This window comes from Papillibacter cinnamivorans DSM 12816 (assembly GCF_900176335.1).
In the GTDB taxonomy this organism is placed as follows: Bacteria; Bacillota; Clostridia; order Oscillospirales; family Oscillospiraceae; genus Papillibacter; species Papillibacter cinnamivorans.
In genome coordinates this window covers 455,734-571,076 of record NZ_FWXW01000001.1, presented here as the reverse complement: position 1 = coordinate 571,076, position 115,343 = coordinate 455,734, and the positions used below count along the sequence as shown (strand labels likewise).

The 115,343-nt window shown below is 58.5% G+C and carries 107 protein-coding genes, 1 other RNA gene, 1 riboswitch and 1 other annotated feature (2 of these 110 only partly in view); of the genes, 71 read left to right on the top strand and 37 right to left on the bottom strand.

Annotation, left to right across the window (positions count from 1 at the left end):
- The 7 genes from B9A13_RS02820 to B9A13_RS02790 all read right to left on the bottom strand — a co-directional run.
- Window positions 1-69 carry the start of a prepilin-type N-terminal cleavage/methylation domain-containing protein gene (locus tag B9A13_RS02820; RefSeq protein ID WP_159448003.1) on the bottom strand. It extends 468 nt beyond the left edge of the window, so only the first 69 of its 537 coding nucleotides appear in the window; its start codon is at window positions 67-69; its stop codon lies beyond the left edge, outside the window.
- A 24-nt stretch (window positions 70-93) separates the two neighbouring features.
- Entirely contained in the window at window positions 94-474 is a 381-nt protein-coding gene (locus B9A13_RS14545; RefSeq protein ID WP_278308991.1) for a type II secretion system protein, read from the bottom strand.
- Window positions 475-572: 98 nt separating this feature from the next.
- Window positions 573-1,004 carry a prepilin-type N-terminal cleavage/methylation domain-containing protein gene (locus B9A13_RS02810; RefSeq protein ID WP_084233495.1) on the bottom strand — a complete coding sequence of 144 codons (432 nt, stop codon included), beginning with the start codon at window positions 1,002-1,004 and terminating at the stop codon, window positions 573-575.
- Window positions 1,005-1,041: 37 nt separating this feature from the next.
- Window positions 1,042-1,476 carry a prepilin-type N-terminal cleavage/methylation domain-containing protein gene (locus tag B9A13_RS14370; RefSeq protein ID WP_084233494.1) on the bottom strand — a complete coding sequence of 145 codons (435 nt, stop codon included), beginning with the start codon at window positions 1,474-1,476 and terminating at the stop codon, window positions 1,042-1,044.
- Window positions 1,477-1,551: 75 nt separating this feature from the next.
- A complete protein-coding gene (locus tag B9A13_RS02800) occupies window positions 1,552-2,754 on the bottom strand; it encodes a type II secretion system F family protein (protein WP_084233493.1) in 1,203 nt (400 codons plus the stop codon).
- A gap of 6 nt (window positions 2,755-2,760) precedes the next feature.
- Window positions 2,761-3,843 carry a type IV pilus twitching motility protein PilT gene (locus B9A13_RS02795; RefSeq protein ID WP_143806850.1) on the bottom strand — a complete coding sequence of 361 codons (1,083 nt, stop codon included), beginning with the start codon at window positions 3,841-3,843 and terminating at the stop codon, window positions 2,761-2,763.
- Entirely contained in the window at window positions 3,830-5,503 is a 1,674-nt protein-coding gene (locus tag B9A13_RS02790) for a GspE/PulE family protein (protein WP_341456009.1), read from the bottom strand. Before B9A13_RS02790 ends, B9A13_RS02795 begins: the two co-directional genes overlap by 14 nt.
- 577 nt (window positions 5,504-6,080) lie before the next feature.
- Between B9A13_RS02790 and B9A13_RS02785 the strand changes: the two genes are divergently transcribed.
- Window positions 6,081-6,506, top strand: coding sequence for a sigma-70 family RNA polymerase sigma factor (locus B9A13_RS02785; RefSeq protein ID WP_084233492.1), 426 nt, complete (start codon window positions 6,081-6,083; stop codon window positions 6,504-6,506).
- Window positions 6,507-6,587: 81 nt separating this feature from the next.
- On the opposite strand, the gene dinB is transcribed toward B9A13_RS02785, so the two are convergent.
- Entirely contained in the window at window positions 6,588-7,808 is a 1,221-nt protein-coding gene (gene dinB, locus B9A13_RS02780; RefSeq protein WP_084233491.1) for a DNA polymerase IV, read from the bottom strand.
- Window positions 7,809-8,514: 706 nt separating this feature from the next.
- Window positions 8,515-9,141, bottom strand: coding sequence for an ECF transporter S component (locus B9A13_RS02775; RefSeq protein ID WP_084233490.1), 627 nt, complete (start codon window positions 9,139-9,141; stop codon window positions 8,515-8,517).
- Between the two features lie 89 nt (window positions 9,142-9,230).
- Window positions 9,231-9,349, bottom strand: a riboswitch (FMN riboswitch).
- A 284-nt stretch (window positions 9,350-9,633) separates the two neighbouring features.
- Between B9A13_RS02775 and B9A13_RS02770 the strand changes: the two genes are divergently transcribed.
- Window positions 9,634-10,233, top strand: coding sequence for an SLOG family protein (locus tag B9A13_RS02770; protein WP_084233489.1), 600 nt, complete (start codon window positions 9,634-9,636; stop codon window positions 10,231-10,233).
- Window positions 10,234-10,498: 265 nt separating this feature from the next.
- On the opposite strand, the gene B9A13_RS02765 is transcribed toward B9A13_RS02770, so the two are convergent.
- Window positions 10,499-11,056, bottom strand: a complete 558-nt coding sequence (locus B9A13_RS02765; RefSeq protein ID WP_084233488.1) for a FumA C-terminus/TtdB family hydratase beta subunit — start codon at window positions 11,054-11,056, stop codon at window positions 10,499-10,501.
- Between the two features lie 37 nt (window positions 11,057-11,093).
- Entirely contained in the window at window positions 11,094-11,837 is a 744-nt protein-coding gene (locus tag B9A13_RS02760; RefSeq protein ID WP_143806849.1) for a coiled-coil domain-containing protein, read from the bottom strand.
- 237 nt (window positions 11,838-12,074) lie between these two features.
- Here B9A13_RS02760 and B9A13_RS02755 point away from each other — a divergent pair, with 237 nt between their 5' ends.
- Both B9A13_RS02755 and B9A13_RS14060 read left to right on the top strand, forming a co-directional pair.
- Window positions 12,075-12,371 carry a hypothetical protein gene (locus B9A13_RS02755; RefSeq protein WP_084233486.1) on the top strand — a complete coding sequence of 99 codons (297 nt, stop codon included), beginning with the start codon at window positions 12,075-12,077 and terminating at the stop codon, window positions 12,369-12,371.
- Between the two features lie 173 nt (window positions 12,372-12,544).
- On the top strand, window positions 12,545-12,697 hold the full coding sequence (locus B9A13_RS14060) for a CDIF630_02480 family spore surface protein (protein ID WP_159448002.1): 153 nt from the start codon (window positions 12,545-12,547) through the stop codon (window positions 12,695-12,697).
- 282 nt (window positions 12,698-12,979) lie between these two features.
- Here B9A13_RS14060 and purD read toward each other — a convergent pair whose 3' ends face one another.
- From purD to csaB, 8 genes are all read right to left on the bottom strand, one after another.
- The gene (gene purD / locus B9A13_RS02745) at window positions 12,980-14,233 is read right to left on the bottom strand and encodes a phosphoribosylamine--glycine ligase (RefSeq protein ID WP_084233559.1); all 1,254 of its coding nucleotides are present in this window, start codon (window positions 14,231-14,233) and stop codon (window positions 12,980-12,982) included.
- Window positions 14,234-14,355: 122 nt separating this feature from the next.
- Window positions 14,356-15,891 carry a bifunctional phosphoribosylaminoimidazolecarboxamide formyltransferase/IMP cyclohydrolase gene (gene purH / locus B9A13_RS02740; protein WP_084233484.1) on the bottom strand — a complete coding sequence of 512 codons (1,536 nt, stop codon included), beginning with the start codon at window positions 15,889-15,891 and terminating at the stop codon, window positions 14,356-14,358.
- Window positions 15,888-16,529, bottom strand: a complete 642-nt coding sequence (gene purN / locus B9A13_RS02735; RefSeq protein WP_084233483.1) for a phosphoribosylglycinamide formyltransferase — start codon at window positions 16,527-16,529, stop codon at window positions 15,888-15,890. The genes purH and purN overlap by 4 nt, the downstream gene beginning before the upstream one ends.
- Complete coding sequence (purM, locus tag B9A13_RS02730; protein ID WP_084233482.1) at window positions 16,523-17,566, bottom strand: phosphoribosylformylglycinamidine cyclo-ligase; 1,044 nt, start codon at window positions 17,564-17,566, stop codon at window positions 16,523-16,525. The genes purN and purM overlap by 7 nt, the downstream gene beginning before the upstream one ends.
- A gap of 44 nt (window positions 17,567-17,610) precedes the next feature.
- Entirely contained in the window at window positions 17,611-18,321 is a 711-nt protein-coding gene (gene purC / locus B9A13_RS02725; RefSeq protein WP_084233481.1) for a phosphoribosylaminoimidazolesuccinocarboxamide synthase, read from the bottom strand.
- Entirely contained in the window at window positions 18,318-18,815 is a 498-nt protein-coding gene (gene purE / locus B9A13_RS02720; protein ID WP_084233480.1) for a 5-(carboxyamino)imidazole ribonucleotide mutase, read from the bottom strand. Before purE ends, purC begins: the two co-directional genes overlap by 4 nt.
- A 378-nt stretch (window positions 18,816-19,193) precedes the next feature.
- On the bottom strand, window positions 19,194-20,321 hold the full coding sequence (locus B9A13_RS02715; protein ID WP_084233479.1) for a glycosyltransferase: 1,128 nt from the start codon (window positions 20,319-20,321) through the stop codon (window positions 19,194-19,196).
- On the bottom strand, window positions 20,318-22,564 hold the full coding sequence (gene csaB / locus B9A13_RS02710) for a polysaccharide pyruvyl transferase CsaB (protein ID WP_084233478.1): 2,247 nt from the start codon (window positions 22,562-22,564) through the stop codon (window positions 20,318-20,320). Before csaB ends, B9A13_RS02715 begins: the two co-directional genes overlap by 4 nt.
- A gap of 357 nt (window positions 22,565-22,921) precedes the next feature.
- On the opposite strand from csaB, the gene B9A13_RS02705 reads away from it, so the two are divergent.
- From B9A13_RS02705 to B9A13_RS02695, 3 genes are all read left to right on the top strand, one after another.
- Window positions 22,922-23,428 carry a DUF4330 domain-containing protein gene (locus B9A13_RS02705; protein ID WP_159448001.1) on the top strand — a complete coding sequence of 169 codons (507 nt, stop codon included), beginning with the start codon at window positions 22,922-22,924 and terminating at the stop codon, window positions 23,426-23,428.
- A gap of 146 nt (window positions 23,429-23,574) precedes the next feature.
- Window positions 23,575-24,072 (top strand): DUF4330 domain-containing protein, encoded by a 498-nt coding sequence (locus B9A13_RS02700; protein ID WP_084233476.1) that lies wholly within the window; start codon window positions 23,575-23,577, stop codon window positions 24,070-24,072.
- 109 nt (window positions 24,073-24,181) lie between these two features.
- Window positions 24,182-24,727, top strand: coding sequence for a phosphatase PAP2 family protein (locus B9A13_RS02695; RefSeq protein WP_084233475.1), 546 nt, complete (start codon window positions 24,182-24,184; stop codon window positions 24,725-24,727).
- A 258-nt stretch (window positions 24,728-24,985) separates the two neighbouring features.
- On the opposite strand, the gene rplL is transcribed toward B9A13_RS02695, so the two are convergent.
- The 7 genes from rplL to rpmG all read right to left on the bottom strand — a co-directional run bounded on the left by rplL (window position 24,986) and on the right by rpmG (window position 28,622).
- A complete protein-coding gene (rplL, locus tag B9A13_RS02690) occupies window positions 24,986-25,369 on the bottom strand; it encodes a 50S ribosomal protein L7/L12 (RefSeq protein ID WP_084233474.1) in 384 nt (127 codons plus the stop codon).
- A gap of 53 nt (window positions 25,370-25,422) precedes the next feature.
- Window positions 25,423-25,953 (bottom strand): 50S ribosomal protein L10, encoded by a 531-nt coding sequence (rplJ, locus tag B9A13_RS02685; protein ID WP_084233473.1) that lies wholly within the window; start codon window positions 25,951-25,953, stop codon window positions 25,423-25,425.
- Window positions 25,954-26,003: 50 nt separating this feature from the next.
- Window positions 26,004-26,150 (bottom strand) — a sequence feature (ribosomal protein L10 leader region).
- A gap of 36 nt (window positions 26,151-26,186) precedes the next feature.
- Window positions 26,187-26,879: a 50S ribosomal protein L1 gene (rplA, locus tag B9A13_RS02680; protein ID WP_084233472.1), complete on the bottom strand. Its 693-nt coding sequence runs from the start codon at window positions 26,877-26,879 to the stop codon at window positions 26,187-26,189.
- A 96-nt stretch (window positions 26,880-26,975) separates the two neighbouring features.
- On the bottom strand, window positions 26,976-27,401 hold the full coding sequence (gene rplK / locus B9A13_RS02675; RefSeq protein ID WP_084233471.1) for a 50S ribosomal protein L11: 426 nt from the start codon (window positions 27,399-27,401) through the stop codon (window positions 26,976-26,978).
- A 202-nt stretch (window positions 27,402-27,603) separates the two neighbouring features.
- Window positions 27,604-28,128: a transcription termination/antitermination protein NusG gene (nusG, locus tag B9A13_RS02670; protein WP_084233470.1), complete on the bottom strand. Its 525-nt coding sequence runs from the start codon at window positions 28,126-28,128 to the stop codon at window positions 27,604-27,606.
- A gap of 11 nt (window positions 28,129-28,139) precedes the next feature.
- Complete coding sequence (secE, locus tag B9A13_RS02665) at window positions 28,140-28,430, bottom strand: preprotein translocase subunit SecE (RefSeq protein ID WP_084233469.1); 291 nt, start codon at window positions 28,428-28,430, stop codon at window positions 28,140-28,142.
- A gap of 42 nt (window positions 28,431-28,472) precedes the next feature.
- The gene (gene rpmG / locus B9A13_RS02660; RefSeq protein ID WP_084233468.1) at window positions 28,473-28,622 is read right to left on the bottom strand and encodes a 50S ribosomal protein L33; all 150 of its coding nucleotides are present in this window, start codon (window positions 28,620-28,622) and stop codon (window positions 28,473-28,475) included.
- Window positions 28,623-29,092: 470 nt separating this feature from the next.
- On the opposite strand from rpmG, the gene ruvX reads away from it, so the two are divergent.
- From ruvX to B9A13_RS02620, 8 genes are all read left to right on the top strand, one after another.
- A complete protein-coding gene (gene ruvX / locus B9A13_RS02655) occupies window positions 29,093-29,512 on the top strand; it encodes a Holliday junction resolvase RuvX (RefSeq protein WP_341456013.1) in 420 nt (139 codons plus the stop codon).
- 4 nt (window positions 29,513-29,516) lie between these two features.
- Entirely contained in the window at window positions 29,517-29,759 is a 243-nt protein-coding gene (locus tag B9A13_RS02650; RefSeq protein WP_084233466.1) for a DUF5362 family protein, read from the top strand.
- A 48-nt stretch (window positions 29,760-29,807) separates the two neighbouring features.
- Window positions 29,808-30,380: an HD domain-containing protein gene (locus B9A13_RS02645; protein WP_200809666.1), complete on the top strand. Its 573-nt coding sequence runs from the start codon at window positions 29,808-29,810 to the stop codon at window positions 30,378-30,380.
- Between the two features lie 109 nt (window positions 30,381-30,489).
- Window positions 30,490-31,968 carry a sigma-54 interaction domain-containing protein gene (locus B9A13_RS02640; RefSeq protein WP_207651219.1) on the top strand — a complete coding sequence of 493 codons (1,479 nt, stop codon included), beginning with the start codon at window positions 30,490-30,492 and terminating at the stop codon, window positions 31,966-31,968.
- A 283-nt stretch (window positions 31,969-32,251) separates the two neighbouring features.
- The gene (locus B9A13_RS02635; protein ID WP_084233464.1) at window positions 32,252-33,157 is read left to right on the top strand and encodes a beta-keto acid cleavage family enzyme; all 906 of its coding nucleotides are present in this window, start codon (window positions 32,252-32,254) and stop codon (window positions 33,155-33,157) included.
- 20 nt (window positions 33,158-33,177) lie between these two features.
- Window positions 33,178-34,197, top strand: a complete 1,020-nt coding sequence (locus tag B9A13_RS02630; protein WP_084233463.1) for a ketopantoate reductase family protein — start codon at window positions 33,178-33,180, stop codon at window positions 34,195-34,197.
- Between the two features lie 203 nt (window positions 34,198-34,400).
- Window positions 34,401-35,420: a ketopantoate reductase family protein gene (locus B9A13_RS02625; RefSeq protein ID WP_084233462.1), complete on the top strand. Its 1,020-nt coding sequence runs from the start codon at window positions 34,401-34,403 to the stop codon at window positions 35,418-35,420.
- 228 nt (window positions 35,421-35,648) lie between these two features.
- Window positions 35,649-36,671 (top strand): ketopantoate reductase family protein, encoded by a 1,023-nt coding sequence (locus B9A13_RS02620; RefSeq protein ID WP_084233461.1) that lies wholly within the window; start codon window positions 35,649-35,651, stop codon window positions 36,669-36,671.
- 36 nt (window positions 36,672-36,707) lie between these two features.
- Here the strand turns inward: B9A13_RS02620 and B9A13_RS02615 are convergent, their stop codons facing one another.
- From B9A13_RS02615 to B9A13_RS02590, 6 genes are all read right to left on the bottom strand, one after another.
- Window positions 36,708-37,085 carry a TSUP family transporter gene (locus tag B9A13_RS02615; RefSeq protein WP_084233460.1) on the bottom strand — a complete coding sequence of 126 codons (378 nt, stop codon included), beginning with the start codon at window positions 37,083-37,085 and terminating at the stop codon, window positions 36,708-36,710.
- Window positions 37,082-37,441: a TSUP family transporter gene (locus B9A13_RS02610; RefSeq protein ID WP_084233459.1), complete on the bottom strand. Its 360-nt coding sequence runs from the start codon at window positions 37,439-37,441 to the stop codon at window positions 37,082-37,084. Before B9A13_RS02610 ends, B9A13_RS02615 begins: the two co-directional genes overlap by 4 nt.
- A gap of 304 nt (window positions 37,442-37,745) precedes the next feature.
- Window positions 37,746-39,338 carry a peptidylprolyl isomerase gene (locus B9A13_RS02605; protein ID WP_159448000.1) on the bottom strand — a complete coding sequence of 531 codons (1,593 nt, stop codon included), beginning with the start codon at window positions 39,336-39,338 and terminating at the stop codon, window positions 37,746-37,748.
- A gap of 415 nt (window positions 39,339-39,753) precedes the next feature.
- A non-coding RNA gene (gene ssrS / locus B9A13_RS02600) (6S RNA) lies at window positions 39,754-39,944 on the bottom strand.
- Between the two features lie 98 nt (window positions 39,945-40,042).
- Window positions 40,043-40,339, bottom strand: a complete 297-nt coding sequence (locus B9A13_RS02595; protein ID WP_084233457.1) for a DUF1292 domain-containing protein — start codon at window positions 40,337-40,339, stop codon at window positions 40,043-40,045.
- Between the two features lie 292 nt (window positions 40,340-40,631).
- A complete protein-coding gene (locus tag B9A13_RS02590; RefSeq protein ID WP_084233456.1) occupies window positions 40,632-41,000 on the bottom strand; it encodes a hypothetical protein in 369 nt (122 codons plus the stop codon).
- Between the two features lie 313 nt (window positions 41,001-41,313).
- Here B9A13_RS02590 and B9A13_RS02585 point away from each other — a divergent pair, with 313 nt between their 5' ends.
- From B9A13_RS02585 to B9A13_RS02520, 14 genes are all read left to right on the top strand, one after another.
- Entirely contained in the window at window positions 41,314-43,746 is a 2,433-nt protein-coding gene (locus B9A13_RS02585; protein ID WP_159447999.1) for a transglycosylase domain-containing protein, read from the top strand.
- Between the two features lie 369 nt (window positions 43,747-44,115).
- Window positions 44,116-44,547: an ACT domain-containing protein gene (locus B9A13_RS02580; protein WP_479724528.1), complete on the top strand. Its 432-nt coding sequence runs from the start codon at window positions 44,116-44,118 to the stop codon at window positions 44,545-44,547.
- A 32-nt stretch (window positions 44,548-44,579) separates the two neighbouring features.
- Window positions 44,580-45,791 (top strand): homoserine dehydrogenase, encoded by a 1,212-nt coding sequence (locus tag B9A13_RS02575; protein ID WP_084233453.1) that lies wholly within the window; start codon window positions 44,580-44,582, stop codon window positions 45,789-45,791.
- A 67-nt stretch (window positions 45,792-45,858) separates the two neighbouring features.
- A complete protein-coding gene (locus B9A13_RS02570; protein WP_084233452.1) occupies window positions 45,859-47,073 on the top strand; it encodes an aspartate kinase in 1,215 nt (404 codons plus the stop codon).
- Window positions 47,074-47,645: 572 nt separating this feature from the next.
- Entirely contained in the window at window positions 47,646-49,106 is a 1,461-nt protein-coding gene (locus tag B9A13_RS02565; protein ID WP_084233451.1) for an alanine/glycine:cation symporter family protein, read from the top strand.
- A gap of 218 nt (window positions 49,107-49,324) precedes the next feature.
- Window positions 49,325-49,999: an orotate phosphoribosyltransferase gene (gene pyrE, locus B9A13_RS02560; protein WP_084233450.1), complete on the top strand. Its 675-nt coding sequence runs from the start codon at window positions 49,325-49,327 to the stop codon at window positions 49,997-49,999.
- 78 nt (window positions 50,000-50,077) lie between these two features.
- Window positions 50,078-50,758, top strand: coding sequence for a RadC family protein (gene radC, locus B9A13_RS02555; RefSeq protein WP_341456008.1), 681 nt, complete (start codon window positions 50,078-50,080; stop codon window positions 50,756-50,758).
- Between the two features lie 178 nt (window positions 50,759-50,936).
- On the top strand, window positions 50,937-52,901 hold the full coding sequence (uvrB, locus tag B9A13_RS02550; protein ID WP_084233449.1) for an excinuclease ABC subunit UvrB: 1,965 nt from the start codon (window positions 50,937-50,939) through the stop codon (window positions 52,899-52,901).
- 54 nt (window positions 52,902-52,955) lie between these two features.
- Window positions 52,956-55,778 (top strand): excinuclease ABC subunit UvrA, encoded by a 2,823-nt coding sequence (uvrA, locus tag B9A13_RS02545; protein ID WP_084233448.1) that lies wholly within the window; start codon window positions 52,956-52,958, stop codon window positions 55,776-55,778.
- A gap of 119 nt (window positions 55,779-55,897) precedes the next feature.
- Entirely contained in the window at window positions 55,898-56,233 is a 336-nt protein-coding gene (locus B9A13_RS02540) for a hypothetical protein (RefSeq protein ID WP_084233447.1), read from the top strand.
- Window positions 56,234-56,279: 46 nt separating this feature from the next.
- Window positions 56,280-58,523, top strand: coding sequence for an SF1B family DNA helicase RecD2 (gene recD2 / locus B9A13_RS02535; protein WP_084233446.1), 2,244 nt, complete (start codon window positions 56,280-56,282; stop codon window positions 58,521-58,523).
- Window positions 58,524-58,534: 11 nt separating this feature from the next.
- A complete protein-coding gene (locus B9A13_RS02530) occupies window positions 58,535-59,194 on the top strand; it encodes a ComF family protein (RefSeq protein WP_084233445.1) in 660 nt (219 codons plus the stop codon).
- A 119-nt stretch (window positions 59,195-59,313) separates the two neighbouring features.
- Window positions 59,314-60,345 carry a rod shape-determining protein gene (gene mreB, locus B9A13_RS02525; RefSeq protein WP_084233444.1) on the top strand — a complete coding sequence of 344 codons (1,032 nt, stop codon included), beginning with the start codon at window positions 59,314-59,316 and terminating at the stop codon, window positions 60,343-60,345.
- Window positions 60,346-60,456: 111 nt separating this feature from the next.
- Window positions 60,457-61,062 (top strand): hypothetical protein, encoded by a 606-nt coding sequence (locus tag B9A13_RS02520; protein ID WP_084233443.1) that lies wholly within the window; start codon window positions 60,457-60,459, stop codon window positions 61,060-61,062.
- A 242-nt stretch (window positions 61,063-61,304) separates the two neighbouring features.
- On the opposite strand, the gene B9A13_RS02510 is transcribed toward B9A13_RS02520, so the two are convergent.
- Entirely contained in the window at window positions 61,305-61,517 is a 213-nt protein-coding gene (locus B9A13_RS02510) for a DUF378 domain-containing protein (protein ID WP_084233441.1), read from the bottom strand.
- A 374-nt stretch (window positions 61,518-61,891) separates the two neighbouring features.
- Here B9A13_RS02510 and apgM point away from each other — a divergent pair, with 374 nt between their 5' ends.
- The 13 genes from apgM to rpoD all read left to right on the top strand — a co-directional run bounded on the left by apgM (window position 61,892) and on the right by rpoD (window position 81,212).
- Window positions 61,892-63,142: a 2,3-bisphosphoglycerate-independent phosphoglycerate mutase gene (gene apgM / locus B9A13_RS02505; RefSeq protein WP_084233440.1), complete on the top strand. Its 1,251-nt coding sequence runs from the start codon at window positions 61,892-61,894 to the stop codon at window positions 63,140-63,142.
- Window positions 63,139-64,398, top strand: coding sequence for a DUF1015 domain-containing protein (locus B9A13_RS02500; protein WP_084233439.1), 1,260 nt, complete (start codon window positions 63,139-63,141; stop codon window positions 64,396-64,398). Before apgM ends, B9A13_RS02500 begins: the two co-directional genes overlap by 4 nt.
- A gap of 26 nt (window positions 64,399-64,424) precedes the next feature.
- The gene (gene ispE / locus B9A13_RS02495; RefSeq protein WP_084233438.1) at window positions 64,425-65,288 is read left to right on the top strand and encodes a 4-(cytidine 5'-diphospho)-2-C-methyl-D-erythritol kinase; all 864 of its coding nucleotides are present in this window, start codon (window positions 64,425-64,427) and stop codon (window positions 65,286-65,288) included.
- A 178-nt stretch (window positions 65,289-65,466) separates the two neighbouring features.
- The gene (spoIIR, locus tag B9A13_RS02490; RefSeq protein ID WP_084233437.1) at window positions 65,467-66,093 is read left to right on the top strand and encodes a stage II sporulation protein R; all 627 of its coding nucleotides are present in this window, start codon (window positions 65,467-65,469) and stop codon (window positions 66,091-66,093) included.
- Window positions 66,094-66,736: 643 nt separating this feature from the next.
- Window positions 66,737-70,081, top strand: coding sequence for a PD-(D/E)XK nuclease family protein (locus tag B9A13_RS02485; RefSeq protein WP_084233436.1), 3,345 nt, complete (start codon window positions 66,737-66,739; stop codon window positions 70,079-70,081).
- Window positions 70,078-73,731: a helicase-exonuclease AddAB subunit AddA gene (gene addA / locus B9A13_RS02480; protein WP_084233435.1), complete on the top strand. Its 3,654-nt coding sequence runs from the start codon at window positions 70,078-70,080 to the stop codon at window positions 73,729-73,731. The genes B9A13_RS02485 and addA overlap by 4 nt, the downstream gene beginning before the upstream one ends.
- Before the next feature lie 213 nt (window positions 73,732-73,944).
- Entirely contained in the window at window positions 73,945-74,148 is a 204-nt protein-coding gene (rpmE, locus tag B9A13_RS02475; protein WP_084233434.1) for a 50S ribosomal protein L31, read from the top strand.
- A 213-nt stretch (window positions 74,149-74,361) separates the two neighbouring features.
- On the top strand, window positions 74,362-74,880 hold the full coding sequence (locus tag B9A13_RS02470; protein WP_084233433.1) for a flavin reductase family protein: 519 nt from the start codon (window positions 74,362-74,364) through the stop codon (window positions 74,878-74,880).
- A gap of 77 nt (window positions 74,881-74,957) precedes the next feature.
- Complete coding sequence (hflX, locus tag B9A13_RS02465; protein WP_084233432.1) at window positions 74,958-76,235, top strand: GTPase HflX; 1,278 nt, start codon at window positions 74,958-74,960, stop codon at window positions 76,233-76,235.
- Window positions 76,236-76,256: 21 nt separating this feature from the next.
- On the top strand, window positions 76,257-76,907 hold the full coding sequence (locus B9A13_RS02460) for an IMPACT family protein (protein ID WP_084233431.1): 651 nt from the start codon (window positions 76,257-76,259) through the stop codon (window positions 76,905-76,907).
- 272 nt (window positions 76,908-77,179) lie between these two features.
- Window positions 77,180-78,184 carry a deoxyguanosinetriphosphate triphosphohydrolase gene (locus B9A13_RS02455; RefSeq protein ID WP_084233430.1) on the top strand — a complete coding sequence of 335 codons (1,005 nt, stop codon included), beginning with the start codon at window positions 77,180-77,182 and terminating at the stop codon, window positions 78,182-78,184.
- 129 nt (window positions 78,185-78,313) lie between these two features.
- Window positions 78,314-80,065: a DNA primase gene (gene dnaG, locus B9A13_RS02450; RefSeq protein ID WP_084233429.1), complete on the top strand. Its 1,752-nt coding sequence runs from the start codon at window positions 78,314-78,316 to the stop codon at window positions 80,063-80,065.
- 4 nt (window positions 80,066-80,069) lie between these two features.
- Window positions 80,070-81,212 (top strand): RNA polymerase sigma factor RpoD, encoded by a 1,143-nt coding sequence (gene rpoD / locus B9A13_RS02445; protein ID WP_084233556.1) that lies wholly within the window; start codon window positions 80,070-80,072, stop codon window positions 81,210-81,212.
- Window positions 81,213-81,556: 344 nt separating this feature from the next.
- Here rpoD and B9A13_RS02440 read toward each other — a convergent pair whose 3' ends face one another.
- The 4 genes from B9A13_RS02440 to B9A13_RS14540 all read right to left on the bottom strand — a co-directional run bounded on the left by B9A13_RS02440 (window position 81,557) and on the right by B9A13_RS14540 (window position 85,073).
- Window positions 81,557-82,654 (bottom strand): hypothetical protein, encoded by a 1,098-nt coding sequence (locus B9A13_RS02440; RefSeq protein ID WP_084233428.1) that lies wholly within the window; start codon window positions 82,652-82,654, stop codon window positions 81,557-81,559.
- Between the two features lie 401 nt (window positions 82,655-83,055).
- Window positions 83,056-83,271 (bottom strand): hypothetical protein, encoded by a 216-nt coding sequence (locus B9A13_RS02435; protein WP_084233427.1) that lies wholly within the window; start codon window positions 83,269-83,271, stop codon window positions 83,056-83,058.
- Between the two features lie 57 nt (window positions 83,272-83,328).
- Window positions 83,329-84,513, bottom strand: a complete 1,185-nt coding sequence (locus B9A13_RS02430; protein WP_242942754.1) for a nucleoside recognition domain-containing protein — start codon at window positions 84,511-84,513, stop codon at window positions 83,329-83,331.
- Between the two features lie 89 nt (window positions 84,514-84,602).
- Window positions 84,603-85,073, bottom strand: coding sequence for a methylated-DNA--[protein]-cysteine S-methyltransferase (locus B9A13_RS14540; protein WP_278308990.1), 471 nt, complete (start codon window positions 85,071-85,073; stop codon window positions 84,603-84,605).
- Window positions 85,074-85,325: 252 nt separating this feature from the next.
- On the opposite strand from B9A13_RS14540, the gene B9A13_RS02420 reads away from it, so the two are divergent.
- From B9A13_RS02420 to spo0A, 29 genes are all read left to right on the top strand, one after another.
- Window positions 85,326-85,610, top strand: a complete 285-nt coding sequence (locus B9A13_RS02420; protein WP_084233426.1) for a YabP/YqfC family sporulation protein — start codon at window positions 85,326-85,328, stop codon at window positions 85,608-85,610.
- 9 nt (window positions 85,611-85,619) lie between these two features.
- Window positions 85,620-86,810, top strand: coding sequence for a sporulation protein YqfD (gene yqfD / locus B9A13_RS02415; RefSeq protein ID WP_084233425.1), 1,191 nt, complete (start codon window positions 85,620-85,622; stop codon window positions 86,808-86,810).
- 53 nt (window positions 86,811-86,863) lie between these two features.
- Window positions 86,864-87,862, top strand: coding sequence for a PhoH family protein (locus tag B9A13_RS02410; protein ID WP_084233424.1), 999 nt, complete (start codon window positions 86,864-86,866; stop codon window positions 87,860-87,862).
- Complete coding sequence (ybeY, locus tag B9A13_RS02405) at window positions 87,859-88,356, top strand: rRNA maturation RNase YbeY (protein ID WP_242942753.1); 498 nt, start codon at window positions 87,859-87,861, stop codon at window positions 88,354-88,356. Before B9A13_RS02410 ends, ybeY begins: the two co-directional genes overlap by 4 nt.
- A gap of 28 nt (window positions 88,357-88,384) precedes the next feature.
- The gene (locus tag B9A13_RS02400) at window positions 88,385-88,846 is read left to right on the top strand and encodes a diacylglycerol kinase family protein (RefSeq protein ID WP_159447998.1); all 462 of its coding nucleotides are present in this window, start codon (window positions 88,385-88,387) and stop codon (window positions 88,844-88,846) included.
- Window positions 88,837-89,727: a GTPase Era gene (gene era, locus B9A13_RS02395; protein WP_084233422.1), complete on the top strand. Its 891-nt coding sequence runs from the start codon at window positions 88,837-88,839 to the stop codon at window positions 89,725-89,727. Before B9A13_RS02400 ends, era begins: the two co-directional genes overlap by 10 nt.
- Before the next feature lie 200 nt (window positions 89,728-89,927).
- Window positions 89,928-90,689, top strand: a complete 762-nt coding sequence (recO, locus tag B9A13_RS02390; protein ID WP_084233421.1) for a DNA repair protein RecO — start codon at window positions 89,928-89,930, stop codon at window positions 90,687-90,689.
- Window positions 90,686-93,061, top strand: coding sequence for an endonuclease MutS2 (locus tag B9A13_RS02385; RefSeq protein ID WP_084233420.1), 2,376 nt, complete (start codon window positions 90,686-90,688; stop codon window positions 93,059-93,061). Before recO ends, B9A13_RS02385 begins: the two co-directional genes overlap by 4 nt.
- A gap of 176 nt (window positions 93,062-93,237) precedes the next feature.
- Window positions 93,238-93,501: an HPr family phosphocarrier protein gene (locus tag B9A13_RS02380; RefSeq protein WP_084233419.1), complete on the top strand. Its 264-nt coding sequence runs from the start codon at window positions 93,238-93,240 to the stop codon at window positions 93,499-93,501.
- Window positions 93,502-93,559: 58 nt separating this feature from the next.
- Complete coding sequence (uvrC, locus tag B9A13_RS02375; RefSeq protein ID WP_084233418.1) at window positions 93,560-95,386, top strand: excinuclease ABC subunit UvrC; 1,827 nt, start codon at window positions 93,560-93,562, stop codon at window positions 95,384-95,386.
- A complete protein-coding gene (gene rsmD, locus B9A13_RS02370) occupies window positions 95,383-95,925 on the top strand; it encodes a 16S rRNA (guanine(966)-N(2))-methyltransferase RsmD (protein WP_084233417.1) in 543 nt (180 codons plus the stop codon). The genes uvrC and rsmD overlap by 4 nt, the downstream gene beginning before the upstream one ends.
- Before the next feature lie 157 nt (window positions 95,926-96,082).
- Window positions 96,083-96,568: a pantetheine-phosphate adenylyltransferase gene (gene coaD, locus B9A13_RS02365; protein ID WP_084233416.1), complete on the top strand. Its 486-nt coding sequence runs from the start codon at window positions 96,083-96,085 to the stop codon at window positions 96,566-96,568.
- A 4-nt stretch (window positions 96,569-96,572) separates the two neighbouring features.
- On the top strand, window positions 96,573-97,058 hold the full coding sequence (locus B9A13_RS02360) for a hypothetical protein (protein WP_084233415.1): 486 nt from the start codon (window positions 96,573-96,575) through the stop codon (window positions 97,056-97,058).
- Between the two features lie 268 nt (window positions 97,059-97,326).
- Window positions 97,327-97,743 (top strand): division/cell wall cluster transcriptional repressor MraZ, encoded by a 417-nt coding sequence (gene mraZ, locus B9A13_RS02355; RefSeq protein WP_084233414.1) that lies wholly within the window; start codon window positions 97,327-97,329, stop codon window positions 97,741-97,743.
- 32 nt (window positions 97,744-97,775) lie between these two features.
- Window positions 97,776-98,708, top strand: coding sequence for a 16S rRNA (cytosine(1402)-N(4))-methyltransferase RsmH (gene rsmH / locus B9A13_RS02350; RefSeq protein WP_084233413.1), 933 nt, complete (start codon window positions 97,776-97,778; stop codon window positions 98,706-98,708).
- A 45-nt stretch (window positions 98,709-98,753) separates the two neighbouring features.
- A complete protein-coding gene (locus tag B9A13_RS02345) occupies window positions 98,754-99,290 on the top strand; it encodes a hypothetical protein (RefSeq protein WP_084233412.1) in 537 nt (178 codons plus the stop codon).
- 86 nt (window positions 99,291-99,376) lie between these two features.
- Entirely contained in the window at window positions 99,377-101,656 is a 2,280-nt protein-coding gene (locus tag B9A13_RS02340; protein ID WP_084233411.1) for a penicillin-binding transpeptidase domain-containing protein, read from the top strand.
- Between the two features lie 105 nt (window positions 101,657-101,761).
- Entirely contained in the window at window positions 101,762-103,222 is a 1,461-nt protein-coding gene (locus B9A13_RS02335) for a UDP-N-acetylmuramoyl-L-alanyl-D-glutamate--2,6-diaminopimelate ligase (protein ID WP_084233552.1), read from the top strand.
- A 262-nt stretch (window positions 103,223-103,484) separates the two neighbouring features.
- Window positions 103,485-104,471: a phospho-N-acetylmuramoyl-pentapeptide-transferase gene (gene mraY / locus B9A13_RS02330; RefSeq protein ID WP_084233410.1), complete on the top strand. Its 987-nt coding sequence runs from the start codon at window positions 103,485-103,487 to the stop codon at window positions 104,469-104,471.
- A 28-nt stretch (window positions 104,472-104,499) separates the two neighbouring features.
- The gene (gene ftsW, locus B9A13_RS02325) at window positions 104,500-105,648 is read left to right on the top strand and encodes a putative lipid II flippase FtsW (protein WP_242942752.1); all 1,149 of its coding nucleotides are present in this window, start codon (window positions 104,500-104,502) and stop codon (window positions 105,646-105,648) included.
- A 133-nt stretch (window positions 105,649-105,781) separates the two neighbouring features.
- Entirely contained in the window at window positions 105,782-106,900 is a 1,119-nt protein-coding gene (locus B9A13_RS02320) for a UDP-N-acetylglucosamine--N-acetylmuramyl-(pentapeptide) pyrophosphoryl-undecaprenol N-acetylglucosamine transferase (protein WP_084233409.1), read from the top strand.
- A gap of 107 nt (window positions 106,901-107,007) precedes the next feature.
- Window positions 107,008-108,267, top strand: a complete 1,260-nt coding sequence (gene murA / locus B9A13_RS02315; protein ID WP_084233408.1) for a UDP-N-acetylglucosamine 1-carboxyvinyltransferase — start codon at window positions 107,008-107,010, stop codon at window positions 108,265-108,267.
- Window positions 108,268-108,356: 89 nt separating this feature from the next.
- Entirely contained in the window at window positions 108,357-109,127 is a 771-nt protein-coding gene (locus B9A13_RS02310) for a cell division protein FtsQ/DivIB (protein ID WP_084233407.1), read from the top strand.
- Window positions 109,128-109,173: 46 nt separating this feature from the next.
- A complete protein-coding gene (locus B9A13_RS02305) occupies window positions 109,174-109,926 on the top strand; it encodes a DUF881 domain-containing protein (RefSeq protein ID WP_084233406.1) in 753 nt (250 codons plus the stop codon).
- 141 nt (window positions 109,927-110,067) lie between these two features.
- Entirely contained in the window at window positions 110,068-110,463 is a 396-nt protein-coding gene (locus tag B9A13_RS02300; RefSeq protein ID WP_084233405.1) for a small basic family protein, read from the top strand.
- 27 nt (window positions 110,464-110,490) lie between these two features.
- Window positions 110,491-111,600: a cell division protein FtsZ gene (ftsZ, locus tag B9A13_RS02295; RefSeq protein ID WP_084233404.1), complete on the top strand. Its 1,110-nt coding sequence runs from the start codon at window positions 110,491-110,493 to the stop codon at window positions 111,598-111,600.
- A 464-nt stretch (window positions 111,601-112,064) separates the two neighbouring features.
- Window positions 112,065-112,985 carry a magnesium transporter CorA family protein gene (locus B9A13_RS02290; RefSeq protein ID WP_200809671.1) on the top strand — a complete coding sequence of 307 codons (921 nt, stop codon included), beginning with the start codon at window positions 112,065-112,067 and terminating at the stop codon, window positions 112,983-112,985.
- A gap of 516 nt (window positions 112,986-113,501) precedes the next feature.
- Window positions 113,502-114,656 carry a SpoIVB peptidase gene (gene spoIVB / locus B9A13_RS02285; RefSeq protein WP_242942751.1) on the top strand — a complete coding sequence of 385 codons (1,155 nt, stop codon included), beginning with the start codon at window positions 113,502-113,504 and terminating at the stop codon, window positions 114,654-114,656.
- Window positions 114,657-114,816: 160 nt separating this feature from the next.
- A protein-coding gene (spo0A, locus tag B9A13_RS02280) for a sporulation transcription factor Spo0A (RefSeq protein ID WP_143806861.1) crosses the window boundary here: on the top strand, window positions 114,817-115,343 show its 5' portion. The gene runs 265 nt beyond the window's last position; only the first 527 of its 792 coding nucleotides appear in the window; its start codon is at window positions 114,817-114,819; its stop codon lies beyond the right edge, outside the window.

Genomic DNA, 115,343 nt, shown 5'->3' with positions numbered 1-115,343 from the left:
GCCCAGGATGGCGAAGACCACCATGGCGACGACGAGCTCTATGAGGGTGAAGCCCTTTTTGTTTCTCAAAAAGCGCATACTCCGCCGCCTTTCCTATTTTAACGCAAGGGTGACGTTCCCCGTGGCCTCGTTATACATATAGCTGTAATCGCCGGTATTCATCCGGGCGGTGGTGACGCTCCGAAGAAGGTCGCGAAGCTGGTCCGCCTGGGTCTGGCTCAGGAGCTGCGACCCGTCGTCGGGGTCCAGCAGCGTAATGTCCGGATAATGGCCCTCGTAGGCGTAATACTGGCTGATCGCCTTCCGGACGAGCTCCTGATGGTCCGACATCTGGAGTTCCTTGGCGCGCTGAGAATAGGCGTAAAGGCTGGGCAAAGCGATGCCCACCAAAATGGTGATCACCGCCATGACAATGACGAGCTCCATCAGAGTGTAGCCGCCGGTATTCGGTTTTTTCCGCGACCGTCGTTTCACAGCCCGCCTCCTTTTTCCAGTACGCCGGGGTAGGACAATCGGGCCGGCCGGTCCCGGCCGGCCCGTTTGTCTATTCATATTTTAATTCAAATAACTAATTAGGGAGTAGGAATGGGGCCACTTGTGCTTCCTGTACCATCATTAAAAGTTTCGTCGATTGTTCCGGAAGATACAGAAACAGTGTAGCGTTTTGTACCAATATCAACATAGTAGGTAAAAGTATCTGAATTAAGGCCGGTTGCAGGATTCATGGTACCGGCAAAGTTTTTACCTGCATAATACTCGATGGTTCCGGCGGTTGATGTGTCACCCTGGGCTAAATTGGTTTGACCTTCTGCAAGCATAGCTTCCACAGCAACAAGGACGTTTCTTGTATCACTTATAGCAGACTTTTCTCTTGCGCTTTCTGTAAAACCGGTAAATCTAGGGATGAGGACCGCTGCTAGAATAGCGATAATTGCAATGACGACGATTAACTCAATAAGAGTAAAGCCTTTCTTATTGAGATTTGATTTAATATCCTTTAACATAAAGCACCTCCAGTATATTTAATAGAATGTAGATTTATCAGGATGCGTCAGCAGGAAGCGTGCTGTTTGAGACGGCTACGGTATAGATTTTAGTACCAAGCTGTTTCGAATAGGTAAATCCAAGGCCGTTTGTACCTTTAGTAACGGCAGTAATTGTGCTTTCACCATTTGCATCCAGTGCGTCTGTGCAGCTAATGATATCCTTCCCAACATATTTTTCAATAAGACTTTCAGCGGTTGCCGCGTCTGTTGAAGCGGCAGTAATTTCGCCATTAGCATCTGCTGCATCCAAAGCAACCAGGATATTTCTGGCGTCGCTGAGTACGGCTTTTTTACGACCACTTTCGGTAAACCCGGTGAACCTGGGAATGAGGACCGCCGCGAGGATCGCGATGATGGCGATGACCACGATGAGCTCTATCAGCGTAAAGCCCTTGCGGTCCATCAGCCTGCTTTTGACCTTTTCTGTCATGTGATAAACCCCTCTTTCAATACTTTATTAAGTTTGTTTATATCTCATCCTGCCGGATGGTTAAACCGAAGCCAATCAGGACACCGCGTTCATGATGGAGAGCATGGGGAGGAAGATGGAAAGAAGAATGGTGGCAACGATACCCGCCAGGATGACGATCATCACGGGCTCTATCATGGTGGTCATCTTGGTGATGGCGGCCTCCACCTCGTCGTCAAAGAAGCCGGAGGTGCGAAGAAGCATCTGATCCAGTTCTCCGGTCCTCTCGCCCACCTGAACCATGTGAATGAGAAGGGGAGGGAAGATGCCGATCCGGTCCAGAGATTCCCCGATGCCGCGGCCCTGCTGCACCTCCTCGGAGCTGACGAGGAACTTTTCCTCCACCGCCCGGTTCCCGATGAGGCTGGACATGATGGTCATGGCGTTAATGATATTGATGCCGGACTTCAAGAGCATGCCCATGCTGCGGGCGAAGCGGGAGGTGATGACCTTCACGGTGAGGCCCCGGGTGAGAGGGAAGGAAACCTTAAAGCCGTCAAACCGGAGGCGGCCGGAGGGAGTCCTCACATAGCTCACGAAGGCCAGGGCGATGAGAACCACGGCTATGGCTATATAAATAATGTTATGCACCATAAAGTTGGAAACCGCCATGAGGACCTTCGTAATGGCGGGCATCTCGCCGCCCATCTCGGTCAATATGCTGGAAAACATGGGGAGGACCATGACCATGAGGAGGATGACGACGCCGACGGTCATGCACATGAGGATAATGGGATAGGTCATTGCGGACTTAACCTTGCGGTTAATCTTATCGTCGTTCTCGTAATAATTGGCCATCTGTTCCATGATCTCGTCCAGAGTACCGGAGGCCTCGCCCACGCGGATCATATTCCGGAGAAACTCGGGAAACACATTGGGGAAGGCGGCCATGGACTGGGAGAGGAGCTTGCCCTTCTGCACGTCGTCCCCCACGATCTCCAGGACCTCCTTGAAGGCGGGTTTCTCCGTCTGCTCGGCTAAAATGGCGATGGCCTCGATAATGGTCACGCCGGAGCTGATGATGACGGAGAGCTGGCGGCAGAAGACCGCAAGGTCCCGCTTGTTGACATGGCCGAAGAGGCCGGAAAGGCTCACGCCCTCGGGTTTGGTCTTGATCTCCAGGGGGAAGAACCCCTTGTCGTTGAGCATGAACTCCAGGGCTTCCGCGGAGTCCGCCTCCAACGACCCGTTCCAAGCCTGGCCGGACATGCTCCTGGCCTTGAATACGAATTCAGGCACCCGGTATCACCACTTTCTGCTGCACAGCTGCTGAAATGTCTGCGTATCCTGGGTACGGGTCAGCGCGTCGTCATAGGATATGATCCTGCGGTTCACCAGATCGGCCAAAGACGCGTCCATGGTCTGCATGCCCGCGCCGGTACTGGTCTGGAGGACGGTATTGATCTGATGGGGCTTGCCCTCGCGGATAAGGTTCCGGATGGCGGTGTTCACCAGCATGACCTCGCAGGCGAGAACCAGCCCGGACCCATCTTCCTTGGGAAGAAGCTGCTGGGAGATGACGCCCTCCAGGACGGCGGCAAGCTGCGTTCGCACCTGGGCCTGCTGATCGTGAGGAAACGCGTCCAGGATACGGTTGACGGTCTTGGCCGCGCCGATGGTATGAAGCGTGGAGAAGACCAGATGCCCGGTCTCCGCCGCGGTAAGGGCTATGTCGATGGTCTCCACGTCGCGCATCTCGCCGACGAGAATGACGTCCGGGTCCTCCCGGAGGGCGGCGCGGAGCGCGGTGGCGAAGGAGCGGGTGTCCCACCCGACCTCGCGCTGGTTCACCAGGCCCGTCTTGTGCCGGTGCAGGTACTCGATGGGGTCTTCGATGGTGATGATATGACAGCGGCGGCTGGAGTTGATGATATCGATCATGGAGGCAAGAGTGGTGGATTTGCCGCTGCCGGTAGCCCCGGTGGCCAGAATCAGGCCGCTTTTCTTATTGGTGAGGGGGCGGACGGACTCGGGGATCCCCAGGGTCTCAAAGGCGGGAATGGCAAAGGGCAAGGAGCGCAGGGCCATGGAATAACTGCCGCGCTGCTTGAAGATATTGGAGCGGAAGCGGCCGAGGCCCGGCCGGGAAAACGAAAAATCCACCTCGCCGTTCTCTTCCAACGTTTTCCTCTTGGCGGGGCTGACACATTCGTCCACCAGGGCGGCGGTCATATCCGGGGTCATGGTGGGCATATTCTCCACAAAGGTAAGCCTGGAGTTCAGGCGGATCATGGGGGCGGTGCCGACCGCGACATGAAGATCCGTTGCTTTGGCATTGAAGGTGTATTCCAGAAGTTCATCCAGTTTCGGACCGTTAATCTCTGACATAAACCGTTTTCACCATCTCATTCAAGGATGTGGTTCCTTCCAGGACATGCTGTTTGCAGCTGTCGAAGAGCTGCATCATGCCGTTTTCCTTGGCGATGTCCCGGAGAACCTCGGTGCTCTTTCCTTCCTGGATCGCGTCCCGCAGGGCACGGTTGATGTGCATGACCTCATGGAGGGAAATCCGCCCGGAGTACCCTGTACCGTTGCACTTGGGACAGCCGACGGGATGATAGATCTCGGCGGGCTCGTCGAGGAGCATGACGTCCATCTCCGCCTGGGTGGTAAGCGCCTTCTTCCTGCAGTGCTTGCACAGCCGGCGGACCAGGCGCTGGGCGATGATGCCGGAGAGGGACTCGGCCACAAGGAAGGGTTCGATGCCCATATCCACAAGGCGCGCAATCGAACTGGGCGCGTCGTTGGTATGCAGAGTGGAAAGAACGAGATGGCCGGTGATGGAGGCGCGGACGGCAATCTCCGCCGTCTCCTCGTCGCGGATCTCGCCGATCATGACGATGTCCGGGTCCTGCCGCAGGATGCTGCGCAGGCCGGCGGCGAAGGTGAGGCCCGCCTTGGTATTCACCTGAACCTGATTGATGCCGTGAAGCATATATTCCACAGGGTCCTCAATGGTGACTATATTCAGCTCGGGAGTATTCAATTCCCGGAGCAGCGAGTACAATGTGGTGGATTTGCCGCTCCCGGTGGGGCCGGTGAGCAGAACGATACCGTTGGTCTTCTTGATGATCATGTCCACCAGGCGGCTGTTTTCCTTGGTAAAGCCCAGCATCTCCCGGGTAAAGAGGAAGGAGGTGCGGTCCAGAATACGGATAACGATCTTTTCGCCGAACACGGTGGGCAGGGTGGAAACACGGAAGTCGTAATTCTTGCCGGCGATGTTCATCTCGATACGCCCGTCCTGAGGGACGCGCTTTTCGGCAATGTTGATGCCGGCGATGACCTTAAACCGGGTGGAAACCGCGGAATAGAGGTTCTGAGGAATGGTCATGCTCTCCACCAGGGAACCGTCGATACGGAAACGGACCATGACCGCGTCCTCGAAGGGCTCGATGTGAATATCGCTGGCCCGGAGGGTCACGGCCTGGTTCATGATGGAATTTGCAAGGCGGACGGCGGGCGCGTTCTGAATATCCGCGTCATCCACTTCCTGGCCGGAGGTATCCACCATCCAGTCCCTCTTCAGGTCCTCGATGGCGCGCTCGGACATCTGCTGGGAATAATAGACCTCAATAGCCTGATCGATCTCCGAGGCGGAAGCGACAAGGGAGCGGACAGGCTTCTGAATGAGAAGGCGAAGATCGTCCAGAGCGTACATGTTCCGTGGGTCGCTCATGGCAACATACACCACGCCGTCCTTCTCGTAAATCGGGATCATGGTGTACTTTTTTGCAACTTCCTTGGGGATCAGACGAGCTACCGCCGCGTCTATATATGTATTCTGCAGGTTGACCCGTTCCACCGCGATCTGTTTGGCAATGGTGTCGGCCAGCGTCCCGTCCGTCAGGTAACCGAGATCCACCAGAATGTCGCCCAGGCGCTTCCAGTTGGATTTCTGTTCCTCCAGGGCGTTCTCCAGCTGGTTCTGATCGATCTGCCCGGATTCCAAAAGCATTTCACCAAGCTTTTTCTTGAACGGTCTCAATCCAGCCCCTCCGATCCGCCGATGGAAAAATTTTTATGTTAGTCCATATAATATACATAATTTTCCGCAGTTTGTCAACATAATTTATCTATTTCGGAAAACTTATATGAGAATTGGGTTAAAATAGAAAGAAAAACGCGAATTATGAAACTATTCGAGAGAATTTTGTCACAATTTGTTACCGTTCCTGCCGGAAACGCATAATTGTTATTATGTAAATCCTAGTCGGATATGTTCACTTTCGCATTTTTTTTGAATCCTCCGGGATATTCCGGGGAAGCTGAAAAGAATACCCCCGCGCCTGTTTTTCAAAAAGAGAGACGGAACGAATCCCGGAAAACTTAAAATATGTCCTAAAAATTAACGGCACGAGGTTGGTTAAATTATACAACGAGTTATTTCCGAAAGCAAGATGCAGTTAACATAAAATTTTGTATTTTTATGTATTTTTTAAGCAGATTTTACCGAAGCCCTGCAATTTTTTTCAGCGGAGCATTGACGGAGTAAAAAGAGGAAGAGAAGAGAAAACCAACACCCAACAGAGCCCGATTTTTGCGGGAATACAGCCGGTTTTTCCATGAGAAAGGAGCGCCTGACGCGGGGACAGGCGGAGAGCCGCAGCGAGAACATAGCAAATGAGATACTGATGTATTTCCGCAGCCAGCGGCGGCTGAGCAGCGAGGTTTCCCTGTCGGACTCCATCGACACGGACAAGGACGGCAATTCCCTGTCGCTTATGGATGTGATCAGCGTGGACGACGACATGCTGGAAAGGCTCAATTCCCGGGAGATCTGCGAGCGGCTGCAAAAAGCGGTGAGCATCTGCCTCAACGAAAGAGAGGCGGAAATCATCTGCCTGCGCTACGGCCTGCGGGGAGCGGCCCCCTGGACGCAGCGGGAAATTGCCGCGCGTTGCGGCATTTCGCGCTCATACGTATCGCGGATTGAGAAAAAGGCGTTAAAGAAGCTCCGGGAGATGATGTCGAAGGAGCAGCTGGAATAACAAAACAAAACGGCCCGTATCGGTGCTTTCACGCTCCATACAGGCCGCGGCAAACTTCCTTCACGGATTAAAACAGAACGTTCACTCCCGTTCCCGCTCCCTGGCACCGAGATCGTTGTCCGCACCGGCACCGAAACGGACCGCGTCTTTGCCGAAACGGGCGCGGATCCGGTCCATGGCGCGCTCCAGCTCCTCCCGGCGCCTGCGCTCCACGCCGCCGGAGGAGAACAGGTTCAGCTGCTCGAAGCATTCGCTTTCGGGCAGAAGGTTCATCCCCGTCACGGTGAGCATCCGAATGGGAGCGGAAAGATTCCAGGAGGCTTCCACCAGTTCCAGAGCGGCTCCGGCGATCTCCGAGGAGAGGCAGGAGGGGAGGGGGAGGGGCTTCTGACGGGAGATGGTCTTCAGTTCCGGGTCGCGGATGACGACCTGCACCGTCCGGCAGCGGAGAGAGTGCCTGCGCAGGCGCGCGGCCACCGTGTCCGACAGAAGGGCTATGCCGGCGCGGACATCGTCCCGTCCCACCAGGTTTCTGCGGAAGGTAATGCCATTGCCCACGGATTTGATCTCCTGCTCCGCTCCGTATGGGAGAACGGGGGAGGCGTCCTCTCCGCAGGCATACTCATGGAGCTGGACGCCCAGTTTCCCAAGACGGGACCGGAGAAGTTCGCGGTCGCAGGCGGCCAGCTGTCCGACGGTCCCGACGCCGAGGCCCGCGAGAGCCGCCTCGGCCGCGCCGCCCACATACATCAAAGCGGAGACGGGCAGAGGCCAGACGATGGCCCGGAAGTTTTCCCGGGAGATCACGGTGGTGGCGTCCGGCTTTTTATAGTCGCTTCCCAGCTTGGCGAAAATTTTATTGAAGGAGACGCCGACGGACAGGGTGAGCCCCGTTTCGCTTTTCACCGTTTTCCGGATCCGGTCGGCCACCGCCCGGCCCGAACCGCCGAAAAGATGCATGGTGCCGGTGATGTCCAGCCAGGACTCGTCGATACCGAAGGGTTCCACCAGATCGGTGAAACGGGAGTAAATCGCGTTAATGCGCCGGGAATACTCCTCATAGCGGCTGTGATGGGGCGGGATCAGCACCAGGGCGGGGCATTTTTTTCTGGCCTGCCAGATGGTTTCGGCGGTTTTAATACCGAAGGACTTCGCCAGCTCGTTTTTGGCAAGAATGATGCCGTGGCGGCTTTCGGGGTCGCCGCAGACAGCCACGGGTTTGTCCCGGAGTTCCGGCAGGGTCAAAAGTTCCACGGAGGCGAAAAAGCCGTTCATATCGCAGTGAAGTATTGTCCTGTCCATGCCCCGGCCTCCTCTGGTTTTCTTACCCTTTATTGTACCACAAAGCAGGAAGCTTTTCCCGAAGAAGCGAGGAGTCATTTTCAGGGGTGCACACGCTCCCGTCCAAACCTCTTGTAATCAATCGTCTTCATAGAAAAGTTTTATATAAACGAATCGTACGTGCCTCCGGCGGGAGTTCCTTTTTCCACTCGCCGGGAAAAAGAATCGAAAAAGCGGCGCCAAGAGGCTCCGGCCCTACGGCATTACTGAGGACAAATCCTGCCCGCCTCCGCATGCATTGGGCCGTGTCCCGATGCGTTGTCGTCTTTGGTGGGCGCGAGCCCACCGTCATCCTCTGCCTTTCGGAACGCATCCCACTGACGCGCGGAGGTAAAGGAATCGGCATAGCCGATTCCCGGACATGATTTATCCTCAGTAACGCCAGATTTCTAAGGGAGGGTTTTGCGTGCAGGTGCACCTCCGAAAGAACCCGGCCATTAGCAGGAAAAACCGCCTGAACGGCTCAAAACATAGGAACTCTTAATTTGAGCCCGCAACCGGCCTTCTGAAAACCGGACATAAGCGGCTCAGGAAGTCTGCAAAAACCTTCACTCTGCGACGATAAAGAAGTTTTTGGCAAGGCGGATGGGTTACTGCTTTCCCTGAAAAATGGAGCCGCCCCAAAGGCGGTTACCTTTCGGACGGCTCCTCATTCTATTTTATGTTATCAGAGCTTGTGCAGCAACGGAGAGAGCTTTTTATACAGCGGCAGGGTAATGAGGCAGATAATGATACTCTTGATAAGGTTAAACGGCGTGAATGCATAGAGAATCAATGTAAGCTTGTCGTGAATCGCCGGAATAACGGCACTGGACATACCCACGATCATTTCTTCGGTGAAGCCCAGGACAAGGGCGTAAAGGGGCAGGGTGACGAAATAATTCACCAGGGCTCCCGCCACGGGCAGAGCAACCGCGCCGATCAGCAGGGAGATGTAAGCGCCTTTTTTTGATTTATGAGTCTTATAGTACCAACCGGCGGAAACCACAAAGGCCGAACCCACGATGAAATTGGCAAGGTCGCCCACGCCGCCTGTAGAAGCGAGGCCGCCGGTGAGAACGTGGAGCAGGCATTTAACAAATTCGATACCCATCCCGGCGATGGGACCCAGAGCAAAAGCGCCGATCAGGCACACGATATCGCTGAGATCAAGCTTCAAAAAAGTCGGGAACAGGGGAAGGGGAAACTCCAAAAACATGACTATTCGAGCGATAACGCCCAGGACCGCAATTTTTACAAGGGTATTGGTGGCGATTCGCTGCCGCGAATTTACCGCAGCGGAATTCAGAGACATGGAACAATTCCTCCCGTTTAAAATGTGAAAACACCTGAAAAGCAATGCCTTTCAGGTGTCAAAACAGCACAAAGCAGGTGCGTATTTCAACACATCTTCTTTCATCCAGACTGTAACTGTCGGTACCGGAATCCAACCGGTTCTGCGGCCGAGGCCGCTCGCGGACTATACCGCCGGTGGGGACTTTCACCCCGCCCTGAAGACATTCTATTTCGTTGTTCTCCATGTGTCAGTATACCGCATTTTCAGGAAATTGCAATAGGGAAATTGCGGATTTGAAGCGCCGCTGCCGCCATAAGGACCGGTTTTTCTTTGGCTGCCGGAAAACACGACATAAAAACGGCCGGAACGGGCAGATTATGCGTATCTTCCCTTTCAAGGGAAAAGCCTCCGGGGGCCCGAATTCACCCGGGAATATTCCGGGAGCGAATTGACAAATATTTACGGCAAACGTATAATCAACAATATGAATTTACCGGAAGGACAGCAGTGATGATACAAAACATTAAAGATAAGCGATATAAAAAGGGCGACAAGGAGATAACGTGCAGTTTTACCGGATACCGTCCGCAGAAGCTGCCGTGGAAATACGACGAGACCGACCCGAGATGCCTGGAGCTGAAACGCCGGCTGGACAGAGAGGTGGAAAAGGCTTACCGCGGCGGGATGCGGCACTTTATCTGCGGCATGGCACTGGGCTGCGACATGTATTTCTGCGAAGCAGTTCTCAAGCTCAAGGCAAAGCACGACGACATACTGCTGGAAGCGGCGATCCCCTGTGAGGAGCAGTCCGCCAGCTGGAATGAAAAGCAGAGGAACCGGTATTTCAGCCTCGTTTCCAGATGTGACGTGGAGACCATGATCCAGACCTCCTATACCCCCAGCTGCATGATGCGCCGCAACCAGTACATGGTGGAACAGGCAGGCCTTCTCATCGCGGTGTTCGACGGGATGCTGGGAGGCACGATGTATACGGTGGAACTGGCTACCAGGCAGGGAGTGAAGATCATAACCCTCCCTCCGGTAAAGGACTCCGGTTTGAAAGTGTCCAGCGCTTCATACATGCCCAAAAAGAAAAGCGAACTGGTATAGATTTTTAAATTCAAGGAGCGGGATCGAGGCCGATCCCGCTCCTAAGTCCGTCGAAAAACCCTGTTTTTCGACGGTAACGGGGAAAGGGACGCGCCTTCCCGAAGGCTCGCAAGGCATTGAAATTTATCTTTTGCGGATTTTGGTCACGGAACGCAACACAAAATTCGCAAAAGCTTTTCGCCGCTGGCGAAAAGGAGGAGAGGATTTTTGCGATAAGATTAGGAGCGGGATCGAGGCCGATCCCGCTCCTTTATTTACGTTTCTTTTATTTGGCCCATTGTTTCCGGCCGGTCTGAAAGAGATTGCCGCCGTTACAGTCGATGGCCACGATGAGGGGAAGACAGTCCACCTGCATCCGCTTCACCGATTCGCAGCCCAGTGCCGGAAAGGCGATTTCCTCCGCGGAGCGAATATGCCGGGCGATAAGAGCCCCGGCGCCGCCGACCGCGCAGAAATACGCGGCGCCGTATTCCCGGATGGCCTCCGCCACCGCTTCGCTGCGTTCTCCCTTTCCAATCATGGCGGCAAGACCCAGAGAAAGAAGACGGGGCGCGTACGGGTCCATGCGGCCGGAAGTGGTGGGCCCGCAGGAGCCCACGGCCATGCCGGGTTTTGCGGGGGTGGGCCCGGCGTAATAGATCACCGCGTCTTTCAGCGGAAAGGGAAGGGGGGCGCCTTCGTCAAGCAGCTGGAAGAGCATCTTATGAGCGGCATCCCGGGCCGTATAGACCGTCCCGCTGAGGGAAACCCGGTCGCCCGCACGCAGAGAGCCCAACTGCTCTCTGAGGCCGCCGGTATCAAGCGCGATGACGGAGGATGACATAGAAAACACCTCTTACAAAATAGCGGCACGCACCGGATTATGAAAGACAGGGATCGGACGGCGCCTCTTCCGCTTCGACCTCTTCGTCGGGCAGATGAAGAGAACCGAACTCGCTTCCCAACCCGTCCAGCTCGGCGGACAGGGAGCCCAGAGAGTCCTGCATTTTTCCCAGTTCCCCTGAAATATGGGAGGCGACCACTTCAAATTCCGCTTGAACGGAGGCGTATCTTTCCCTAGCCCGGGACAGAAGGGCCTCCATCTCTTTCCGGAGCTTCGCCGCCTGGTCCCTGGCGGCTTTTTCAATGGCCTCCGCTCTTTGATAGGCGGACACCTCAATCTCGGCCATGTGCAGTTTCATGGTTTCGTAGGCAACTGCGTCCGGTTCCGTCTTGGAAAGTTTGCCGCGCAGTTCGTCCAATTCCGCGGACATTCCGTCCAGTTCCTCGCTCTGGCGGGAGGTGACGGCGGTCAAACGGGAATTCTCCTGGCAGATCTCTTCCAGCTGGGCGGCAAGCCCGTCTTTCTGAGAGGTGAGACGCTCATTTTCGTCTCCCGCAACCTGAAGATCGGCGCGAAGCTGCATAATTTCGGTCTGAAGGTTTTCCAGCTCCGCTTTGTGCCTGTCTTCCTGCTCTGTGACCCGGGCCTGAAAAGCATCCAGTTCACGGCGATTCTTCTCTATAATCTCGGCGCTTTCCCTGGAAGCGTTTTCGATATAATTCAGAACGTCCTGCCGGTTGAAGCCTCCAAAGGCGGAACTTTTAAACAGCTTGTTTTCCAAAGCGATTTCCCCCGCTTTCGTTTTATACCATGCCGCGATGCGCCCTTCACGCAATATATCATTTTTCCATTTTAACACAAGAGGGGAAATAACACAATATCCGCCGGGAAAACCGGCGGTTTGACCCCGTACGACATCCGGAGAGCCGAGCCCCGCACCGGGGACGGTCCCGGGTTCGCTTCTCCGGGCATATTGGGGGCTTTTCCCGCATAGGGTGTGACGGAGGGAGATGATCCGATGAAAGTCATACCGCGGCGCCTCACGGGAGCGCGCAAGGGAAATATACGGAAAAAAGAAGCTGCGGCGGCGCCGAAAGCGCCGGCGCCCCATCACCTGAAAGCGCTGACCCAATTTCCCAAGCTCCCCAAACTTCCCAAGCTGCCCAAGCCGCCGCAATGGACAATGCCGGCGCAATGGTTCCGGGGGAAGCAGGCGGGAAAACCTTTTAAAGCCATCCGCCTTCCGGTCAAATGGCCCCTGGCGCGCGCGGCAAAAGAAGGCGCGCGGAAGGAAACCCACTCGCCGGGAGAATAACCCGGAACACAGTTTAAGCCGCGCCGAGGCGCGGCTTTTTGCTACGCCGGAGAAGAGGCCACCAGTGAATGACTGCGCATAAAACACCCTGCTTTTCCAATACTAGGCATATCAGATACCGGCGGACGGGGTTAAGACAGAAGAAAAACAGCAGCGCAGGAAAGGAGCTTAACATGAAGAAACGAATCCCTAAAAAAAATCCTTCCGCATTCGAAATGTTTCCTTTAGCGGATACAGAAAAACGGGACCCTGTCACGAACACCACCATTCCGTCCAAAGAGAGCGTCGAGGCCGCGAAGGAATGGGTGGACTTCAATCATAAATAGCACTGCAGCGAAACGCCGCCAGTTTTGGCAGCTTTGTCCGGCTATAATTTTGTTTCCCGTGCAGATACTAACGGGGACAGGGTAAATGCCATGCCGAAGGCATGATAGAAATAAAAAAAACGCGGCTTTGCCCGCGAGCATCGGCCCTGTAAGGACGGGGTCCAGACCCCGTCCGGCCCACATAGAATCCGGCTGAATCGGAAACCGCCGCTGGGATGGAATTTATCCCAGCGGCGGTTTAGTTTTGTCAATTTTTATTGGGCCTTTGGTTGATCCGCGTTTTCAGATTTTGCCGATATCCGTCCGGTACTGCATGCCCTCAAAACGGATCCCCCGGACAGCGGCATAGGCCTTATCCACGGCCTTGTCCAGCGTATCCGCCGCGGCAGTCACGCCGAGGACGCGCCCGCCTGAAGTAAGGATCCGACCGTCGTAAGCTCTCGTGCCCGCATGATACACCGTGATGTCCGCGGGGACGGCATCCAGGCCTTCGATGGGAAAGCCGGTCTGATAGCTTCCCGGATAGCCGCCGCTTGCCAGCACCAGGCAGCAGGAGGCTCCGTTTTCCCATTGAATTTCCAGTTCCTCCAGGCGCTCCTCCGTCACCGCCAGCATGATCTCCAGCAGATCGGTCTTCAACAGAGACAGGACCGCCTGGGCCTCAGGATCGCCGAAGCGGGCGTTATATTCGATGACCTTGGGACCGTCCTCCGTCAGCATCAGGCCGAAGTACAACACTCCCCAAAAGGGTCGGTCTTCCGCGTTCATGGCGCGAAGGGTGGGAAGAAAGATCTCCTCCATGCATCTTGCGGCGAGCTCGGGAGTGTAATGCCGGCTGGGGGATATGGCGCCCATGCCTCCGGTGTTGGGGCCCCGGTTTCCGTCCAGGGCGCGTTTGTGGTCCTGGGAGGAGGGCATGGGGCGGATGGTCTTCCCGTCGGTAAAGCACAGGACGGTGACTTCCGGCCCGGTGAGGCACTCCTCAATCACGATCCGGGCGCCGGATTCCCCGAAGATTTTGTCTTCCATGATCCTGCGGACGGCCGCCTCCGCCTCCGGAAGGGTCTGAGCCACCACCACACCTTTGCCGAGGGCCAGTCCGTCGGCCTTGACCACCAACGGCGCGCCTTCGCTGCGGACGTAGGACAGGGCGGCATCCATGGAATCGAAGACCCGGTATTTCGCCGTGGGGATACCGTACTTTTCCATGAGGCCCTTGGAAAACACCTTACTGCTTTCAATCACGGCGGCGTTCTTCCGGGGCCCGAAGGCGGGAATCCCCGCCGCCTCCATGGCGTCCACCATACCCAGGGCCAGGGGATCGTCCGGCGCCACCACCACGAAATCCGCGCCGTTCTGGACCGCAAAGCCCACCATGGTGGGCACGTCCGTGGCTTTTATGTTGATGCATTCGGCCTCGGAGGCGATTCCTCCGTTTCCGGGAGCGCACCAGAGTTTTGTGACCCGGGGACTACGGGAGAGGGCATGCACGATGGCGTGCTCCCGGCCGCCGCCGCCGACAACGAGAACCTTCATGGCGTTACCTCCGTTTCTGCCGTTTGCCGGAACCTCCGCGGGCATCCTCCCGGCGGGAGGACGCGGGTCTTCGCAGACGGTCCGGAATCAAATACATGAGCGAACTGAAAGGGTTCGGGGCATCAGTGTCTGAAATGGCGCACACCGGTAAACACCATGGCGATCCCGGCCTCGTCGCAGGCGTCGATGGACTGCTGATCCCGGATGGAGCCGCCGGGCTGAATGATCGCGGTAACTCCGGCTGCGGCGGCGGCGTCCACGCAGTCCCGGAAGGGGAAATAGGCGTCGCTTGCCATGACAGAGCCCCTGGCCTTGTCTCCGGCATATTTGATAGCCAGTTCCAGGGCGGTGACGCGGTTGGTCTGACCGGGGCCGACGCCCACCGTCTCGGTATCCGTGGTGAGAACCACCGCGTTTGACTTCACATGCCGGACGATCCGCCAGCCGAAGCGCAGGGCAGTGAGCTCCGCCTCTGTGGGCGCCCTGCGGGTGACCACCCGGAGGGTTTCCTCCGGGGAAGGGCAGTCCAGACTCTGCACCAGAAGACCGCCGCCCACCTTTTTCATATCCAGCATGTCCGGGGTGTTGGGAAGGGAAATCCCCGGGAGGGCCATCAGGCGGAGATTCTGCTTCTTTTCCAGAATGGCAAGGGCTTCCGGGGAAAAAGACGGGGCGATTATAATCTCCAGAAAGAGCTTGGAAAGCTCCGCGGCGGTTTCCCCGTCGCATTCCCGGTTCAGGGCCACGATGCCGCCGTAAATGGAGACGGGATCGGCCTCCCTGGCCCGGACAAAGGCCTCTAGGATACAGGAGCCGATGCCGACGCCGCAGGGATTGGCATGCTTGAGGGCGACGGCGCAGGGCACGGAAAAGTCCTTGACGATATCCACCGCGGCGCCGGCGTCGCCGATGTTGTTATAGGAGAGTTCCTTACCGTGAAGCTGCCGGGCGGCGGCTATGGTGCCTGCGGGAGCGCCGATTTCCCGGTAAAAGGCGGCGCTCTGGTGGGGATTTTCCCCGTAACGCAGGTCCTGGGCTTTGTCAAAGGTGAGGGTGAGGCGCTCGGGCCAGCCGCCGGGGCCCACCCGGCGAAGGTAGCCGGCGATCATGGCGTCGTACTGGGCGGTGGTTTCAAAGACCTTGAGAGCCAGGGCGTATTTCGTCTCCCGGGAGACTTCTCCCTGCTCCAGCTCACAGACGACGGCGTCATAGTCGCCGGGGTCGGTGACAACAGCCACGTCCTGCCAGTTTTTGGCGGCGGCCCGGAGCATGGTGGGCCCGCCGATGTCGATATTTTCTATCGCCTCGGGGAGGGTGACGCCGGGGCGGAGAATGGTTTCCCGGAAGGGATAGAGATTGATGACCAGCACGTCGATGGGGACGATGCCAAGCTCCTCGAGCTGCTTCATGTGCTCCGGATTGGAGCGCATGGCGAGGATCCCCCCGTGGACCGCGGGATGCAGGGTCTTGAGCCGCCCGTCCAGGCATTCGGGAAAGCCGGTGACCTCCGTGATCCCCAAAACGGGGATGCCGGAACTCTCCAGGGCCTTCTGGGTCCCGCCGGTGGAGACGATCTCGAAGCCCAGGGCGTGAAGACGCCGGGCAAAATCCACCACGCCGGTTTTGTCAGACACACTGATGAGCGCTCTTCTTTTCATCTGTCCTTATCCTCCTCCAAAATACGCACTTTTCGGCCCTCCACTCGGAGACGCCCCTGACAAAATAAGGAAACGGCGCGAGGCAGAAGATGCCACTCGGCCTCCTCCATCACGCGCCGCTGAAGACTTTCAGGCGTGTCGTCCTCCCGGATCTCCACCGCCTTCTGCAAAATAATCGGCCCTCCGTCGGGCACGTCGCTGACAAAATGAACGGTGGCCCCGGTGACCTTGACGCCGTATTCCAGCGCGCGTTCATGCACCCGGAGCCCATAGAAGCCCTCCCCGCAGAAGGAGGGGATCAGAGCCGGGTGCACGTTGATGACCCTGTTGGGAAAGGCCTCGGTAAACCGGGGCCCAAGGATATAGAGAAAACCGGCGAGGACCACGAGGTCGGCCCCCGCGTTTTGGAGAACGCCGACAACCGCGTCGGTGAATTCCTCACGGCCGGGGAAGCGGGATCTGTCCACCGTGAAGCAGGGGATCCCGGCGGATTTCGCCCGTTCCAAGGCGAAGGCTCCCGGATGAGAGGAAACGACGGCGGCAATGGTCCCGTTTTTGAGCTCACCCGATTTCCAGGCGTCTATAAGAGCCTGGAGATTGGTTCCTCCTCCGGAGACCAGCACGGCGATCCTCAGCATAGCTCGATCCCGTCCTCGCCCTTTACGACGCAACCGATGACATAGGCCCGCTCGTTGCAGCAGACCAGGGCGTCCAGGGCGGCTCCCACGTCGTTTTTATCGATGGCGAGGATCATGCCGATCCCCATGTTGAAGGTGTTGTACATATCCCGGGAGGGGATTTTCCCCTGAGACTGGATGATGTCGAAAATGGGAAGGGTAGGGAAGGAATGACGGCGGATGGAGGCGGTAAGACCCGGCTTCATCATGCGGGGCACGTTTTCGTAAAGCCCGCCGCCGGTAATATGGCTGATGGCCTTGATTTTGATACCCACGGTGTGCATCAGGTGCCAGATGGTCTTGACGTAGATCCGGGTGGGCTTGATAAGCTCTTCGCCCAAAGTGCAGGAAAGCTCCGGAATATAGGCGGAGAGCGTCTTTTCATTGACGTCGAATACCTTGCGGACCAGAGAAAACCCGTTGGAATGCAGCCCGCTGGAGGAAAGACCGATGAGAAGATCCCCCTCCTTCAGGTCGGCGCCGGTGATCAGCTGGTCGTAGTCCGCGATGCCGCAGGAGAAGCCGGCCAGATCGTATTCCCCCGGGGGATAAAAGCCCGGCATTTCGGCCGTTTCCCCGCCGACGAGGGCGCAGCCCGCCTGCCGGCAGCCATCGGCGATTCCGGAGACCACGGCCTCTACCTGAGCGGGATCATTTTTCCCCACGGCCAGATAGTCCAGGAAAAAGAGGGGGAGGGCTCCCTGGCATACGATATCGTTGACGCACATGGCCACGCAGTCGATACCCACCGTATTATGCTTGTCCAAAAGGAAGGCAATTTTCAGCTTGGTTCCCACGCCGTCGGTCCCGGAGACCAGGACGGGGCGCTTCATGCCTTCCAGAGAAGGCTCGAAAAGGCCGGAAAAGCCGCCCAGGCCTCCCAGCACGCCTTTGATGTAGGTTTTTTCCGCCAGAGGCCGGATGCGCCGGACCGCTTCGTATCCCGCGGTCACATCCACGCCGGCGGCGGCGTAGCTTTCGCTTCTGCTGTCACTCACTTTGACGCAGCCTCCTTTAAATCACATGGTTACCGTATCCGGAATCAGTCGCCCATGACGCGGCGGAGGATTTCCTGATAAGCGTCCTCCACGTTTCCAAGGTCGCGGCGGAACCGGTCCTTGTCCAGCTTCTCGTGGGTTTTGGCGTCCCACAGGCGGCAGGTATCGGGAGAGATTTCATCTGCCAGGACGACGGTCCCGTCGGAAAGACGGCCGAACTCCAGCTTGAAATCCACCAGCTCGATGCCGCGGTCGGCAAAATAGGACAGAAGCAGCTGATTAACTTTCAGGGCATACCGGTTGATGGTCACCAGCTCGTCCTCAGAGGCAAGCTCCATGGCCAGGGCGTGATAGGTGTTGATCATGGGATCGCCCAGTTCGTCGTTCTTATAGCTGTACTCCAGGACGGGCCGTTTCAGGGGGGTTCCCTCCGAAATGCCCAGCCGGGTGGCGAGGGATCCGGCCACGATATTCCGAACAATCACCTCGATGGGAACAATGGACACCTTCCGGACCAGCGTCTCCCGGTCGGAAAGCTCCTGAATGAAATGGGTGGGGATGCCCTTCTCCTCCAGCATCTGCATGAGATGGTTGGTCACCTTGTTGTTGATGACGCCCTTGCCCAGAATGGTGCCCTTCTTCTGGCCGTTGAAGGCGGTGGCATCGTCCTTGTATTCCACGATATACTGATCGGGATGGTCCGTTTTGAAGACCTTTTTGGCTTTCCCTTCGTAAACCTGCTCCAGTTTTTTCATATCTTCTGCACCTCTGACTGCATATTTTGATCCTTGCGGGCTACCTCGGCAGCCATGCCGGCCTTGAACTCAAGAAGTTTTTCTCTCAATACGGGATCGGAAAGGGCCAGAATCTGGGCGGCGAGGATAGCCGAATTATCGGCCCCGTCCACCGCGACGGTGGCGACGGGGATGCCCTTGGGCATCTGAACCATGGACAGGAGGCTGTCCAGCCCGTCCAGGGTGGAAGAGCGGATGGGGACCCCAATGACGGGGAGAGCGGTATAGGCCGCAAGAAAGCCTCCCAGATGAGCCGCTTTTCCAGCCGCGGCGATGATGACGCCGAAGCCCTCCTCCCAGGCGGACAGGGCGAAGCGCCTTGCCTCCTCGGGCGTCCGGTGAGCCGATATGACGCGGACCTCATAGGGAATGCCAAAGGCTTTCAGCTGCTCCAGAGCGTGCTTCATCACGGGAAAATCGCTGTCGGAACCCATAACCACAGCCACTTTTTTCATTGCTTATCCCCATTTCTCCATTGACGCGGCGAAACAGAAAACGCAGGCCCCGCGCCTTTCAGGCGGCCTGCGAACGGAGCCACGCCGCCCCGAAAGCCCAGACAGGAAGAAAGCCAAGACGGTACGCTGCGGGCAGGCCCAGACCGCCGCCGGTGTTTCCCATTCGCGCACACTTCTTTCTCTTCCGTTCTGCTGCCAATAAAATCTTTCGATATTATTGTATCGTATTCAAATTTCCTTTGCAAGCGGCCAGCTGTGCGCATGCATATTTTTGTAGGTTTCAACAACGCGGCTCTAAGAAAAACGGGCTCCATTGTAAACTCATCTGATGGGAAGGAAAGCGCGGAGGTATGGCGCGGAGCCGATTCGGCCGCCTCCTTACAGCTCTATGCCGCATTCCTTCAGCCGGCGTACGGCCTCGGCGGATCTGTTTTTCCAGGAAGCGGAAGCTGCAAAGGCCCTCCGCCGTTCCTGCTTCCACGCGCTGTTTTCCTGCAGAGCCTGCCTTATACAGGCCAGGAAGGACTCCCGGGTGTCCGCCTGGTAGACGACATCCTCGAATTCCTTCAGATCCGGGGCAATGGAGGAGGAAACAACGGGCTTTCCCATGGCGAGGTACTCGTAGATGCGATCGGGAACCACGTCGCTGCCGCGGCGGCAGGCGCGGCGGAAATCCAGAAGAACGTCGAAGCGCATCAGGTACGAGGGCAGGCTCCCCTGCTTCCTGTATCCGAGAAACTGTACGTTGGGGAGGGCTTTCAGCTCTTCCACCGGAGCTCCGGAGCGCACCTTGCCCACGAAGACGAAAGACCAGTCCGGCCGCTGGGAAGCGGCATATTCCGCAAAGGAGAGGTCCATATCGCCCCACACGGTCCCGGCAAAGCCCAGAATCGGGTTTTTCACGGTGAAAAGCTCCTGGGGGAAGGGAAGAGCGTCGGCATCCGAAAGGGAAAACAGCGGCTGCTGAAACCCTCCCGGCAGCAGAAAAGTATTCTTATTGTGTTCCGACAGGGCGGCAAAAATACCCGGCGAGGCGGCAAAAACCACATCCGCTTCGGAGGCGAGCTTTTCCTCCTCCGGAGCGAAAGCCGGGGATCGCTGCGCACAATCGAAGACAAGGCCGCTGTAAGTCAAATAATCCACCACGCCGGCATAGGAAGAGGAGGAGACCCAGAGCAGGGGATCGGAAACCCCCAGTTCTTCCAGTTTCGACTGAATGAAGGACGCCAGTTTTTTTTCGTTATGGCGGCGGACCCATTTATGGAGGTCCGCCCCCGGAAGGATTCCGGGCAGGGCGTAGGCGACGACTCCGTCGCGCACCTGGCGGCCGTTTTCCCGGGCCGCGGATTTTTTCCGGCGCTTCCGGTCCCCACCCAGGAGGGGCAGGGCGACAACGGGAGGCTCAAAGAACAAAAGACGCACGCCCCCTATCCGTCCCAGAAGGTTCTGGGTTCTTGACGGAAGGACGCGCCATTTCGTATCGGACAGACAGAGCAGCGTTTTCAAGTTTGATTTTCCTCCACAAGGGTTTTTCCCAGCAGCTCCCGGGCCGCTTCGGAATTGCGGTGTTCCATCTCACGCAGACGAACAACCGCCTCGGCAAGTTCCCGGGGATGACGGCCGCTTTCCACGGCAGCGTCAATATGAGCTTTCAGCAGGTCGAGATTTACATCCTTCAGGTCGGTAAAGAGCTCCTGCCCGATGTAGGAAAGGAAGGAGCTGATCTTATGGTCGTAGACCACGCCCACAAGGGGGATGCCCTGCCCTGCAGCGAAGACCAGGGCGTGGAGCCGCATGGAGACCACCACCCTCATGCGGGAAAAGGCCCCGATGACGACACCGGCGCCGCCGGTGGTCCGAATCATATAGTGGGGAGCCTTCATGCCCTGAGCGGCCAGCTTTGCCGCGGCCACGTCGATTCTGGGCTCTATGGGCAAAAAAACGGGGATCAGGCCGTAGGTCTCATAGGCGTAGTCGGCGGCGGCGCCGAAGAGAGGCGCCTTTTCCTCGTAACCCGGCCATTTCCGAAGAGAAAAACAGATATACTCGCCCCGGGGCGGAATCCCTTCGGCCAGAAACAGACTGTCCACCGCGTCGCCGGGCGCCGGAGGCAGAATCAGAGTGGGGTCCGCGCTGAGGATGATTTTGGGCACGCGGACTCCCATGGCCTCCAGCTCGCCCCGGGAATGGGGCTCCCGGAGGGTGATGATATCCACCCGGCGGTTGAGAATCCCGGCGGCCAGGCGCCGGCTGAACTGCCGCTTGAGGGGGCCGATGCCGCAGCCATACATGACGACTTTGTTGCCCAGCAGCTTGGCCGCAGTGATGGTGAAGAGATAAAACCAGAGGGAGCGGCGGCTGGTGACGTCCTGGATAAGGCTGCCGCCGCCGTTTATAAAGAGGACGCTCCGTCCCATACGGTATAAAAACGCGGGAATGTTAAAAGTATACACGGAGTTGACCCGATATTTCATGCGCGTGTTCTTGGGATTGCGGGACATGACCCATACCGGCATATCGGGATCGATCTCCCGGAGCTCGGCCACGATGGCCTCCAGAATGGCGTCGTCCCCGGAATTGCCGCGGCCATAAGCGCCGCACACGGTGACGCCGCAGCGCCCGGCGGTTCCCCGGGTCTGGCGTCTGAGGATGATCCCGTAGATCTCCCGCTGCCGGCGGCAGGTGTTCTCCAGGGAAAACCGCTCCGCGGCCTTCCGAAACAGCCGCTCGCCCATGGAGGCGCGCAGGGAGGGGTCCTTCGCCAAAGAGAGAAGATATTCCGCCAGGGTGTCCGGGTCCCCGGGAGAAAAGAGAAAGCCGTTGACCCCGTGATCAATGAGTTTCGGAACGCCGCCCACCCGGGTGCTGACGGTGGGCAGTTTCATGCGCGCTCCCTCGGTGACGGCGTAGGGAAAGGTCTCCGACAGAGAGGTGAGGGTGTTGATGTCGATGGACCGGTAAAAGCGGTCCATATCGGAAACCCAGCCGGCAAAACAGACCTTGCCGGCAACGCCGAGACTGCGGGCCAGTTCCCGGAGCATCCCCATTTCCTCGCCGTCCCCGGCGATGAGCAGGCGAAGAGGCGGATATTGTTCCGCCGCTTTGGCAAAACCCCGGATAAGGGTGGATACGTCCTTCACCGGATTGAGACGGGCGGCGATCCCCACCACCACGCTGCCCGCTTCCGTCCGGAGGCCCACGCTTTCCCAGAAGGCGCGCCTGTCCTCGCGGACGGGGGGAAGGTCGAAATCCAGGCCGTTATAAATCGCAAAAAGCCTGTCAGGGCGGAAGCCCCGGCTGATAAGCAAATCCACCATGGAATCGGACACGCCGATGCGATAGTCCAGAAGACGCAGGGCGATGGAATTGATGGTCCCGTAAGTCAGACGGTGAAAGGGACGGCCCAGGTAATCGAGCCTGTAGTCGCTGTGCACCGTGGTTACCACCGGAAGCTTCGCGGCGGTTTTCAGCAGGACGCCCATCATATTGGCCCGGGAGCCGTGACAGTGGATGAGATCAAACCCGCCTTCACGGACATACCGCTTCAGGCGGAGAAAGGTGCGAAGAACATTTCCCGAAGGAAAAACCTCGGTGGGGATGCCCAGCTCCTCCGCCTCCCGGGAAAAGGGGCCTTCCCGAAAGCAGACAAGCCGGACCGTTTCGGTTCGGCTGAGCATCTGCAGAAGGGAGAGCACATGGGTTTTGGCGCCGCCGCCGTCTCCTCCGCTGATGAGATGAAGGACCTTCATTTCCTACTCCACACACCGCGCATGCAGGGCTTCCATTCTAAGGGGAAGGAGCATCCGCGGCCGCCGTCTCTCACTGCGGACGGCCCGTCAGAAATTTAAAATTCCAAAAAACTGAGCGGAAAGGCACATGGTTTTCAAGGAAGAGAATCTCACGCATACAGGCAATTTGCCCTTGAGTAATCGCCGAAAGTATTATACAATAATAGCCGCGACGGGTCAAGCCGACAGCCGGGCAAAGCCCGCGGCACCGGCTGAGACACGATTCCGGCAGGCACCGGGAAACAACGTGCCGGAAAAGGAAAGGCCCGGCGGGAACAAAGGATGCGGGAAAAACATACCCCGCAGCGGAGGGATCGCATGAAGATCGTTGATGAAAAAGGAAAGCTGTTCGGGGCCGTCAATCTCGTGGATCTGGTGGTACTGATCCTGGTGATCGGCGGGATCGCCCTGGCAGTCTGGAAGTTCACGGGAGTGAGCGATACCTTCTTTGCAAAGAAGGTACAAATCACATATACCGTCAAGGCTGAGGGGCTGGATCCGGAGCTGTACGAGCAGACCCTCAAGCACGTCCCTTCCACCCTCATGGCTGCCGGGGAGAAACTTCCCGGGCAGATCACCGGGGTGACGAAGCAGCCACATATGGTATGCGTGCTGGGTGAGGACGGGCAGCCCATCTGGGTGGAGGATCCCTACCATATCGACCTGACTTTTACCGTGGAGGCGACGGTGACGGAGACCACCAATGTGCTGATGACCCAGGTGGGGACTCAGGAGGTCCGCATTGGGAAAAAGCACATTGTGAAATCCGAGTATATCGAGGTGGAGGGCATCATAACAGGACTTGAGAGGTCGGAGGAGTCATAAGGATTCCACGCCGTTTCCCGCAAGAACGGAGGCCCGGCGCGCGGCCGGGAAAACCGACCGCTCAAACAGCGGCGAGAGCGTCTGAATTTTACGGATAGCCGGCAGGGAAGACCCTTTGGATTTTCCGGCCCGGCGGAGGGAATACTATGGCAGAGGAAACAAAGCGGCCGCGGCGCCGGCCCAGCGTCATCGATATCGTCGTGGTGATCGTCGTCCTGTGCGCCGTCGCCTTCGGCGTCTACAAATTCGTGCAGTGGCGCAGGGGAGATACCGGGGAGAAAGTACAGATCGTCTATACGGTGCGGGCCGAGGGGCTCAGCCCGGAAACCTACGAACAGGTGCTCCAGTACATCCCGTCGGACATCATCGAATCGGGAGAGCGGCAGGACGGCAGGGTGACCGGGGTTGAGAAGCTTCCCCATCTGATTGCGGCGTCCTCCGACGAAACGGGCTCGGAGTGGGTGGAGGATCCCTACCACATCGACCTGCTCTTTACCCTGGAGGCAACGGTGACGGAAAGCGGCAGCGCCTGGCGCTCCTCGGTGGGAACGCAGGAGGTCCGGGTGGGGAGAATCTATACCGTGGAGACGGAGTATTTTGAAATCGACGGAAACATTCAGTCCGTTGAACGCCCGGAGAGCTGACGCATCACCGGCTCCAACCGGATCCGGAATCCGGCCGACTGCCGAAAGCGGCAGAAGGCCGGTATTTTTCTTTGCCGATAAGGCAAGGGGCCGAAGGAGAGGGAAACAAATGGGACAATGGCTGCAGGGCGCGGACGCCTGGCTTCTTCTCCAGGTACAGGAGCATCTCAGAACGCCGATCCTTACGGAGGCGATGCGCTTCTTTACGGCGCTCGGGAACTGGGGCCTTTTATGGGTTGCCGTATCCGCCGCTCTTCTCCTTACGAAACGGTACCGAAGGACCGGTATTGTCGCCCTCTGCAGCCTGCTGCTGTGTTTTATCCTGAACGATCTTATTCTCAAGCTGCTGGTTTCCAGGCCCAGACCCTTCGACGCAGTTCCCGGCCTTGTCAGCCTTATTTCTCCGCCGGGGACCTATTCGTTTCCCTCGGGGCACACCAGCAGCAGCTTTTCGGCGGCTTTCTCGTACCGCAGGGGCCTGGGAAAGCGGGGAGGACTCTTCTTTCTTCCGGCTTTTCTGATGGGTTTTTCCCGCATTTACCTGGGGGTGCATTATTTCAGCGACGTGTTGGCGGGGGCGGCGCTGGGGCTCCTGGCGGGGCAGACCGTATGGCTTTTCGCGAGACGGTGGTTTCCGGAAAAGGCGGCTGTCTGAGACCGTCTGAAAACTCTGTTTTCAGACGGGTACGGGGGAAGGACCGCGCCTTTGCGAAGGCGCACAAAGGATGCCCTGCGGAAAGTGAATTCCCGCAAGGCATTGGGATTTCACCTTTTTCGGATTTCGGTCATGGAGCCGGGCGCGAAATCCCAAAAAGCTTTCCGCCACTGGCGAAAAGGACGATGGTTTTTTTCTACAGACTAAACCGCCGCGTTCCATTATGGAACGCGGCGGTTTTGAATGCGATACGGGAAATTACTTGAGCTCGACTTTTGCGCCGACTTCTTCCAGCTTGGCCTTCAGGGCAGCGGCATCGTCCTTGGAGACGCCTTCCTTGACAGCCTTGGGAGCGGCTTCCACCAGAGCCTTGGCTTCCACCAGGCCCAGGCCGGTGATCTCGCGGACAACCTTGATGACCTTGATCTTTTCCGCGCCTATTTCGGACAGGACCACGTCAAACTCGGTCTTCTCCTCCGCAGCGGGAGCAGCGGCAGCGGGAGCGGCGGCGACGGCCACGGCGGCGGGAGCGGCGGCGGAAACGCCGAATTCCTCTTCCAGAGCATGTACCAGCTCGGAGAGTTCGAGAACGGTAAGAGCCTTGACTTCTTCAATCATTTTGGTTACTTTTTCACTGGCCATTGTATTTACCTCCATACATCATTCATACAGTTGTTTTTGTTTTTAAAAGGATGTTACTGGGCCTGCTTTTCGGAAATTGCCTGAAGAACCACCGCGAGGCCGCGGATGTTGGCGTTCAGGACCGTGGCAAAGCCGGTGATGGGAGCGATCATGGTTCCCAGGACCTGAGCCACAAGGACTTCCTTCGGCGGCAGCTCCGCCAGAGCGGTGATCTCGTCGGGAAGAATGACCTTGCCTTCCACAAAGCCCGCCTTGATTTCGAACTTATTGTTCATCTTCTTGGCAAACTCGGTGAGGATTTTTGCGGGAGCGACGGGGTCTGTGCTGGTCGCAAGGGCCGTGGTCCCGTTGAGGAAGGGATCCAGAGCGTCCAGCCCGGATTTCTTTGCGGCGAAGCGGGTAAGGGTGTTTTTCACCACGGTGTACTCCACGCTGCTCTTGCGCAGCTGGGTACGCAGGGCGGTATCCTCCGCGACGGTGATCCCCTTGTAGTCCACCAGGACGCCGGATGTGGAATTCTGCAGCCGGGCCGCCATAGCGTCCACGATTGCCTGCTTTTCGCTGAGTACTTTTGCGTTGGGCATTTTTTCATTTCACCTCCAGGTTGAAAAGAGTACCTACCATGCAAAACTGCGCCCACAGAAAAAAGTCCCCGCGCCAAAAGACGCGAGGACGTAAAGCCATCAAAAATCCCATGATTCAGATGAGCTTCCTCGGCAGGACGGACTTGCCGTTACAGCGTAAAGCTTCCTGCTGTCTTTGGAGCGCAATGTGCAGTATATCAAATGGAAGGCTGCCTGTCAAGGATAAACTGAGATTAAAGCTGCTTTGCGGCGTTGATCTTGATGCCGGGGCCCATGGTGGAAGCCACGACGCAGCTGCGGACGTACTGGCCCTTGGCAGAGGCGGGTTTCGCCTTCAAAATGGCGGACATCAGGGCGCCGTAGTTCTCCAGGAGCTTTTCCGGCCCGAAGGAAACCTTCCCGATGGGGCAATGGATGATATTGGTCTTATCCAGGCGGTACTCGATCTTACCGGCCTTGATCTCGTGGATGGCCTTTGCCACGTCCATGGAAACGGTGCCCGCCTTGGGGGAGGGCATGAGGCCCTTGGGACCCAGGATTTTACCCAGCCGGCCCACGATTCCCATCATGTCGGGAGTGGCCACCACTACGTCGTAATCAAAGAAGTTTTCGGTTTGAATTTTCGCGACCATGTCCTCGGCGCCTACGAAATCGGCACCGGCGGCCTTGGCTTCCTCCGCCTTGGGACCTTTGGCGAAGACAAGGACGCGGCGGGTCTTGCCGGTCCCGTGAGGCAGGACGATGGCGCCCCTGACCTGCTGGTCGGCATGCCGGGAGTCTACGCCCAGCTTCACGTGAAGCTCCACCGTTTCGTCAAACTTAGCCGGAGCGGTTTTTACCAAAAGGGAAAAGGCTTCCGCAGTATCGTACTGCACCGAGCGGTCGATCTGCTTGGCACTCTCCTTATACTTTTTTCCTCTAAACAATGTTCTTCCTCCTTGTCGTGGTCATTTCGGAATGATCCTCCCACTTACGAAAGCCGGTATTCCAAAGGCAAAGCGATTTGGCCCGGCTTCCGGGAATCAGTCTTCCACCGTGATGCCCATGCTGCGGGCCGTTCCGGCGATCATGCTCATGGCCGCTTCCACGCTGGCCGCGTTGAGATCGGGCATTTTCAGCTCCGCGATCCGGCGGACTTCTGCGCGGCTTATTTTGGCCACCTTGGTCTTGTTGGGGACGCCGGAGCCCGATTCGATCCCGCAGGACTTCTTGATGAGAACGGCCGCGGGGGGCGTTTTGGTGATAAAGCTGAAAGACCGGTCGGAGTACACCGTGATGACGACAGGAATGGTAAGACCCATATCGTTTTTGGTGCGCTCGTTGAATTCCTTGGTGAAGGCGGCGATGTTCACGCCGTGCTGGCCCAGGGCGGGGCCTACCGGGGGAGCGGGAGTCGCCTTGCCCGCAGGAATCTGGAGTTTGATATACCCTGTAACTTTTTGTGCCACTTGTGTGTGCACCTCCTAAAGAAAGATGTGGTGATACGCCGGGAACCGGCGTATATCTGGCGGACCGCCGCAGCGGCCCTCCCACGAAAACCGGGCACCGCCCGAAAACCGCTTGCCGCGGGAAATGACAGCGCGTAAGGTGCTTCCCTGGGGAAGCGCCGCGCCGGATGCCTCACCCGGCGCCAGGGACGGGGGAACCGGCTCAGTGACTTACGGGTTCCACCTGGTCCAGTTCCAGCTCCACGGGGGTTTCCCGGCCGAACATGGAGACCACCACCCGGACCTTGCTCTTGTCCAGCGCGATTTCCTCCACGACGCCCATAAAGGATTCCAGAGGCCCGTCCACGATTTTCACCGTGTCGCCCACCTCGTAGCTGACTTCGATTTTCCTCTTTTCCACGCCGAGCCCCGCCACTTCTTCTTCGGTAAGAGGGATCGGCTTGGTGCCGGAGCCGACAAAACCGGTGACGCCGCGCACATTGCGCACGAGATGCCAGGTTTCGTCGGTCAATACCATTTTGATCAGGACATACCCGGGAAACACCTTGCGCTCCACCGTCTTGGAACCGGCGTCGGTGATCTCCGTCACCGTCTCCATGGGGATTTCCACCGTGTGGATCAAATCCCGCAGATTCCGGTTTTCCACGTGCTTTTCAATGGTGGTGGCAACCGTGTTCTCATATCCCGAATATGTGTGAACCACATACCATTTGGCGGTTTCAGACATTTCGGCGTACCTTATCCTTTCACCGTGTTGATCAGCGACTGCACGCCCAGGCCGGCAATACCGTCAAACGCCCAGATGAAAACACCCACGATGAGCACGCAGACGATGACAATCAGTGTGTTCTGGAGCGTCTGGGCCCGCGTCGGCCACAGGACCTTCTTCAGCTCGCTTTTCATCTCGCGGCCCCAGCGCCGGAGGGCGTTGAAGGCTTTTATAACGGCGTTCTCCTTTTTAGGAGCGGCTTTATCCATTTTTTTCGCCTTTGGAGAGTCGGGCAGATTTTTCTTTTCCTCTTCTGACATTCAGACACACCCTTTCATTTGTGGGATCGGCCCTGCGGCACGTCACTTTGTCTCCGTGTGTAAAGTGTGCTTCCTGCAGAAGGGACAGAACTTGTTCATTTCCAGACGATCCGGGTCGTTCTTCTTGTTCTTCATGGTGTTGTAGTTTCTCTGTTTGCATTCCGAGCATCGAAGCGTGATTTTTACCCGCATTTCAACGGCACCTCCTTACAGTGATACCGGAACGGATCTCCCGTGTCCCGGTATGATTGCCTCCCTATTTTCCAGCGGCTCCGGCCGCGTCAAAGGGATTCGGCGCAGACCCGGGTCGGGGCCGAAAAATGCGCACAAAAAGAAAACCCTTTGAGATAGGTAGAAACAGTCTACCATACTTCCTTTGCCGGGTCAACAGTTATTTTTTTAATATTGTATAGGGCCGCAGGGCGGCGGGAAAAGGGTTTTTGCGAAGAAACCGGCCCGGCATAGTGCGCAGAATCAGAAAAAATGATATAATAGCCGCGGTACGGTCACTATATCGGGCCGGACGGCGCTGCTTGTCCCCGCCCTTCGGCCGCGATCGGGAACGGTGCCGTACGCCGCTGAGCGCGGAGCATGCAATCAGAGGATTTGCCGGGCCGCTTGAATTCGCGGCCGGCTGAAACGAGGTGCTATAATTGAGAGTAATGGCGATTGACTACGGCGACGCACGCACGGGGATTGCCGTTTCAGACCCCGCGGGGATCCTGACGGGAACGGCCGAAACCATCCACGAGAGAAACGCGGGACGGGTCGTGGATCGGATCTGCCGGCTTGCCGAGGAGATGAAGGTGGGAGAACTGGTGGTAGGCTATCCCAAAAACATGAACGCGACTTTGGGCCCCAGGGCGGCGAAAAGCGAGGAGCTGGCGGAGCTTTTACGGGAAAAGAGCGGTCTCAAGGTGATTTTATGGGACGAGAGGCGCACCACCACAGACGCGCACCGGATTCTCACGGAGACAGGCAGGAGGGGACAGAAAAGGAAGGACCGGGTGGACGCCGTGGCCGCTTCTTTGATTCTGGAGGGTTACCTCAGAAGCAAACATCTTGCAGGAGAAGAGGATTGATTCTATGAAAGGCCTGGCTTTGGGACTTACAATGGCATTTATCGGCATCATTCTGGTGATCGCTTCCATGACCATATGGGGGTTTGCCAGAAAGCTGGCCCCCGCAGAGACGGCGAGGGAAACGCACCCGGCCGTGAAGGAACGGCTGAAAAAACTCAAGCGAGCCCAGACGCTCTGCCAGATCATCGGGATCGTTCTCATCGTGCTGGGAGTCGTCACGGGCATTCTGCTGGAGCTTTCTTTCTGATATCGGCTCACGGAGGAAGAGAGCGCAATACCGCGGGAGGGGAAAATCTTGACGAGCGAAGCTTTGCTTTCGTTTCTTATGAAAATTGAAAAGCTCAAATGCAACACCCGGCATTCCTGGACTTCTACGGGGCGGAGGGAAAGCGTCGCGGAGCACAGCTGGCGGCTGGCGGTTCTCTCCATGCTGGTGGGAGACCAGCTGCCGGGGGTCGACATGGAAAAGGTGCTTACCATGTGCCTTATTCACGATTTCGGGGAGGCGGTGACGGGGGATATCCCGTCCTTTCTCAAGACACAGGAAAACGACAGGACGGAGCTTCTGGCCGTCCGGGACCTGCTGTCCGGGCTGCCAAAGGAGCCGGGAGAGAGCTGGCGGGCGCTGTTTGACGAAATGGCGGAGCTGAAAACGCCGGAGGCGAAAGTTTTCAAGGCGCTGGACAAGATGGAGGCCGTGATATCCCACAACGAAGCCCCGCTGGAAACCTGGCTGCCCCTGGAGAGGGAGCTGAATCTGACCTACGGAGAGGAGGAGGCCTCCGAATTTCCTTTCCTGCGGCAGCTGCGGGAAGCAATCCGCCGCACGACCGCACAAAAAACGGCAGAGAATCCGGAAGAAAACTAGGAAACATTTACAATTAACCTTTCTCCGGCAGCCATTTTATGCTATACTGGATTTGGTTCGGACAGCACGCAGGATCAGGATGTTATATTATATATAGGAAGCGGAGGGCTTGTCTCTTTCTATGATCGACTATATCGAACTGTACGAAAACGCGCTTGACAACATAGGGGAAGGCCTCTACATCCTGGACAACCAAGGCAATTTTCTGTATGTCAACCGGGCGCTTCTGAAAATGACGGGCTATTCCCGCTCGGAGCTTCTCAGATATACCGTCCGGAAACTGGTGGAGGAAAACAAAATCGACACCAGCATCACCGACATTGTGTTCGCAACCAAGCAGGAAGTCACCATGTGCCAAAATATCCGGAAGAAAAACGACACCATCTATCAGCAGCTTTTGACGGCATCCCCCATTTTCGACAGCGAGGGAAATATCAAATATATCGTAGCCATCGCCAGAGACGTGGAGGAGCTTTATAAAAAATACACCCATGCGCGGATGACAAAGGTGATTTCCTACCTGGAATCCAAAAGCGCAAATCCCTACTCCGAGGAGGATATCGTCGCGGAGAGCCCGGAAATGAAGCGCCTGCTGGAATCGGCCTCTCAGGTGGCGGATGTGGATTCCGCGGTTTTAATCAACGGGGAATCGGGCACCGGCAAAGAGGTCATAGCCCATTATATCCACGATTCCAGCAGCAGAAAAGACAAGGAAATGGTGGAAGTCAACTGCGCCGCTTTTCCGGAGGCGCTCCTGGAGGCGGAACTGTTCGGCTATGAAAAGGGTTCTTTTACGGGAGCGCTGAACACCGGAAAACAGGGCCTTATCGAGGCGGCGGACGGCAGCACCCTGTTTTTAGACGAGATCGACTCCCTCCCACTGAATCTGCAGGGAAAGATTCTGCGCGTTCTGGAGACGAAGACGATCAAAAAGATCGGATCGGTCAAGACCCAGTATGTGGATTTCCGCCTGATCGCGGCCTCCAACGCCGACCTGAAGCGGTGCGTACAGGAAAAGCGCTTCCGGGAGGATCTTTTTTATCGGCTGAACGTGATCCCGCTGCTGATACCGCCCCTGCGGAACCGAAAGGCGGACATCCGGCCCCTCGCCCAGTACTTTCTGGATTTCTTCTGCCAAAAATACGACAAGGTCAAATATTTTTCCGAAAACGTTTTTTCCCGGATGGAACAGTACGAATGGCAGGGAAACGTAAGGGAACTCCGGAATTTTGTGGAGCGCATGGTGGTGATGAGCTCCACGTCGGATATCATCATCAACGACATCCCGGAGGGAATGCTGGAGCATATGGAGGTCCCGGAACAGCGCAGACGCGCAAGATTCCAGGAACCGGCCAGAGCTGAAAGACAGCGGGAGGACGTGCTCAGCCCCGGTATATTAAAGGAGGAAGAACGTTTTTCCCTCAAGGATTACCTGGAGCAGTGCGAAAAGCACGTGATTGAAGAGGCCCTGGAGAAATGCGGGACGATGGAAAGCGCAGCAAAGATCCTGAAAATCAATCAATCCACCATATCCAGGAAAAAAGCCAAGTACAGTATCAAAAGCGGGTATCAGCGGAGCGAGCCCTGAAAAACCCAAAAGAAAAATATGCAAAACGGAATATTTTATGCATTGATGACGATCTCCCGGGATACAAAAGCGAAATATCGCGGGAAAAAGCGTGCTGCCTGATTTCCGGTTTCAATTAACGAAAGCAATGAGAACGCAACGGTTCCGGATTCCGCATCCAAAGGAAGGGGGAGTGAGAACAGGGTTGGCATTCAAATTGCTCTAATTTATGAATGACCCGGAGTCAGGTCAAATTGTCAGATGTCAGGAACAGAACCAAATTGAAAAGAAAAGGGGTTTTTGAATGTCGAAAAGAATCGTAAACTGTTCGATCACAGGGTCCATACACACGCCATCCATGTCGCCCTACCTTCCCATCACGCCGGATCAGATCGCACAGAACGCGATCGACGCGGCCAATGCGGGAGCCGCCTCGGTTCATATTCATGCCAGAAATCCGGAAAACGGGGCACCCTCCCCCAGCCTGGATCTGTTTGAAGAAATCGTAGGCAAAATCAGAGCAAAGAACAAGGATGTCATCATCTGCCTTACGACGGGCGGAGGCATGGGCATGACCGTGGAGCAGAGAGCCGCAGTCATTCCGAAATTCAAGCCCGAACTGGCATCCATGAACGCGGGCTCCTTCAACTGGGGACTTTTCCCGGTTGCCGCCAAGATCAAGAACTGGAAGTACGAGTGGGAGAAGCCCGTTCTGGAATCGACCAAAGGTTTCATTTTCCAAAACACCTTTGCTGACATGCAGAGAATGCTGGAGATCATGAACGAAAACGGCACGAAGCCTGAGCTGGAATGCTACGACGTAGGTCATCTCTACAATGTGAAGTTCATGCAGGATACGGGCTACATCAAGGGAAGACCCTATCTGCAGTTTGTCCTGGGCATCAACGGCGCAAACGCCGCCAATCCCTATGAGCTGCAGCACATGAAGATGACGGCAGACCGGCTGTTCGGCGTGGGCGGCTATGAGTGGTCCGCTTTCGGCGCCGGCAAAGAGGAATATCCCATCTGCATCCAGAACCTGTTTTTGGGCGGACATGTCCGTGTGGGCATGGAGGACAACCTGAACGTAGCAAAGGGCGTCCCTGCCAAGAGCAACGCGGACCTGGTGGAAAAGATGGTCCGCCTCATGAAGGAACTGGACTTCGAGCCGGCCACTCCGGACGAGGCACGGGAAATCCTCAAGAAGTAATTGATTTGGAGGCATAAACCATGAGAGTTGCGATTATGGGCGTCGGATCCTTGGGAACCATTCTTGGAGCGTATATTTCCAAGGCTGGCAAGCAAATCGACCTTATCGACGTCAATAAAGAGCACGTGGACGCGCTGAACAAGCGCGGAGCCACGATTATCGGCAAAATCCTGTTCAACGTTCCGGTCAAGGCCCTGACCCCCGATGAGATGACGGGAACCTATGACCTGGTGTTCTATATGACCAAGCAGACCTACAACAAAACCGCTCTGGCACAGCTGAAGCCCCATCTGGGACCGAACAGCGTGGTCTGCACCCTGCAGAACGGCCTGCCTGAGCCCGCGGTGGCGGAAATTGTGGGCAAAGAGCGGACCATCGGCTGCACGGTGGGCTGGGGCGCCACCTGGATCGGCGCAGGCGTTTCCGAGCTGACGAGCGACCCCGATCACATGGAGTTCGACGTGGGATCCATCGACGGACCTGTCACCGACGGGGTAAAGCTGGCTCAGTCTTATCTGGAGCTTATGTGCCCGACCAAGATTCTGACCAACCTGATGGGCGTCAGATGGACCAAGCTTCTCACGAATGCCACCTTCAGCGGAATGTCAGCCGCTCTGGGATGCACTTTCGGCGAAGTCCTGGACGATCCGTTTGCCCTCCGGTGCGTACAGTATATCGCCAATGAGAGCATCAAGACTGCAAGAGCTTCCGGCGTCAAGATGGAACCGATCATGGGGTTCGATCTGGGCGGGCTGCTTGAATTTGATACCGTTGAGCAGAGAGACAAGACCCTCGCAGTCTATCCGAAAATGTGGGGCCCCCACAGAGCTCTGAAGGCAAGCATGCTTCAGGATCTGGAAAAGGGACGCAAGTGCGAGATCGACGCGATCAACGGCGTTGTATGCGATTTCGGCCGGAAACACGGCGTGCCGACACCCGTCAACGACAAGGTCGTGGAGATTGTCAAGGGCATCGAGTCCGGCAAGTACAAGTATGTCTTCTCCAACCTGGAGATGTTCAAGTCCGTCGTACCGAACTGAAGAACCCATTTAACGAATATTTAGCGATCACACCGGACGTAATCTTTGGATTACGTCCGGTGTTGCTTATCGGCCAATTTAGTGCTATAATACCAAAGGAATGCAGGAGAGAGGCTCAATTCCCGCTAAAATGCCGAGCCGGCAGGGCATTCCAAGAGTAAAACACGGAGCGCAATTCAATTTAAAATACAGGAGGTTTCAGTATGAGAGTCGCAATCATGGGCGTAGGATCACTGGGGACAATTCTCGGCGCTTACATTTCCAAGGCGGGCAGACAAATCGATCTCATCGACGTCAACAAGGAACATGTGGATGCACTGAACAAACGCGGCGCGACGGTTATCGGCAAGGTTTTATTCAATGTTCCGGTCAAGGCCCTGACCCCCGATCAGATGACGGGAACCTATGATCTGGTATTCTATATGACCAAGCAGACTTACAACGAGACCGCCCTGGCCCAGCTGAAACCCCATCTGGGACCGAACAGCACCGTCTGCACCCTGCAGAACGGTTTGCCTGAACCCGCGGTGGCGGAAATTGTGGGTAAAGAGCGGACCATCGGCTGCACGGTGGGCTGGGGCGCCACCTGGATCGGCGCCGGCGTATCGGAACTCACCAGCGATCCCGCCCATATGGTGTTCGACGTAGGTTCCCTGGACGGTAAAATCACCGACGGAGTGAAGCTGGCTCAGGAGTACCTGCAGCTCATGTGCCCCACGCACATACTCACCAACCTCATCGGCGTGAGATGGTCCAAGCTTCTGGTCAACTCCACCTTCAGCGGCATGTCCACCGTACTGGGCTGCACCTTCGGCGAAGTGATGGACGACCCCAGGTCCCTGCGTGTCGTTGAGTACATCGCCAATGAGGTGATCCACGTCGCCCACGCCGACGGCGTGAAGCTTGAGCTGTTTTCCGGAAACAATCTGGACCTTCTGGCGTTTGAAAACGAGAAAGAGCGGGACGCTACCGTCAAGTACTACCCCGATTTCTTTGGCCCCCACAGACTGCTGAAGGCCAGCATGCTGCAGGACCTGGAAAAGGGACGCAAGTGCGAAATCGACGCCATCAACGGCGTAGTGTGCACTTTCGGCCGGAAGGTGGGCGTGCCCACCCCCGCAAACGACAAGGTCGTGGAGATCGTCAAGGGCATCGAGGCCGGGAAAAACAAGTATACCTTCTCCAACATCGAGATGTTCAAGTCGGTTCTTCCCATGGACTAATCGGTCCCATCTTTTTTCCAACTACAACACCGGGCGCGACGATTCAGTCGCGCCCGGTGTTGCCTGTCAGGGGGTATATTGTTATACTATAAGCAAATTAGTTTAACTATCAGAGAAAAACCGCGCGAAAATCTGAACGCTCCGTCCCGTTTCATGCAATGCAGAGCAGATCTGTCACTCCACCCGGAAAAGAGCAGAACTCTATTTAATATAAAGGGAGGATTTTGTATGAGAGTCGCAATCATGGGCGTAGGATCGCTGGGGACAATTTTCGGAGCATATATCTCCAAGGCGGGAAAACAGGTTGACCTTATCGACGTCAACCAAGAGCATGTAAACGCACTGAACAAGCGGGGAGCCACCGTGATCGGCAAGGTTCTGTTCAACGTGCCGGTCAAAGCTCTGACACCCGATCAGATGGAGGGCATCTACGATCTGGTGTTCTACATGACCAAGCAGACATATAACGAGACCGCCCTGAAACAGCTGCTGCCCCACCTGGGGCCGGACAGCGTGGTCTGCACGCTGCAAAACGGCCTGCCGGAGCCCGCGGTTGCGGAAGCGGTGGGGAAGGACAGGACTCTGGGCTGCACGGTGGGCTGGGGCGCCACCTGGATCGGCGCGGGCGTGTCGGAGCTCACCAGCGACCCCGACCACATGGAGTTCGACGTGGGGTCCATCGACGGACCGATTACCGACAAGGTGAGGCTTGCCGAGTCCTATCTGAAGCTTATGTGCCCGGTGAACATCCTCACCAATCTGATGGGCATCCGGTGGTCCAAGCTTCTGGCGAATTCCACCTTCAGCGGGATGTCCACCGCGCTGGGCTGCACCTTCGGCGACGTGATGGACGACCCCAGATCCCTCCGGGTGGTGCAATACATCGCCAACGAAGTCATCCACGTGGCTCACGCCAACGGAGTAAAAATGGAACTGTTTTCCGGGTATGATCTGGAAAAGGTTCTGGTGTTTGAAAACAAGGAGGAGCGGGACAGGACGCTTGCGTACTATCCGAAGATCTTCGGACCCCACAGGGCGCTGAAGGCCAGCATGCTGCAGGACCTGGAGAAGGGGCGCAAATGCGAAATCGACGCCATCAACGGCGTTGTGTGCGACTTCGGCAGGAAGGTGGGCGTGCCCACCCCCGCAAACGACAAGGTCGTGGAGATCGTGAAGGGCATCGAGGCCGGAAAGTACAAGTATACCTTCGCCAACATCGAGATGTTCAAATCCATTTATTCCGCAGACTGATCCATACCGATATACCGACAAAAAGGACGGGAACGCTTAAACGTTCCCGTCCTTTTTTCCATTTTTCCTAAAAAGTTCACACAGTCCCACGCAGATGAGAAAAACGCCGAAAAGCCTGCGCAGCAGCGAGACATCGATGGAAACCGCCGCCCAGGCCGCCAGGGCGGTGCATACGGCGCCGGCTATTGCCGCAGGAAGAGCGGCTTCGCGATCCAGATATCCGTTTTTCCCATGGGACAATAAAGAGGCGGCGGAAGCCGGAAGAAAATACAGAAGGTTGATGCCCTGAGCCAGCTGTTGTTCGACGCCTGCCAGCAAGGTCATGTATAAAAGCAGGAGAGTTCCGCCGCCGATCCCGAAACCGGACAGTATACCGGTCAGAAAGCCGGCCAGAAGAGCCGCCGCATCCTTCATAAGAGAGAACGGATCCCGCCGTAGAGGATCAGCAGGGCAAAGGCGCGCCTGAGCCAGGGTACGGGGACCCGCCTGAAGAGTTTTCCGCCCGCGAGTCCTCCCAGAAGTCCTCCCACCAGATAGGGAAGGGCAAGCAAAAGACTCAGGTCCGTGCCCAGCAGGTATACAACGGAGGAAACCGCGCATAAGGGAAGGATGATGAGAACGGAGGTGGCAAAGGCGCGCCTTTCCTCCAGCCCGGCCCACCGGATCAGCAGAGGAACGAGGAGCAGTCCGCCTCCGCCGCCGAAAAAGCCATTGGCAAGGCCGGAGACGGCGCCGCTTACGGCACATTTTACGGTCCTGGATATCCGCATCGGCTCAACCTCCTCCGGCCGTAGTGTCGGCGGAGAAGGAGCGTTTTATGCAATCATACTGATATGGGATGAATTCAATGATAAAAATCGGCCTGGTTTCCGCCCCGCGTCGTTATCCTCCTTGGCGGGCATAGAGCCCACCGGCGTCGTCTGCCTTGCGGGACGAAAAACATTTTCGATTTTTATTTTCATCGTTTCCTTCGCATATCAGTATAAAGGGGATTGCCGGCGAAAGGCGGATGCGGGAATAAAAACCCCGGCGGCGGAACCTGTTCCGCCGCCGGGGAGTATCCGTTTTATGCCTTTACGCCGCAAAGCTCATGCCCAGGGCGCTGGTTGTGATATCGTACCCTTTGATCATCTCGTCGTGCCAGCTATTGTAATCGGCGGTGCGCATGGCATTTTCCACCTGAATCTTCCAATAGGGCCTGGAGAACCCGGAGAAGTACATCACATGGTAACCGTAGGTGGACTCCACGATCCCGGTATCCCCTGCCTTGCGGGAGGAGTCGAAGATCCAGTCGTTGAACGCGGTGACCATCTGACCCTTATAGACATTTTCATACAGCCCGCCGTTTGTGCTGGAGCCGGTGTCCTCGGAGTACTGCTTCGCCAGGTCCGCAAAGGAGGACTCGGTGGCATCCCCGTCTTTCCAGGTCTGATAGATCTCGTCCGCCTTGGACTTGGCCGCGGCTTTCTGCTCGTCGGTAGCCTCGCTCGCTCCATCGCTGACTTCGGGCTTTATCAGGATGTGCCGGACATTTACGGTGTTATAGTCAAAGCGTCCGCGGCTTTCGAAGAGGACCACGTAATACGCACTGTTGTCGGTATCCTCCGCCACGGTGATATCCCCCGATATCCGGGTGCTGTCGAAGAGCCAGTCCTGATAGGCGCTGCTGACGCTGGTCTTGGCCGCATCCGTCTTGTCCGTGACAAGAGAGGTGGTGGCGCTGCCTGCGGGAGTATATTCGGTGGCAAGATCCGTAAAGGATCCTCCCGCTTCCAGCTTCGCCGCCATTTCATCGGCGGAGGCCTTGGCCGCGTCCATTGCCGCCTGCGCCTTGGCGGCGGTCACCGCCGGATCCTCGGTGGGCGCAACGGTGGGGGAGACACTTGTTTCGGTTTCCGTGTCGGTGCCGGTGTCCGCCGTTTCTTCGGGAACGGAGCCGTCAAACTTAAAGGCCTTGTATGTCACCACGTCGAAATCGTCGGGATTTTTCTCATAGTACGCCGTAATGTCGTCGTCCGTATAGGCATAGGAATTTTCCACGGAATCGGTATACTCGCTGGCCAGATACGAATTGGTGAGTTGGGAGACGAAAATGTCCTGCGTCATATGATCGCCGTACGTGGAGGTAAAGTAATAATCCACGGTGATTTCTTTGGAAGAACAGTAGCTTTCAATGGACTGAAGATAGCTGTCGATCTCCGACTGCGCATCCTCCGAGAGAGTAAAACCGTTCTTCTCGGCTTCTCTGGCCATGGCGATGGTTTCCTGCATCTGGGACAGCGCCGATTCACGGAAGTAGTCGGCCCAGGTCTGGCTGTCGGAATACTGCTGCTCGTTCAGAGGTTTGCTGGTGTCGAGACCCAGCATGCTCAGATAATCCCCGTAGGTGTTGACATAGTTGTGATAAAGGGAATAGTAATAAAAATTGAATTCCGGGGCGGTAAACTTCTCGTCCCCGACGGTGACGGCGGTCGCTCTGGCCTGTAGGATGCCGGAGTTCCAGAAAATCAGGCTCCCGAATAAAACCGCAATCACGATAACCACGGAGAGCATAATATTGCGCATGTGCCGGTCCTTTTTCAGATCCTGCTCCCGTTTGGACAGCTTTGGCTCCAGCCCCTGGGCAAGGTTCTCGCGGCGCTTTTTCTTTTCTCTTGACGCGCTCACTCGCTTCATTCCTCTCTGCTTTTCCGGACATGCAGACGGAGCCGCCCCGCCCATGCCCGCTGTTTTTGATTCCTTACGTTTCATAGATATAAACGGCCGAACACGGCCGCTGCGCCGCTGATGCTTTACTAAGGACAAAGCGGCAAATAGCCGACAGAAACCATACCAGACACCCCGACTCCGAACCGGAGGCGGGACACTTATCTACAACACGAGAGTATTATACCCGAAAGGGATTTGGGTTGCAAGCCCGAAACGCAGCAGGAAAATTCTCCTCGGGCAAAGAAAAAACGACGGAAACTTCCGCCGCTTTCCCGGTTCGACCCAGGGATCAGCGCCGCCGCCGGCGCGCCGAGCGCCAAAAACCGGGCAGGGTTTCACACCCGTGACCCTAAGCAAGGCAATATACTCTTAAAAAAGCCCCACGCCGGCCGTGCGAATCCAGTTATAACCTGCACCGAACAGCAGGTGGGTTGTCTCCGCGGAATTTCACTGCTTCCAACATTCAGCCGTAGCCGAGAGGCCTGCAAACCGTCCCGCGAGGAGGACATCCCGTATAACGAAATGTGGGTTTAAAAAGACCCGTCACGCACCGGGTAGGGCAGGAAGGGCTTTACCTGGGGCACCCTTCCGCTACAGCTTCATCATAGCACAGAATTCGGGCCATTTCAAGCACACCCCAGGAATTGGAATTTAAAGGAGACCTACTCCTCATCCTCTTCAAACAGCAGCTCCATGAACTGCTGATACACCTCTTCCAACTCGGTTTCATCGTCCAGCGTGGACAGCTCTTCCTCGCCGTTTTCATGAATGACCTTGAGAATAATCAGACCGTATTCCTCATCAGGCCGGGCTTCCTCCTGTTTGCCCTCGGGAACCGCAGGGAAAAAGGCCATGTAGGTTTCACCCTTGTATTCCAGGGTGTCCAGATGCTCCAGCTCAAACTCGTTGCCCTCTTCGTCCATGATGGTGATATAGTTCGCTCCAAAGTCCTCACTCATGTGCTGTTCCCTTTCTTCTGCCGGCGTATCCGGCCCAGCCTACGATAAAAGAATCGGCATTTTCATTTCGCCCGGAACACGGCGGAGAGGGGCGCAAGCGCGCTCCGAGGAGTCCAAATGCCTTGCGGTATCATCATAACGCCATTTTGTGGATAAAGCAATAGAAAGTTACATATCCCCATGAAAACCGGCACTCTGCCGCGGACAGGAAAACCCGGAGACAGCCGGACCTGAAGCCGGCGTGCCACCGGGCGGGAGAAAACGCGCGAAGGCTGGAACCGGGCGGTTATCTTCAGGAGCCGAAATCCTCCAGAAGCTTGGCGAGCTCTTCGTCTCCCCGGGCCGAAATTCCTTCCTGAAGCAGTTCCCTGTCGGTTTTGCGAAGGGAGGAAGTCAATATTCCGGTGAGCAAAACGGGGTTTTCCGTATCACCGGATACATAAACGGCTATCTGGCCTTCATATTCCCTGAGCACATAGACGGTCTGCGCCGAAGGAGCCGCGGAAATCCGCGCAAGGGGCATCTCCTCCAGAACCGAGGCGGCAAGGGCACTGCCATGATTCGAGGTATCCGGCGGGGAGCCGCCCGAGACGAGGAGCGCGACGGCGAGCGCAATCACCGTCACCGCCAGGCATACCGCCGCTACGGCTTTTCGTTTCATAATCCTTCCCTCCTGCCCCTTTATTGTATCCAAAATCCGGAAATCCATACGGTGTAAGGGCGGACGGCATAAACAAATAATGCTAATATTTGGAAAATTGTAACCGCCTGTAATTGACAGGCTGTGATATAATAATCACATAACAGCAATCAGGTCCTCCAATCTTTGAATGATCCCGGTTCCGCCTTCCCGAAGAACGAAATCCGGGATGACCGAAGTGCGTTTGTTACCGGCGCCGACGAGGCTTATTTGCGGGAAACGGGAAACAAAGCAAACAAAGCCACGGAGGAAAATACATACGGAGGTGCCTTGTTTGGAGAACGCGAACGGATCCGGCCATCCGGTCCGAAAGAAAAAAAGCAGAGTAAAAACCGTGCTACAGGTCATAGGAACGGTCGTTCTGATTGGAGCCGTAACGACTGCGATGCTGGCCTGCATTTTTGCGGTTTATGTAAAAACCTGCATAACACCCAAGCTGGATATTAATCTGGACGATTTCAAGCTGGATCAAACAACCGTTATTTACTACACCAATCCCGATACGGGAGAACCGGTGGAGCTGCAGAGCCTTTATAAGGAAGAAAACCGGATCTGGACGGACTACGATCAGATGCCGATCTACCTGGAAAAGGCGGCCGTCGCCATTGAAGACAAGCGGTTCTACACGCACCACGGCGTGGACTGGTACCGGACCTTCTGGGCGTCCATCAACATGTTTTTACAGATGAAGGACAATTTCGGCGGTTCCACCATCACGCAGCAGGTGATCAAGAACCTCACCAACGAGGACGAGGTTACGGTGAAGCGAAAGATCACGGAGATCTTCAGAGCACTGGAATTCGAACGGAACTATTCCAAGGAAGAGATCATGGAGATCTATCTCAACACCATCTATCTGGGCGAGGGCTGCTCCGGGGTCTATACGGCCGCCTACACCTATTTCGGGAAAAACGTCTCGGACCTCACCATCGCGGAGTGCGCATGCCTCATCGGGATCACCAACAACCCGTCGCTGTACGATCCGTATATCAGCGTGGAGCGGAACAAGGCGCGGCAGGAGACCATCCTGTATCAGATGTACGACCAGGGCATGATCACCGAGGACCAGTATCAGGAGGCGATGGCCCAGGAGCTGGTGTTCCAAAGGGGAAGCGACGGCAAGAAGGTCACCCATATTTATTCCTATTTTGTGGATCAGGTGATCGCGGATGTGATCGCCGATCTGATGGAGGAAAAGGGAATCTCCTATCAGGCGGCCAGTACCCTCGTATATTCCGCCGGATATAAAATTTACTGTACCATGAATCCGAATATCCAGGAGGATGTGGACAACGTTTACACGAATCTGGAGAACATTCCGTACACCTCCGCCTCGGGACAGCAGCTTCAGTCCGCCATCACGATCATTGACCCAAAATCCGGCAATATTGTGGCCATGGCGGGAGGAGTAGGCGAAAAGACGGGAAGCCGGGTCCTGAACCGCGCGGAGAGCGCGAGACCCCCGGGTTCCTCCATCAAGCCCATCTCGGTATACGCGCCCGCCCTGGATTCGGGCGTCATAACCCCCACTTCGGTGATTGACGACACACCGGTCATGCTGGTCAACAACAACCCGTGGCCGAAAAACTCGGACGGGGAATACGGAGGCCTGACCACCGTTAAGGAAGCGCTGAGGGAGTCCAACAACGTGGTGGCGGTAAAGGTCCTGCAGATGCTGACCCCTCAGGCGTCCTACAAATTCATGACCGAGAAGATGGGGATTACCACCCTGGTGGATCAGAAGGTGGTGGGCGACAAGACCTACACCGATATCGATCTGGCTCCCCTGGGCCTGGGCGGCCTCACGGTGGGGATCAACACCGTGGAGATGGCTGCGGCTTACGCCACTTTCGCAAACGAGGGAATCTACACCCAGCCTCGCACCTATACCAAGGTGCTGGACGCCAGCGGCCAGACCGTGCTGTCCAAGGACACCAAAAGCTCGGTGGCATTGAAGGAAAAGACCGCTTACTATATCAACAATCTTCTCAAAAACGTGGTGGCAGCCGGAACCGGCACTTCCGCCAAATTTTCAGGGATGACCATCGCCGGCAAAACCGGTACCACAACGAACAATTACGACCGGTGGTTTGTCGGGTATACTCCCTATTACGTCGCCGCCGTCTGGACCGGATACGACATCTCTGAGAAAATCAAGGTTTCCGGAAACCCCGCCGCCGTCCTGTGGAAAAAGGTGATGTCCCAGGTGCACGAGGGGCTGGAGAACAAGGATTTCTCCAAACCCAGCGGCGTCGTTTCGGTGACGTACTGCATGGACAGCGGCAAGCTGGCAACCAGCCTGTGCAAGGAGGATCCCCGGGGCGACAGGACGGATACGGCCTACGTACTCCCGGAGGATATGCCGACGGAATCCTGCGACGTTCATGTGGCGGTGAAGATCTGCACGGACAGCGGCTGTATCGCAGGGGAATACTGTCCGGCGGACAAGGTGAAGGAAGCCGCTTATCTCGATATCACGAGAGAGCTGGTGGCGCCGGACGTTGTGATTCAGGACACCCAGTATACCCTGGAGTATATTTTGGGACTCGGATCCTGCCCGGTGCACACAGCGCCTCCTGTGACGGAACCGCCGGTAACGGAACCTACGGAACCCGGCGTTTCCGAAGAGCCGGGGGGAGAAGCTACGGTGCCCCCCGCGGACTCGCCTGTTCCTGAGACGCCCTCCCCGGCGCTTCCAGGGACATAGGAATAATTCTCTGACCAAGACCCCGGCAAGCCCCACAAAACAGGCTTGCCGGGGTTTATTTTCCATTGGGGACGGGCGGCGTCTCGATTCTCCCGCATTCCGCAGGACACGTCCTGCGGGGTGCGCCTGCATTTTTATGGCTCCGGGGTTTTATTCACCCGGCCGTAAGAGAAGAAAAACGGCAAATTTTCGCGTAATGACGGCTAAATTGCAGAATTTTGTAGAAAACGTTCAATGGGACAGGCGCAATATCGAGAATATGGTATATTTCAACATGCAAAATCGGTTGCGAAACCGCACGGGGTATGGTAAAATGGGCCTCGTATCAGATACAAATGCTTTCTTACGGAGGACACAAGGATGGGAAATATGCCTAAGTACTATATCGTGGAGGCAACAGCCCTGCCGGAAGTGTTTCTGAAGGTGGCTGAAGCAAAGAGATCATTGGAGACCGGGGAGGCCTCCACGGTGGGGGAGGCCACACGTCTGGCCGGGATCAGCCGAAGCGCATTCTACAAGTATAAGGACGCCGTGAGTCCTTTCAGCGACATGACATCGGACCGAATTATCACCTTCTACACCATGCTGAAGGATGAGCCGGGCATACTGTCTTCCATATTGTCCGTGTTTGCCGACTCGGGAGCCAACATACTCACCATCAATCAGAGCATTCCAACCAACGGCTGCGCTGCGGTGACGATTTCCGCGGAGACGTCGGGAATGCACATTCCGATTGACGAGCTGATCGGACGCGCCATGGCGGCAAAGGGAGTCGTCAAATTTGAAGTTCTGGCAGGATGAGAAGCCTTACGACCTGCCAATGAGGTGAAAATATGGTCAACGTTGCAATACTGGGATACGGCGTGGTAGGATCTGGAGTCGCGGAAGTGATCCATAAAAACGCCAATCATATTTCAGAAAAAGCGGCAAATGAAATCACGGTAAAATATGTCCTGGACGTCAGGGATTTTCCGGACGCTCCCTTCGGGATGCGATTCGTCAAGGACTTTTCCATTATAGAGAACGACCCGGAGGTCCAGGTGGTGGTGGAAACCATCGGCGGGACAGGCGCCGCGCTGGAGTTTACGAAGCGCTGCCTGGCGGCAGGCAAGAACGTGGTCACCTCCAACAAGGAGCTGGTGGCGGAATACGGCTATGAGCTTCTGCACATGGCCCGGGAGCGCAACCTCAACTATCTGTTCGAGGCGAGCGTGGGGGGAGGAATCCCCATCATCCGGCCCATCAGCCAGTGTCTGGCGGCAAACGAGCTCAACGAGGTATACGGAATCCTAAACGGCACCACAAATTATATTCTGACCCGCATGGTGCGGGCGGGACTGACCTTCCAGGACGCTTTGCGGGAGGCCCAGGCGAAGGGCTATGCGGAAAAGGATCCCACCGCGGACATCGAGGGATACGACGCCTGCCGCAAGATCTGCATCCTGTCGGCACTCTCTTTCGGCTCTCACGTTTATCCGCGGCAGGTGGCCACGGAAGGCATTTCGAAAATAACGCTCCGGGACGTGGGCTACGCAGAAAGCGGCAAGCGGAAGATCAAGCTGCTGGGCCGCGCCGTGCGCCTTCCGGACGGGAAGATCTCGGCTTATGTCGCTCCGCACCTTGTGCCGGACGGAAGCTCTCTGTCCAATGTAGAGGACGTTTTCAACGGAATCGTGGTAAAAGGAGACGCCATCGGAGACGTGATGTTTTACGGCAGGGGCGCGGGGAAATTCCCCACCGCCAGCGCAGTGGTGGCGGACGTCATCGACGCGGCCAAGCATTTCAAAGCCAGGAAGTACCTGGACTGGCTGCCCGGCGGGGACGATGTCACCGTGGATTCCGCCATTTTGCCTACCCGGTGGTATATCCGGGCCAACGCGACGCAGGAGCAGGCCGGGAATTCCTTCGGCGAAATTGAAATGCTGAGAAGCCCGGACGCGCCGGCAGGAGAAATCGCGTTTCTTACCGCCGAGTTTAACAAAAGGGAAATCGAGACCCGGGGAACGGACCTTGATATACTGGCCCGAATCAGAGTTCTCGGTTGATTTCAGAGGCGTGAATGTATATACTGGGGTAGCGTGTTCCAATAAACTTGGGAGGTAATATCATCTCATGGGACTGGTTGTGCAGAAATTTGGCGGCACGTCCGTTAAGGACGCCGATAGAATAAAACACGTGGCGCAGATTATTACGGATACGTACAAGAAAGGAAACTCGGTGGTGGTCGTGCTCTCCGCCCAGGGAGACACCACGGACGATCTGATAGACAAGGCCAGGGAAATCAATCCCAACGGCTCCAAGCGGGAAATGGATATGCTGCTGTCCACGGGGGAACAGATCTCCATCGCCCTTTGCGCCATGGCCATTGAAAAACTTGGGTATCCGGTGATTTCCCTCACGGGGTGGCAGGCCGGATTTAAAACCAGCTCGGCCTACAGCGACGCCAGGATCAAAAAGATTGACCCGGAGCGGATTCAGGCGGAACTGGACAGGAAAAACATCGTAATCGTCGCTGGCTTTCAGGGACTCAACAAGTACGACGACGTAACAACACTGGGAAGAGGCGGATCAGACACCAGCGCCGTGGCGCTGGCCGCGGCGTTCCACGCCGATCTCTGCCAGATATATACCGACGTGGACGGCGTTTTTACGGCGGATCCGCGCATCGTCTCCGAAGCACAGAAGCTGGACGAAATCACCTACGATGAAATGCTGGAGCTGGCGACGCTGGGCGCGCAGGTGCTGCACAACCGCTCCGTGGAGCTGGCCAAGCGGTACAACGTCAATCTCGAGGTCGTTTCGAGCTTTTCCGGCAAACCGGGAACAAAAGTCAGGGAGGTTGTCAAGTTGGAAAAAACAAATGTGAGCGGGATCGCCAAGGATCAGAATATCGCGAGACTGGCTCTGGTCGGGCTCCGGGACGAGCCCGGCGTTGCCTTCAAAGTTTTCTCCCTGCTGGCCAAGAACAAGGTCAATGTGGATATCATCCTGCAGTCTATCGGAAGGGACGAAACCAAGGACATCAGCTTTACCGTTTCCAGGACCTGCCTGGAGACGGCGGAAAAGATCCTGAACGAACACCGGGAAGCCATCGGCTTCAAGAATATCATGGTCTCCGACAAGATAGCGAAGATCAGCATCGTGGGAGCGGGAATGGTCAACAATCCGGGCGTCGCGGCCACCATGTTCGAGGCCCTTTCCGACGCCGGAATCAATATCCAGATGATCTCCACCAGCGAGATCAAGGTTTCCGTTCTGATCGACGAGAAGGACGCCGTCCGGGCGGTGCAGGTGATCCACGGGAAGTTCTTCAACGGGGAGAAGTAACCGGTTTCCGTACATACTCCGGATACTCAGAAGCAGTCTCAAAGTGCCGCCGGCACTTTGAGACTGCTTTTTTGATTTTGGGGGGAAAGGCTGATTACGAGAGATTTGGACGGGAGTTACGCGCTCCGCTGGGGGTAACTTTTCCTGCATAGGAAAAGCCACCAAAAGGATGCCAAGAGGCCGCGGCCTCTTGGAGCTCTATGGGGAGGGTGCTCCTGAAAGCGCTCTTAATGAGTGATTAGCTATCGGCAGTTTCGAACGCATGGACAGCTCTGTGGCAAGAGGTCTGTTTTTCAGCCCGCGACCGGGGCTCTCCGGATTTAAGATTGTGGGGCTCATTAGGTCTTCAATAACGTACAATGTGCAACGTTAAAGAAGATTTTCAAATTTGTAATAGGAAATCATGTAGATTAGGCTGTAGGGCTCGACTAGTCTATGAATGTATGTGTTATGCGGCGATCCAGAAGCTTTTATCATGATTGAAGCGGGCTGCGGAAAGGGAGAGGGTATGTTTTGCCCGGAGGACGAATAGGTATGGATAAGCCATGCGTTCGCGGGAGGGGAGAGACGGAATGGAATTTGCGGAAAAGCTCAACGACATCGTAAGCTCGCTGGCTTGGGGCCCCGGCACCCTGGCTTTTTTCCTGCTGCTGGGGATCTACCTCACGGTGCGCATGAAGTGGTTCCAGGTCCGGCACTGCCCCCTGTGGCTGCGGACGACGCTTTTTTCCATGTTCAGCAGGGCGGAAGTACGAAAGAGCCGGGACAAGAACATGCTCTCCCGCTTTCAGGCCCTCACCACCGCTCTGGCAGCCACCATCGGCACCGGAAGCGTCGCGGGAATTGCCACCGCGATCTTCTTCGGAGGGCCGGGAGCGGTATTCTGGATGTGGGTTTCCGCGTTTTTCGGCATGATGATCGGATTTACCGAAAAGACCCTGGGGGTTCTATATCGGTACAGGGGAAAGGACGGCAGCTGGATCGGCGGGGCCATGATCTACATGGAACGGGGGCTTCACAGCAGATGGCTGGGGATGCTTTTTTCCCTGTTTTGCGTGATGGCCTCCTTCTGCAGCGGCAACATGGCCCAGGCCAACTCCATCGCCACGGCCCTCCACAGCGCTCTGGGCTGGGATAGGCTCATCGCCGGCATCGCGGTGTCCGCCCTGCTGGGGCTCGTGATCCTGGGGGGACTGAAGCGAATCGCATCGGTAAGCGAGCGGCTGGTGCCCTTTATGGCGGGCTTTTTTATTGTGGGGGGGCTGGCGGTGATCGCCGCCAACGGTGAAAACCTGGTTCCCGCTCTGGCCGAAATCTTTCACAGCGCTTTCGCGCCCCGGGCGGCGGGGGGCGGGATGATGGGCTACACTCTTTCCCAGGCCATGCGTTACGGGATAGCACGGGGGGTTTTTTCCAACGAGGCCGGCCTCGGTTCCTCCGTGATGATCCACTCCGCCTCTGATGTGAAGGAGCCGGCGGAACAGGGGATGTGGGGCATCCTGGAGATCTTTCTGGACACCATGGTGGTGTGCACCATCACGGCTCTGGTGATCCTTACCTCCGGGGTTTACGACCAGGGGGCCGCTCTGACCGAACTCGCCACCCGCGCGGCGGATGCGGGATACCGGATGGACGAGGCCATGCTGGGAGCCCCCCTGGCCGTGGCGGCTTTTTCCACTTTGTTCGGGAGGTGGGGAGGGGCATTTGTGGCGATATCCATCGCCCTGTTCGCCTTTTCCTCTCTCCTGTGCTGGGCCTATTACGGGGAGAGGGGCCTTGCGTATCTCACGGGGACGGGACGGTTTTCGGGCATATATAAAGTTCTGTTCGCCGCCGCGGCCCTGGCGGGAAGCATGGCCGACCTGGCCGCCGTCTGGGCGGTGTCGGATACTTTCAACGCCCTGATGCTTCTGCCCAACCTGGCCGCCATCGCTCTGCTGTCTCCCAAGGCGATCCGGGCGGCGGGGGAGTACCTGCGGGGGAGGGAAAGCGCGGCGGCGGGAGGGAAAAAGCACCGGAAGCGTGCCCCTTGAAGCGGCAGGGATTCTATGGTATCATAACCGCAAAGCGGTTATGATACCGGGCTCATGGCGCGATTTGCTCCCGCCCTTCGGACGGAGCCGCAAACGATGCCAAATCTCAAGAAACGCTTGGCGTTTGTGCTAGCATAACCGCAAAGCGGTTATGATCTGCGCATATGCCCTCTCCGGGGGCACGCGCCGATATCCATACTGCGGGACGGGAGAAGAATATGACGTATCAGGAAGAGTTTATCGAATTCATGGTCCGCTCGGGGGTCCTCACCTTCGGCGATTTTGTAACCAAGAGCGGGCGGAGGACGCCGTATTTCGTCAACACGGGAAACTATAAGACCGGGGAGCAGATCTCCCGGCTGGGGGACTATTACGCCAAGTGCATCCAGGAGAACATGCCGGAGGGGATCGACGCGCTCTTCGGCCCGGCCTACAAGGGAATCCCTCTGGCCGTGTCCGCGGCGGGCGCTCTCTACCGCCTGTACGGCAGAAACCTGCCCTACTGCTTCAACCGCAAGGAGGTCAAGGACCACGGCGAGGGAGGCGGCATGGTGGGCTATGCCCCCAAGGACGGGGACCGGATCGCCATCGTGGAGGACGTGGTGACGGCGGGGACGGCGGTGCGGGAGAGCATCGCGCTGTTCCGGCAAGTGGCGGACGTGAGGATCGAGGCCCTTTTTGTGTCCGTGGACCGCATGGAGCGGGGGACAGGGGTGGCCACGACCCTGGACGAGCTGCGCCGGGAGCATGGCATCCGGGTATTCCCCATCGTCACGGTGCGCCAGGTGATCGCGTTCCTGCACAACCGTCCGGTGGACGGCAGGGTGCTCATCGACGACGGGATGAAAGGGCGAATGGAGGAATATCTGGCCGAATACGGCGGAAAAGAGTGAATATTTCCGCTTTCAGCCGCGCGGCCGGGCGCGGGACAAGCTTTGCATATTTTATCGGCTCGGGCGAGGAGGGGAAGTATGGCGATGCATGACGGGCACAGGCAGCGCATGAAGCGCCGGTTCCTGGGCACGGGCATGGACAGCTTCGAGGACCACAACGTCCTGGAGATCCTGCTGTTTTATTCCATCCCCCAGAAGGACACCAATCCCCTGGCCCACGAGCTGATCACCCGGTTCGGCTCTCTGGAGGGGGTCTTCGACGCGCCGGCGGAGGAGCTCATGAAGGTGCCGGGGGTGGGGGAGAACACGGCGGCGCTCATCAAGCTTATCCCCCAGGTCTACCGCAGGTACATGATCTCCAAAACGGGGAGCGGGGCGATCCTCAATTCCTCGGAGAAAGCGGGAGTGTTCCTGCTGCCGCGGTTCGCGGCTGAGCGGGACGAGGTGGTCTATCTCGTGTGCCTGGACGCCAAGTGCAAAGTGCTCTCCTGCCGCCTGATGTTCCGCGGCAGCGTCAACTCGGCCCACGTGAGCGTCCGGAAAATCGTGGAGGCGGCGCTTACCAACAACTCCACCAGCGTGATTCTGGCCCACAACCATCCCAGCGGCATCGCCCTTCCCTCGGAGGAGGACAACCTCACCACCCTGCGCATCCAGGCGGCTCTGGAAGCGGTGGGGATCGAGCTGGCGGACCACATCGTGGTGGCGGACGACGATTTTGTTTCCATCGCGGACAACGGCATCCTGGGCAGAAAATAACGGGAGCCGAAAAAGTGCAACAGCATCGGATAATACTGCGGCGGCGGCGCCCGGGCGGCCCGCCGCCGTTTCCGCCCGACAGGCGGCATAGGAGCTTTGGCAAATGGAAAAAATAGTTGCAATCGAACATTCGTTCTGATAAAATTGAGTATATTGCAGAAGAGAAGGAGGCGAGAAGTTGGGACGTTTTGAAGTGGTAAGCCAGTACACGCCGGCGGGGGATCAGCCCCAGGCCATCGAGGCCCTGGCAAGGGGACTGGAGCTGGGGTTCGGGGAGCAGACCCTGCTGGGAGTCACGGGCTCGGGAAAGACCTTCACCATGGCCAAGGTCATCGAAAAGGTTCAGCGCCCCACGCTGGTCCTGGCCCACAACAAGACGCTGGCAGCCCAGCTTTGCGCCGAGTTCAAGGAATTTTTCCCGGGCAACGCCGTGGAGTACTTCGTCAGCTACTACGACTATTATCAGCCGGAGGCGTACATTCCCCACACGGACACCTATATCGAAAAGGACTCCAGCATCAACGACGAGATCGAGCGCCTGCGGCACTCGGCCACGGCCGCCCTCTTCGAGCGGCGGGACGTGATCGTGGTTTCCTCGGTCTCCTGCATTTATGGATTGGGGGATCCCATCGACTATGCCAACCTGGTGATCTCTTTGCGGCAGGGGATGAAGAAGGACCGGGACGAGCTATTAAAAAAGCTGGTGGAGATCCGGTACGAGAGAAACGACATCGCCTTCGAACGGAACATGTTCCGGGTCCGGGGGGACACGGTGGAGATCTTCCCGGCCTACGCCAGGGACCACGCGATCCGGGTGGAGTTTTTCGGGGACGAGGTGGACCGCATCAGCGAGGTGAACGTGGTCACCGGGGTACCCGCCAGGATGCTGAACCATGTGGCGATCTATCCGGCTTCCCATTACGTGACCACGAAGGAGAAGATGGAGCGGGCCATCGGGGAGATCCAGACGGAGATGGAGCAGCGGGTCCGGTATTTCGAGGAACGGGACAAGCTGGTGGAGGCCCAGAGGCTCCGGCAGCGCACCATGTACGACATGGAGATGATGCGGGAGCTGGGGTACTGCACAGGAATCGAGAACTATTCCAGGGTCATCAGCGGAAGGGCCCCGGGCTCCCCGCCCATGACGCTTATAGACTATTTTCCCAAGGATTTTCTGCTGTTCGTGGACGAGTCCCATGTGACACTACCCCAGGTGCGGGCCATGTACGCGGGGGACCGGGCGCGGAAGGAGAGCCTGGTGGAATACGGGTTCCGGCTGCCCTGTGCCTTCGACAACCGGCCGCTGCGCTTCGACGAGTTCAACGAGCGGATCGGACAGGCGATCTACGTGAGCGCGACCCCAGCGGAATACGAGCGGAGCCGCTCGTCCCAGATCGTGGAGCAGCTGATCCGGCCCACGGGGCTGCTGGACCCGGAAATTTTCGTCCGGCCGGTGGAAGGGCAGATCGACGACCTCATCGGCGAGATCAACGAACGAACGGAACGGGGAGAGAGGGTACTGGTCACCACCCTCACCAAGCGGATGGCGGAGGATCTCACCTCCTACCTCCAGGGAGCGGGGATCCGCGTGCGGTACATGCATCACGACGTGGAGACCATCGAGCGGATGGAGATCATCCGGGATCTGCGGCTGGGAGAATTCGACGTACTGGTGGGCATCAACCTGCTGCGGGAGGGGCTGGACCTTCCCGAGGTGTCTCTGGTGGCCATCCTGGACGCGGACAAGGAAGGATTCCTGCGAAGCGAGACCTCCCTCATCCAGACGGTGGGCCGGGCCGCCCGGAACGCCGCGGGGCAGGTGATCATGTACGCGGACACTGTGACGCCCTCCATGCGCGCGGCCATGGAAGAGACGGAGCGGCGGCGGGAACTCCAGGACCGGTTCAACCGGGAGCACGGGATCGAGCCCAAGACCGTCATCAAGAGCGTACGGGATCTCATCGAGATTTCCCGGGCGGCGTCCGCCCCGGAGCGGGAGGACGGCGTCAAGCTCACGGCGCGGGAGCGGGAGCGGAAAATCGCCGAGCTGGAGAAGGAAATGAAAAAAGCTTCCAGACTGCTGGAATTCGAATACGCCGCCGTGCTCCGGGACCAGATCATCCGGCTGCGGGCGGAACAATAAACAAGGCTGCCCGTCCGACCGTTCGGAGGGCAGGAAGGGGATAGGCACAATTCTATGCGGGAGAGCATTTTTGTAAAAGGCGCCAGGGAGAACAACCTCAAGAATATCGACGTGGAAATCCCACGGGACAAGCTGGTGGTGCTCACGGGCATTTCCGGCTCGGGAAAGTCCTCTCTGGCTTTCGACACGATCTACGCGGAAGGGCAGAGGCGGTATGTGGAGTCTTTGTCCTCCTACGCACGGCAGTTTTTAGGGCAGATGGAAAAGCCGGACGTGGACTACATCGACGGGCTGTCTCCGGCCATTTCCATCGACCAGAAGACCACCTCCAAGAACCCGCGGTCCACGGTGGGCACCGTCACGGAAATCTACGACTATCTGCGGCTTCTCTGGGCCCGGGTGGGGACGCCCCACTGCCCCAACTGCGGCAAGGAGATCCGGCAGCAGACCGTCGACCAGATCATCGACCAGGTGATGAACCTTCCCGAGGGCACACGGATCCAGGTGCTCGCCCCGGTGGTCCGGGCCCGGAAGGGGGAGCACCTGAAGGTGCTGGAGGACGCCCGGAGGAGCGGCTACGTCCGGGTGCGGGCGGACGGGAACCTATACGATCTGTCGGAGGAAATCAAACTCGACAGGAACAAAAAGCACAGCATCGAGGTGGTCATCGACCGGCTCGTTATCAAAAAGGACGTGGCGCGCAGGCTCACCGACTCGGTGGAGACAGCTTCGGCCCTCTCCGGGGGGCTCGTGATCGCAGATCTTCCCGAGGAGGGGCGAGAAATCCTCTTTTCTCAGAACTACGCCTGCGAGGACTGCGGGATCAGTATCGAGGAACTGACGCCCCGGATGTTTTCCTTCAACAACCCCTACGGGGCCTGCCCCACCTGCACGGGGCTGGGCTCCCAGCTGAAGGTGGACACGGACCTCATCATCCCCAACCGGAACCTCTCCATCCTGGAGGGGGCCATCACGGGGAGCAACTGGGGGAATATCAAGAGTGACACCATCTCCCGGATGTACTTTGAGGCTATGGCCAAGCAGTACCATTTTTCCCTGAACACGCCCGTGAATGACCTGCCGGAGGATATTCTTCTCAAAATCCTCTACGGCACAAACGGGGAAAAGCTGAAGCTGCAGTACGACCGGGAGCGGGGGCAGGGGGTTTTATACCAGGCCTTCGAGGGTGTTGCCAACAACCTGGAGAGGCGGTACCGGGAGACCCAGAGCGACGCCATGCGGCGGGAGCTCGAGGAGTGCATGTCCGAACACCCCTGCCCGGACTGCGGCGGCAAGCGGCTGAAGAAGGAATCCCTCGCCGTGACGGTGGGGGACATCAGCATCCATGAATTTACGGAAAAATCCGTGGTGGAGGCGCTGGATTTCATCGACCGGCTGCAGCTGGGGCCCACCCAGACCCTCATCGCCGACCGGATCCTCAAGGAGATCCGGGAGAGACTGGGCTTTTTGCAGAGCGTGGGACTGGAATACCTGACCCTCAGCCGCCAGTCAGGGACCCTGTCCGGCGGGGAGAGCCAGCGGATCCGGCTGGCCACCCAGATCGGCTCTTCCCTCATGGGAGTGCTGTACATCCTGGACGAGCCCTCCATCGGGCTCCACCAGCGGGACAACGACAAGCTGCTGGACACCCTGCGGCGGCTCCGGGACCTGGGGAACACCCTGCTGGTGGTGGAGCACGACGAGGACACCATGCGGGCCGCCGACTTTATCGTGGACGTGGGCCCGGGGGCGGGCATCCACGGAGGGGAAATCGTGGCCGCGGGGACGGCGGAGGAGATCATGGCCTGCCCGGAATCCCTCACCGGCCAGTATCTGAGCGGAAAGAAGAAGATCCCCGTCCCGGAAATCAGACGACCCGGGAACGGAAACCGGCTCATCGTCCGGGGAGCGGCGGAAAACAACCTGAAGAATATCGACGTTGCATTCCCCCTGGGGACCTTCATCTGCGTCACGGGAGTATCCGGCTCGGGGAAATCCTCCCTTATCAACGAAATCGTATTCAAGAAGCTGGGGGCGGAGCTCAACCACATGAAGGTACGCCCGGGAAAACACGCGGGCATCGAGGGAACGGAGCACCTGGACAAGGTGATCAACATCGACCAGTCCCCCATCGGGCGGACACCCCGGTCCAACCCCGCCACCTATACGGGGCTGTTCAACGAAATCCGGGACCTGTTCGCCTCCACTCAGGACGCCAAGGCGCGGGGCTACGGGCCGGGGCGGTTTTCCTTCAACGTGCGGGGCGGCCGGTGCGAAGCCTGCGCCGGGGACGGGCTCATCAAGATCGAAATGCACTTCCTGCCGGATATCTACGTGCCCTGCGAGGTGTGCAAGGGCAAACGGTACAACCGGGAGACCCTGGAGGTCCGGTACAAGGGGAAGAACATATACGAGGTGCTGGACATGACGGTGGACGAGGCGCTTTCGTTTTTCGAAAGCATTCCCTCCATTCACCGGAAACTCACCACCCTGCAGGAAGTGGGGCTGGGATACGTCCGGCTGGGCCAGTCCTCCACCACCCTTTCAGGCGGAGAAGCCCAGCGGGTGAAGCTGGCCACCGAGCTCTCCAAGCGCTCCACGGGGAGCACCATCTATATCCTGGACGAGCCCACCACGGGCCTGCACACGGCCGACGTGCACAAGCTGGTGGAAGTGCTGGGAAGCCTGGTGGAGGCCGGGAACACGGTGGTGGTGATCGAGCATAATCTGGACGTGATCAAATGCGCGGACCATATTATCGATCTGGGACCCGAGGGCGGAGACAAGGGGGGCAACGTGGTCTGCGCGGGAACGCCGGAGGAGGTGGCCGCGCAGGAGGCATCCTACACGGGACAGTACCTCCGGCGGGTGCTGTAATCCCGCCCGGGGAGCAGACGCAGTTTTTTCCGTTTTTTTGAAGAAACGGCGGAGAGCGCTGCCCGCTTCGTTGGCAAAAACGGCATATCCGGCATAAGATACCCCGGGAGGTATCTTGCATGGATATAGTGATGGACGCGGCCGTCGCCTTTCTGGCCGCGCTGGGTCTTCTGGCCGCCATGTGGGCGCTGGCGGGGAAGTGGATACTTCCGGCGGGAAGAACGGGCGGTGTTACGGCCCTTGTGCGGGCCGAGGGAAACGCCGCGGAGCTGGAGCACACGGTGGACGGCCTGCGCTGGCTCAACCGGAGCGGGTTTGCCGAGATGCGCATCCTTATCGCGGACGCGGGAATGGACCGGGAAGCCAGGAAGGCCGCGGAGGCGCTGGCGGAGGAGGACTGCACCGTACAGGTGTGCGGTTTGGACGAGATCGGAACGATCCTCAGGAACGGATAAAAGCGAGCGGGGCCGCACAGAGTCCCGCCTAAAGGCAGGGAAGCAAATGGGCCGGGAGGAAGGATACATTGAATTCGGCGGGACGGTGGAGAGCCTGGTTTATCAGAACGCGGAGAGCAGCTACACCGTTATCCGCCTTGCCAAGGCGGACGGGGAGAAGGTCGTCGTGGTGGGCTTCCTTCCCGCAGCGGCTCCGGGAGAAGAACTGCAGGTGGGCGGCAGGTGGATGAACCATCCCTCCTACGGAGAGCAGTTCAAGGCCGAGCGGGTGAATCGAAGCCTTCCCACCCAGGCGGCCGGCATCCTCAGCTATCTGTCCTCCGGCATTATACGGGGCGTCGGCCCGGTGACGGCGGAACGGATCGTCGGGCGGTTCGGGACCGACACCTTCCGGGTACTGGAGGAGCGGCCGGAGGAGCTTTCTTCCATCCGGGGGATCACGGCGAAAAAGGCCGGGGAGATTGCCGAGAGCTTCCGGTATCAGACGGGGATGCGGCGGCTCATCGAATGGATCGGGCAGAGCGGGCTTCCTCTTTCCGCGGCGCCCAAGCTGTACCGGAGATATGGCACGACGGCCATGGAGCGGCTGCGGGAGAACCCCTATCTGCTGACGGACGAATATTACGGGGTAACCTTTGCCGCGGCCGACCGGCTGGCCCTGGGAATGGGATGGCCGGGAGACGCGCCGGAGCGGGTGGAAGCCGCCGTGCGGTTCGAGCTCACGCACAACCTGAACAACGGCCATGTTTTTTTGCCTTACGGCAAACTGGCGGCGGCCACGGAGCAGCTGATCGGTATTGACGCCGAACGGGTGGAGGAGGCGATCGTCTCCCTTACCGAACGGGAGGAAGCGGTGACGGAAGAGATCGCGGGGGAAACCGCCTGCTACCTTCCGGGCCTTTACGAGGCGGAAACCTATGTGGCCGAACGGATTCTGAAAATGGCTGGTAACGGGTTTTCAGCGTCCCGAAAGACAGAGACGCTCATCGCCTCGGTGGAGGAAGCGCAGGGGATCCAATACGCCCCGGAGCAGCGGCGCGCCGTCCAAAAGGCCATGGAGTGCCGCGTCATGCTGCTGACGGGCGGCCCCGGCACGGGGAAAACCACTTGCGTGCGGGGCATCGTGGCCCTCTTCGACAAAATGGGGCTGAAAACCGCCCTGACGGCCCCCACGGGACGGGCGGCCAAGCGGATGGGGGAGCTGTGCGGGACGGAGGCCCAGACCATCCACCGGCTTTTGGGAACGGAATACGACAGCGGGACCGGAGATCTGCGATTTACCCGGAACGAGCGCGATCCCCTGGACGCCGACGCCGTGATCGTGGACGAAACCTCCATGGTGGATCTCCTGCTGATGCGGGCGCTGCTGGGGGCTATGGGGGAGAATGCCAGGCTCATCCTGGTAGGCGACCCGGACCAGCTCCCCTCGGTGGGCGCGGGGGACCTTTTTTCCGATCTGATCCGGAGCCGGCAGGTGGAGACCGTGTATCTCACGGAAATCTTCCGGCAGGCCCGGGAGAGCGCCATCGTCATGAATGCCCACGCCGTGAACCGGGGTGAGATGCCCAACCTGCGGGAAAAGAGCGGGGATTTCTTTTTTCTCAGCCGCCCGGAGCCGGAGCGCGTGGTGGAGACCATTCTGGAGCTGTGCAGAACGCGGCTGCCGGAGAAGATGGGAATCGATCCCGGCCAAATCCAGGTGCTGACTCCCACCAAACGGCACGAAACGGGCACCGCCGCCCTCAACCGGAAGCTCCAGGCGGCCCTGAATCCGGCAAAACCGGGGCGAAAGGAAAAAATATTCGGCGAATATCTCTTCCGCGAAGGCGACAGAGTGATGCAAATTAAAAATAATTATGATATAATATGGAGAAAGTCCGACGGGTCCGGCATGGGAACGGGAATTTTCAACGGGGACGTGGGACGGATCGAGGGGATAGACCCCCGGAGCGAAACGGTGACGGTGCTCTTTGACGACCGGTATGCGGAGTATTCCGGCGACATGCTGGGCGAACTGGAGCCCGCCTTTGCCATCACGGTGCACAAATCCCAGGGAAGCGAATACCGGGCGGTGATCTTCGCGGCGATGAACCATTCTCCTCTTCTCATGAGCAGGGGGGTTCTCTATACGGCCATCACCCGGGCGCGGGAGCTGCTCATTCTTGTGGGAGACGAGCGAGCGATTGCCCGGATGACCGCCAACAACCGGCAAAGAAAGCGATACAGCGGCCTGCGGGCGAGACTCTGTATGGAAGGGCCCCCGCAGAGCGGTTCTGACCATAACAATTAGGAGGGCTTTGTATGGCGCCAAGCTTTCTGCACGGGATCATCGATATGATGTTTCCGCCCCGCTGCACTTTCTGCCACAGGATTTTAAAGGGAAAGGAATCCGGCCTTTGCGAGGAATGCCGGAAAAGCCTTCCGGAGACGGAAGGGGCGGGTGCCCTGCAAAGGGGAGAATTTTTCAGCGTGTGCGTCAGTCCCCTTTATTACAAGGGAGACGTTCGGGAATCTTTGCTGCGCTTTAAATTCCAGAAGGCCTCCAATTACGCGGGTACTTACGGCAAAATCCTGGCGGGCTGTATCCGCGAGCATCTCCAGGGAAAGTACGATCTCATCACCTGGGTTCCCCTGAGCAAGAAGAGGGAAAAAACCAGGGGCTATGACCAGTCCATGCTCCTTGCCATGGCAGTGGCGCTGGAATTGGACGACGTGGCGGTGGAGACTCTGGTGAAGACCCTGGACGTTCCCGCCCAGTCCGGTCTGGAGGCGGCGGAGCAGAGGAGAGCCAACGTGCTTGGCGCGTATGAGGTGAAGGATCAGGACCTCATTACCGGAAACCGCATTTTGCTCATCGACGACATCGTGACCACCGGGTCCACTCTTTCGGAATGCGCCAGGGTCCTGCGCACTGCGGGAGCAAAGGACGTGGTCTGTGCCGCCCTCGCCAGGGGAGAATGAATCCTCCCCGTTTTCAGGATTGAAAAAAATATTTCCAGTCAGTATAATAAGGTGCAACAGCAAGACTAATACTAAGAGGAAGAAATGAGATGTGTATGAGTAAAATAAGAGGTGGAGATATGTTCTCATTTTCCCGTGACATCGGTATAGATTTGGGTACTGCATCCATTCTGGTCTATGTAAAGGGAAAGGGCGTCGTTCTCAACGAGCCCTCCGTGGTTGCCATCGACAAGAACACGGGAAAGCTTCTGAAGGTGGGCATCGACGCGCAGAAGATGCTGGGTCGGACCCCAGGGAACATCGTCGCCATCCGGCCTTTGCGGGAGGGCGTCATTTCCGATTACGACATGACCGAGCGGATGCTGAAGGAATTCATCCGGAAGGTGACCAGTTTCCGCCTGTTCAAGCCCCGGATCGTGATCTGCGTGCCCAGCGGAATCACCGAGGTGGAGGAGCGCGCCGTCATAGACGCGGGAGTCCAGGCGGGGGCCCGGCGGGTCTATCTTATCGAGGAACCGGTGGCCGCCGCCATCGGCGCGGGCATCGATATCACAAAACCGGACGGGCATATGATCGTGGATATCGGCGGCGGGACCACGGACATCGCCGTGATTTCTCTTTCCGGCATCGTGGAATCCACCTCCATCAAGATCGCGGGGGACGAGTTCGACGAGGCCATCATCAAGTACATCCGGCGCAAGCACAACGTACTCATCGGAGAGCGCACGGCCGAGGAGCTGAAGATCAGCATCGGCTGCGTATTTCCGCGGACGGAGGAGCAGACCATGGAGGTCAAGGGACGCTGCCTCATGACGGGCCTTCCCAGGATCTTCACCGTCTCCTCCAACGAAATGATCGAAGCCTTCGAGGAGGTCACGGAGCGGATCCTGGAAGCGATCCATTCCGTGCTGGAGCGCACGCCTCCGGAGCTGGTGGCCGACATTTCCACCAACGGCATCGTGATGACCGGCGGAGGCAGCCTGGTCTGGGGCTTCGACAAGCTCATCGAATCCCGCACGGGGATCGAAACCCATGTGGCCGACGACGCCATTTCCTGCGTTGCCTACGGAACCGGGAAGTCCCTGGAGTGGGTATCCGACATGCAGGACGGAACCATCAACATTTCCCGCAGGAAACAGATGAACAACTGATGCGCTCAAACCCCTGAGATTCCAATTGCAGGCCCGTATCCTGCGCTCTCCCGCCCGGCAGGATGCCGCAGAGAGCCCCACCCATTTCATCTTCCGTGAGGTGAAAACGATATGAATAAAATCACCAATTTCAAAGCACTGATTACCGCGCTGATCCTGTACGCAGTCTTCCTGGTTCTGGTATTCGGACTGTATTACATAGACAAGGGCGTCTTCGTCTCGGCGGAATTTGCCGCACGGTACGCCGTGCTTGGAGCCGTGGGCGCCGTTCCCATCTTGTTTAGGCGGTACTTTTTCGGGATTTTGTTTTTCTGCGGCGGTCTTCTGGGATACGTCGTGGAAGGCTTCTTCAGCGGTCTGCAGGGCTCTTTCGCCCCCACGGCGGGGTGGATCGCCAACTGGGCGGTCATCGTCATCTTCGCGCTGATCGGGATTGCCATCGAGGTGACCAGGATCCGGCGGGGCGTTAAAAAGTGGAAGCAGGAAAAACAGGAGAAAAAGGAAGAACGGGAGCGGCAGAAACAGCAGGAGAAGGAAGAAAAGCTGAAGGCGAAGGAAGAGCGGGAACGGCAGGAGCAGGAGATGCGGGATAAGATCCGCAGGGAGGAGCAGGAGCGCCTGGCTGCGGAGGCCGCGCAGAAAGAAAAGGCGGAGGAACCGCCCGCGCAGCCGGTTTTCACCGGGGAAGCGCCCGAGGATAAAACCGATTCGGAATAATATGAGATGATTAAAGCGCCCCGTTTTATCAAGCGGGGCGCTTTTTCAATAGCTATGCGGGAAGACCGGGCAAAAAGCCGGAGCGCCGGGGGAAATCCCCGGCGCTCCCTATTTTTCCGTGACGCCGAACCCATGGGCCGCAGCCTTTTTTATGTTCAGCGGCTGTTACCGGCGACTAGTAAGGCTTAATTCCGGCAATCTGCTGCAAACCGTTTCGATGAATCCGTCCTGACGGGCGGTCCTCAGATTTCGTTCTCCACGGGATCCCGGTCCCGGAAGAGGAGAGAAATACACCACAGACCGCCCAGGGCCACTAATGTGTAAATCACCCGGGCGGCCAGGGCCATCTGCCCTCCCACGGCGAAAGCCACGAAGTCGAAGCCGAAGATGCCGATGCTGCCCCAGTTGAGCGCTCCGATGATGACAAGGATCAGCGCGATTTTGTCCATAATCATATTAAGATTTCCTCCGTAATTGTTATTTATGCAGCAAAAGCCGGATTCTTTTCAATATTCTGCCCGGACTGTATAAAAATATACATCCGGCACGGAACGCTCCGGTTCCGCTCTCCCGGAGACGACCCGGACCGCAGTGTCCCCGACGGGAAGAAACGTGAGCGGGGCGTTTTTCTATTCGCGGGACCGCGTTTTTATGCGCTTTCCATTTGCCAACCAGCCACCGCGAGAGTATAATACTATCAATTGAGCCTTTCGGGATCGCGGACACCGGGGATGAGCGCCCAGGATATTTTCTCCGGTTTGTCCGGGCTTAGGAAACACTTTACCCGAAAGTTTTGGAGAGAGAACATACAGAAAAGGGACTGCATGCAATGATGAAGTACATTTTGATTATCGGCGACGGCATGGCCGACAACCCTGTGGATGCCCTGGGAGGAAAGACCCCGCTGGAAACGGCGAGGATACCCCATATCGACGCGCTGGCGGCGGGGGGGACCGTGGGGAGCGTTTTGACGGTGCCCCGAGGTTTGCCTCCCGGAAGCGACACGGCGATTTTATCCATCTTCGGGGCCGATCCCCGGGTCTGCTTCACCGGACGGTCTCCCCTGGAGGCGGCTGCCGGCGGAATTTCCCTGGAGGCGGGAGACGTATCCTACCGGTGCAACATGGTTACCCTTGAGGACGGGGACATGGCTTTTGAGGACAGGCGCATCCTGTCCCACAGCGGAGGTTCCATCGAGGGAGCGGAGTCCATCCGGCTGGCGGAGGATCTGTTTTCCCATCCGGAGTTCGGCCCAGCCGCAGAAAAAGCCGGCATCCGGGTCTATCCCAGCCCCTCCTTCCGGCACATCGCCGTCCAGAAGGGGGCGGACATACAAGGACTGGTGGCGACGCCACCCCACGATGTTCTGGATCAGCCCATCGGCCCGAACCTGCCCCGGGGCTGCGACAACGCCGAGACTCTGCTTGCGCTCATGAAGCTGGCTCACAGGGTGCTGGACAGGCATCCCATCAACGAGGAACGGCGCCGCGCAGGGAAGCTCCCCGCCAACGGGATCTGGTTCTGGGCGGAGGGAACGGCGGTGGCACTGGATTCCTTTCCCAAGAAGTACGGGAAGGCGGGCCTGGTGGTGAGTGCGGTTCCCCTGGTGCAGGGGATCGCCAGGCTTACGGGACTGGATATCACGTTGGTGGAAGGGGCCACCGGTGAGCTGGACACCAATTACGAAGGAAAGACGGAGGCTGCCGTAACGGCCCTCCGGGACGGATACGATTTTACCGCGGTGCACGTGGAAGCGCCCGACGAGTGCACCCACAACGGGGACACGGAAGGGAAGATCAAGGCCATCGAGTATCTGGACGGCCGCGTGGTGGCTCCCCTGGTACAGAAACTGAAGGGGGAGGGCTTCGACTACCGGATTTTGCTTTTAAGCGACCACAAGACGCTCACTTCCACCAGGGGCCACGACGGCGACCCCGTCCCGTTTTTGCTGTATGAAAGCAGCCGGGAAACGGGAAGGGGACTGCCCTACACCGAGAAGGCGGGCGAGAACGGCCCATTTGTGAAGGAAGGGACGCGCCTCATGGAGATCCTATTCGGAACCGGGGAGGGGAAGCTGTGAGAAACGATTTCCGGGAGCTGGGCTTCGGCCCCGCGGATATTTTGCTCCCCAAAGACTGCGATATGACACGCTGGAGCGTGGTGGCCTGCGATCAGTACACTTCGGAGCCGGAATACTGGGAGAGAGTCGAAAAGTTTGTAGGCGCGGCGCCCTCCACCCTGCATCTGATTCTGCCGGAGTACCGGCTGGAGCAGGGAAACCCGGAGGAAGACATCCAGAATATTCACGAGGCCATGGAGCAATCTATCAAAGCCGGAATCTGGGATACTTTGAAGGATTCCTTTATCTATGTGGAGAGAGTGCAGAAAAACGGCGCGGTCCGGCGGGGACTGGTGGGCGCCGTGGATCTGGAGCAATACGAATACTTGCCGGGAAAGGCGGCTCTCATCCGTGCCACGGAAGGGACGGTCCTCTCCCGGATCCCGCCCCGCCTGGCGGTGCGCCGGGGGGCGGCGGTGGAGCTGAGCCATGTGATGCTGCTGGCCGACGACCCGGAGGACACGGTGATGGGACCCCTGGAGGCCGGAAAAGGAGGCTTCCGGGAGCTGTATCGCTTCGACCTCATGGAAAACGGGGGGAGCATCCGGGGATACGCCGTGGACGCGGCGGGGGCGGCCCAAGCGGCCGCGGCCCTGGGAGCTTTGAAGGGGGCTATGCCCCAAACAGGCGGAGCGGTTCCCATGCTATTTGCCGTGGGGGACGGAAACCACTCTCTGGCTTCCGCCAAGGCGTGGTATGAGGAACAGAAAAAGGATGCCGGGGCGGGGGAGGCTTTGCCCTGCCGGTACGCGCTGGCGGAGCTGGTGAACCTACACGAGCCCGCCCTCATATTCGAACCGATCCACCGGGTGGTGTTTGAAATCCGGCCGGAAGAGCTTCTCAGGGAGCTTGAGGATTTCTGCCGAAGGGGAGAGCCGGAGGACGGCAGGACCCAGACGGTGGAATACATCTGGGAAAAGGGCGCGGGAACCGTCTGCTTTTCAAAGCCGACCCACCATCTGGCGGTGGGCACGCTGCAGAAATTCCTGGACGACTATACGCAGAAATACGGGGGCCGGATCGACTATATCCATGGGGACGAGACGGCGGGACAGCTGGGGGTGCGGCCGGGGAACATCGCGTTTCTTCTGCCGGCCATGGAAAAATCCCAGCTATTTGAAACGGTAAACGCGGAGGGGGCACTGCCCCGGAAGACCTTTTCCATGGGAGAGCCCTGGGACAAACGATACTATCTGGAGGGACGGAGGATCCGGTAAATGCGCGCCGGAGAAAGGAGCCCTGAATGCCGGTAATCACGGTCTATGCGTATGCAAAACTGAATTTGACGCTGGATGTTTTGGGAAAAAGGGAAGACGGATACCACGATCTGCGCATGCTGATGCAGACGGTGACCCTGCGGGACACCATCAAGCTGGAAACGAGCGGTGCGGAGGGCGTCACCGTCACCACCAACCTGCGCTACCTGCCGTCGGACAGCCGGAATATCGCTGCCAAGGCGGCGGAGCGGTTTCTCAGCGAAACGAGAGCGGCCTGCGGCGTATCCATCCGGATCGAAAAGCATATTCCCGTCTGCGCGGGAATGGCCGGAGGCAGCGCGGACGGGGCGGCGGTGCTGCGAGGTCTCCGGGACCTGCTGTGCCCGGAGCTTACCAACCGGGAGCTGGCACGGATGGGGGAAGCGGTGGGCTCCGACGTTCCATACTGCGTGCTTGGGGGAACTATGCTGGCGGAAGGCAGGGGAGAGATCCTTACGCCTATGCCGCCCATGCCCATGTGCCACGTGGTGATCAGCAAGCCGAATTTCTCCATCTCCACTCCGGCGCTGTTTTCCAAAATCGACTGCCGGAAAATCGTACGCCGACCCGACACCGCGGGCGCCGTCCGGTGCCTGGAGGAAGGGGATCTGGCGGGGCTGGCCCGGCGGATCTACAACGTGTTTGAGGACATTCTGCCCGCGCAGTACCGGGACGTGGGGATTATCCGGGGGCAGCTCATCGAGAGGGGCGCCCTGGGCGCCGGGATGAGCGGGACCGGCCCTTCGGTCTTCGGACTGTTCGAAGAGGAGGCTGCGGCGAAGGGGGCATATCAGGCGCTGAAAACCGCGTATCCGGCCACTTTTCTGGCAAAAATCAAAAATGAGGTATAATACTATTGTCCAATAAGAAGATAAAGCAGGACGTATGGCCGCCCCCCGCCGGAGGCGGGGGGCGGCCATACGGTTTTATTTGTTGTATCAACATTTTTGCTGAATATTGGTATAATATTCCAAATCACTGTCAACAATGTCAGTACCACAGGTACTACACATAATTGACGGTGATTTTATGAAAGGTAAGCACATACAACTCAAAGCAATCGAAATCGCCCTTTTATTCGGGCTGGCCGCTTCCCTGATTTGGGGAATCTGGTCGCTGAAGGGGCAGACGGACCTGCGCGAGCGGGTGATCCGCCTTCACGTGGTGGCAAATTCCGACGGGGCGGAGGATCAGGCGCTGAAGCTGAAGGTCCGGGACAGGGTTCTGCAGCAGGTGGAAGCGCTGCTGGAGGACAGCTCCGACCGGGAAGCCGCGCTGGCCCTACTTGCCGGTTCTCTGGAGCCCATCGCCGAGGAGGCGGAGGAGGAGATCCGGGAGCAGGGATACGATTACTCGGTGACGGCGGAGCTGGAGGATCTGTATTTCCCCACCAAGGAGTACGACGGCTTCGCACTGCCCGCCGGGGAATATAAGGCTCTGCGCATCCAGATCGGAAGCGGCGGGGGGAAAAATTGGTGGTGCGTCGTGTTTCCGCCCCTATGCCTGGCCGCGGCGGAGGAGAACCTGGACGAGACGGCCCTTGCATCGGGACTGACAGAAGAGGATGTCTCCCTCATCACCGAGGAAGACACAAAATATGTGTTCAAGTTCAAGTCCATTGAAATCTGGGACGAGATCAGGAATTATTTTTCCTGATGCCTGTATTCAGAACATTAAACGGCTGCCCCGGGTTGCTTTAAGCGTCCCGGGACAGCTGGTTTTTTATTGCGTGGGGGCTTGGGAGCAAATCTGAATTGTAAGTTGGGAGAGGTTTTTTCAGGATAAGATAAAGATTTATTGCGGAAGGGTTGGACGGGAGCTGCGCGCTTCCCGCTGGGGGTAACATTTTGTTTCTGCAAAAAGTCACCAAAAACAGACCAAGAGGCCGAGGCCTCTTGGAGCTCCATGGGGAGGGTGCTCCGTAAGCGCTCTTAATGACAGATAGACTATCGGCAGTTGCGAACGCACGGACGGCCCGGTGGCAAGAAGTCTGTTTTTCAGCTCGCAATCGGGGCACTCCGGATTTTAGCCGGTGGGGCTCATTGAATCTGCAAAAATGTACCTTGTGCGGCGTTTGAGAAGATCCATTTTTTTCGGGCTACCCAGCTTATGAAATATGCGAGGATTTCAGTGCTTCCATTTATATTTTTGTGTTATCTTTACCGATATAGCTGCCCGACTAAACTTTTAGTAATTTTGGTTATGAAGGAAGCATTTTCTCCCGCCTGCCGTTTCGGCATTTCGTGACGGCGTATTCCTGTGATATAATAAACGATGTGCACAGAAAGGGGGAAGGGACATGCTTCGGATTCTGACGGGGCGGGCGGGAGACGGAAAAACCGAAACCGTGCTGAGAGAAATCTGCGCCCTTGCCGACGCCGGCAAGGAGGGGAGCATTCTCCTGGTTCCGGAGCAGTATTCCCACGAATATGAGCGGCGGCTGGTCCGGGCGGGGGGAAACCGCATTTCCCTCTTTGCGGAGGTGCTGAGCTTCACGAGGCTTTCCAACCGCGTATTCGCCGCGGCGGGGGGGCTCGCCGAGCCCTACCTGGACGACGGGGGACGGCTTCTCGTGATGAGCGGGGCTCTGGAGGCGGTCTCTTCCCGGCTGAAGGTCTATTCCCGCCCCTCGCGAAAGGCGGAATTTTTAAATGGTCTTATCGCCACGGCGGACGAACTCAAGGCTTACGGCGTCTCCCCCGAGGCCCTGGAGAGGGCGGCGGAGGCGGCGGGGGGGAACCTGGGGGACAAGCTGCGGGATCTGAGCCTTCTATACGCCACATACGGGGCCATGACCGCCCGGGGCGCGGCTGATCCCCGGGACAGGCTGACAAAGCTGGCAGACTGCCTGGAGGAGTATGGCTTTGCCGAGGGGCGGCATATTTTTATCGACGGGTTCACGGATTTTACTCCCCAGGAGGAGCGGGTGCTCTCACGGCTTCTGGAGCAGGCGGAGGAAGTTACGCTAACGCTGGTCTGGGACGGGCTGAAGAATACGACCGGCGAAGAAGAAGCGGTCTTCGCCCAGAGCAGGCGGGCGGCGGCGCGGCTCATGGCTATGGCGGCGCGTCGGGGGATCGAGGCCCGCTTTGTGCATCCGCAGGGGGAGAAACGGGAGCGGGACGCGGCGCTGCGCCACCTGGAGAGGCATTTTTTCTCGGACGGGGCGGTATTTCCCGAAGACGCCGGTTCCGTTTCCATTTTTGAGGCAAACACCGCCTTTTCCGAGGCGGAGTATGCGGCGGCGAAAATCCTGGAGCTTACACGCAAATCGGGATACCGGTACCGGGACATCGCGGTATGCGCCCGGAGTTTCGGGGACTACACGGGAATCGTGGAAAACGTATTCGAGCAGTACGGCGTGCCGGTTTACTTAAGCGAAAAGAGCGATATCCTGCAAAAACCCGTCTTCACCCTGATCCTCTCGGCCCTGGAAACCATCCGGAGCGGCTACCGGCACGAGGAGCTGTTCCGGTATCTGAAGACGGGGCTCACGGACCTTACTCCGGAGGAGTGCGACACGCTGGAAAACTACGTCCTCAAGTGGGACCTCAAAGGAGGGCAGTGGACGGGGGCGAGCGACTGGACCCTGCATCCCGACGGCTACGGGAAGCCCTTCGGGGACAAGGAGCTGGAGAGGCTTCAGGAGCTCAACCGGATCCGGGAAAAGGTGAGAGGCCCGCTGCGGGACCTGGCGCAGCGCTCGGGGGATGCCCGGACGGCCGGAGGCCAGGCGGAGGCACTGTACGGTTTCCTGGAGGGGATCGGCCTGGCGGAACGACTAAAGGAAAAGACCGAGGCTTTTTACGCCGGGGGACAAAAGCAGCTGGCGGAGGAATACGGGCAGCTCTGGGACATCCTGTGCGGCGCTCTGGACCAGTGCGTTTCCCTGCTGGGGGACAGCCCCATGGAACCGGAGGAGTTTTCCCGCCTTCTTCGGCTGCTCCTGTCCCAGTACCAGGTGGGCACCATCCCGGTTTCTCTGGACAGGGTTGCCGCGGGAGACATCACACGGATGGCCAGGCGGGACGTAAAGTGCCTCATTCTCCTGGGGGCGGGGGACGGCATGCTGCCCCTCACCACCGAGGCGGCGGGGGTGCTGACGGACGAGGACAGGAAGACCCTGTCCCGGCTGGGACTCACCCTGGCGCCCACCGCGGGGGAGCGGCTCCAGAGAGAGCTCTTCATCCTGTACACGGCGCTTTCCCTGCCCTCGGAACGGCTGTATATCAGCTATCCCGCCGAGAGCGCGGGAGGGGAGATCCTGCGGCCGTCCTTCGCAGTTGGGCGGCTCCGGGTCATGCTCCCGGGCGCCGGTTTTCTCCGGGAACGGGAGGGAGACGGAAGCTTCCGCACCGGAGCGGCGGCGCCATGCCTCAACTATTTCGCGGCGGACCCGGAACGGCGCGGAGCGCTGGAGAGCCTCGGGGACCTGCCGGGCATCCGGGACGGAATCGCGGCCGTGTGCGGAGCGGCGGCTTTTACCCGGGGGAGGCTATCTCCTTTCGCCGTGAGCGCCCTGTACGGGCGGCGGGTGCGGATGTCCGCCTCCCGGGCGGACCGGTTCCAGTCCTGCCGCTTTGCGTATTTTCTGCAGTACGGCCTTAAGGCCGAGGCAAGGAGCCCCGCGGGATTCGAGGCGCCGGAGGCGGGGAGCTTCGTGCATTACGTTCTCCAGCAGGTGATTGAGGAAGCGCAGCGGAGCGGGGGATTCGGCGGGCTCTCCCCGGAAAGGCTCCGGGAGCTCTCCGCCCGGGCGGCGGACCGGTACACCCGGGAGGTTCTGGGTTCCCTGGAGGACAAGGACGCCCGGTTCCGCTATCTTTACAGCCGGATGCACCAGACGGTGGACACGGTGGTGGAGAACGTGGCGGAGGAGCTGCGAGAATCGGAATTCACCCCTTTGGGGTTTGAAATCTCCTTCGGGGAGGGCGGAACCCTCCCCCCCATCGAGCTTACCCAGGACGGGATCACCCTCAGCATCAGCGGAGCGGTGGACCGGGCGGACGGCTGGGAGGGGGAGGATGGGAAGCTCTATCTCCGGGTGGTGGACTACAAGACGGGGCGGAAGGCGCTGGACTATACCGAGGTATTCAACGGACTGGGAGTGCAGCTGTTTTTATATCTTTTCGCCCTGGAGCGGGGCGGAAAGGAGCTCTTCGGCAAAGAGGTGGTCCCCGCGGGGGCCTTCTACCTTCCCGCCCGGGACGTGATCCTCCGGGAGGAGGAGCGGGACGGGGAGGAGCTTTCCAAAAAGCGGGACAAGGCTCTTACCAGGAGCGGAATCCTGCTGAACGACCCCAACGTGCTGGAAGCTATGGAGCGGGGAGCGGCATCGGGGACGACCCGGTTTCTCCCCGTGCGGAAGGGGGCGCCGGAGGGGAGCCTCGCCGGACGGGAGGGCTTTGTCTTCCTGCGGCGGCACGTGGAAAAACTGATGCGGGATATCGCCAAAGAGCTGGGGCGGGGGGCCATCCAGGCAGACCCTTATACCCGGGGGCCCCGGCGGTGCGCCTGCGACTTCTGCGAATACAAGGAAGCCTGCTGGTTTGACGAGGGGGCGGGGGAGGACAGGAAACGCTACCTGCGGAAGATAAGCCAGGAGGAATTCTGGACCATACTGGGGAAGGAGGAGGAGCCATGAGGGAGTTTCGCCCCACGCCGGAGCAGCTGGCGGCGGCGGAGGACCGCGGCGGCGGGCTGCTGGTTTCCGCGGCGGCGGGCTCGGGGAAGACCCGGGTCCTCATCGAGCGCCTCTTCCGCTGGCTCACCGATCCGGAAGACCCCCGGGATATCGACGAATTTCTGGTGATCACCTATACCAATGCGGCGGCGGCGGAGCTCCGGGGCAGAATCGCCGACGAGCTGACGGCGCGGCTGGCCCTGGACCCGGGGAACCGGCATCTTCAGCGGCAGCGCCTCCTGCTGTACAAGGCGGAGATCGGGACGGTGCACCATTTCTGCGCCTCTCTTCTCCGGGAGTTTTCCCATGTGCTGGACCTGTCTCCCGATTTCCGGGTGGCGGACGAGGCCGAGGCGGTTATCCTGCGGCAGAAGGTGCTCACCGAAGTGATCCGCGCCCGTTACGAGGAAATGGAGCCGGGCTTCGCCCTGCTGGCGGACACCATGGCGGCGGGACGGGACGACAGGCGGCTGTTTGAAATCGTCTCGGACCTTTACGGGAAGCTGCAAAGCCATCCGTATCCCGGACGGTGGCTTTCCGAATGCCTGGCGGAGTTTCGGGTGGAGGGCTTCTCCGACGCGGGGGAGAGCCCCTGGGGGCGGATAATCCTGGAACGGGCGGCGAGGCAGACTTCGTCCTGGGCGCGGGAGATCCGCGGGGCCATCCGGCTCATGGCGGGGTATCCGCCTCTTGAAAAAAACTACGGTCCCTGTTTCGGAGACATCGAGGGCCAGCTGGAAAGACTCGGTTCCTCCGCCTCTTTGGGGTGGGACGCGTTCCGGGACGGAACGCGGATTGATTTCGGAAGACTGGGGGCGGTACGAGGCTTTGAGGACAAAGAGCTCCAGGAGCGGATCAAGGGGATCCGGGACCGGTGCAAAAAGCGGATACAAAAGCTCCAGAAGACCTTCTCCGACGACAGCCGTCAGCTCTTCGAGGACATGGAAGCGGTGCGGCCCGCGGTAGAGGCGCTGTTCTCCCTGACGGAGGAGTTTGAGGCGGCCTACGCCAGGGAAAAACGGGCGCGGGGGCTTGCCGATTTTTCCGACCTGGAGCATCTGGCGGTGCGCCTGCTCACCGAGGCGGAAACCGGGGCGCCCAGCGCTTTGGCGGGGGAGATCTCCCGGCGGTACCGGGAGATCATGGTGGACGAGTATCAGGACACCAACCAGGTGCAGAACCTGATTTTCTCCGCCGTGTCCCGGAGGGAGGAAAACCTCTTTCTGGTGGGAGACGTGAAGCAGTCTATCTACCGCTTTCGGCTGGCGGACCCGTCCATATTCCTGAAAAAATACAGGGAGTTCAGGCCACGGGGGGAGTCGGAACCGGGGGAGCCCCGGAAGATCCTGCTGTCGAGAAATTTCCGTTCCCGGGAGGGGATCCTGGCGGCGGCCAACTTTCTCTTCCAAAACATTTTTTCCACCGAGTTCGGCGAGATGGAATACGGCCCGGAGGAGTGCCTCTATCCCGGGGCGGAGTATCCGGAGAGCAGGGAAGCGGCGCTGGAGCTGGACGTGCTGGACATGAGCACTCTGGATAAAGACGCGGAGGAGGAGAGTCCCCTCAAGGCGGAGCTGGAGGCGGACTTTGTGGCGGGGAAAATAAGGGAGCTGCTGGACCGGCCGTTTCAGGTGTTCGATCCCGGGACGGGCGGGACACGGCCGGTGACTCAGGAGGACATCGTGATCCTTATGCGCTCGCCCTCGGACAAAAGATCGATCTTCGCCAGATCTCTGGCGGAGCGGGGGATTTCTGTCCACGGATCAGGGGAGAGCCGGTTTTTTGAATCCGCGGAGATTTCCGTCATCCTGGCACTGCTCACCATCCTGGACAATCCCCGGCAGGATATTCCCCTGATTTCCGTTTTGCGGTCCCCGGTTTTCGGTTTTTCTCCGGACCGGCTGGCGGAGATCCGGGGAGAACACCCGGAGGGGGACTTTTACGAGGCAATCTGCACCTCGGAAGCAGAGGACTGCAGAGAGTTTCTTGGGACGCTATCCCGGCTGCGGCTTACGGCGGCGGATATGAGCGCCGACCGGCTGATCTGGCATCTGTACAACGAGCTGGGATTTCTGAGTATCTTCGGGGCCATGCCGGGGGGCGCGAGGCGGCAGAAAAACCTCGTCGCCTTCTGCGAGCACGCGCGGCGGTTTGAAAGCCAGGGATATCAGGGCCTGTTCCGGTTCGTAAGCCAGATCCGGCGGCTTCGGGAGAACGGGGAGGAGCTTTTCTGCGCCGGAGCCTCGGAGGAGAGCGGGGGCGTGTCCATCCTGAGCATCCACAAATCCAAGGGGCTTGAATTCCCGGTGGTGATCCTGGCGGACACGGCCAAGCAGTTCAACCGGGAGGACATGAAAAAGCCCGTGCTGGTCCACGCACAGCTGGGAGTGGGCCCCCGGAGGCTGGACCTTACGAACATGACGGAATATTCCACCCTGGCCAGACGCGCGGTGGAGCTGAAGCTTACCGAGGAAATGCTGGCGGAGGAGCTGCGGGTCCTTTATGTGGCTCTTACCCGGGCGAAGGAGAAGCTCATCGTCACCATGACGCTGCGGGACGCTCCCGGGACGATCCGGCGGCTTCTTCCGTCGGCGGGACGGCCTGTGGATCCCCAGGTCTTATCGGAGTGCGCCTCCATGGCGGAATGGATCCTCCTGCCCGCCCTCACGAGGCCCGAAGGCGCCATCCTGCGGGAGGCGGCGGGCATGGAAGGGCGGCCGGAGACGGGTGAAGGCGACGGCCCGGCCTGGGACATCCGCCTGGAGGGCTGCCGGAAGGCGGAGAAGGCACAGCGCGCAGCCGAAGCCGAGTCCGCGGCTCAGGAGGAGAAAGGGGTCCGGGAGGAGCAGCTTCGGGAGATCCGGGAAAAGCTCTCTTTCGTCTATCCCCATGGAGCCGAAACCCAGCTTCCCTCCAAGCTGACGGCGACCCAGCTCAAGGGGCGCTTCGGCGATTTGGAAGCGGAGGAGAACGCCCCGAGGCAAAGGCGGTTTTTATTCGACCGGCCGCGCTTTGTGACGCAGCGGCAGGGGCTCACCTCGGCCGAGCGGGGCACCGCCCTACACCTGGTGATGCAGCATATCGATTTCGCCCACGCCGGGAGCGCCGGGGAGGTGCGGGCGGAGATCGCCCGGATGACGGAGCGGAAGCTTCTGACCCCGGAGCAGGCGGAGGCGGCGGACCCCGAGGCGGTGGCTGCCTTTTTCCACGCTGACTTGGGAAGACGGGTGCTGGCGGCCGGGCGGCTGCTGCGGGAGTTTAAATTTTCGGTTCTTCTGCCTGCGGAGGAGTTTTACCCCGGGGCGGGGGACGGGGAAATCCTACTTCAGGGCGTGGCCGACCTTTGCATTCTGGAGGAGGACGGCTTCACGGTGGTGGATTTCAAGACCGACAGGGTCCGGAAGGGCGCCGAGGCGGAACGGGCGGAAGCTTACCGGGGACAGCTGTGCGCATACGGGCGGGCGCTTTCCGAGGTGACGGGTCTGCCGGCGAAAAAACTCATGCTCTACTTCTTCGCCACGGGACGCGCCCTGGAGATGGAAAACCCCGGCGAATGCGGAGGAAAACCGAAGGGCGCGGGGCCGGGTGCCTGCAGTGACGGAAAAATGTAATACAAATTCCCCTAAAAGGTAAATTTGCATTCAGCTTCTATTTTAGGCTTTCGGCACAAAAACGTTCACATGGCCATTCATCTATTCTCCGATTTTATCGAAGAATAGATGAAAAAAAGATTGCATTTTTTCGCGGCATATGTTAGTATAAACGTTGCGCTGGTCCGGGGACCGGCAAAGAAGGTTTTCTGTCGGAGAAAGAGGTGAACCCAAATGAAGGAAGGAATTCATCCGAAGTACGCACAGACCACGATTCGGTGCGCTTGCGGTGAAGTAATCGAGACCGGTTCCACCAAGAAGGATATCAAGGTGGAGGTTTGCTCCAAATGTCATCCCTTTTTTACCGGCAAACAAAAGCTGGTGGACAGCGGCGGACGTGTCACCCGTTTCAACAAGAAATTCGGGTTCGACAAGTAGCAGAAAACCATCCGTGTCGTACTTGACGCCTGCGCCTTTCCGGCGCAGGCGTTTTTTCCTCTTTTCTCAGGGCGCGCCGGAGAAAAGAGGAGGCGCGCCGCCGTATTCCCGGTATACCGGGCGCGCCGCGGCGATAGAATACTCATTAGGGGCGCGGAGGACCGTTCAAGAGGCGGTCCCGGTCCCGCCGAACATTCAACGGGAGGTTCAGCCATGGCGTTTGAACGAATCGACGTAAAACAGCTGGATGAAAATGTGTTCCGAAGAATCGGGGACGAATGGATGCTCATCACGGCGGGGAGCCGGGAGGGCTTCAACACCATGACCGCGAGCTGGGGAGCCCTGGGGGTTCTGTGGAACCGGCCGACGGCCACCATCTACGTGCGGCCCCAGCGCTACACGCGGGAGTTTCTGGAGGCTTCCGACGGCTTCACACTCTCCTTTTTCCCCAAGGGATACCGAAAAGCCCTGGCCCTCTGCGGGGCCAAAAGCGGTCGGGATACCGACAAGGTGCAGGTGGCGGGGCTGACCCCGGTTTTCTCGGAGGAGGGCCGGGTATTCTTTGCCGAGGCGGAGCTGGTGCTTCTTTGCAGAAAGCTCTATTTTCAGGACCTGGAGCCGGCGCATTTCCTGGATCCCGCCATAGCGGAGTTTTATGCCGAAAGGGATTATCACCGTATGTACGTGGGGGAGATTACGGGAGCACTGGGTCACAATCCGGAGGTCCGGTAAGCGACCCGGCGGCCTCCGGGGTACGGCAGGGAGCTGAACGCCTGAGGCCGATGCCAGGAGACGGTTACGGAGGAACGATGGACACCATAGAGAAAGAGACGAAGATAGAAAAAGCCGTACTGGCGGGACTCTCCTCCCCGCGCCTGGGGGAGGACTCCTCGGACGAGGCCAGCATGGAGGAACTAAAAGCGCTGCTGGAGACCGCGGGAGGCGAGTGCGCCGGAATTGTTCTGCAGAACAGGGAGGCGCCGGACCCCCGCAGCTTTGTGGGGGCGGGAAAGCTGAAGGAGCTCCGGGAGCTTACCGCCGGGGAAGAGGCTTCCCTGGTGGTTTTCGACAACGAGCTCACCCCGTCCCAGCTGCGGGTGCTTGCGGAGGAGACCGGGGTGAGGGTCATCGACCGCAGCGCCCTGATCCTGGACATTTTCGCCCAGCGGGCCCAGACGCGGGAGGGGCGGCTGCAGGTGGAGCTTGCCCAGTACCGGTATCTTCTCCCTCGGCTTACGGGGCTGGGCACTTCCCTGTCCCGGCTGGGGGGCGGCATCGGCACCCGGGGACCCGGGGAGAGCAAGCTGGAAAGCGACCGGCGGCACATCCGAAGGCTCATAGCCAAGCTGGAGGAGGATCTGGAGGACGTACGGCAGAACCGAAACGTCCAGCGGCAGCGCAGGATCAAGAACATGGTCCCGGTGGTTGCCATCGTGGGATACACCAACGCCGGGAAGTCCACGCTTTTAAACGCCCTGACGGGGGCGGGGATCCCCGCCAACAACCGGCTGTTCGACACGCTGGATACCACCACGCGGTCCCTGAGGATCAGCGACACTCTGGAGGTGCTGGTGTCCGACACGGTGGGCTTTATCCGGAAGCTTCCCCACCATCTGGTGAGCGCCTTCAAGGCGACGCTGGAGGAGCTCTCCTACGCGGACCTTCTGCTTCACGTGATCGACGCGTCCAATCCCCGGTGGAGGGAGCAGGCGGCGGTGGTGGAGGGGCTTGTGGCGGAGCTGGGAGCCGCGGGGACGCCCCGGCTGGACGTATTCAACAAGGCCGATCTTTTAAACGGCGACATTTTGCCCCACGGGGAGAACATCGTGTGCATCTCCGCCCTGGATGGGAAGGGAATCGAGGAGCTGAAGACGGCCGTCGGGAGGCTCCTGGATTCGGGGAACCGCCGGGTCCTGTTCCATCTGCCCTATTCCCGGGCGGGACTTTTAGAGCAGCTGCACCGGGAGGCGAAGGTCACCCGGGTGGAGTATGCCCAGGAGTACATCGAGGCGGAAGCGGTCTGCACCGGAAAGACTTTGGGGCAGATGCGGGAATACGCGGTGATCCCGGAGGAACCGGAAGGCTGACGAAAGACGGAGGGGCGGAGGATGGAAGAGTATTTTGTCCCCACGGAGAATGCCGAGACGGAGTTTTCGGAAAAGCGCTCCCGCTTCATAGGGCGGATCCGGAAGGCGGAGACGGAGGAACAGGCAATTGAGCTTCTGCGGGAAATCCGGGCCATGCACCGGGACGCAACCCACAACGTATACGCTTATATCCTCCGGGAAAATGGGATCACGCGCTATTCCGACGACGGAGAACCTCAGGGAACGGCGGGAATGCCGGTTTTGGAGGTGCTGCGGCGGGAGGGCGTATTCGACGTTCTGTGCGTCGTGACCCGGTATTTCGGGGGAACGCTCCTGGGCGCGGGGGGCCTCACCCGGGCTTACGCCCGGTCGGCCAAACTGACCCTGGATCGGGCGGGGATCAGCGTGATGCGCCTGTGGCTCCGGGAGACCATCCGGTGCCCCTATCCTCTCCTGGAGCGGATCCGGCTGGAAATTACCGCCGCGGAGGGGGCCCAAGAGGAGATCCGGTACGGCGCGGAAGTGGAGATCCAGGCCCTTTTGCCTCGGGAGCGGGCGGAGGAATTTCACCGGCGGATATCGGAGATATCGGCGGGACGGGTGATCCCCCGGGAGGAAGACGAGGTATTCCGCCCCGCGCCCTTGCGCGCGGGGACGGACAGCGGCCGATGACCGGGAGTGCGCAGATCTGCCGTGCCCCGGCCGGGTATGCGGAACAGAACCGCCTGCGGGCGGTTTTTCGTTTTACCCGGAGAAAAGCCGGCTGCGAACCGCCCCGTTAGGCCGGGCAGGGATCCGCATCATCCTTTTCTGGATGGATCGATATATTTTGCTTACAAAACGCCTTTACTTTTTTATAAAAAAACGAAAAAAATATAAAGGAAAAACGCAGTCGGACGAGTATATACACTATATCAGCGCCAGGCGGCAAGAAGGTGGTTGCTATGACGGTGAGAGAGCGGATCGAGGAGACGGAGGAGCGCATTCTGGCGCCTTACGCCGCCCGGGCGGCCCTGTCCGCCGGAAGGGCGCGGCCGGAGGAGCCCTGCTCCGTTCGGACGGACTATCAGAGGGATGTGGACCGGATCGTCCACTCCAAAGCGTTCCGGCGGCTCAAGCACAAGACCCAGGTGTTTCTCCAGCCGGAGGGAGACCACTACCGCACCCGCATGACCCACACCCTGGAGGTTTCCCGCATCGCCCGGACCATTGCCAGGGCCCTGCGGCTCAACGAGGATCTGACGGAGGCCGCCTCTCTGGGGCACGATCTGGGGCACACGCCCTTCGGCCACGCGGGAGAACAGGCTCTGGACGAGCTCTGCCCAGGAGGATTCCGGCACAACGAGCAGAGCCTGCGGGTGGTGGAGCTCCTGGAGAACAACGGACAGGGCCTGAATCTCACCTACGAGGTCCGCCGGGGAATCCTCTGCCACACCGGGGACGAGACGGCGGAAACCCTGGAGGGGCAAATCATCCGGTATGCCGACCGGATCGCCTACATCAATCACGACATCGACGACGCCATGCGCGCCGGCATTATTACAAAGGAAGATCTGCCCGGAGAGATCGTCAGGGTACTGGGAGGTTCCCACCGGGAGAGGATCAACACTCTGGTGACGGATCTGATCCGGCAGAGCGCGGAGGGGACCGGGCTGCGGATGACCCCGGAGGTCGCCGCGGCCATGGAAGCTCTGCGGGAGTTCATGTTTGAAAGGGTTTACCGCAATCCCAGAGCGAAAGGCGAGGAAGCCAAGGCCAAGGACGCTCTCAAACGGCTGTTTGATTACTACGTCCGGTATCCGGAGAAGCTTTCCGAGGACTACCGGCTGAGCCTGGAGACCGAGGGCCTGGAGAGGACGGTGTGCGACTACATCGCGGGCATGACGGACACCTACGCCGTCCAGAAATTCAACGACGCCTTCGTGCCTGCCTGGTGGCATGTGAAATAGGGCGGAGGAGCCGGAGGGCGCCGTTTCCGCCCGAAGGGGCCCAATTTGGCCCGAATGTGTATAGGTTCAGCAATATTTGGCAAGTATACAATAGAATTGAAGCGTTTTTGTCCGGAAAGGAGGGGGAAAATGGCGTTTTCAGAGTACTTTCTGGACGAACTGACAAGCCGCAGCGACATCGCCGAGGTAGTCTCCGACTACGTGGCCCTCACCCGGAAGGGCGGAAACCTCTTCGGACTTTGTCCCTTCCACAGCGAAAAGACCCCGTCCTTTTCCGTCTCTCCCGACAAGCAGATTTACTACTGCTTCGGGTGCGGCAAGGGCGGCGGCGTCATTTCGTTCATCATGGAGGCGGAAAACCTCCCATTTCCCGACGCGGTCCGTTTTCTGGCCAAGCGGGCGGGAATGACCGTCCCCGAGCAGGAGGAAAACGACCCCGCCAGCCGCCTCAAGGAGCGGCTTTTGGAACTCAACCGGCAGGCCGCCCGGTTTTATCACGAGATCCTGGGAGCGCCGGGAGGAACGGCCGCGGCGGAATACGCAAAGGGCAGGGGGCTTTCCGGAAAAATCATCACAAACTTCGGACTGGGGGCCGCCCCGGACGCCTGGAGCGGCCTGACGGACGCCATGACGGCAAAGGGGTTCGACAGGGAAGACCTTGTCCGGGCAGGACTGGCGCTGAAGGGCAGGAACGGGACCGTCTACGACCGGTTCCGGAACCGGCTGATGTTTCCCATCATCAACATCCGGGGCGAGGTAATCGGCTTCGGCGGGCGGGTGCTGGACGCGTCCCAGCCCAAATACCTCAATTCGCCGGACACCCCGGTATTCAACAAGAGCAAGAACCTCTTCGCCCTGCACGCGGCGAAGAAATCCAAGCAGGGGCGTCTGATCCTCACGGAGGGGTATATGGATACCCTGGCGCTCCACCAGGCGGGGTTCGACTGCGCGGTGGCCTCTCTGGGCACGGCGCTGACCCAGGACCACGCGAGGCTGATGGCCCATTACACCCGTGAAGTGATCATCGCCTACGACGGCGACCAGGCGGGACTCGCCGCTTCCCAGCGGGCCATCGACATACTGGGCAAGACGGGGCTTTCCGTGAAGGTCCTGCGGATGCAGGGGGCGAAGGACCCGGACGAATATATCCGGAAATTCGGGAAGGACGCCTTTCAGAACCTTCTGGACCGCTCGGAAAACCACATCGAATACCGCCTTATACAGCTGAGGACGAAATATAACCTGGAACTGGACGAGGAAAAGCTCCAGTACCTCCAGGAGGCGGCCCGGATTATTGCCGGCCTCGACAGCCCCGTGGAGCGGGAAATTTACGGCGCCAGGGCAGCGGAAACGGCAAAGGTATCCTCCCAGGCCCTGCAGATGGAAATCCAGCGGGAGCGGAAAAGGCGGGCGGCCAGGGAAACCAGACAGCAGACCCGGAAGGAAATGGCCCCCGCGGCCAAGTTCCAGCCTAAAGAGCGGGGGATCCGATACGAAAACGTCCGCTCGGCCGCGGCGGAGGAAGGCGTGGTGCGGCTTATATCCCTGGAACCCTCCCTTTACCGGGAAGAGACGGGGCTTTCGGCGGAGCACTTTTCCTCACCGCTTCTGGGAAAGGCCTTCGAGGAGCTGCGCAGGCGGTACCTGGAGGGAAAAAGCACGCTGATTTCAGGACTCGCGGGGAGCTTCACGCCGGAGGAGACGGCACACCTGACGGCCATCATGCAGAAACCGGAAGCTCTCTCCAACGGCGGGCGCGCCATGGAGGATTACATAGATATCATACTGACGGAATACACCAAGCGGCAGGCCGGAGAGAACAGCGACCCTCTTCTGGCCGCGCGTGAAAAATACAGAGAGAAAAAGGGCTATGGAGGATAAGGATATGGAGGAAAACAAGGCTGCCGCTCTTTCGGTGAGCGAGCCCGCCAGCGCGGGAGACAAGCTCAACGAACTGATCGAAAAAGGCAAGAAGAAAGGAAAACTCAGCTCCAACGAGCTGATGGAGGTCCTGGAGGACATGGACCTGGAGTCCGATCAGCTGGACAAGATATATGACACCCTGGAGAACCTGGGGATCGAGACCATCGGGGATGATTATCTGTCGGAGCTGCCGGACGAAGTGGCCCCCACCATAGACGAGCTGGAGGAGATCCCCGAGGAGGAGATCATCGACCCGGCAACGCTGGTGGACAATTTCAGCATCGACGACCCGGTGCGGATGTACCTCAAGGAGATCGGCAAGGTAAACCTGCTGTCCCCCGAGGAGGAAATCGTGCTGGCCCAGAGGATGGCCGAGGGAGACGAGGAGGCCAAGCAGTGCCTGGCCGAGGCCAATCTCCGGCTGGTGGTGAGCATCGCCAAGCGGTATGTGGGGCGGGGGATGCTCTTTCTGGACCTCATCCAGGAGGGAAACCTGGGGCTCATCAAGGCGGTGGAAAAATTCGACTACACCAAGGGGTATAAGTTTTCCACCTATGCCACCTGGTGGATCCGGCAGGCCATCACACGGGCCATCGCCGACCAGGCGAGGACCATCCGGATCCCGGTGCACATGGTGGAGACCATCAACAAGGTGATCCGGGTTTCCCGGCAGCTTCTCCAGGAACTGGGGCACGACCCCTCTCCCGAGGAGATCGCCGAGGAGATGGGAATGCCGGTGGACAAGGTGCGGGAGATCCTGAAAATCGCCCAGGAGCCGGTCTCATTGGAGACCCCCATCGGCGAGGAGGAAGACAGCCATCTGGGAGACTTCATTCCGGACGAGGACGCCTCCGAACCCTCGGAAGCGGCTTCCTTTACCCTGCTCAAGGAGCAGCTGGTGGATGTGCTGGGAACTTTGACCCCCCGGGAGGAAAAGGTGCTCAAGCTCCGCTTCGGCATCGAGGACGGGCGGACCCGGACCCTGGAAGAGGTGGGTAAGGAGTTCAACGTCACCCGGGAACGTATCCGTCAGATCGAGGCCAAGGCGCTCAGAAAGCTCCGCCACCCCAGCCGGAGCAAGAAACTGAAGGATTTTCTCAACTGAATCGCAGAAAACGAGCGGGCGCGGCAACTGCCGCGCCCGCTGGAATTTATCGAAAAAGGCATTCGCCTTTTTCGATAAAAGGGCCTGCAGTCTGCCGCGCGCCTCGCTGTCCGCCGCAAGCGGACGGTTTGACGCTTGCAGCCTGAAAAGTATATTCGGGCACGTACACGCCGCGCCCGAATATAATCTGATTTTATTTCGCCGCTCCGGCGGCGAAACTCTGCGAGGCTTTTTCGACAGCTTGGAGCGGGCGCGGCAGTTGCCGCGCCCGCAGTTTATTTATGAAAGTAGTATGGATTTTTTTAAACGGGTTCGGACACCGGCCGCAGCCGCGGCAGGACGGCTCAAATATCCGATTTGCGGGCGTTCCATTTTTCCAGCAGCCGGTTCCCCTCTCCCTCGGCCAGAAGGAGCACCCCGTCCAAATCCACATGGGGAGCATAGAGAGCTTCCAGTTCTCCGGCGGCCGACCTAGCCTGATTCAGGTGCTGTACGCCTTCCTCCATGAGAGCGGCGAGGATTTTTTTGGAGAAACGAAGACGGGTACGGCTGCGGCGCAGCTCGGCGCTGCCGGGCACCGCGTCCAGACGGATCCGGCGATAGGCTTTGCCGGGGTAGGGCATACCGGCGGAGGAGGTTACAAAGGCGAGAGACAGGGAAGGAATGAGAAGGTGACACAATCGGCCCGGATCCAGGGGAGAAGGACAGGCAATCACATCTCTGCCGGCGGCCAGGGCCTCGGTGCGCAGGACCTGAAGCAGGCAGTCGGAGAGACCGTAGTTGTCCACGAGCTCGTATACGTTTTCGCAGAGAGCGGCTACGGTATCGAACCGGCGAAGCTGGTCGGAGGCGGTAACGGCATCCAGATATCTCATTTTGCCCGTTCCCGTTTTTCCGGGGACACGCCTGAATTCCCGGGCGGCGATACCCCGGGCGCGCTTTGCGATGCGCAATGCCGTCTCTTCGGAAAGCACCTGGCCGAGGATATCCTCGGAGACGCTCCTCGCCGCCGAAAAATAACGCGCCGCTCTTCCAAAAAGAGATTTGAAGGAGACGGTGAGCGTCAGGATTTTTTTCCGTTTTTCCCTGAGGGGCGCGAGATCATAAAACTGGTCCAGGCTGATTTCATGCTCCACCGCTCCGGGACAGGAGGATTCCATGCAGGCAGAACCTGCGGCAACGGCGGAGCGCAGCTCCGGAAAGATCACGGCACCCAGTTCTTCAGGGAAGCCGGAGGTATGCAGGTATTCCACCGAGGCGCCGCTTTCAGAAAGCTTTTCGGCGATCCGGGAGAGAAACAGCGTTTTTCCGGAACCGGGGCCGCCCCGGACGAGGAGGATATCCTCCGCCTCGGACAGTGGGATCAGCGATTCACTGCAAGCGGGAGCGCCCGGGGGAGAGCAGGCTCCCTGATAAAAATGGACGGACGCGGCGTTTGACATGGAAAACCCTCCAAAACCGTTATAATACCGATTCCCCCTTGAAAAAGAGACGGGATCTCCTTTTCAGGCGCGCCGATCGGCAGGCGCGCAAACGCACAACGTCAGCGTGAAATCGGCATTGTACTGCAATTGGCCGGTTCCCGGCCGGCACGCCGCCGTTTGGCAGAGCGTTATTGGTGCGGATGTTTCCGCACGCCGGAACGGGAGGCGCATAAAGCCTTGCATCAACAATGTATGCCGCCGGACCGGTTTTGGAGATTGTCTCAGCTCTGTCGGAACCCGTGTTTTTCAACAGGGGCGGCCAGGGTGCGAGTCTTGCCTCAAGACAGAAAGGGAGCCGAAACAAACTGCCGGCGGCAATTTGTTTCGGCTCCCTTATGTACAGGTTAAAGAAAATCCCGTTAATCAGACAGAGAGAAATCCTCGCTGTCCAAAGATCCGAGCTCCAGCTTGGGAGGCTGGGGGGGGACGCGCTTGAGAGGTTCATAACGGAACGCGGAGCAGTGATAATCGGGCGTCACGATCCCCCGCTTGATACACAGGATCTCCCCCTCGTTTAACCGGGTGCCGCGGGCGCAGTAAGCACAGTACGGCTCGATCTCTTTTCTAAACAGCATGACTGGCACCTCCCGGGCAAACGGATCGGTACGGCGGGAAACCATTGCCCGTTCCTATTATACAATGCCGCGCCTGCTTTTTCTACAATTTTTTTGCAGCACCAGGGCGGAGATCAGGATAAAAGCAGCCCAGACGGCCCAGGCCACCAGAACGGACAGGAACAGGGCGCTGCCAAACTGCATTTCGGCGAGGCCATCCACCTCTTCCGTGAGGTAGGAGACGACCGGGGCGGTGAAGTCCAGCACCCGGGAAATGGCCCAGATGAACAGGGCGGAGAGGACCCCATGGAGGATTTTGCCGCCGATGTAGGTACGCATGGAAAGTCCGCTGTCTCCGATAAAGGAGAGGACCTGACAGTGTACCGACACCCCGGCCCACCCCAGCATGAAGGCAGCCATGGACAGCCTGCCGGCCTCGTTTCCCACCACGCCGTTGAGAGTCCACACGCCGGAGGAGATTTCAATGATGCCGGTGAGAAAGCGCTTCGCCCATTCCGCGTCAAACCCCAGGGGGGAGAAGAGGACTCCCAGAATGACGGCGACGCCGGAGAGAATGCCGGAGAGAAAGAGAAGGCGGATCACCACAAGGAAAAAGACCACGAAAGCGCAGATATTCAAAGTGGAGCGAAAAGAACTGGTGATGGACGAGGTGAAAGCGGCGGGGAAGCGTGTCGTCTGAAAATTCAGAGAGGAGCTCCCCTGCCCCGCGGGAGAATCCCACCGGTAAAACCGGAAGAGAATCCCGATGCATACGGAGGCCGCCACGTGAGCAAAGTACAATAAAAGCCCCATCCGGCTGCTGGAAAAAATCCCGGCGCCCACCACGCCCAGAATGAAGGCGGGGCCGGAATTGTTGCAGAAGCCCAGAAGCCGCTCGGCCTCCGCCTTGCTGCACATTTTTTTTTCGTAGAGCAAAATAGCGGTCCTGGCGCCCACGGGATATCCTCCGATGATGCCCAGCACAAAGGCGGAGGCACAGGCCCCCCCCACGTTGAAAAGAGGGCGCATCACATGCTCCGCCGCGCGGCCCAGGTACCGGGCCAGTCCCAGCTCGATTACGAGGCCAGAGAGTACGAAAAAGGGAAACAGGGAGGGTATGATGACGTTGTAGCAAAGGGACAGGCCGTCCTTGGCCGCCTGCATGGACTCCGAAGGGAAGACCAGAAGTCCCAGCATGCAGCTTGCGATGACAATTCCCGCGGCCCATTGGGAGGACAGCCGCCCCCACAGGAACTTCGTCATGGGAAACACCTCCAGGAAACTATATGCTGCCCGGAGGGCTTTCATGTGAAGGGGACAGTCCCCGGAGCGGAAAAGAGGAAGGAACCTTCTCAGTCGGGAAAACGGTATCCTTCCAGTTCCAGAAGGACGCGCTTGAGTTCCAGCCCGCCGCCGAATCCCACCAGCGATCCAGCCGACCCGATGACGCGGTGACAGGGGATGAAAAGGGGGATGGGATTGCGCCTGCAGGCCAGGCCCACCGCCCGGGAGGCCCCGGGGGACCCGGCGCGCCGGGCGATCTCCCCGTAGGTGGCTGTCTCCCCGTAGGGGATGCCGACCAGCAGAGACCAGACCCTCTCCATGAAAGGGGTGCCCCGGGGAGTCAGAGGAAGGGTAAAGGATTTCCGCTCCCCCTGCAGATAGGCTTCCAGCTGGCTTGCCGCTTCCTGAAGCAGGGGAGTTTCCTCCCGGGCAAAGCCACGGGGCAGAGCTTCATTTGGCAGATAGACCCTCAGGATACCCTCGGGCCCGTCCTGGATCGAGACGGCACCAATCCGGGTATCGTATGTATTGAACCCCACTGTCGGTCTCCTTTCACAATGCGCAGGTATCCAAACGGTTTTCATTTTCTTTATTATATATGATCCGATGGGGGTACTACAAGCCATTTCGGGCTTGCGCAGGGTATTTTCCCTCCGCTGCGGCACGCCGGAAGGCGCCGATTCGGGAGCGGAACCGGCGGGAGCGCGGGAAACTCTTCCCGGAGGGATAAAAGGCGGACTGGCAATAAGTTCCCGGACGGCGCATAAGCATGGCAGAGGGAGGTCTGCCGAATGGAGAAAAGACGAAAGGATGAGGGCGTGCTGCCCTGGGCCGCGGAGACCTTCGACCTGCCTGCCGACATTGTCGCGGGGCTCCCCCGGATCGAAATTTTGGGCTCGGGGGAACTGTTCATGGAACGTCACAGGGGAATTTTGTCCTACGACAACCGGGAAATCGACATCAGCGGAGGAAACATGACGGTGCGGATCAAGGGGGAGAATCTGGAACTGCGGGCCATGAACGGATACGAGCTTCGCATTACCGGGAACATTTCCGGAGTGGAATTTGAATATTGAGGTGGAACCATGCTGACGCTTGTGAATTTTCTCCGGGGAAGCGTGGAAGTGGAAATCGAGAGCGTCTTTCCCGAACGGATCATCAATCTCTGCTCCCAGAACGACATCCCCTTCTGGGGGCTCCGGTGGATGTCCGCCACCCGGCTGCGGATGAAACTGGAGAGGCGGCACTACAGGAAGCTCTGCGCCCGGGCCAAGCGCCTTTCCTGCACCATCACGGTGGTGGGACGAAAGGGAGTTCCCTTTTTCCTGGGCAGGTTCAAGAAGCGGTACGCCCTCATAGCGGGGCTCCTGCTTTTTCTTATGCTGATCCCCGGGTCGCTTTTTATCTGGGACATTCAGGTCTCGGGAAACAAGACGGTCACCGACCGGGAGATCCTGGAGGAACTGAAAAAACTGGGGGTTGGCATCGGCACCTTCGGCCCTTCCATCGATCCGGAGACCATCAAGCACCACGCTCTTCTGGACATCGGCGAACTGTCCTGGATCACGGTGAACGTTTCCGGCAGCCGGGCCTACGTCCTGGTGCGGGAGCGCACCGAGCCGCCCGAGATCGTGGACGAGAGCATCCCTGCCAACCTGGTGGCGGCGAAGACCGGGGTCATCACCCGCATGGAGGTCTACAACGGTTCCCCCCAGTTCAAGGCCGGGCAGACGGTTTTAGCGGGAGAGCTGCTGGTGAGCGGCGTGGTGGACACTCCCACCGTGGGGGTCCGATTCCTCCACGCGGAGGGAAAGGTATACGCCAGAACCTGGTACGAACTGTCCGCCGAGACGCCCCTCGCCGCCGAAGAAAAAGCCTATACCGGAAGGGAAACCACCCGGCTGACGCTGGTTTTGTGTGGCAGGAGAATAAATTTATACCTGGACGGTGGAATTTCCTTTGCCGACTATGATAAAATAAGAAGCGACAGGAAGATCCGGCTTCCCAACGGCATGACTCTGCCGGTTTCCCTTTCCGCGGAGACATACCGGGAATACGAGCCCGTTATTGTCCAGGAGGAGCGGCAGGCGGCGGAGGAGAGGCTGAAGCAAGCTTTGCTCCTGCAGCTTCGGCTGAAACTGGACCAGGGGGAAGTGCTGAACACCCGGTTTGACGTCGGGGAGCAGGACGGGGTATTGAAGGTAACGCTCACGGGCGAGTGCGAGGAGCAGATTGCGAAAACGACGGAAATCCCGGAGGAGAACCTGAAGCGGTAGCGATACGGCTTGACCGGGTAATCCTGCGGGGGCGAGGAGTGAATCAGGAGCGAATGATTGAACAAACGATAAGCATCGAGAGGCTGGAGCAGGCCATCAGCGTATTCGGCTCCTTCGACGAGAACATCCGGCTCATCGAAAACGAGCTGGGGGTCAAGGTGGTAAACCGGGACACGGAGCTGAAGGTCTCGGGAGAGGGAGAAAACGTGATTTTCGCCGTCCGGGTGATCGAGGGACTGCTGTCTCTGTCCGGTAAGGGCGAGCCGATTAACGAGCAGAACGTGCGCTATGTCATCGGTCTCGTGAAGGAAGGGCAGGAAGCCAAGATCTCGGAGCTGGCCAGGGGCGTCATCTGCGTCACGGCCAAGGGCAAGCCCGTGAAGGCCAAGACCATCGGCCAGAAAAAATACGTGGACGCCATCGCGAAAAACGTGATCACTCTCGCGGTGGGGCCGGCGGGCACAGGGAAAACCTACCTGGCGGTGGCTTCGGCGGTGGAGGCCTTCCGGAACAAGACTGTGAACCGGATCATTCTGACACGGCCGGCGGTGGAAGCCGGGGAGCGGCTGGGATTTCTGCCGGGGGACCTGCAGAGCAAGGTGGACCCCTATCTCCGGCCGCTGTACGACGCCCTCTTCGACATGCTGGGGGCGGAGACCTACAACAAATATCTGGAGCGGGGAAACATCGAGGTGGCCCCGCTGGCCTATATGCGCGGACGGACGCTGGACGACTCCTTCATCATACTGGACGAGGCCCAGAACACCTCCCGGGAACAGATGAAGATGTTTTTAACCCGACTGGGGTTCGGTTCCAAGGCGGTGATCACGGGGGACATCACCCAGATCGACCTGCCGGAGGACAAGGTGAGCGGCCTGAAGGACGCGATCCATGTGCTCTCCGACGTGGAGGGCATCGCCATCTGCATGCTCAGCGAGACGGACGTGGTGCGCCACGTGCTGGTGCAGCGCATCATCCGGGCCTACGAAAAACACGAGAAAAGGCCCGCCGCCTCCCCGGAGCGGCGGGAGAGAAAACGGAGCAAGACGTGAAGACGCATAAAGTCAACATCACGGCGGAAAAACGCGCTCTGGGAACCCGGGAGCTTAACGGTCTCATCCGGCGGTGCGTCCGGGGAGCGCTGAAGAGCGAGGGAGCGGAGCTCCCCTGCGAGATCAACGTCCTGCTCACCGACGAGGAGGGAATCCGGACCCTCAACCGGGAGTACCGCGACACGGACAAGCCCACGGACGTACTCTCCTTCCCCATGTTCGACCTCACCCCGGGAGAGCCCCTGCGGGAAGAGGACGCCGACCCGGAAACCGGGCTCATCCCCCTGGGGGATATCGCCATTTCCGTCCCCCGGGCGCGGGAGCAGGCGGCGGAATACGGACATTCGGAGGCCCGGGAGGCGGGATTTCTTACCGTCCACTCGGTTCTGCACCTTCTGGGATACGACCACACGGACGAGGGCGCGGAGCGCGCATGCATGCGGGAGCGGGAGCGGGCGATCCTGGAGGAACTGAAGCTTACCCGGGACGCATAAAGAGATTTCGGATACGGAGCGGATGGATATGTGGCTATATAAGCTGGGCCGCAGCTTTCGGTACGCCGGGCGGGGATTCGCCCACGTACTGCGGCGGGAGCGGAACCTGCGCATTCATCTGACGGCGGTATTTTACGTATCGTGGGCGGGGATACTGGGAAGACTGGGCGGAGCGGAATGGGCCCTTTTATGGATCTGCTTTGCCATGGTGATCGGCGCGGAGCTTTTCAACACGGCCATCGAAACTCTGGGCAACGCCGTGACCCGGGAAAAAAACGAAACGGTGGGGAAGGCCAAGGACGTGGCGGCCGGGGCGGTGCTGGTATGCGCCGTTGGCTCCGTGGGCGCGGCTGCGGGCATTTTCGGGTGCACCGGCGCGTGGAAAACGGTGCTGAGGAGCCTCGGGAGCAGCACCCCTTTATCCGTTATCGCAATTGCGACCGTTCCGGCGGCGATTTTATTTATCAGAGGAAGAGGGACATGGAAATAATAAAAACAGGCATGTTCACTATTGCAGGACGTCCCAACGTGGGAAAATCCACACTGATCAACGCCCTGGTGGGGGAGAAGATCGCCATCGTGTCGGACAAGCCCCAGACCACCCGGACCAGGATCCTGGGAGTGGTGAACCGGGGGGACACGCAGTTTGTATTCGCGGACACGCCGGGCTTTCACAAGCCCAGGTCCCGGCTGGGAGACTACATGATGAAGGTGGTCCGGGAGAGCGTCGCCGACGTGGACGCCGTGATCCTCGCGGTGGAGCCCACGGACCGGGTGGGAACACCCGAAGAGCTCCTGCTGGAGCGCATCCGGGAGAGCGGCCTGCCGGCCGTCCTGGCCATCAACAAGATCGACACCGTCAAAAAGACGGATCTTTTAAAGGTTATCGAAGCGTACCGGAAGGCTTACTCATTTGCCGCGGTGGTGCCCATATCCGCAAGGACGGGGGACGGGCTGGAGGAGCTTCTGGAGGAGCTGCGAAGCTTTACCGCCGATGGCCCGCAGCTCTTTCCCGACGGGATGACCAGCGATCAGCCGGAAAAGCAGATCGTGGCCGAAATCGTTAGGGAAAAGTTGCTGCTCTGCCTGGACAGGGAAGTGCCTCACGGCACAGCGGTGGAGGTGACCCGGTTTTCCGAGCGGGAGACGGGGATCATCGATCTGGAAGTCACAATTTATTGCGAAAAAGCAAGCCACAAGGGAATCATCATCGGGAAAAACGGCGCAATGCTCCGAACCGTCGGCACCATGGCCCGGGAAGAAATCGAGAAGTTCATGGGCACCAAGGTTTTCCTGGAAACCTGGGTCAAGGTGAAGGAAAACTGGCGGGACAGCCAGGCACAGATCCGCAATTTCGGCTACGAAGCATAAATTCCCTCGCATAGTCCAATCGGCGGTCAGGAATCCTATTTTTACAAAGGAGGCCTGATTTCATGAACGCCGAATTTTCCTGGAAACTGTTTCTGGAGACCGGATCACCGGTATTTTACCTTATTTATAAATTACAGGAACGGGCGGAGGCCCGGGGGCGCAAAACCGCGTAGCGGCCGCCCTACATAGCGGGGGACTGTATGCACAAGAAGACGCAGGGGCTGGTCCTGCGGGAAACCAGCATCCGGGAAACCGACAAGCTGCTGACGGTGCTGACCCGGGACGAGGGAAAGCTCACGGTGCTGGCCAGGGGCGCGAAGCGCAAGGGCAGCAGGCTGGTGAGCGCGTCCCAGCTGCTGGTCTATTCCGAGATGACCCTCTTCGAATACAAAAACCGGCACAGCCTGGATCAGGCGGAAACCATCGAGGTGTTCGGCGAGGTCCGCTCGGACGTGGAAATGCTCTCCCTTGCCTCTTATTTTGCTGAGCTGGCCGAGCTTTTATCCGACGAGGACTGCGCGACGCCGGAGATTTTGTCTCTGGTTCTCAATTCCATGCACGCCCTGGGAAAACTCCGAAAGCCGCAGGAGCTGGTAAAGGCGGTTTTCGAGCTGCGGCTCATGGCCCTCTCCGGCTTCGAGCCGCTGCTGGACGGCTGCGCCGTGTGCGGAAGAGAACCGGAGACGCCCTTTCTCAACGTGAAGCAGGGGGTGCTCCACTGCGGCGAATGCGCCGAGGAGGCGGGAGAGGGGATCTCCATGCCCCTGGACGAGGGGTCTCTCGCCGCCATGCGCCGCGTCGCTTACGGGGACCCGAGGCGGCTTTTTTCCTTTTTCCTCAAGGGCGAGGCCATGAAACGGTTTGCGGACGCCAGTGAGGTCTTTCTGCTGACCCAGCTGGAACGGGGCTTTTCCACTCTGGACTTTTATAAAAAACTCATTTCGACCAAGGAGATGCCATGAGCGAGCTGTATGAAAAATCCATTCAGACCCTGGAGCTTCCCCGGGTGCTGGAGCTGCTGGCGGAGCAGGCGGTGAGCGAGGCCGCCAAGGCGCGGGCCAGGAACCTCCGGCCCTCCGACGAGGCGGGCGATATCCGGCGGCGCCAGGCGGAAACCGGGGCGGCCAAGCACCTGATCGGGCTTCGGGGCGCGCCCTCCTTTCAAGGCGTCCGGGACGTGGGAGCGTCTCTGCAGAGAGCCGACATGGGGGGCATGCTGAACACCCGGGAGCTTCTGGACATTGCGGGACTGCTCCACGCGGCCCGGAGCGTGCGGGATTACGCGGGAGACGGGGAGGAAGCCGGGGAGAGCATCCGGCACCTTTTTATGTCTCTACGGCCCAACCGCTTTCTGGAAGATAAGATCACAGGAGCCATCGTAAGCGAAGACGAAATTTCGGACGGGGCAAGCGGCGAGCTTTCCTCCCTGCGGCGGCAGATGCGCTCAGCCAACGCAAGGGTGCGGGAAGTTCTGCAGAAGATGGTGACATCGGCGCATTACGCTAAATTTTTGCAGGACAACATCATCACCATGCGCTCGGACCGGTACGTAGTGCCGGTGAAGGCGGAATACAGGGGAGAGGTGCCGGGGCTGGTGCACGACGTGTCCGCCAGCGGCGCCACCTATTTCATCGAGCCCATGAGCGTGGTGCAGGCGAACAACGAGCTGCGGGATTTATCCGCCAGGGAGAAGAAGGAGATCGAGAGGATCCTTATGGAGCTGTCGGCGGACGCGGCGGGCTTTGCCGAGGAGATTCTGACCGATTACGAGCTTCTTTCGGCCCTGGATCTGATTTTTGCCCGGGGGCAGCTGTCCTACCGGATGAACGGAAGCGAGCCGGCGATAGGGGAGTCCGGAGGCCTGGCGCTGCGCCGCGCCCGGCATCCGCTGCTGGATCCCAAAACGGTGGTGCCCATCGATCTGCGCCTGGGAAGCGATTTTGATACGCTGATCATCACAGGGCCCAACACCGGAGGCAAGACCGTGGCGCTGAAAACCATAGGGCTTTTATCCCTCATGGCCCAGTGCGGCCTGCACATACCGGCGGGAGACGGAAGCCGGGTGCCCGTATACCGGAACATCCTGGCGGACATCGGGGACGAGCAGAGCATCGAACAGTCCCTGTCCACCTTTTCCTCCCACATGACCAACATCGTCTCCATTCTGGAAGAGGCGGGGCCCGGGGTTCTTATTTTGCTGGACGAGCTGGGGGCGGGGACCGACCCGGTGGAGGGAGCGGCCCTGGCCGTGGCGATCCTGCAGCACGCCCGGGAGAAGGGGGCTGTGCTGGCCGCCACCACGCACTATGCGGAGCTGAAGGTGTTCGCCATGACCAACGCGGGGGTGCAGAACGCCTCCTGCGAATTCGACGTGGAAACCCTGCGGCCCACCTACCGGCTGATCATCGGACTGCCCGGAAAATCCAACGCCTTTGCAATTTCCCGGCGGCTGGGCCTGCCGGAGAGAATCATTGAAAACGCTTCCAAGCTTTTAAACGGAGAAACGGCGCGGTTCGAGGACGTATTGTCCCGCCTGGAGCAGCAGCGCCAGGAGATGGAAAAGGAGCGGGGGGAGACCGCAAGGCTCTTACGCAAGGCGCAGGAAGACGCGGCGCGGGCCGGGGAATACCGAGAGCGGCTGGAGCGCGAACGGGACCGGGCGGCGGAGAAGGCCAGGGCCGACGCCAGGCGGATCGTGGAGGAGACCCGGCGGACTGCCGACGAAATCTTCCGGGATCTGGACGAAATGAAGAAGCAGAAGAGCGCGGACTGGCAGGCGGAAAACGACGCCAGAACGGAGATCCGGCGGAGACTCAACGAGAGCGACCGGGCCCTGAGCCAGAGCCCTGAAGAACCCGCGCCGCCGCCTTCGTCGAGGCCCCTCCGCCCGGGGGACACGGTGGAGCTTCCGGCCATGAAAAGCCGGGCCACGGTTTTGTCCATAGGCCGGGACGGAATACTGCAGCTGCAGGCGGGAATATTAAAGATCAGCGCCAGGGAGGACGAGGTGCGCCTGATAGACAATCCTCCGGAGCAGGCTGAGGTCAAAAAGTATCAGCAGCGGGCGGAGCAGAAGCTCCGGACCATGGGGGCTTCCCCGGAGATCGACCTGCGGGGAATGACAACGGAGGAGGCGGCGGACGCCACCGACCGGTTTCTGGACGACGCGGCCATGGGACGGCTCACCACCGTCACCATCATTCACGGGAAGGGGACGGGAGCTCTTCGCGCGGCGGTGCACGCGCGGCTCAGGAGCAATCCCGCGGTTAAGGACTTCCGGCTGGGCCGGTACGGCGAGGGGGAGAACGGCGTCACCATCGCAGAATTAAAATAGACAGGCAAAACCGCTGCGGCCCTAGAAAAAGATGAGATTTACCCCATCCCCAGGAAAGAAATAATCATTGACGATGATGGGCAAATTTGCTATTGTAATACTGGTGCAATGGGGAATTAATTCTGCAGGATCCTCTGCCGATACACAATACGAAACGATGTATAAGGGGTGCTACGATGTACATTCAGGAAGCGGTTGTCAAGAATCAGGTGGGCTTGCACGCAAGACCAGCAACTTTTTTTATACAAAAGGCCAACGAATTCAAGAGCAGTATCTGGGTGGAAAAGGATGAAAGAAGAGTCAACGCCAAGAGTCTGCTGGGCGTTTTGTCTTTAGGAATCGTAAAGGGAACCGCAATCCACATCATCGCAGACGGACCCGACGAGGTGGGCGCCGTGGGAGCCCTGGCGGAACTGATCTCCTCGGATTTCTCGGAATAACAAAAAGAACAAAAAAGCGCCGCGGAGCGGCGCTTTTTGCAACCTCGGGGTAAGAGCTATGACAGATCTCAAGGAAAAGGCGCGCCTGCTGCCCCTGCAGCCCGGAGTATACATCATGAAGGACCGGGCCGGCGGGGTGATCTACGTGGGCAAAGCAAAACAGCTGAAAAACCGGGTCAGCCAGTATTTTCAGGAGGGACCCCAGGCCCCCAAGACCGCCGTCATGGTAAGCCAGGTGGAGGATTTCGACGTGATCCTGGCCGACAGCGAGTTCGAGGCGCTGGTGCTGGAGGCTTCGCTCATCAAACGGCATCTGCCCAAATACAATATTCTTCTCAAGGACGACAAAGGGTATCCCTTCATCCGTCTGACGGAGGGGGAGGAATATCCCCGATTTTCCATGGCCGCAAAGCAGGCGGAGGACGGGGCGCGGTACTTCGGGCCCTACGGGGGAAGAAACGACACCCAGGCGGCGATCCACGCCGTCTGCAACGCCCTGAAGCTGCCCACCTGCAGCCGGAAATTTCCCCGGGACATCGGAAAGGAACGGCCCTGTCTCAACTTCCACATGGGGCGGTGCGACGGATACTGCCGGCCGGGGATGAGCCGGGAGGAGTACCGGAGCAAGATCGGCCAGGCGATCCTCCTGCTGGAGGGGAAGTTCGAGCATGTGACGTCGGAAATCAAAGCCGAGATGGAGGCCGCGGCGGAGGAGCTGCGGTTCGAGCGGGCGGCGGAGCTCCGAGACCGGATACAGGCCATCGAGCTTCTGGGAAAAAAGCAAAAGGTGATCCGCTCCTCCCGGCCGGACACGGACGCGGCGGGGTATTACAGAGGAGAGGCGAAAAGCTGCCTCGTCATCCTGCATTTTGCCGGCGGGGAGCTGGTATCGAAGGACGTGATGCTCTTCGGCGAGCCGGGGGACGAAGCGCCGGAGGAGGCTGTCGCCGCCGTGGTCAAGCAGTATTACCTTCCCCGGGACGTTTTTCCCCGGCAGATCCTGCTGCCCTGCGCCATGGAGGACATGGAGCCCTTCGCCCGGGCGCTGGGGGAGAGGGCGGGCAGGAAAGTATCCGTGGAGGCTCCCAAGCGGGGAGAAAAGGCGGAGCTTGTGGGAATGGCCGCAAGGAACGCAGAAGAGGAAGCCCAGCGGGCAGCCACCCGGGAGGAAAAGGTCTCCGGCCTTCTGGAGGCGCTGCGGAAGATGCTGGGAATGGAAGCGCGGCCGGAGCGCATCGAGGCATTCGACATTTCCAACACGGGAGGAGCCGACATCGTGGGCTCCATGGCCGTGTTCGAGGGCGGCCGTCCGCGGAAGCGGGACTACCGCCGTTTCAAAATCAAAGGGACCCAGACGCCGGACGACTATTATTCCATGGGAGAGGTTCTCTCCCGGCGGCTGAATAAATTATCCGAAAAGGACGAAAAATTTTCAGAGAGGCCGGATCTCATTTTGGTGGACGGCGGGCAGGAGCACGCGAGGATCGCCCGTTCCGCCCTGGAAGCAGGAGGATTTGCCATTCCGGTATTCGGAATGGTAAAGGACGACCGGCACAGGACGCGGGCCCTGGTGTCCCCGGAGGGGAAAGAAATCGGGATTCAGGCCAATCCGGGGGTGTTTTCTCTCATCGGGAGGATCCAGGAGGAGGCCCACCGGTTTGCCATCGAATACCACAGAAACCTCCGCTCCCGGGGAAGCGGGAGGTCCGTCCTGGACAAGATCCCAGGAATCGGACCCGAGCGCAAAAAGCTCCTTCTGCGGGAATTCAAAAGCCTCCGGGCGATCCGGGCGGCTACGGAGGAAGAGCTTTCCGCCGCCGTGCCCAAAGATGCGGCCAGGGCCGTATACCAGTATTTCCACGGGGAGGAGAAGAAAGAGCCATGAGGGTTATCACGGGAACGGCCAGGGGCCGAAAGCTGAAAGCGCTTCAGGGGAATGAGACGAGGCCCACCGCGGACCGGGTGAAGGAGGCGGTGTTCAGCGTCATCCAGTTCGACGTGGAGGGCAGGAGGGTGCTGGACCTGTTCGCAGGCTCCGGACAGATGGGCATCGAGGCGCTCAGCCGCGGCGCGTCTTCCGCCGTATTTGTGGACATGAGCCCCCAGGCCGCGGCCGTTATCCGGGAAAACCTCTCCGCGGCCGGATTCACCCGGAACAGCCGCCTGGTGACGGCGGACGGCATCGGATTTCTCTCCTCCGCGAAGGAGCAGTTCGACCTCATTTTTCTGGATCCGCCCTATGCCACAAAACTCATAAATCAGGCGCTGAAACTCATTGAGGGATTTGACATTTTAGCAAAGGATGGTATAATTATCTGCGAAAGCGACGTAAAATCACCCGAACCGGAGGCGCCTTCCCCCCTCCGTCTCCACCGGGAGTATCGGTACGGGAGAACAAAAATCCGTTTTTATACCAAAGGGTAGCCGCGCCGGAAGCAGTCCCCGCATTCAATAAAACCCGGTAACCCGGGCGAATTCGGCGCGCCGCTCGCCGCCCAACCAGCGGCAGCCGCGGTGTTTTGCAACAGGGAAGCCGGAAGGGCGCCCGAAACATCCCGCACGGCGGCTTGCGGAGAATAGGATGAAAATCGCTGTGTATCCCGGGAGCTTCGACCCGGTTACGCTGGGACATCTGAACGTGATCAAGCGGGCGGCCGTCAGCTTCGACCACGTGATCGTCTGCGTTATGGCAAATTCGGACAAAAACCCTATCTTCACTCCCGAGGAGCGGGTGGAACTCATCCGCAGGGTGGTTACAACCATCCCCAACGTGGAGGTGGACCATTCCTCGGAGCTTCTGGCGAAATATGCCGAGCGGAAGGGCGCCTGCGTCATCGTCAAGGGACTGCGGGCGGTATCCGATTTTGAAAAGGAATTCCAGATGGCGCTCATCAACCGGAAGCTCAACCCCAATCTGGACACCATGTTCGTTACCGCCAGCGAAAAATATATGTACTTAAGCTCCAGCGCCATCAAGGAAATGGCGAAATACGAGGTGGATCTCACGGAGTTTCTTCCCCGGGAGATCATTGAAGACGTCAGGAAAAGGATGAAAAACAGGAGGTAAACCTATGGCAGGCGGAGTGGACGAACTGCTGGACATGCTCTATGAGATGGTGGAAGAGGCGCACGGCGCCCTGTTTGGAGGCGACAAATGCGTTCTGGACAGGGACAAGGTGCTGGATTTACTGGATGAAATTAAGGCACAGATGCCGGCGGAGCTGGCCGAGGCCAGGAAGCTGGTGGGCGCCCGCAGCGATTATATCAGCGCGGCAAAACGGGAGGGCGAACTGATCCGGAAGCAGGCCGAGGAAGAAGCAAAGCGGCTGGTTTCGGAGAGCGAGGTGCTGCTCACCGCACGACAGAAGGGACAAGAAATCGTCACTACGGCGGATGAGCGGGCAAAGGAGCTCAAACGGGTCTCCAGTGAGTACGCCGAGGACGCCCTAAAACGCACCGAGGAGGCCATCGCGGAGGCGCTGAACGAGGTCAAGCAATCCAGAGCGCGGTTCCGCGCAGCGGCGGGGCAGGCCATACCGCCCGCCGGCAAGGCATAAAGCATCCGAACAACTACATATATCCTATTTATAAATGCCACCACAAGATATAGAGGGGGCATTTATTTTTTTGGCGTTACGTCAATCGAACATATGTTTTATGTTGCTAAAATGATAAGTTTTGGCGGAAAACCACCTTTTTTAAATAAAAAAAATAAAAAAATTTCTATTGCAATTTCCAAATGCATGCCGTATACTGAAAATAAAAGTGGGGAAAAGTGGCGTTATGTAGGGCAAAAACCCACGAACGGACAGGGGGGTGGTAAAAATGACGGGGGAATATCAGCATACCATCGACTCCAAGGGCCGTCTTTTTATCCCCGCAAAGATCCGGGAAGAGCTGGGAGATACCTTTTATCTCACAATAGGAATGGATTCCTGCCTGTCCATCTACTCCCAGAGAAGCTGGGACGGATTCACGGAAAAATTTGAAAGCCTGCCCTACACCAAGACGAAGGGAATGCGCACCCTCTTTGCCAACGCGGCCAAATGCGAGCTGGACGGGCAGGGAAGGATTTTAATCCCGGGTAAGCTCAGACAGTACGCGGGCCTTTCCAAGGACGTCGTGGTCATCGGCGTTTCCACCCGGGCGGAGATCTGGGATGCCCAGCGCTGGCACGCCCTGGAGGAAGAGGAGCTCACGCCGGACAAGCTCTCCGCCGTCATGGAGGAGCTGGGCTTCTGATCGGCAAATCAGAGTAGGGGAGGCCGATATCAATGGAGCTTCGTCATCGGCCGGTACTGCTCCGGGAGTGTATCGAGGGACTTGCCGTCAAGCCGGACGGAATTTACGTGGACGGCACGTTCGGCCGCGGGGGCCACTCTCTGGAAATTGTCCGGAGACTCGCCACCGGCCGCCTTATCTGCATCGACCGGGATGAAACGGCGCTGGAAGCCGGTAGGACCCTCCTGGAGGAGTTCGGAGACACCGTCACTTTCGTCCACGCAAATTTCCGGGAGATTGCCGCTGTTTTGGCGGAGCTTGGGATCCCGGGCACGGACGGGATGCTGTTCGACCTGGGGGTTTCCTCTCCGCAGCTGGACGACAGCCGCCGGGGATTTTCCTATATGACGGACGCCCCGCTGGACATGCGGATGGACCAGTCCTCGTCCCTCACGGCCTACGAAGTGGTGAACCGCTGGAGCGGGGAAGAGCTCAAGCGGATTTTATACCAATACGGCGAGGAGCGCTACGCCGGCTCCATCACCGCCGCCATACTGCGAAGGCGGGAGGCCTCGCCCATCCAAAGCACGCTGGAACTGGCGGGAATCATCCGATCGGCCATGCCCGCCGCGGCGCTGCGGGAAGCGCAGCACCCGGCAAAAAGGAGCTTTCAGGCCATACGTATCGCGGTGAACGACGAGCTTGCCGCAATTTCACAAATGATTACGGCTGCGGCAGATTGCCTGAATCCGGGAGGCCGCCTTGCCGTAATTTCCTTTCACTCTCTGGAGGACCGAATCGTAAAAAACGCCATGCAGTCCATGGCGAAAGGGTGCACCTGTCCGCCGGATTTTCCCGTCTGCGTCTGCGGAAGGAAACCGACGATAGACATCCTTACGAAGAAGCCCGTTGTTCCGACGGAGGAAGAGCTGACGGAAAACCCCAGATCCCGAAGCGCAAAGCTCCGGATCGCCAAAAAACGCTAAAGCGGAAGGGAAGTGCGGCCCGTGCAAGCGGCATCTGCAAAGCGCATGAAATATACGAGGAGCGCCACGGTGGGAAGCGTCGCCCTGGACCTGGGATACCTGGAAAGGCGCGCCGCCGCGGAAAGGACCCTGGACAGGCCATATGAACCGCGCACCCTGCCGCGTGTCCGGCAGGAAGAGAAAACCCGGACCCGGGCCAGAGCGCGGGAGCAGCAGAGCGTTTCCCTGTTCGCCGTTACGGGTTTTGCCGCTGTGGCGGTGCTGTGCGTTCTGCTTTTATTCAGCTATGTGCGCCTTACCGAGCTTTCCGACTCGGTGGTGACCCTTCGGAACCAGTATACCGATCTCAAAGCGAATGAAGCCTCTCTGCTTGCCGAGTACGAAAGCGCCTTCGACCTTTCCGCCATCGAGGAAGAGGCTATGGCGGAAGGAATGAAAAAGCCCCAGAGCGGGCAGGTCTATTACCTGGATCTGTCCGGCCCGGACAAGGCGGTCGTCTACAACACGGAAAAAACGGGATTCGCGGCGCTGCTCGCCAACGTCGGAAAAGGATTTTACACGGCAGTGGAATATTTCAGATAAGCCGGGCTATATATTGAACATGGCAGCGAAACGGGGGAGTAAGAAGGAATTTCTTGCTCCCGCCTTGGCATAACAGGGGTGTATCAATGAGAAAAAGCGCGAACGGGAAAGAAACACCGGCGGGACGCAGGGCGAACAGAGCGATTCTCAGCCGTACTCTGTTTTTATTGGTCGTATTCGGGATCATGGTCTTCGCCCCGCTGTTTTATCAGCTGTTCAAGCTGCAGATTGTGGAGCATGAGAAATATGAAAACCTCGCGGTGGAGCAGCAGACCCGTTCGGTCTCGGTTTCAGCTTCCCGGGGCACAATCTATGATACCAACGGCAACATCCTGGCCATCAGCGCCAGCGTGGAGACCATATTCATCTCCCCCAAGGAAATCGAGGAAAACAAGCAGGACGTGGATCTGATCGCCGAGGGACTGTCCAGCATCCTGGGGGTGGACGCGGACAAGATCCGGGAAAAGGCGGCCAAGACCAATTCCCAGTACGAAACCGTCAAGATCAAGGTAGAAAAGGACGTGGCGGACCAGGTACGGGAATTCATCAACGAAAACAACATCAAGGGGATCCACCTGGTGACGGACACCAAGCGGTACTATCCCTACGGTACCCTGGCCGCCCAGGTCATCGGCTTCGTGGGAACGGAAAACTCCGGCCTTTACGGGGTGGAAGCGCTGTATGAAAGCGTCCTCAAGGGACAAAACGGACTGATCGTCACCGCGAAGAACGCGAAGGGAACGGACCTCCTGTACAAATACGAGCAATATTACGACGCCCAGAACGGAGAAAGCCTGGTTCTTACCCTGGACACCACAATCCAGCACTATGTGGAAAAAGGCCTTGCCGAGGCGGTGGAAAAATACAACGTCAAAAACGGCGCCTTCGGCATAGCGATGGACATCAACACGGGAGCCATTCTGGCCCTGGCCAACGTTCCCAATTACAACCTCAATTCCCCCAGCACGGTGGCCGACGAGGACACGGCGGCGGAGCTGGCCTCCCTGAAGGCCGCGGGAGATGAGTCATATCCCACCCGCCTGGCAGATGCCCAGAAGGAACAGTGGCACAACAAGGCGGTTTCCTATACCTATGAACCGGGCTCCACCTTCAAGGCCCTCACTCTGGCCATGGCTCTGGAGGAAAAGAAAGTATCCCTCAGCGATACGTTTTACTGCTCCGGTTCCATTACCGTCAAGGGCTGGCCGAAGCCCATCAAGTGCCACAAGACCACGGGACACGGTCTCCAGACCCTCACCCAGGCGGTACAGAACTCCTGCAACGTGGCTTTCATCCAGATCGGCCTCAAGGTGGGCGCGGAGACCTTTTACGAGTATGTGAAGAACTTCGGGCTCCTTAACAAGACGGGGGTGGATCTCCAGAGCGAAGGCGGCAGCATATTCTTCGACTTCAATCAGTTTACCAATCCCGACAACCTGTCGAGCCTGGCGGTTGCTTCCTTCGGGCAGACCTTCAAGGTCACGCCCATCCAGCTGATCACGGCGGAGGCGGCGGTTGCAAACGGCGGGCACCTGATGAAGCCGTATGTCGTTAAGGAGGTTCTGGACTCCGACGGTAACACGGTGAAGACCACCGAGCCTACCGAGGTGCGCCAGGTGATCAGCGAAGAGACCTCCGCCACCGTCCGGCAGATTCTGGAGAGCGTGGTCTCCACGGGAACCGGAAAGAACGCCTATGTGGCCGGATACCGCATCGCCGGGAAAACGGGCACTTCGGAAAAGCGGGACGAGGACACGGGGGACGTGGTGGTTTCCTTCATGGGATTTGCGCCGGCAGACAATCCCCAGGTGATCCTCCTCATCGGCCTGGACAGCCCCAGCCGGGACACCGGATACTATGTCAGCGGCGGCGTGATGGCCGCCCCCGTGGCGGGCTCCATTCTCGCGGATATCCTGTCGTACATGGGCGTAGAACCGGAATACACCACGGAGGAGCTTTCCAGCGTGGACGCCGTGGTACCTCAGATGAAGGGAATGACCCTGGAGCAGGCGAAAGCCGCCCTGAACCTGGAGGGATTTTCCTATCGGGTGGTAGGCAGCGGCGGGACCGTTACCGATCAGACTCCGGCCGGCGGCGCCAGCGTTCCCAAGAGCGCCCAGATCGTTTTGTACATGGGAGAAGATAAACCCACCGCTCTCTGCACGGTGCCCAGTATTAAGGGAATGACAGCGGAAGCGGCAAACAAGGCGATTACCAACGCGGGGCTGTGTATGCGGGCCACCGGAGCCATTGCGGCCTCTTCCTCCTCCGTGTCCGCCACCGGGCAGTCTCCGGCGGCCGGCGAAAAGGTGGAGGCGGGCACGGTGGTGACCGTGCAGTTCACCGACACCAGTATTCACGATTAACGCGCAGAAGGTTTACCGACGCGGGAAGGCAGCGGCCCTCCCGCCTGGAACCCGCGCCGCCTCCGGCGGCGCGGGAAAAGGAACCGGATGGAGGTCGGAACAAAAGTGAAGCTAAAGGAACTGCTCCGGGACGTAGTCATACTCTCTTCCACAGCTGACATGGAAACGGAAATCCACAGCGTCTGCTACGATTCCAGAAAGGTTTCCCCTGGAGATCTGTTCGTGGCCATCGAGGGCTTTGAAACGGACGGACACGCGTATATCCCCCGGGCGTTGGAAGCCGGGGCCGCCGCCGTGGTGTGCCAGAAGGCACCGGAGGACGGCGTGCCGCACGTTATGGTATCCTCTTCCCGGCGGGCGCTCGCGGTAATTTCGGCGAACTTTTTCGGGCGGCCCGCGGAGAAAATGAAGTTCATCGGCATTACGGGCACCAACGGAAAAACTACTACGACCTACCTGGCAAAGCGACTGCTGGAGCAGGCTCTGGGCGCCAGGGTGGGGCTCATCGGCACCAATCAGAACCTCATCGGGGAGCGGGTCCTTCCCACGGAGCGGACCACCCCCGAATCCTTCGAGCTGCAGCGGCTGTTCCGGGAGATGCTGGACGCGGGATGCACTCATGTGGTCATGGAGGTCTCCTCCCACGCGCTGGTCCTGGAACGGGTATACGGCGTTTTCTTTGAAACCGGAATTTTCACCAATCTGACCCAGGACCACCTGGACTTCCACAAGACCATGGAAGCCTATATGGAAGCCAAGGCAATTTTGTTTCAAAACTGCCGGACCGGGATTATCAATCTGGACGATCCCTGGGCCGGGGAGATGATCCAGCGGGCAGACTGCGAAATTTTTACCTTTTCCGAATCCAAAAACGAGGCGGATCTGGTGGCAAAAAACATCCGTCTTTACAACGACCGGGTGGAATTCGAAGCGGTGTCCATCGGTATGATCCAGCGCATGGAGGTGCACATCCCCGGAAGCTTTACCGTTTACAACGCCCTGGGGGTCATCGCTCTGGGGCTGACGATGGGGATCGATATTTCCCGGATCGCCGCGGTGCTGAAGCAGGCCGGGGGGGTCAAGGGCCGGATGGAGGTGGTGCCCGCGGGCACCGACTACACCGTGCTCATCGACTACGCCCACACGCCGGACGCTCTGGAAAACCTCCTTCGTTCCGTAAAAGGATTTGCCAGGGGACGGGTGGTGGCCCTTTTCGGCTGCGGCGGGGACAGGGATCCCATCAAGCGGCCCATCATGGGAAATATCGCTGCGGAACTCGCGGACTTCGTGATCGTCACCTCCGACAACCCCCGGACGGAAGAGCCCGGAGCGATCATCCGGGACATTCTGAAGGGAATGGAGGAGACCAAAACGCCCCATATCGTGATTGAGAATCGGCCGGAGGCCATCCGCTACGCCATGGACCACGCCCTTCCCGACGACATCGTGGTGCTGGCGGGGAAGGGCCACGAGGACTATCAGATCATCGGCAAGGAAAAGCACCATCTGGACGAGCGGGAAGTAATCGCCGCCCACCTGGCGGAACAACAGGGAAAAAACAGTTGATTTTCTCTGGTGCTTTGTGGTATAACAACCGCGATGCGGCTGTTATACCCGGTGATACGGCGCGGTTTGCTCCCGCCCGGAGGGCGGAACCGCAAACGATGCCAAATGGCGCGAAACGCCGCGCGTTTGCGGTAAAATGGCCGCGATGCGGCCGGAACGGATGTAAAACAGAGCTGCCGAGCGGTTTTCCCACGGAGAACGGGGCACGGATCCGGAAAGATTCCGGATTGCCTGCGCGGTATGCGGTACGGAGGTTAAAACGATGCGCCTGACGCTTTCTTGCGCTTTGTCCTTTCTCATCACCTTTTTCGTGGGCAGGGCGCTGATCCCCTGGCTGCGCAGGATGAAAGCCGGGCAGAGCATCCGGGAGGACGGTCCAAAATGGCACCTGACCAAGCAGGGAACCCCCACCATGGGCGGGATCATGTTCATCGTGGGGATCGGGGCCGCCGTTCTCATCGCCGGATGGAAGGATCTGAAAAGCGGGTCCTGGTCGGCGCTTTTCATCTACCTGATGGCGCTGGTGTTCGGGCTTATCGGATATGCCGACGACTATGAAAAGGTGAAAAACAAGCGGAACCTGGGGCTTACCGCGCTTCAGAAATTCTCTTTGCAGCTGGCCGTGGCCCTGGCTTTTCTGACGCTGATGCGGCTCACCGGCAATTTGAGCTCCAACCTGTACATCCCCTTCGCGGACGTATCCGTCGTTCTTCCGTGGCCGCTGTATCTGGCCTTTGCCGCCTTTGTCATGGTGGCAACGGTGAACGCGGTGAACCTCACCGACGGCGTGGACGGCCTGGTCACCGGGGTGACGATCCCCGTGGCAGTGTTCTTCACGGCGGCGGCGGCCCTCTGGGGCTTTACAGACCTGGGTGTATTTTCGGCGGCCCTCCTGGGAGGCCTCGCGGCATTTCTGATCTACAATTTCCACCCGGCGAAGGTATTCATGGGAGACACAGGTTCCCTGTTTCTGGGCGGCGCGGTATGCGGAATGCTCTTTGCCTTCGACATGCCCCTCATTATGCTTCTTGTGGGAATCATATATATCGCGGAGACACTGTCCGACGTGATTCAGGTGGCGTATTTCAAATGGTCCCACGGCAAGCGCATTTTCCGCATGGCGCCGCTGCACCACCATTTTGAAATGGGCGGGTGGAGCGAAGTGAAGCTCTTCTGGGTTTTCAGCGGAATTACGGCGGCGATGTGCCTGCTTGCCTACGCTGGAATTTTGAGCCGGTACGGGCGATGAATACTGAAACCGAAAGGAGGCGGGGAGCATGACTAAAGTACACAGAGCTGAACTGAGGGAGGAACAGCTGGCCCGGTTCGGCCCCATGGATCTGCCGTTTCTCATGCTGGTGCTGCTGCTTTCGGGCATCGGCCTCGTTATGGTGCTGTCGGCCAGCTTTGCCTCTTCCTACTATGAATCAGGAAACGCGATCTTTTATTTTACCAAGCAGGCCGTTTTCGCAGGAGCCGGCATTGCAATCATGTTCGTCGTCTCCCGGATGGACTATCAGGGCTTCCGGGGGCTTTCCCTGCCGGTGCTGCTGCTTTCGGGTATCCTGATGATCGCGGTCCTGATCCCCGGGATCGGCGTTCTGCGCAACGACGCGCGGCGCTGGATCGACATCAAGGTGACCACCTTCCAGCCTTCGGAGCTGGCCAAACTGGCGGTCATTCTGTATTTTTCCGCCTCCATTTCCAAAGCGAAGGATAAAATGCGCACCTTCCGCTACGGCGTGCTGCCCTATGGGATGGTCCTGATGGTCATCGCCGTCCTTTTGATGATGGAGCCCCATCTTTCCGGAACCATTCTGATCCTGGGCGTCGGCGCCGCGCTCTTATTCGTTGGGGGCGTGCGTCTGTACTGGTTTATCGGCGGCGGAGCTTTAGTTGCCGCCGCGGGATATTATATCGTGGGAATTATGGGATACGGCAGTTCGCGGATCGAGTTGTGGAAAGACCCGTTTTCCGATATGATGGACAAAGGATACCAGATGGTCCAGTCGCTGTACGCCATCGGTTCGGGAGGACTGCTGGGAGTGGGCCTGGGAAAAAGCCGCCAGAAATTTCTTTATCTCCCGGAGGAGCACAACGACTTTATTTTTGCCATTACCTGCGAGGAACTGGGCTTCATCGGAGCTTCCATCATCCTCATCCTCTTTGCCCTGCTGATCATCCGGGGCTATTGGCTGGCGATCCACTCCCGGGACCGTTTCGGCTCCCTTCTTATTGTGGGCATCACCACCCTAATGGCGATGCAGGTTTTCCTTAACGTGGCGGTGGTTTCCAACCTGGTGCCGGCCACGGGGATCTCCCTCCCGTTTTTCAGCTACGGCGGGACGGCGCTGATGATTCAGCTTACGGAAATGGGGATTGTGCTGAGCGTTTCGCGGCAGATCCCGGCGCCCCGGGCAGGGTAGCCCCGCTCAACAGAAATAATGCCCGACCCGGGTTCGAGAATCCCGGCGCCCCGGAGGGGGACAGGCCCCGCCAAAAGACACGGTTTTGCTTTCCGGGGAAGCGGGATGGGAAAGGGCAGATAGGATGATGCACATGAAGATTCTCTTTACCTGCGGCGGAACGGCTGGACACATCAACCCCGCTCTGGCAGTGGCCGGGCTGATCCGGGAGCGGCATCCGGACGCAAAAATCCTCTTTGTGGGAGCCGACGGGGGGATGGAGACAAAACTGGTGCCCCGGGAGGGATATCCCATCCGGACGGTGAGCATTACGAATTTTCAGAGAAAGCTGAACGCCTCGGGGGTCCGGCACAATCTGAAGACGCTGCTGAACCTCCGGACCTCGGGCGATCAGGCCAAGCAGATCCTGGACGAGTTTCAGCCGGACGCGGTGATAGGAACCGGAGGCTACGCCAGCTACCCGGTGGTGCGCCAGGCGGCCGCACGAGGGATCCCCACCGCCATCCACGAGTCCAACGCAACGCCCGGCCTCACCACCAAGACTTTGGCCAAATACGCCGACCGGGTGATGGTGGGATTTGAGGAGAGCCGGGAATATTATCCGAAACCCGACCGGGTGGTGGTGACCGGGACGCCGGTGAGGGGGGACTTTTTCCGCAAGACCCACGAGGAGGCGAGGAGAAGCCTGGGCCTGGACGAGCGTCCGCTGGTGCTTTCCTACTGGGGCTCTCTGGGCGCCAGGGAGATGAACAAAAAGATAGCGGAATTCATCCGCCTGGAATGCATCACCGAGCCCTTCAACCACATTCACGCCACCGGCAAGGAGGGCTACGAATGGATGCCGGGCTACCTGGAGGAGCTGGGCGTCCACCTTTCCCGTCATCTGTGCGTGGAGTTGCGGGAATACATCTACGACATGGCGACGGTGATGCAGGCGGCGGACCTGGTGATCTGCCGGGGAGGCGCCTCCACCATCAGCGAAATCACCGCCCTGCAGAAACCCTCCATCATCGTTCCCTCCCCCAACGTCACCGACAACCACCAGGAGAAAAACGCGCGGGTGCTGGAGGCGAGGGGAGCGGCGAAAGTTCTTCTGGAAAGCGAGTGCGACGGCAGGGCTCTTTTTGAAACGGCACAGGAAATTCTGGCGGACGGGGCAAAGCGGGAAGAAATGAAAAGCCAGCTGGCAAAACTCGCAATACCGGACTCTTCGGAGCGGATTTACCGCACCATTCTGGAAATTCTGCGCTAATCACGATTCCGCTAAATCCCGCATACTATAGGCTGAGGCGGAACAAAAGAGCCTATATTTGCATGCGCCGGCACCGCTGCCGGTTAACTGATGCGGGGGACTGAACTATGAGCACATTCCTAGTGAATGGCGGAAAACAGCTGTATGGAAATGTGAAGGTACACGGAGCGAAAAACAGTGTACTGCCGATTCTTGCGGCGGCAATCGTCAATCCGGGAGAGAGCATCCTACATAACTGCCCAGACCTGAGTGACGTGACCGCTTCGATTAAAATATTGGAGCACCTGGGCTGCACCGTAAAGCGGGAGAACGGGACAATCATCATCGATTCCAGATCCATCTGCCGGTGCGACATTCCGGACGAACTCATGCGGGAGATGCGCTCCTCCGTCATTTTCCTGGGAGCGATCCTGGCCCGGGCGGGGGAGGCGAAAATGTCCTTCCCCGGAGGCTGCGAGCTGGGGCCAAGACCCATCGACCTGCATCTGTCCTCCCTCCGGGCGCTGGGAGCCCATATCGAAGAAAAATCCGGGAACCTTCTGTGCCGGGCCGACAGAATGCGCGGCTGCGAGATCAATCTCTCCATCCCCAGCGTGGGAGCCACGGAGAACGCCATGCTGGCCGCCTGCAGCTGCGAGGGCACCACCACCATCACCAACGCGGCCCGGGAACCGGAAATCACGGATCTGCAGAATTTCCTGTGTTCCATGGGGTTTTCCGTATTCGGCGCGGGAGGGTCGACCATCGTGGTTGAGGGGAAGGCGAAGCTCCACGACTGCAGTCACACCGTCATCTCCGACCGGATCGTGGCGGCGACCTATCTCACCGCGGTAGCCTCGGCGGGAGGAGAGGTGAACGTCGAGGACGTGGACTACCGGCACCTTTCCACGGTGACTTCCATTCTCAGCGAGGCCGGCTGCCGGATCCGGAGCGAGGAAAACAGTGTTATCATTTCCTGCAAAAAGCCTTTGAAGGCGGTCCGTCCGGTGCGGACGGCGCCGTATCCCGGATTTCCCACCGACGCGCAGGCCCCGCTGATGGCGGCGATGCTCTGCGCGGAAGGGACCAGCGTGTTTATCGAGAATATCTTTGAAAACCGCTACCGCCACGTGGACGAACTGATGCGCATGGGCGCAGACATCAAGGTGGAAGGGCGGGTGGCGGTGGTGTGCGGCGTACCCCGGCTGCACGGCGCCTCCATCAAGGCGACCGATCTGCGCGGCGGCGCCGCGCTGGTGGCGGCCGCGCTGGGAGCGGAAGGCGAGAGCCGGATTTCGGGCATAAGCCATATCGACAGGGGATATCAGAGCCTGGAGCGCTCTTTGGCGGAAATCGGAGCGGAAATCCTCCGGACCGACGGGCCGTAAGGCCCGGCACGGTCCGGCGCGGACCTTTTCCGGCCGCCTATCGGGCAACGCCGCGCCGTGGATACCCACGGGCTTGGAGGTTACAGCACATGGCGAATAAAAGCAGCAGTCACTCCTCGCGACGGCGGCGAAGCAGAAGAAAATCCGGTTTTTTGTACAAGCTTCTCTCTGCCGCGATCATCTGCGCAGCCCTTATTATGGCCATGATCGTCTTTTTCAAGGCGGAGAACATACAGGTTTCCGGAAACCAGAAGTACACCGGCGAGGAGATCATCGAGGCCGCGGGCGTGGCGGTGGGGGACAACCTGTTTCTTATCAATAAATTTACCATGGCAAATCAGATCCTGAAAAAACTTCCTTATATCGACGAGGTGCGTATCAACCGGACTCTGCCGGATACTCTCACCATTGAGGTCACCGAATGCACTCCCCTGGCGGTGATCGCCCAGGATTCAAAATACTGGCTGATTGACAAAAACGGAAAATTGTTGGAGAATATTTCTCAAGCGGCAGCGGAGAGCTTTATCCAGATCACAGGTGCGACCCTGCTGGCGCCCAGCGAAGGAACCATCATCGCCTTTTCAGAGGAAGACCGGGATAAGAAGGCCCAGCTTTCGGCGCTGCTTACCGCACTGTCCGACAAGGGCGCCGCAGGCGACACCCAAAGCATTGCCTTTGACGGCTCTTCCGAGTTTCGCATCGGGTATCTGGAGCGCTTTACCGTACGCATATCCGTGTCCGCGGATTTTGAATACAAAGTGGAATACCTTCTCAAGGTGGTGGAGCAGCTTACGGACTACGACCAGGGCACCATCGACCTGACGGGCGACGCGGCCTATTTTATACCCGCCTCGTCCTGAAGCGGAGGTATCCTGCCTTCGGGCACATCGACAGGAGGGAGCTTTTTTGCCGCAAAAGAAACTGGGCGGATTTTCCATCGGCGCCGTTTGCGTTTTGCTGGGATTTTTGCTCACGCTTCAATTTAAAAGCGTGAAGGCAAACACCGTGACTGACGAGACCAACGCCACGCGGGTGGAAACCCTGCAGAGTCTGCTCAACGAGGAGCGCACCAAAAACGACGAACTCTCGGAGCAGATCGAGCAGTATAAAACCGAGCTGGACCGGTATCACGAGGATGCCGCCAAGCAGGGAGATTACACGGAAGCCCTGACGGCGGAGCTTTCCGAAGCGGAACTTCTGGCGGGCCTCACCGACGTGGAGGGGCCGGGAGTGGAAGTGGTGATGCAGGACAGCACGGCGGGGGACGCGACGGGGGAGGAAGCCGACTACCTGATCCACGACAGCGACATTCTATCCGTCATCAACGAGCTGCGGGACGCGGGGGCGGAAGCCATTTCCCTCAACGGCCAGAGAATCCTGGCGACCAGCGAGGTCCGGTGCAGCGGGGCCACCGTGAGCATCAACAACGTACGCACCGCCGCGCCCTTCGTTATCGACGCCATCGGGGACCCCGAGACCCTCCACGGGGCCCTGACCATGCGAAACGGGGTGGTGGACATCCTGGGACAGTGGAAAATCTCGGTGGACGTCACCATGAGCGACAGCCTTCTCGTTCCCAAATACAACGGCGTACTGAACTTCCAGTATGCGAAAGTTCCGGGGGACGAGAGCGGCGAGCCGGCGGAGACGGACGGATAAGCGAGATTCCCACCCAAAGCAAAGACCCATACCGAATTCGGCTGGCCGCTTGCCGCCATAAGCGGCAGCAGGAGCCACCCCGCCGCGTTCCGGACCGGAACGAAGGAAAACGACGGGACAAGCCCTGACTTACGGAGCAGTATGTACGTACTCATCGGCCTTCTGATCGGAGCGGTGGCAGGTATCCTGGTCCCCTGGAGCATTCCCGGCGGCTATTCCCTTTATGTGGCTATGGGGCTTCTGGCCGCGCTGGACTCGGCGTGCGGCGGAATCAACGCCCGCATCCAGCACAGATTCAAGCTGGACATCTTCATCTCCGGGTTTTTCGGCAACGCGGTGATCGCCGTATTTCTGACTTATGTGGGCAGACGTCTGGGGATGGATCTGTACCTGGCGGCAGTGGTTGTTTTTGGAACCAGATTATTTCAGAACTTTGCGGAAATCCGGCGGGAACTCTTGACCTTGAGACAAAATGGGAATAAAATAAATCAAAAAGATATGGCAGATATTGAGGGTAATGGGCACATTGGTTCCTGAAATACACAAAATATAGGAGGAAAAGTCATGCCGTTTGGATTGGATACCGGGCCGGATACCGTGGTCACGATCAAAGTGATCGGAATCGGCGGAGGCGGCAACAACGTGGTGAACAGAATGGTTAAATCTGGCACCAAAGGCGTGGATTTCATCGCGATCAATACGGACAAACAGGCATTGGCTATGTCCAGTGCAACATATAAAATCCAGATCGGGGAGAAGCTGACTCACGGACAGGGCGCCGGTTCCAATCCGGACATCGGCAAGAAATCCGCCGAAGAAAACCGCAGCCAGATCGCCAAAGCCCTGGAAGAAACCGACATGGTCTTCATCACCGCGGGCATGGGCGGAGGCACGGGGACCGGAGGCGCGCCCATTATCGCCGAGGTGGCCCACGAGATGGGAATCCTTACGGTGGGAGTGGTCACCAAGCCTTTCGGCTTTGAAGGAAAACGGAGACTGGAGCAGGCGGAGCGGGGAATCGACGAGCTGCGCACCAAGGTGGACTCGCTGGTCATCATACCCAACGAGCGGCTCAAGCATGCCACCGACCAGAAGATCACCTTCGCAAACGCCTTTGAAATCGCGGACGACGTTTTGCGCCAGGCGGTGCAGAGCATTTCGGACCTCATCAAGAACACGGGGTTCATAAACCTCGATTTTGCCGACGTGAGCGCCATCATGAAGAACGCGGGTCTTGCCCACATGGGCGTCGGCCGGGCGGCAGGAAAAGGAAAGGCGGAGGAAGCGGCGAAGCTGGCCATTTCCAGTCCGCTTCTGGAGACTTCCATCAACGGCGCCAAGGGCGTATTGGTAAACGTCACGGGGTCCATGGACATCGGACTGGAGGAAGTGGAAACCGCCGCAAACCTGGTGCAGCAGGCCGCTCACAAGGACGCACTCATTATATTCGGCGCAGCCTTCGACGAGGAACTGGAGGACGAGATCCGGGTAACCGTGATCGCCACCGGGTTTGACGAGGGCAACTACAGGATGAATGACGCCAAGCCCTTTACCGAAGCGGGAAACAAGGTCGTTTCGGAGGCCGAAAAGTCCGCGGACAAGCCCGCGGAAGCCGCCAAAGAGGAAGAAGACCCATTTACGGAGATATTCAACATATTCAACAAAAAGCGCTGATCCGGCTTGCAGGTGTGAACGACCGGCGCCTTAACAACCCCCCTGCCTTACAGCAAATCCGGCCGCTGCGGAACCCTCAGTACGCAGCGGCCGGCCGTGTGAATGCGGGAGAAAACCGGGCTTGCATTTGAATCGCAACATGGTATAATAGCCGCATGGGCGCGGCTTGCTCCCGCCCGAAGGGCGGAACCTCAAGCGATGCCATACGCCGCAGAAACGCTATGCGTTTGCGGCTTAAAGCCGCATGGCGGCTATTCTACAGCGGTAAATCAAAGAGAATTTTTGAAAAGGGAGTGATATGCGCCGTGAGCGGAGACCCTAACAGTCGAGAACAATGCACAGGGAAACGGCGCATATGGGTTCATGCGCCAAAGCGGCGGCACAATACATAATTGCCGGCGCCATCAGAGCTCCGCACAACAGCCATAGGGGCGTATTTTGTGCGGGGGAAAGGTGTGATGAATTTGCTCTCCATTTTCAAGACCATTGACGGGAAAATGTGCAAAATGCCGGAGATGGGCCCCGGCTGCTGGATCAATCTTACCTACCCCACGGAAGACGAGCTGAAGCTCGTGATGGAAAAGCTAAAGGTGGAGCCCTCCTTTCTCCGGGCCGCCCTGGACGAAGAGGAGACTTCCCGCATCGACACCGAGGACGGGCAGACGCTGGTAATCATCGACGTCCCCTCGGTGGAAAAGGAAGACGCGGTGATTTACTCCACGCTGCCTCTGGGAATTATCCTCACCGAACAAAATATCGTCACTATATGCCTGAAAGAGACTCCCATCATCCGTGATTTTGAAGAAGGCATGGTGAAAACGGCCAAAACTTCCCAAAAGACAAGCTTTATCCTTCTGGTCCTGCTGCGGGTGGCGGGCCGATACCTCCAATACCTGAAGCAGATCGACAAGATTTCCAGCTATATGGAACGGCAGCTCTATCAGTCCCAGCGGAACAAGGAGCTCATCCAGCTCCTGGATCTGGAGAAATCGCTGGTGTACTTCAGCACTTCCCTGAAGGCCAACGAGGTAACCCTGGAGAAAATCCTGCGGGGCCGGATCGTGACCCTCTACGAAGAGGACCAGGATCTGCTGGAGGACGTGCTGACGGAAGTGCACCAGGCCATCGAAATGGCGAACATATACTCCAGCATCCTTTCCGGAATGATGGACGCCTATGCCTCGGTGATCTCCAACAATCTGAACGTGATCATGAAGGTGCTCACCAGCATTACAATCATGATCACTATCCCCAATATCATCTTCAGCTTTTACGGGATGAACGTGGGCAATCTGCCGTTTCCCACCGCCTGGTTTCCCGCGGTACTGTCGGTTGGCATCGTGGTAATCGTGGGGATCATTCTGAAGCGAAAAGATCTGTTTTAAAAAATGATACTATCATCCAAAACAAAGATTAAACAAGAGTATGGTTGTCCCCCCGCCGCAGGCGGGGGGACAACCATATCGTTTTATTTGTCGTATCAATATTTTTATTGAAATCCAGTATAATTCCCTTGAGCCGGAGCATTCCTGAAAATGGTATGCTCCGGTTTTATTTTTTGTTTTTTTACAGCGATATCGGACGAAAAAATGCGAAAGATAATAGAAAAGAAAGCCGGTTTTCAACAAAAAACATAAACCCGAAAAACCATCCCGAAGAGGAAACCGGTTCCTCCGATGGAGACGGCGGCCGATTCAAATTCTGACAAAAGGTCAATTTATTGCACCGCGGTTTGACTCAAACGCAGTCAGACAGGACGATGGCAAACATCAGAAATCCAGAGAAGCATCATTTTGTCAGGGAGCGAAGCGCTTTTTTAATTTGTTTTCAGACATATTATGAAAGCCGGCTTTCAAACGATTTTGTTTGACGAGCGGGAAAATCAGGAAAGGGGTGGTTTGATGAATGAACAGGGAGTCAAAAGACGGCAACCGCCGTTCTTTGTCCGGTTTGCCGTCATGCTGTTCATTCCGGCGCTCTTGTTCATGGCGGGGGGAGCGGTTGTGTCTGAGACCGGGGGTGGATGCCGAGAGACGATGGCCGGGGTAGGCCCCGCGCTGCTGCCCGCACGGGGCGGCACCGGGCAAAAAACGGAGACGGGGAGCAAAATGCTGGTGCCGCTGGGCCATACGGTGGGAATCAAGCTTTTTGCCGACGGAGTTATGGTAGTCGGACTGTCTTCCATTGAAACGGAGCAGGGACAATGCACTCCCGCCGCGGACTGCGGGATTGCTAAGGGAGATATCATCACGCATATCAACGGAGAAAAAATCGATTCCACGGAGGAGATTCAGGAGATTATCAGCCGGCTTGGAGAGAGCACTTATACCGTGCGGCTGCTCCGATCGGGCAAAAGCATCCAGCTGGACGGGAAATCCGCCAGGGCGGAGTCCGACGGCACCTACCGGCTGGGGATCTGGATCCGGGACAGCATGGCCGGGATCGGCACGCTGACCTTTTATGATCCGGACAGCGGCGTGTTCGGCGCTTTGGGACACGGCATCAACGACGTGGACACCTCTCTGCTGGTTCCCCTGTCTTCCGGCGCGATCATGGAATCCACCGTCAAGGCGATCAAACGGGGGGAAAACGGAAAGCCGGGAGAACTTAGGGGGGAGTTCAACCTTCAGAAAGACATGGGTAAGCTGTACGCTAATACCGACTGCGGCATATTCGGCACCATGGAGGAGTGTTCCCTGACAGGCGGGAGCCCGCTGCCGTCAGCGACGCGCAGCCAGGTGAAAACGGGGAAAGCGACGATCCTTGCCAACGTTCTTGGGGACGAAGTGAAGGAATATGAGATCGAAATCACAAAAATATATCCCAATCTTGGGTTCACCACGCGAAACCTGATGATCCAGGTCACAGACCCGAAACTTCTGGAAGCAACCGGGGGAATCGTGCAGGGAATGAGCGGAAGCCCGATCCTGCAAAACGGCATGCTGGTAGGCGCCGTGACTCATGTGCTGGTAAACAATCCGCGGGAAGGATATGGCATTCTGATTGAAAACATGCTGGAGGAAGCCTTCTGGCAGGAGATCGAAAATGTCTCCTGACAAAAGACATCCGAATAATGTCGAATAAAAAATACCATATAATTCCAAAATCCTATTGCAAATGCTGTCCAATTATGCTAATTTATAGATAAGTTCAAGCTAGAATTCCACTTTGCGTCGCAAAGCACGCGAAATCAAATATGCCAAATATGGAGGAGACATCATGGAAAGCAGGACGAAGATACTCATCGCCGATGTCGGCGAAGAATTCCAGACTCTTTTGGCAGAAGCTCTGAACAACGAGGAAGATTTTGAGGTTGTTGGAACGACATCGGACGGTCAGAAAGCGCTGAAAATGGTGAGTGAACTCTGCCCGGATGTGATTCTCCTGGACATCGTGCTTCTTAAACTGGACGGTTTGGGCGTGCTTAAGGCGATCAATTCCATGAATCTGCGGCAGAAACCCGCCGCAATCGTGCTTTCCGGGTTTGTCAACGAACACACCACCACGGAGGTGGCAATGCTGGGCGCATACTATTTCATGATCAAGCCCTGCGACATGCAGACGCTGATCGAGCGGATCCGCCAGGTCAAAAGCAGGGGAAAGCTCCATCAGACGACCACTCAGTCGCTCCACGCGTCCAAGAGCGAGCTGAGCCTGGAGAGCATGGTGACGGCGATCATCCATGAAATCGGAGTTCCGGCGCATATCAAGGGGTATCAGTACCTGCGGGAGGCGATCATGAT

What these genes read in the sequence shown, in the direction of transcription:
- apgM (WP_084233440.1), top strand. Translation starts at nt 61,892, where the DNA reads ATGATGAAGTACATTTTGATTATCGGCGACGGCATGGCCGACAACCCT.
- B9A13_RS02420 (WP_084233426.1), top strand. Translation starts at nt 85,326, where the DNA reads ATGGAGAAAAGACGAAAGGATGAGGGCGTGCTGCCCTGGGCCGCGGAG.
- B9A13_RS02430 (WP_242942754.1), bottom strand. Translation starts at nt 84,513, where the DNA reads ATGACGAAGTTCCTGTGGGGGCGGCTGTCCTCCCAATGGGCCGCGGGA.
- B9A13_RS02380 (WP_084233419.1), top strand. Translation starts at nt 93,238, where the DNA reads ATGTACATTCAGGAAGCGGTTGTCAAGAATCAGGTGGGCTTGCACGCA.
- B9A13_RS02765 (WP_084233488.1), bottom strand. Translation starts at nt 11,056, where the DNA reads ATGTCATCCTCCGTCATCGCGCTTGATACCGGCGGCCTCAGAGAGCAG.
- secE (WP_084233469.1), bottom strand. Translation starts at nt 28,430, where the DNA reads ATGTCAGAAGAGGAAAAGAAAAATCTGCCCGACTCTCCAAAGGCGAAA.
- B9A13_RS02615 (WP_084233460.1), bottom strand. Translation starts at nt 37,085, where the DNA reads ATGAAGGATGCGGCGGCTCTTCTGGCCGGCTTTCTGACCGGTATACTG.
- B9A13_RS02755 (WP_084233486.1), top strand. Translation starts at nt 12,075, where the DNA reads ATGAAAGTCATACCGCGGCGCCTCACGGGAGCGCGCAAGGGAAATATA.
- B9A13_RS02650 (WP_084233466.1), top strand. Translation starts at nt 29,517, where the DNA reads ATGAAAGGCCTGGCTTTGGGACTTACAATGGCATTTATCGGCATCATT.
- B9A13_RS02540 (WP_084233447.1), top strand. Translation starts at nt 55,898, where the DNA reads ATGGATATAGTGATGGACGCGGCCGTCGCCTTTCTGGCCGCGCTGGGT.
- mraY (WP_084233410.1), top strand. Translation starts at nt 103,485, where the DNA reads ATGCGCCTGACGCTTTCTTGCGCTTTGTCCTTTCTCATCACCTTTTTC.
- purC (WP_084233481.1), bottom strand. Translation starts at nt 18,321, where the DNA reads ATGAAAAAACTGGAGCAGGTTTACGAAGGGAAAGCCAAAAAGGTCTTC.
- dinB (WP_084233491.1), bottom strand. Translation starts at nt 7,808, where the DNA reads ATGGACAGGACAATACTTCACTGCGATATGAACGGCTTTTTCGCCTCC.
- radC (WP_341456008.1), top strand. Translation starts at nt 50,078, where the DNA reads ATGGCGATGCATGACGGGCACAGGCAGCGCATGAAGCGCCGGTTCCTG.
- recO (WP_084233421.1), top strand. Translation starts at nt 89,928, where the DNA reads ATGCACAAGAAGACGCAGGGGCTGGTCCTGCGGGAAACCAGCATCCGG.
- B9A13_RS14060 (WP_159448002.1), top strand. Translation starts at nt 12,545, where the DNA reads ATGAAGAAACGAATCCCTAAAAAAAATCCTTCCGCATTCGAAATGTTT.
- spoIVB (WP_242942751.1), top strand. Translation starts at nt 113,502, where the DNA reads ATGAATGAACAGGGAGTCAAAAGACGGCAACCGCCGTTCTTTGTCCGG.
- B9A13_RS02770 (WP_084233489.1), top strand. Translation starts at nt 9,634, where the DNA reads ATGATACAAAACATTAAAGATAAGCGATATAAAAAGGGCGACAAGGAG.
- B9A13_RS02620 (WP_084233461.1), top strand. Translation starts at nt 35,649, where the DNA reads ATGAGAGTCGCAATCATGGGCGTAGGATCGCTGGGGACAATTTTCGGA.
- B9A13_RS02625 (WP_084233462.1), top strand. Translation starts at nt 34,401, where the DNA reads ATGAGAGTCGCAATCATGGGCGTAGGATCACTGGGGACAATTCTCGGC.
- mraZ (WP_084233414.1), top strand. Translation starts at nt 97,327, where the DNA reads ATGACGGGGGAATATCAGCATACCATCGACTCCAAGGGCCGTCTTTTT.
- mreB (WP_084233444.1), top strand. Translation starts at nt 59,314, where the DNA reads ATGTTCTCATTTTCCCGTGACATCGGTATAGATTTGGGTACTGCATCC.
- purH (WP_084233484.1), bottom strand. Translation starts at nt 15,891, where the DNA reads ATGAAAAGAAGAGCGCTCATCAGTGTGTCTGACAAAACCGGCGTGGTG.
- pyrE (WP_084233450.1), top strand. Translation starts at nt 49,325, where the DNA reads ATGACGTATCAGGAAGAGTTTATCGAATTCATGGTCCGCTCGGGGGTC.
- B9A13_RS02610 (WP_084233459.1), bottom strand. Translation starts at nt 37,441, where the DNA reads ATGCGGATATCCAGGACCGTAAAATGTGCCGTAAGCGGCGCCGTCTCC.
- B9A13_RS02410 (WP_084233424.1), top strand. Translation starts at nt 86,864, where the DNA reads ATGATTGAACAAACGATAAGCATCGAGAGGCTGGAGCAGGCCATCAGC.
- B9A13_RS02520 (WP_084233443.1), top strand. Translation starts at nt 60,457, where the DNA reads ATGAATAAAATCACCAATTTCAAAGCACTGATTACCGCGCTGATCCTG.
- B9A13_RS02485 (WP_084233436.1), top strand. Translation starts at nt 66,737, where the DNA reads ATGCTTCGGATTCTGACGGGGCGGGCGGGAGACGGAAAAACCGAAACC.
- B9A13_RS02440 (WP_084233428.1), bottom strand. Translation starts at nt 82,654, where the DNA reads ATGTCAAACGCCGCGTCCGTCCATTTTTATCAGGGAGCCTGCTCTCCC.
- purN (WP_084233483.1), bottom strand. Translation starts at nt 16,529, where the DNA reads ATGCTGAGGATCGCCGTGCTGGTCTCCGGAGGAGGAACCAATCTCCAG.
- B9A13_RS02695 (WP_084233475.1), top strand. Translation starts at nt 24,182, where the DNA reads ATGGGACAATGGCTGCAGGGCGCGGACGCCTGGCTTCTTCTCCAGGTA.
- recD2 (WP_084233446.1), top strand. Translation starts at nt 56,280, where the DNA reads ATGGGCCGGGAGGAAGGATACATTGAATTCGGCGGGACGGTGGAGAGC.
- dnaG (WP_084233429.1), top strand. Translation starts at nt 78,314, where the DNA reads ATGGCGTTTTCAGAGTACTTTCTGGACGAACTGACAAGCCGCAGCGAC.
- ftsW (WP_242942752.1), top strand. Translation starts at nt 104,500, where the DNA reads ATGACTAAAGTACACAGAGCTGAACTGAGGGAGGAACAGCTGGCCCGG.
- ispE (WP_084233438.1), top strand. Translation starts at nt 64,425, where the DNA reads ATGCCGGTAATCACGGTCTATGCGTATGCAAAACTGAATTTGACGCTG.
- B9A13_RS02435 (WP_084233427.1), bottom strand. Translation starts at nt 83,271, where the DNA reads ATGCTGTTTAGAAAAGAGATCGAGCCGTACTGTGCTTACTGCGCCCGC.
- ftsZ (WP_084233404.1), top strand. Translation starts at nt 110,491, where the DNA reads ATGCCGTTTGGATTGGATACCGGGCCGGATACCGTGGTCACGATCAAA.
- B9A13_RS02595 (WP_084233457.1), bottom strand. Translation starts at nt 40,339, where the DNA reads ATGAGTGAGGACTTTGGAGCGAACTATATCACCATCATGGACGAAGAG.
- rplJ (WP_084233473.1), bottom strand. Translation starts at nt 25,953, where the DNA reads ATGCCCAACGCAAAAGTACTCAGCGAAAAGCAGGCAATCGTGGACGCT.
- era (WP_084233422.1), top strand. Translation starts at nt 88,837, where the DNA reads ATGGAAATAATAAAAACAGGCATGTTCACTATTGCAGGACGTCCCAAC.
- B9A13_RS02635 (WP_084233464.1), top strand. Translation starts at nt 32,252, where the DNA reads ATGTCGAAAAGAATCGTAAACTGTTCGATCACAGGGTCCATACACACG.
- coaD (WP_084233416.1), top strand. Translation starts at nt 96,083, where the DNA reads ATGAAAATCGCTGTGTATCCCGGGAGCTTCGACCCGGTTACGCTGGGA.
- B9A13_RS02385 (WP_084233420.1), top strand. Translation starts at nt 90,686, where the DNA reads ATGAGCGAGCTGTATGAAAAATCCATTCAGACCCTGGAGCTTCCCCGG.
- B9A13_RS02580 (WP_479724528.1), top strand. Translation starts at nt 44,116, where the DNA reads ATGCCTAAGTACTATATCGTGGAGGCAACAGCCCTGCCGGAAGTGTTT.
- uvrC (WP_084233418.1), top strand. Translation starts at nt 93,560, where the DNA reads ATGACAGATCTCAAGGAAAAGGCGCGCCTGCTGCCCCTGCAGCCCGGA.
- rpmE (WP_084233434.1), top strand. Translation starts at nt 73,945, where the DNA reads ATGAAGGAAGGAATTCATCCGAAGTACGCACAGACCACGATTCGGTGC.
- rsmD (WP_084233417.1), top strand. Translation starts at nt 95,383, where the DNA reads ATGAGGGTTATCACGGGAACGGCCAGGGGCCGAAAGCTGAAAGCGCTT.
- B9A13_RS02810 (WP_084233495.1), bottom strand. Translation starts at nt 1,004, where the DNA reads ATGTTAAAGGATATTAAATCAAATCTCAATAAGAAAGGCTTTACTCTT.
- B9A13_RS02340 (WP_084233411.1), top strand. Translation starts at nt 99,377, where the DNA reads ATGAGAAAAAGCGCGAACGGGAAAGAAACACCGGCGGGACGCAGGGCG.
- B9A13_RS02795 (WP_143806850.1), bottom strand. Translation starts at nt 3,843, where the DNA reads ATGTCAGAGATTAACGGTCCGAAACTGGATGAACTTCTGGAATACACC.
- B9A13_RS02630 (WP_084233463.1), top strand. Translation starts at nt 33,178, where the DNA reads ATGAGAGTTGCGATTATGGGCGTCGGATCCTTGGGAACCATTCTTGGA.
- rpoD (WP_084233556.1), top strand. Translation starts at nt 80,070, where the DNA reads ATGGAGGAAAACAAGGCTGCCGCTCTTTCGGTGAGCGAGCCCGCCAGC.
- uvrA (WP_084233448.1), top strand. Translation starts at nt 52,956, where the DNA reads ATGCGGGAGAGCATTTTTGTAAAAGGCGCCAGGGAGAACAACCTCAAG.
- B9A13_RS02530 (WP_084233445.1), top strand. Translation starts at nt 58,535, where the DNA reads ATGGCGCCAAGCTTTCTGCACGGGATCATCGATATGATGTTTCCGCCC.
- B9A13_RS02320 (WP_084233409.1), top strand. Translation starts at nt 105,782, where the DNA reads ATGAAGATTCTCTTTACCTGCGGCGGAACGGCTGGACACATCAACCCC.
- B9A13_RS02455 (WP_084233430.1), top strand. Translation starts at nt 77,180, where the DNA reads ATGACGGTGAGAGAGCGGATCGAGGAGACGGAGGAGCGCATTCTGGCG.
- murA (WP_084233408.1), top strand. Translation starts at nt 107,008, where the DNA reads ATGAGCACATTCCTAGTGAATGGCGGAAAACAGCTGTATGGAAATGTG.
- B9A13_RS02785 (WP_084233492.1), top strand. Translation starts at nt 6,081, where the DNA reads ATGAGAAAGGAGCGCCTGACGCGGGGACAGGCGGAGAGCCGCAGCGAG.
- B9A13_RS02510 (WP_084233441.1), bottom strand. Translation starts at nt 61,517, where the DNA reads ATGATTATGGACAAAATCGCGCTGATCCTTGTCATCATCGGAGCGCTC.
- B9A13_RS02345 (WP_084233412.1), top strand. Translation starts at nt 98,754, where the DNA reads ATGAAATATACGAGGAGCGCCACGGTGGGAAGCGTCGCCCTGGACCTG.
- B9A13_RS02705 (WP_159448001.1), top strand. Translation starts at nt 22,922, where the DNA reads ATGAAGATCGTTGATGAAAAAGGAAAGCTGTTCGGGGCCGTCAATCTC.
- rplL (WP_084233474.1), bottom strand. Translation starts at nt 25,369, where the DNA reads ATGGCCAGTGAAAAAGTAACCAAAATGATTGAAGAAGTCAAGGCTCTT.
- yqfD (WP_084233425.1), top strand. Translation starts at nt 85,620, where the DNA reads ATGCTGACGCTTGTGAATTTTCTCCGGGGAAGCGTGGAAGTGGAAATC.
- B9A13_RS02470 (WP_084233433.1), top strand. Translation starts at nt 74,362, where the DNA reads ATGGCGTTTGAACGAATCGACGTAAAACAGCTGGATGAAAATGTGTTC.
- ruvX (WP_341456013.1), top strand. Translation starts at nt 29,093, where the DNA reads ATGGCGATTGACTACGGCGACGCACGCACGGGGATTGCCGTTTCAGAC.
- hflX (WP_084233432.1), top strand. Translation starts at nt 74,958, where the DNA reads ATGGACACCATAGAGAAAGAGACGAAGATAGAAAAAGCCGTACTGGCG.
- rpmG (WP_084233468.1), bottom strand. Translation starts at nt 28,622, where the DNA reads ATGCGGGTAAAAATCACGCTTCGATGCTCGGAATGCAAACAGAGAAAC.
- B9A13_RS02565 (WP_084233451.1), top strand. Translation starts at nt 47,646, where the DNA reads ATGGAATTTGCGGAAAAGCTCAACGACATCGTAAGCTCGCTGGCTTGG.
- purD (WP_084233559.1), bottom strand. Translation starts at nt 14,233, where the DNA reads ATGAAGGTTCTCGTTGTCGGCGGCGGCGGCCGGGAGCACGCCATCGTG.
- spoIIR (WP_084233437.1), top strand. Translation starts at nt 65,467, where the DNA reads ATGAAAGGTAAGCACATACAACTCAAAGCAATCGAAATCGCCCTTTTA.
- B9A13_RS02300 (WP_084233405.1), top strand. Translation starts at nt 110,068, where the DNA reads ATGTACGTACTCATCGGCCTTCTGATCGGAGCGGTGGCAGGTATCCTG.
- addA (WP_084233435.1), top strand. Translation starts at nt 70,078, where the DNA reads ATGAGGGAGTTTCGCCCCACGCCGGAGCAGCTGGCGGCGGCGGAGGAC.
- B9A13_RS02570 (WP_084233452.1), top strand. Translation starts at nt 45,859, where the DNA reads ATGGGACTGGTTGTGCAGAAATTTGGCGGCACGTCCGTTAAGGACGCC.
- rsmH (WP_084233413.1), top strand. Translation starts at nt 97,776, where the DNA reads ATGGAGCTTCGTCATCGGCCGGTACTGCTCCGGGAGTGTATCGAGGGA.
- B9A13_RS02460 (WP_084233431.1), top strand. Translation starts at nt 76,257, where the DNA reads ATGGAAGAGTATTTTGTCCCCACGGAGAATGCCGAGACGGAGTTTTCG.
- B9A13_RS14370 (WP_084233494.1), bottom strand. Translation starts at nt 1,476, where the DNA reads ATGACAGAAAAGGTCAAAAGCAGGCTGATGGACCGCAAGGGCTTTACG.
- nusG (WP_084233470.1), bottom strand. Translation starts at nt 28,128, where the DNA reads ATGTCTGAAACCGCCAAATGGTATGTGGTTCACACATATTCGGGATAT.
- B9A13_RS02575 (WP_084233453.1), top strand. Translation starts at nt 44,580, where the DNA reads ATGGTCAACGTTGCAATACTGGGATACGGCGTGGTAGGATCTGGAGTC.
- B9A13_RS02590 (WP_084233456.1), bottom strand. Translation starts at nt 41,000, where the DNA reads ATGAAACGAAAAGCCGTAGCGGCGGTATGCCTGGCGGTGACGGTGATT.
- B9A13_RS02700 (WP_084233476.1), top strand. Translation starts at nt 23,575, where the DNA reads ATGGCAGAGGAAACAAAGCGGCCGCGGCGCCGGCCCAGCGTCATCGAT.
- purE (WP_084233480.1), bottom strand. Translation starts at nt 18,815, where the DNA reads ATGAAAAAAGTGGCTGTGGTTATGGGTTCCGACAGCGATTTTCCCGTG.
- B9A13_RS02400 (WP_159447998.1), top strand. Translation starts at nt 88,385, where the DNA reads ATGTGGCTATATAAGCTGGGCCGCAGCTTTCGGTACGCCGGGCGGGGA.
- B9A13_RS02775 (WP_084233490.1), bottom strand. Translation starts at nt 9,141, where the DNA reads ATGTCTCTGAATTCCGCTGCGGTAAATTCGCGGCAGCGAATCGCCACC.
- B9A13_RS02360 (WP_084233415.1), top strand. Translation starts at nt 96,573, where the DNA reads ATGGCAGGCGGAGTGGACGAACTGCTGGACATGCTCTATGAGATGGTG.
- B9A13_RS02310 (WP_084233407.1), top strand. Translation starts at nt 108,357, where the DNA reads ATGGCGAATAAAAGCAGCAGTCACTCCTCGCGACGGCGGCGAAGCAGA.
- csaB (WP_084233478.1), bottom strand. Translation starts at nt 22,564, where the DNA reads ATGAAGGTCCTTCATCTCATCAGCGGAGGAGACGGCGGCGGCGCCAAA.